Source organism: Kitasatospora sp. NPDC048239 (assembly GCF_043202015.1).
Taxonomy (GTDB): Bacteria; Actinomycetota; Actinomycetes; order Streptomycetales; family Streptomycetaceae; genus Kitasatospora.
In genome coordinates, this window is record NZ_JBICZP010000005.1 from 209,606 (window position 1) to 324,427 (window position 114,822).

The 114,822-nt window shown below is 75.0% G+C and carries 83 protein-coding genes and 3 pseudogenes (1 of these 86 running past the window's edge); 38 read left to right on the forward strand and 48 right to left on the reverse strand.

Translation table 11 applies throughout. The features are described from left to right. Positions 1 to 134 precede the first annotated feature (134 nt). The 4 genes from ACGFZP_RS15615 to ACGFZP_RS15630 form a co-directional block, all read right to left on the reverse strand. Entirely contained in the window at positions 135 to 1,481 is a 1,347-nt protein-coding gene (locus ACGFZP_RS15615) for a M14 family metallopeptidase (RefSeq protein ID WP_392932561.1), read from the reverse strand. Between the two features lie 739 nt (positions 1,482 to 2,220). Beyond that, positions 2,221 to 2,682 carry a hypothetical protein gene (locus ACGFZP_RS15620; protein ID WP_392932563.1) on the reverse strand — a complete coding sequence of 154 codons (462 nt, stop codon included), beginning with the start codon at positions 2,680 to 2,682 and terminating at the stop codon, positions 2,221 to 2,223. 773 nt (positions 2,683 to 3,455) lie between these two features. Beyond that, the gene (locus tag ACGFZP_RS15625; protein WP_392932564.1) at positions 3,456 to 6,098 is read right to left on the reverse strand and encodes a PKD domain-containing protein; all 2,643 of its coding nucleotides are present in this window, start codon (positions 6,096 to 6,098) and stop codon (positions 3,456 to 3,458) included. Between the two features lie 331 nt (positions 6,099 to 6,429). Continuing rightward, positions 6,430 to 7,425, reverse strand: a complete 996-nt coding sequence (locus ACGFZP_RS15630) for an aldo/keto reductase (RefSeq protein ID WP_392932567.1) — start codon at positions 7,423 to 7,425, stop codon at positions 6,430 to 6,432. A 200-nt stretch (positions 7,426 to 7,625) separates the two neighbouring features. Between ACGFZP_RS15630 and ACGFZP_RS15635 the strand changes: the two genes are divergently transcribed. Beyond that, positions 7,626 to 8,462: a hypothetical protein gene (locus ACGFZP_RS15635; RefSeq protein WP_392932569.1), complete on the forward strand. Its 837-nt coding sequence runs from the start codon at positions 7,626 to 7,628 to the stop codon at positions 8,460 to 8,462. A 534-nt stretch (positions 8,463 to 8,996) separates the two neighbouring features. Beyond that, positions 8,997 to 10,292 (forward strand): serine hydrolase domain-containing protein, encoded by a 1,296-nt coding sequence (locus tag ACGFZP_RS15640; RefSeq protein WP_392932571.1) that lies wholly within the window; start codon positions 8,997 to 8,999, stop codon positions 10,290 to 10,292. Between the two features lie 74 nt (positions 10,293 to 10,366). On the opposite strand, the gene ACGFZP_RS15645 is transcribed toward ACGFZP_RS15640, so the two are convergent. From ACGFZP_RS15645 to ACGFZP_RS15665, 5 genes are all read right to left on the reverse strand, one after another. After that, on the reverse strand, positions 10,367 to 12,136 hold the full coding sequence (locus tag ACGFZP_RS15645) for a glycoside hydrolase family 3 protein (RefSeq protein WP_392932574.1): 1,770 nt from the start codon (positions 12,134 to 12,136) through the stop codon (positions 10,367 to 10,369). Continuing rightward, positions 12,130 to 12,867 (reverse strand): tyrosine-protein phosphatase, encoded by a 738-nt coding sequence (locus ACGFZP_RS15650; protein WP_392932578.1) that lies wholly within the window; start codon positions 12,865 to 12,867, stop codon positions 12,130 to 12,132. Before ACGFZP_RS15650 ends, ACGFZP_RS15645 begins: the two co-directional genes overlap by 7 nt. 421 nt (positions 12,868 to 13,288) lie before the next feature. Beyond that, entirely contained in the window at positions 13,289 to 14,251 is a 963-nt protein-coding gene (locus ACGFZP_RS15655; protein WP_392932580.1) for a formylglycine-generating enzyme family protein, read from the reverse strand. Positions 14,252 to 14,342: 91 nt separating this feature from the next. Continuing rightward, the gene (locus ACGFZP_RS15660; protein WP_392932583.1) at positions 14,343 to 16,106 is read right to left on the reverse strand and encodes a sulfatase; all 1,764 of its coding nucleotides are present in this window, start codon (positions 16,104 to 16,106) and stop codon (positions 14,343 to 14,345) included. A 334-nt stretch (positions 16,107 to 16,440) separates the two neighbouring features. Continuing rightward, positions 16,441 to 17,040 (reverse strand): TetR family transcriptional regulator, encoded by a 600-nt coding sequence (locus tag ACGFZP_RS15665; RefSeq protein WP_392932586.1) that lies wholly within the window; start codon positions 17,038 to 17,040, stop codon positions 16,441 to 16,443. 305 nt (positions 17,041 to 17,345) lie between these two features. Here ACGFZP_RS15665 and ACGFZP_RS15670 point away from each other — a divergent pair, with 305 nt between their 5' ends. The 7 genes from ACGFZP_RS15670 to ACGFZP_RS15700 all read left to right on the forward strand — a co-directional run bounded on the left by ACGFZP_RS15670 (position 17,346) and on the right by ACGFZP_RS15700 (position 25,702). Continuing rightward, complete coding sequence (locus ACGFZP_RS15670) at positions 17,346 to 18,896, forward strand: ABC transporter substrate-binding protein (RefSeq protein ID WP_392932587.1); 1,551 nt, start codon at positions 17,346 to 17,348, stop codon at positions 18,894 to 18,896. Further along, positions 18,893 to 19,852 (forward strand): ABC transporter permease, encoded by a 960-nt coding sequence (locus tag ACGFZP_RS15675; RefSeq protein ID WP_392932590.1) that lies wholly within the window; start codon positions 18,893 to 18,895, stop codon positions 19,850 to 19,852. Before ACGFZP_RS15670 ends, ACGFZP_RS15675 begins: the two co-directional genes overlap by 4 nt. After that, the gene (locus tag ACGFZP_RS15680; RefSeq protein ID WP_392932593.1) at positions 19,839 to 20,717 is read left to right on the forward strand and encodes an ABC transporter permease; all 879 of its coding nucleotides are present in this window, start codon (positions 19,839 to 19,841) and stop codon (positions 20,715 to 20,717) included. The genes ACGFZP_RS15675 and ACGFZP_RS15680 overlap by 14 nt, the downstream gene beginning before the upstream one ends. After that, positions 20,714 to 21,745, forward strand: a complete 1,032-nt coding sequence (locus ACGFZP_RS15685) for an ABC transporter ATP-binding protein (RefSeq protein ID WP_392932596.1) — start codon at positions 20,714 to 20,716, stop codon at positions 21,743 to 21,745. The genes ACGFZP_RS15680 and ACGFZP_RS15685 overlap by 4 nt, the downstream gene beginning before the upstream one ends. Then, a complete protein-coding gene (locus ACGFZP_RS15690) occupies positions 21,742 to 22,695 on the forward strand; it encodes an ABC transporter ATP-binding protein (protein WP_392932599.1) in 954 nt (317 codons plus the stop codon). Before ACGFZP_RS15685 ends, ACGFZP_RS15690 begins: the two co-directional genes overlap by 4 nt. Positions 22,696 to 24,237: 1,542 nt before the next feature. Further along, positions 24,238 to 24,768: a YrhB domain-containing protein gene (locus ACGFZP_RS15695; protein WP_392932602.1), complete on the forward strand. Its 531-nt coding sequence runs from the start codon at positions 24,238 to 24,240 to the stop codon at positions 24,766 to 24,768. 637 nt (positions 24,769 to 25,405) lie between these two features. Continuing rightward, complete coding sequence (locus ACGFZP_RS15700) at positions 25,406 to 25,702, forward strand: hypothetical protein (RefSeq protein WP_392932604.1); 297 nt, start codon at positions 25,406 to 25,408, stop codon at positions 25,700 to 25,702. 530 nt (positions 25,703 to 26,232) lie between these two features. Here the strand turns inward: ACGFZP_RS15700 and ACGFZP_RS15705 are convergent. After that, a pseudogene (locus ACGFZP_RS15705) lies at positions 26,233 to 26,319 on the reverse strand (dehydrogenase); the annotation flags it as partial. Positions 26,320 to 26,790: 471 nt separating this feature from the next. Between ACGFZP_RS15705 and ACGFZP_RS15710 the strand changes: the two are divergent. The 8 genes from ACGFZP_RS15710 (at position 26,791) to ACGFZP_RS15745 (ending at position 39,082) form a co-directional block, all read left to right on the forward strand. Beyond that, complete coding sequence (locus tag ACGFZP_RS15710; RefSeq protein WP_392932607.1) at positions 26,791 to 28,497, forward strand: acyclic terpene utilization AtuA family protein; 1,707 nt, start codon at positions 26,791 to 26,793, stop codon at positions 28,495 to 28,497. Next, the gene (locus ACGFZP_RS15715) at positions 28,494 to 30,092 is read left to right on the forward strand and encodes an acyl-CoA carboxylase subunit beta (protein ID WP_392932609.1); all 1,599 of its coding nucleotides are present in this window, start codon (positions 28,494 to 28,496) and stop codon (positions 30,090 to 30,092) included. The genes ACGFZP_RS15710 and ACGFZP_RS15715 overlap by 4 nt, the downstream gene beginning before the upstream one ends. A gap of 101 nt (positions 30,093 to 30,193) precedes the next feature. After that, positions 30,194 to 32,143, forward strand: coding sequence for a biotin carboxylase N-terminal domain-containing protein (locus ACGFZP_RS15720; protein ID WP_392933471.1), 1,950 nt, complete (start codon positions 30,194 to 30,196; stop codon positions 32,141 to 32,143). A gap of 81 nt (positions 32,144 to 32,224) precedes the next feature. After that, a complete protein-coding gene (locus tag ACGFZP_RS15725) occupies positions 32,225 to 33,412 on the forward strand; it encodes an acyl-CoA dehydrogenase family protein (RefSeq protein WP_392932612.1) in 1,188 nt (395 codons plus the stop codon). 157 nt (positions 33,413 to 33,569) lie between these two features. After that, complete coding sequence (locus ACGFZP_RS15730; protein ID WP_392932614.1) at positions 33,570 to 35,156, forward strand: 4-coumarate--CoA ligase family protein; 1,587 nt, start codon at positions 33,570 to 33,572, stop codon at positions 35,154 to 35,156. A 76-nt stretch (positions 35,157 to 35,232) separates the two neighbouring features. Next, positions 35,233 to 35,853, forward strand: coding sequence for a TetR/AcrR family transcriptional regulator (locus ACGFZP_RS15735; protein ID WP_392932616.1), 621 nt, complete (start codon positions 35,233 to 35,235; stop codon positions 35,851 to 35,853). 146 nt (positions 35,854 to 35,999) lie between these two features. Further along, complete coding sequence (locus ACGFZP_RS15740; protein WP_392932618.1) at positions 36,000 to 38,465, forward strand: SpoIIE family protein phosphatase; 2,466 nt, start codon at positions 36,000 to 36,002, stop codon at positions 38,463 to 38,465. A gap of 137 nt (positions 38,466 to 38,602) precedes the next feature. After that, positions 38,603 to 39,082 (forward strand): hypothetical protein, encoded by a 480-nt coding sequence (locus tag ACGFZP_RS15745; protein ID WP_392932621.1) that lies wholly within the window; start codon positions 38,603 to 38,605, stop codon positions 39,080 to 39,082. Between the two features lie 31 nt (positions 39,083 to 39,113). Here the strand turns inward: ACGFZP_RS15745 and ACGFZP_RS15750 are convergent, their stop codons facing one another. The 6 genes from ACGFZP_RS15750 to ACGFZP_RS15775 form a co-directional block, all read right to left on the reverse strand. Next, on the reverse strand, positions 39,114 to 40,676 hold the full coding sequence (locus tag ACGFZP_RS15750) for an MFS transporter (RefSeq protein WP_392932622.1): 1,563 nt from the start codon (positions 40,674 to 40,676) through the stop codon (positions 39,114 to 39,116). After that, on the reverse strand, positions 40,673 to 41,290 hold the full coding sequence (locus ACGFZP_RS15755; RefSeq protein ID WP_392932624.1) for a TetR/AcrR family transcriptional regulator: 618 nt from the start codon (positions 41,288 to 41,290) through the stop codon (positions 40,673 to 40,675). The genes ACGFZP_RS15750 and ACGFZP_RS15755 overlap by 4 nt, the downstream gene beginning before the upstream one ends. A 227-nt stretch (positions 41,291 to 41,517) precedes the next feature. After that, complete coding sequence (locus tag ACGFZP_RS15760; protein ID WP_392932626.1) at positions 41,518 to 41,910, reverse strand: cell division protein SepF; 393 nt, start codon at positions 41,908 to 41,910, stop codon at positions 41,518 to 41,520. Positions 41,911 to 42,177: 267 nt separating this feature from the next. Then, the gene (locus ACGFZP_RS15765) at positions 42,178 to 42,693 is read right to left on the reverse strand and encodes a DinB family protein (protein ID WP_392932628.1); all 516 of its coding nucleotides are present in this window, start codon (positions 42,691 to 42,693) and stop codon (positions 42,178 to 42,180) included. A gap of 58 nt (positions 42,694 to 42,751) precedes the next feature. Next, positions 42,752 to 43,459 (reverse strand): TVP38/TMEM64 family protein, encoded by a 708-nt coding sequence (locus ACGFZP_RS15770; RefSeq protein WP_392932630.1) that lies wholly within the window; start codon positions 43,457 to 43,459, stop codon positions 42,752 to 42,754. 67 nt (positions 43,460 to 43,526) lie between these two features. Then, the gene (locus ACGFZP_RS15775; protein WP_392932633.1) at positions 43,527 to 44,744 is read right to left on the reverse strand and encodes an MFS transporter; all 1,218 of its coding nucleotides are present in this window, start codon (positions 44,742 to 44,744) and stop codon (positions 43,527 to 43,529) included. Positions 44,745 to 44,898: 154 nt separating this feature from the next. Between ACGFZP_RS15775 and ACGFZP_RS15780 the strand changes: the two genes are divergently transcribed. From ACGFZP_RS15780 to ACGFZP_RS15805, 6 genes are all read left to right on the forward strand, one after another. Next, a complete protein-coding gene (locus ACGFZP_RS15780) occupies positions 44,899 to 46,092 on the forward strand; it encodes an ROK family transcriptional regulator (protein WP_392932636.1) in 1,194 nt (397 codons plus the stop codon). Positions 46,093 to 46,281: 189 nt separating this feature from the next. Next, positions 46,282 to 46,698 (forward strand): molybdopterin-binding protein, encoded by a 417-nt coding sequence (locus tag ACGFZP_RS15785; protein WP_392932639.1) that lies wholly within the window; start codon positions 46,282 to 46,284, stop codon positions 46,696 to 46,698. A gap of 96 nt (positions 46,699 to 46,794) precedes the next feature. After that, positions 46,795 to 47,235: a hypothetical protein gene (locus ACGFZP_RS15790; protein ID WP_392932640.1), complete on the forward strand. Its 441-nt coding sequence runs from the start codon at positions 46,795 to 46,797 to the stop codon at positions 47,233 to 47,235. Beyond that, positions 47,232 to 47,945, forward strand: a complete 714-nt coding sequence (locus tag ACGFZP_RS15795) for a glycerophosphodiester phosphodiesterase (protein WP_392932642.1) — start codon at positions 47,232 to 47,234, stop codon at positions 47,943 to 47,945. Before ACGFZP_RS15790 ends, ACGFZP_RS15795 begins: the two co-directional genes overlap by 4 nt. Then, positions 47,942 to 49,054, forward strand: a complete 1,113-nt coding sequence (locus ACGFZP_RS15800; protein ID WP_392932644.1) for a winged helix DNA-binding domain-containing protein — start codon at positions 47,942 to 47,944, stop codon at positions 49,052 to 49,054. Before ACGFZP_RS15795 ends, ACGFZP_RS15800 begins: the two co-directional genes overlap by 4 nt. A gap of 164 nt (positions 49,055 to 49,218) precedes the next feature. Beyond that, positions 49,219 to 50,370 carry an AI-2E family transporter gene (locus ACGFZP_RS15805; protein WP_392932647.1) on the forward strand — a complete coding sequence of 384 codons (1,152 nt, stop codon included), beginning with the start codon at positions 49,219 to 49,221 and terminating at the stop codon, positions 50,368 to 50,370. Between the two features lie 158 nt (positions 50,371 to 50,528). Here the strand turns inward: ACGFZP_RS15805 and ACGFZP_RS15810 are convergent, their stop codons facing one another. Genes ACGFZP_RS15810 through ACGFZP_RS15820 form a run of 3 tightly spaced genes read right to left on the reverse strand, consistent with a single transcriptional unit; the run spans position 50,529 to position 55,088 of the window. Further along, entirely contained in the window at positions 50,529 to 51,110 is a 582-nt protein-coding gene (locus ACGFZP_RS15810) for a GAF domain-containing protein (RefSeq protein WP_392932649.1), read from the reverse strand. Beyond that, complete coding sequence (locus tag ACGFZP_RS15815; protein WP_392932652.1) at positions 51,094 to 51,951, reverse strand: S8 family serine peptidase; 858 nt, start codon at positions 51,949 to 51,951, stop codon at positions 51,094 to 51,096. Before ACGFZP_RS15815 ends, ACGFZP_RS15810 begins: the two co-directional genes overlap by 17 nt. Further along, entirely contained in the window at positions 51,948 to 55,088 is a 3,141-nt protein-coding gene (locus ACGFZP_RS15820; protein WP_392932655.1) for an adenylate/guanylate cyclase domain-containing protein, read from the reverse strand. The genes ACGFZP_RS15815 and ACGFZP_RS15820 overlap by 4 nt, the downstream gene beginning before the upstream one ends. A 396-nt stretch (positions 55,089 to 55,484) precedes the next feature. Between ACGFZP_RS15820 and ACGFZP_RS15825 the strand changes: the two genes are divergently transcribed. The 3 genes and pseudogenes from ACGFZP_RS15825 (at position 55,485) to lanKC (ending at position 59,855) form a co-directional block, all read left to right on the forward strand. Then, positions 55,485 to 55,658, forward strand: a complete 174-nt coding sequence (locus tag ACGFZP_RS15825; RefSeq protein ID WP_387942949.1) for a hypothetical protein — start codon at positions 55,485 to 55,487, stop codon at positions 55,656 to 55,658. A gap of 300 nt (positions 55,659 to 55,958) precedes the next feature. Then, a pseudogene (locus ACGFZP_RS15830) lies at positions 55,959 to 57,213 on the forward strand (MFS transporter); the annotation flags it as partial. Positions 57,214 to 57,254: 41 nt separating this feature from the next. Beyond that, a complete protein-coding gene (gene lanKC / locus ACGFZP_RS15835; RefSeq protein WP_392932657.1) occupies positions 57,255 to 59,855 on the forward strand; it encodes a class III lanthionine synthetase LanKC in 2,601 nt (866 codons plus the stop codon). 23 nt (positions 59,856 to 59,878) lie between these two features. Here the strand turns inward: lanKC and ACGFZP_RS15840 are convergent, their stop codons facing one another. From ACGFZP_RS15840 to ACGFZP_RS15865, 6 genes are all read right to left on the reverse strand, one after another. Then, a complete protein-coding gene (locus ACGFZP_RS15840; protein WP_392932660.1) occupies positions 59,879 to 60,172 on the reverse strand; it encodes an SH3 domain-containing protein in 294 nt (97 codons plus the stop codon). A gap of 200 nt (positions 60,173 to 60,372) precedes the next feature. After that, positions 60,373 to 62,211 (reverse strand): BTAD domain-containing putative transcriptional regulator, encoded by a 1,839-nt coding sequence (locus ACGFZP_RS15845; protein ID WP_392932662.1) that lies wholly within the window; start codon positions 62,209 to 62,211, stop codon positions 60,373 to 60,375. Positions 62,212 to 62,526: 315 nt separating this feature from the next. Beyond that, entirely contained in the window at positions 62,527 to 65,553 is a 3,027-nt protein-coding gene (locus tag ACGFZP_RS15850; RefSeq protein WP_392932665.1) for an AAA family ATPase, read from the reverse strand. A gap of 239 nt (positions 65,554 to 65,792) precedes the next feature. Next, on the reverse strand, positions 65,793 to 65,984 hold the full coding sequence (locus ACGFZP_RS15855; RefSeq protein ID WP_392932667.1) for a hypothetical protein: 192 nt from the start codon (positions 65,982 to 65,984) through the stop codon (positions 65,793 to 65,795). 146 nt (positions 65,985 to 66,130) lie between these two features. After that, positions 66,131 to 69,190 (reverse strand): type 2 lanthipeptide synthetase LanM family protein, encoded by a 3,060-nt coding sequence (locus ACGFZP_RS15860; RefSeq protein ID WP_392933474.1) that lies wholly within the window; start codon positions 69,188 to 69,190, stop codon positions 66,131 to 66,133. Between the two features lie 342 nt (positions 69,191 to 69,532). After that, positions 69,533 to 69,673, reverse strand: a complete 141-nt coding sequence (locus tag ACGFZP_RS15865; RefSeq protein WP_392932669.1) for a hypothetical protein — start codon at positions 69,671 to 69,673, stop codon at positions 69,533 to 69,535. A gap of 317 nt (positions 69,674 to 69,990) precedes the next feature. Between ACGFZP_RS15865 and rox the strand changes: the two genes are divergently transcribed. Together rox and ACGFZP_RS15875 are read left to right on the forward strand one after the other, a co-directional pair. Then, complete coding sequence (gene rox / locus ACGFZP_RS15870) at positions 69,991 to 71,430, forward strand: rifampin monooxygenase (protein ID WP_392932672.1); 1,440 nt, start codon at positions 69,991 to 69,993, stop codon at positions 71,428 to 71,430. A 107-nt stretch (positions 71,431 to 71,537) separates the two neighbouring features. Beyond that, the gene (locus tag ACGFZP_RS15875; protein ID WP_392932675.1) at positions 71,538 to 72,341 is read left to right on the forward strand and encodes a response regulator; all 804 of its coding nucleotides are present in this window, start codon (positions 71,538 to 71,540) and stop codon (positions 72,339 to 72,341) included. On the opposite strand, the pseudogene ACGFZP_RS15880 reads toward ACGFZP_RS15875, so the two are convergent. Further along, positions 72,259 to 73,083 (reverse strand): annotated as a pseudogene (locus tag ACGFZP_RS15880) (LysR family transcriptional regulator); the annotation flags it as partial. The gene ACGFZP_RS15875 and the pseudogene ACGFZP_RS15880 overlap by 83 nt on opposite strands. A gap of 117 nt (positions 73,084 to 73,200) precedes the next feature. On the opposite strand from ACGFZP_RS15880, the gene ACGFZP_RS15885 reads away from it, so the two are divergent. Genes ACGFZP_RS15885 through ACGFZP_RS15895 form a run of 3 tightly spaced genes read left to right on the forward strand, consistent with a single transcriptional unit; the run spans position 73,201 to position 75,956 of the window. Then, entirely contained in the window at positions 73,201 to 74,193 is a 993-nt protein-coding gene (locus ACGFZP_RS15885; RefSeq protein ID WP_392932678.1) for a DMT family transporter, read from the forward strand. Then, a complete protein-coding gene (locus ACGFZP_RS15890; RefSeq protein WP_392932679.1) occupies positions 74,190 to 75,509 on the forward strand; it encodes an MFS transporter in 1,320 nt (439 codons plus the stop codon). Before ACGFZP_RS15885 ends, ACGFZP_RS15890 begins: the two co-directional genes overlap by 4 nt. 18 nt (positions 75,510 to 75,527) lie before the next feature. After that, entirely contained in the window at positions 75,528 to 75,956 is a 429-nt protein-coding gene (locus ACGFZP_RS15895) for an SgcJ/EcaC family oxidoreductase (protein ID WP_392932682.1), read from the forward strand. Between the two features lie 64 nt (positions 75,957 to 76,020). On the opposite strand, the gene ACGFZP_RS15900 is transcribed toward ACGFZP_RS15895, so the two are convergent. From ACGFZP_RS15900 to ACGFZP_RS15915, 4 genes are all read right to left on the reverse strand, one after another. After that, entirely contained in the window at positions 76,021 to 76,560 is a 540-nt protein-coding gene (locus ACGFZP_RS15900) for a copper chaperone PCu(A)C (RefSeq protein WP_392932684.1), read from the reverse strand. Next, positions 76,557 to 78,917, reverse strand: a complete 2,361-nt coding sequence (locus tag ACGFZP_RS15905) for a heavy metal translocating P-type ATPase (protein WP_392932687.1) — start codon at positions 78,915 to 78,917, stop codon at positions 76,557 to 76,559. Before ACGFZP_RS15905 ends, ACGFZP_RS15900 begins: the two co-directional genes overlap by 4 nt. After that, complete coding sequence (locus ACGFZP_RS15910; protein ID WP_392932689.1) at positions 78,914 to 79,075, reverse strand: hypothetical protein; 162 nt, start codon at positions 79,073 to 79,075, stop codon at positions 78,914 to 78,916. Before ACGFZP_RS15910 ends, ACGFZP_RS15905 begins: the two co-directional genes overlap by 4 nt. Positions 79,076 to 79,305: 230 nt before the next feature. Beyond that, complete coding sequence (locus tag ACGFZP_RS15915; protein ID WP_392933476.1) at positions 79,306 to 81,378, reverse strand: TerD family protein; 2,073 nt, start codon at positions 81,376 to 81,378, stop codon at positions 79,306 to 79,308. 336 nt (positions 81,379 to 81,714) lie between these two features. Here ACGFZP_RS15915 and ACGFZP_RS15920 point away from each other — a divergent pair, with 336 nt between their 5' ends. Continuing rightward, entirely contained in the window at positions 81,715 to 82,395 is a 681-nt protein-coding gene (locus ACGFZP_RS15920) for a hypothetical protein (protein ID WP_392932691.1), read from the forward strand. A 91-nt stretch (positions 82,396 to 82,486) separates the two neighbouring features. On the opposite strand, the gene ACGFZP_RS15925 is transcribed toward ACGFZP_RS15920, so the two are convergent. After that, positions 82,487 to 84,856 carry a lamin tail domain-containing protein gene (locus ACGFZP_RS15925; RefSeq protein ID WP_392932694.1) on the reverse strand — a complete coding sequence of 790 codons (2,370 nt, stop codon included), beginning with the start codon at positions 84,854 to 84,856 and terminating at the stop codon, positions 82,487 to 82,489. Between the two features lie 217 nt (positions 84,857 to 85,073). On the opposite strand from ACGFZP_RS15925, the gene ACGFZP_RS15930 reads away from it, so the two are divergent. Continuing rightward, positions 85,074 to 85,991 (forward strand): alpha/beta fold hydrolase, encoded by a 918-nt coding sequence (locus ACGFZP_RS15930; RefSeq protein WP_392932696.1) that lies wholly within the window; start codon positions 85,074 to 85,076, stop codon positions 85,989 to 85,991. Here the strand turns inward: ACGFZP_RS15930 and ACGFZP_RS15935 are convergent. The 3 genes from ACGFZP_RS15935 to ACGFZP_RS15945 all read right to left on the reverse strand — a co-directional run bounded on the left by ACGFZP_RS15935 (position 85,975) and on the right by ACGFZP_RS15945 (position 89,684). Next, positions 85,975 to 86,391, reverse strand: a complete 417-nt coding sequence (locus ACGFZP_RS15935; RefSeq protein WP_392932699.1) for a PPOX class F420-dependent oxidoreductase — start codon at positions 86,389 to 86,391, stop codon at positions 85,975 to 85,977. The two genes, ACGFZP_RS15930 and ACGFZP_RS15935, sit on opposite strands and share 17 nt — an antisense overlap. A 112-nt stretch (positions 86,392 to 86,503) precedes the next feature. Further along, entirely contained in the window at positions 86,504 to 88,327 is a 1,824-nt protein-coding gene (locus tag ACGFZP_RS15940) for an alkyl/aryl-sulfatase (RefSeq protein ID WP_392932702.1), read from the reverse strand. A 139-nt stretch (positions 88,328 to 88,466) separates the two neighbouring features. After that, entirely contained in the window at positions 88,467 to 89,684 is a 1,218-nt protein-coding gene (locus ACGFZP_RS15945) for a Dyp-type peroxidase (RefSeq protein ID WP_392932704.1), read from the reverse strand. 31 nt (positions 89,685 to 89,715) lie between these two features. Here ACGFZP_RS15945 and ACGFZP_RS15950 point away from each other — a divergent pair, with 31 nt between their 5' ends. Beyond that, positions 89,716 to 91,068: a right-handed parallel beta-helix repeat-containing protein gene (locus ACGFZP_RS15950; RefSeq protein WP_392932706.1), complete on the forward strand. Its 1,353-nt coding sequence runs from the start codon at positions 89,716 to 89,718 to the stop codon at positions 91,066 to 91,068. 40 nt (positions 91,069 to 91,108) lie between these two features. Here the strand turns inward: ACGFZP_RS15950 and ACGFZP_RS15955 are convergent, their stop codons facing one another. The 5 genes from ACGFZP_RS15955 to ACGFZP_RS15975 all read right to left on the reverse strand — a co-directional run bounded on the left by ACGFZP_RS15955 (position 91,109) and on the right by ACGFZP_RS15975 (position 98,019). Continuing rightward, a complete protein-coding gene (locus ACGFZP_RS15955) occupies positions 91,109 to 91,897 on the reverse strand; it encodes a hypothetical protein (RefSeq protein ID WP_392932709.1) in 789 nt (262 codons plus the stop codon). 266 nt (positions 91,898 to 92,163) lie between these two features. Further along, positions 92,164 to 94,956 carry an SdrD B-like domain-containing protein gene (locus tag ACGFZP_RS15960; protein WP_392932711.1) on the reverse strand — a complete coding sequence of 931 codons (2,793 nt, stop codon included), beginning with the start codon at positions 94,954 to 94,956 and terminating at the stop codon, positions 92,164 to 92,166. Positions 94,957 to 95,141: 185 nt separating this feature from the next. Continuing rightward, complete coding sequence (locus ACGFZP_RS15965; RefSeq protein ID WP_392933479.1) at positions 95,142 to 96,482, reverse strand: D-alanyl-D-alanine carboxypeptidase family protein; 1,341 nt, start codon at positions 96,480 to 96,482, stop codon at positions 95,142 to 95,144. Between the two features lie 208 nt (positions 96,483 to 96,690). Next, a complete protein-coding gene (locus ACGFZP_RS15970) occupies positions 96,691 to 97,008 on the reverse strand; it encodes a chitinase C-terminal domain-containing protein (protein WP_392932714.1) in 318 nt (105 codons plus the stop codon). Positions 97,009 to 97,215: 207 nt separating this feature from the next. Continuing rightward, positions 97,216 to 98,019, reverse strand: a complete 804-nt coding sequence (locus tag ACGFZP_RS15975) for a TetR/AcrR family transcriptional regulator C-terminal domain-containing protein (RefSeq protein WP_392932716.1) — start codon at positions 98,017 to 98,019, stop codon at positions 97,216 to 97,218. A 92-nt stretch (positions 98,020 to 98,111) separates the two neighbouring features. On the opposite strand from ACGFZP_RS15975, the gene ACGFZP_RS15980 reads away from it, so the two are divergent. Next, positions 98,112 to 98,975 carry a siderophore-interacting protein gene (locus ACGFZP_RS15980; RefSeq protein WP_392932717.1) on the forward strand — a complete coding sequence of 288 codons (864 nt, stop codon included), beginning with the start codon at positions 98,112 to 98,114 and terminating at the stop codon, positions 98,973 to 98,975. Positions 98,976 to 99,086: 111 nt separating this feature from the next. Here ACGFZP_RS15980 and ACGFZP_RS15985 read toward each other — a convergent pair whose 3' ends face one another. The 9 genes from ACGFZP_RS15985 to ACGFZP_RS16025 all read right to left on the reverse strand — a co-directional run bounded on the left by ACGFZP_RS15985 (position 99,087) and on the right by ACGFZP_RS16025 (position 112,579). Then, the gene (locus ACGFZP_RS15985; RefSeq protein WP_392932720.1) at positions 99,087 to 100,781 is read right to left on the reverse strand and encodes a thiopeptide-type bacteriocin biosynthesis protein; all 1,695 of its coding nucleotides are present in this window, start codon (positions 100,779 to 100,781) and stop codon (positions 99,087 to 99,089) included. 67 nt (positions 100,782 to 100,848) lie between these two features. Next, positions 100,849 to 102,825, reverse strand: a complete 1,977-nt coding sequence (locus ACGFZP_RS15990) for a TOMM precursor leader peptide-binding protein (RefSeq protein WP_392932722.1) — start codon at positions 102,823 to 102,825, stop codon at positions 100,849 to 100,851. Continuing rightward, a complete protein-coding gene (locus ACGFZP_RS15995; RefSeq protein ID WP_392932725.1) occupies positions 102,822 to 104,651 on the reverse strand; it encodes a hypothetical protein in 1,830 nt (609 codons plus the stop codon). The genes ACGFZP_RS15990 and ACGFZP_RS15995 overlap by 4 nt, the downstream gene beginning before the upstream one ends. Next, on the reverse strand, positions 104,648 to 105,802 hold the full coding sequence (locus tag ACGFZP_RS16000) for a hypothetical protein (RefSeq protein WP_392932727.1): 1,155 nt from the start codon (positions 105,800 to 105,802) through the stop codon (positions 104,648 to 104,650). The genes ACGFZP_RS15995 and ACGFZP_RS16000 overlap by 4 nt, the downstream gene beginning before the upstream one ends. 103 nt (positions 105,803 to 105,905) lie before the next feature. Next, complete coding sequence (locus ACGFZP_RS16005; protein ID WP_392932729.1) at positions 105,906 to 108,527, reverse strand: lantibiotic dehydratase; 2,622 nt, start codon at positions 108,525 to 108,527, stop codon at positions 105,906 to 105,908. Between the two features lie 200 nt (positions 108,528 to 108,727). Further along, a complete protein-coding gene (locus ACGFZP_RS16010; protein ID WP_392932732.1) occupies positions 108,728 to 108,910 on the reverse strand; it encodes a thiazolylpeptide-type bacteriocin in 183 nt (60 codons plus the stop codon). Positions 108,911 to 109,388: 478 nt separating this feature from the next. Continuing rightward, positions 109,389 to 110,849 (reverse strand): VWA domain-containing protein, encoded by a 1,461-nt coding sequence (locus ACGFZP_RS16015; RefSeq protein ID WP_392932733.1) that lies wholly within the window; start codon positions 110,847 to 110,849, stop codon positions 109,389 to 109,391. Next, positions 110,846 to 111,715: an AAA family ATPase gene (locus ACGFZP_RS16020; RefSeq protein ID WP_392932736.1), complete on the reverse strand. Its 870-nt coding sequence runs from the start codon at positions 111,713 to 111,715 to the stop codon at positions 110,846 to 110,848. Before ACGFZP_RS16020 ends, ACGFZP_RS16015 begins: the two co-directional genes overlap by 4 nt. A 195-nt stretch (positions 111,716 to 111,910) precedes the next feature. Continuing rightward, positions 111,911 to 112,579, reverse strand: a complete 669-nt coding sequence (locus ACGFZP_RS16025) for a Tat pathway signal sequence domain protein (protein ID WP_392932738.1) — start codon at positions 112,577 to 112,579, stop codon at positions 111,911 to 111,913. 384 nt (positions 112,580 to 112,963) lie between these two features. Between ACGFZP_RS16025 and ACGFZP_RS16030 the strand changes: the two genes are divergently transcribed. The 3 genes from ACGFZP_RS16030 to ACGFZP_RS16040 all read left to right on the forward strand — a co-directional run. After that, positions 112,964 to 113,737, forward strand: coding sequence for a TetR/AcrR family transcriptional regulator (locus ACGFZP_RS16030; protein ID WP_392932740.1), 774 nt, complete (start codon positions 112,964 to 112,966; stop codon positions 113,735 to 113,737). A gap of 138 nt (positions 113,738 to 113,875) precedes the next feature. Further along, the gene (locus ACGFZP_RS16035; protein ID WP_392932743.1) at positions 113,876 to 114,532 is read left to right on the forward strand and encodes a DUF6230 family protein; all 657 of its coding nucleotides are present in this window, start codon (positions 113,876 to 113,878) and stop codon (positions 114,530 to 114,532) included. Then, positions 114,529 to 114,822, forward strand: partial view of a DUF6114 domain-containing protein gene (locus ACGFZP_RS16040; protein ID WP_392933482.1) — the 5' portion only. Its footprint extends 207 nt past the window's final position; 294 of the gene's 501 nt are visible here — the first part of the coding sequence; its start codon is at positions 114,529 to 114,531; its stop codon lies off the right edge, out of view. The genes ACGFZP_RS16035 and ACGFZP_RS16040 overlap by 4 nt, the downstream gene beginning before the upstream one ends.

Sequence of the window (114,822 nt, forward strand, 5' to 3'; positions counted from 1 at the left end):
CGGGGGGGGGGGGGGGGGGGGGGGGGGGGGGGGGGGGGGGGGGGGGGGGGGGGGGCCCCCCCCGCGGGGCCCCCCCCCGGGGGGGGGGCCCCCCCCCCCCCCGGCCCCCCCCCCCCCGGCCGGTGCGCCGTCGATCAGGCGGCGATGCCGCAGTACTGCTGCTGCTTGCCGATCGCGCGGTACATGCAGTCGGCCGTCTCCACCAGCCGCAGCACGGCCTCGCGGTTGCGGCTGGTCTCACGCCCGATCACCTCGTCGGGCGGGTAGAAGCCGCTGCTGCCGTTGGGGCCGGGGTACATCTCGAAGGTGTAGGCGAACACCCGGTGCGCGCCCCACAGCCAGTCGTCGATCGCGCCGTCGGTGATGTACAGGTCGCTGGACTGCTCGGGGGTGTAGCCGTTGGTGCCGGCCATGGTCCGGCCGAAGGTCGCGAAGGTGTTGTACTCGTCGGCGGTCATCCCGGTGGCGGTGTTGGCGGTGGTCCAGCCGAACGGCCAGAGCACCAGCTGACTGTAGGTGTGGAAGTCGATGGCGGCGGTGATCTGCTGCTTGCCGCCGACCACGCGGGTGCGGACGAAGTCGGCGACCACCTTGGTCTCCTTGGCGGACTCGGGGGCGCCGCCGCGGTAGGTCTCGCTGGACGTGGAGCCGGAGGAGCCGCCGCAGCAGCCCCACTTGTAGTCCCAGTTGCGGTTCAGGTCGGTGCCGGTGCTGCCGCCGCTGTTGGGCTGGCGGTCCTTGCGCCAGCTGCGGTAGCGGCCGGTGGCGATGTCGTACTCCCCGCCGTCCGGGTTGAGGTCGGGGATCACCCAGATCTCGCGGCTGTTGACGGCGTTGGCGATCCGGCTGTCGGTGGCGTACTTGTCGCCGAACTCGTGCAGCAGGTAGAGGGCCATCTCGACGGTCAGGTGCTCACGGGCGTGCTGGTGGGCGGTGAACAGCACCTCGGGTTCGTTCTCGTCGGTGCCGACGTTGTCGCTGATCTTGACGGCGACGATCGGCCGGCCCTCGTAGGAGGTGCCGATGACGCGCTTGCTCATGATGTCGGGGTGCGCCGCGACGACGGCGTCGATGTCGGCGGTGGCCTCGGCGTAGTTGTGGTACCCGGAGTCGGCGCTCGGGAAGTCGTACACCGCTGCGCCGAGTGACTCCCCGCCGGCTCCCGTGGTGGCGCCCTGGACCGGCAGCGGCGTGGGGAGCCAGCCGAGGGCGCGCAGCCGGGCGAGCTCGGCGGGGGTGGCGGTGACCACCACCGAGTCGGTCCGGACGGCGTCCACGGAGGCGCCGGTGGCGGCGACGGCGGTGCGTTCGGCGACGGTGCGGGGGCCGTCGAGGAGGTACTGCCGGGCGGTGTCGGCCGTGGCGGCCGTGTCGGCGGTGGCCGGGTGCGCGGAGACCTGGGTGGTGAGCGGGGAGGCGAGTGCGAGGGCCAGCAGGATCGCGGTGACCGCGGCAGGCCGCCCTCGGCGGGGCAGTCGCATGACTGTCCTCCTGTGGGGGGTCCGTAGGGACGGAACAGGGGAGGAACTGAGGCGCGCGCCAGCATGATGGTCCGTCAGTGTCATGGATTCGTCAATGCGCCCGGCAGGCTCTTCCCGTGGCCCCGGCCCCGAGGTTCTGCCGCCTGGTCGCACGACGTCCGAGGCTGCGCCCGGCGCCCGGGGGCGCCCAGGCCGGCGCCGGATTCCGCGAGGCGGCCGCGAGGCGACCGCGCGGTGGTCGTGCGGCGGTCGGGGGCTCGGGGCGGGGGCGGATGGGCGTCGGATCGATGCGAGGTAGCGCAACGTGGATGTGGCATGTACGCTGCGTGTCGCTGGGAGAACATTATGCGGGCCTGGTCGCTACTCCGTGGGGGAAGTCACGTCCAGGCCCGGCCGCCAGCCAGGGGCCCGGTTGCGCTCGTGGGGGAGCTTCAGCCGGGCCCATCGGCGGGTACTGAGGGTATGCCCGGTCTGACGCCGTTTCAGTCATGACAACTGCTCAAGAAAAGGGCGGACCCGGTCGCGTTCTTCCGGTGACGGTCTTTCGGGCGGGTCTGCGGGTGCGACGACGGCGGCCCCGCCGGGTCGACGGGGCCGCCTGTGGTCTGCGTGTTCCGTCCGCCGGGCCGGCCCGACGCCCGGCGTTGTGAGGCGCCGTCAGGTGCTGTCAGGCGCTTCGCCGGGGTGCCGGATCGGTGGGTCGGCGAGCGGGTCGGGCAGGTCGGGCGGGTCGAGCGGATCAGCAGGTCACCGGGACATCGGTGGTGATCGGGGTGGTGTACCGGCCGAAGGACGAGACCGAGAACGAGGCGTGCGCGGTCGAACCGCACGCCACCGCGCCGCCCACGGCGCCGACCTCCACCGGCTGGCTCTGGAAGGTGACGGTCCGCTGCAGCGTCCCCAGCGCGGCGTCGGCGCCGGCGTCGGCGGTCAGGACCACGCTGAGCTGCTGCTGCTGGGGGAACGGGCTGCCGGGGCTCGGCGGGCCGGCCAGGCCGATGTGGCCGGTGAACTGGACGGTGCCCCCGCTCACCGTGGTGCACAGCTTGGTCGCCAGACCGACCTGCAGGCGGTAGGTGCAGGTGGTCGTGGGGGTGTCGGACGGGTCGGAGGCCGTGGCTGCGCCGGCGGGGCCCGCGACGATCAGGGCCGTTCCGAGGGTGCCGAGGGCGGCGGCCGTCGTCAGCATCCTGTGGATCATGAGGTCCTCTTTCTGGGTGTGCGAAGGCCGCCTGGATCCTCCAGGAGGCCATTGCAATGTGATATTGCACTAGGGACTGTAGCTGAGTCACCGTCAGATGGAAAACCGGGGCGATGAGTTGGCGCGGGACCGGGGCGTGGCCAACCGGAGCCGATGGGGCGGGACGGGGGGACGGGGTCGCGTGTGCGGGTTGTGGTCAGTCCGAGGGACTTGCCCGCGGGGATGGCCCCGATGGTGGGTCGCTGGCTGCGCGGCCCACCATCGGGGCGTTCCGGCGGCTCAGTAGAGGACTGCGGAGAGCCGCGCGGGGCCGGTCTCGGTGGCGGTGTCGCAGAAGTAGGCGATGGCCTGGTGGCTGTTCACATACGCCTGGTCGGCTGCGTGGCAGGCGGCGGGTCGGGTGGATGCCGATGTAGGTGTAGGTGGACGCCTGGGCGGCCGGGGCGGCGATCAGGGCGCCGCCGGCCACGAGCCCGGCCATGGCCGCGGCCGCGGCGGAGAATGCCTTGCGAAGCGACGTGGGTGGTCTTGACACCCGTCCTTGAGGGCGGCCCTGGCCTCGGGGGAGTCCAGGGCCGGCCGGGTGGTGGAGAGGGCGCCGAGGTGGGTCGAGGAAGGAGTCGGCGATCATCTGCCACTCGGTGGTGGCCGTCATACCGGCGTGGGAGTACGAACGGACCTGCCTGCCGATCCGGTCCACGAAGTCCGCGCCGACGCCCCGCGCCCGTCCCCGCCCCCGCCGTCGGCCGACGGCGGGGGCGTCAGGGGCAGGGTCAGGGCTTCGGCCAGGCGTCGGTGTAGTAGCCGAACAGGTCGGCGATGACGTCGGTGCTGCCGACGTGGTTGTAGATGTCGACGCTGCCGTTCGCGTCGACGGGGGTGGTGACGTGGTTGGGCACGGTCTGGCCGGCCAGCAGGTTGAGGTTGCTGGTGCCGGGACGCGCGGCCCCGTGGGCGTGGACGGTGAGGTAGCTGTCCTCGGTGGTGTTGGTGGACGTCACGTTGAGGACGGCCGCCCGGGCGCCGGCGGGGATGCCGGTGACGGTGGTGGTGCTGTCCGGGCCGGGCTTGGCGAACGGGGTGGTGCGGGTGTCGGTCAGACGCACGGGCACGGTGGGCGTGTACTTGGCCTTCCCGTTGGGGGAGTAGTACCCGAAGACGTCGAGGATCACGTGGGTGGAACCGTTGTGGTTGTACACGTTGACGGTGCCGTCCGGGCCGACCGGGACGACGACCTGGTTGGACTTGTCCTTGCCGGGCTCCGGGTTCAGGTTGGAGCTGACCGGCTTGGTCCCGCCGCCCGCGTACACCTTCAGGTGGGTGTCCACGGCGGTCTCGGTACTGGTCAGGTTGAGCACCACGGAGGTCGCGTCCGCCGGGACGCCGCCGACGCCCGCGACCTTCACCGCACGGGTCTCGCCCGACCCGAGCTTGCCGCTGTCGCGGGTGTCCACCAGTCGGCTCGGCGGCAGCGGGGTGAAGAGGTGGCCGCCGTTGGGCCGGTAGAAGCCGACGACGTCGACGATGACCTCGGCGCGGCCGGCGTTGAGCAGGGTACTGATCCGCTTGGCGTCGCCGATCGGCACGGTGACCAGGTTGGACGAGGTGCGGCCGGCGGCCACGTTCACGTTCGAGGTGATCGGGCGGGCCTGGCCGGTCGGCCAGACGGTGAGGTGGGTGTCCTCGGTGGCGCCGGTGACGGTCACGTTCAGGACGACCGTGGTGACGTTCCCCGGCACGCCGTTCGCCCCGGGCGCGGTGCCGGTCGGGAGCGTGAACGGCACCTCGCGCCCGCCCGCGAGGTCCAGGTTCGGGTCCTCCCGGGTGTCGGCGAGCCGGTACGGCTCCGTGCGCAGGAACCCGGTCGGGGCGTACGCGGCCCGGAAGGGGTAGGCGGCGGTGCTGGTGCGGCCGGCGGTGTCGGTGACGGTCACCGTGACGGTGTAGTCGCCCGGCGAGGCGTACCCGTGGACGGTCGCGTCCAGGGTGTTCCGGGTGACGGCGGGGGAGCCGTCGCCGTAGTCCACCACGACGGTGGAGACCGGCCACGGAGAGGAGGTCGCCGACGGGTCGAGCTTCACACCCAGCGGCGGGGCGTCGGCCGTGTCGAACTGGTCCGGGACGACCTGCTGGACGGTGGCGCGGGCGGTCAGCGGCCCGGGGGTCGTGCTCTGCACCTGCACCGCGTACCGGCCGGTGAACGGCTGGCCGCCGCCGGTGTCCACGGTGACGTTCGCGTAGAAGGTGCCCGCCTTGGCGTAGGTGTGCTTGACGACACGGGAACCGGACGTGACCTGCGGGGTGCCGTCGCCGAAGTCGTAGCGGTAGGACATCACCGAGGTCGGCCAGTGCGCCGAATCGGAGCCGGTGGTCGCCGTCATCGTGATCTCGGTGCCGTACGGGGCCTGCTGGTGGTCGACCGTCAGCTGGGCCACCGATATCGGCTCCTGGCGCTCGCTCGCCCCACGGTCGTGGTAGCCCAGACCGGTGCCGAGGTTGGGCCGCCACGGGTCGTCGGCCGGATGCGCGGCCGGCACGAAGCCCGGCGCGGTCTCGTCGGCGGAGTCGACGACCTCGCTGTTCGCCGCGTTGCCGGGCACCCAGCGCGCCACCACGTAGTCGTGCTCGCCCGCCCGGCCGTCCGTCGCGGCCGCCAGTGACTCGGGCGTCTCGTGCCGGGTACCGGCCCAGAGGTACGGCGTACCGTTGCTGAAGTTCGTCCAGTACGGCGCGACGGTGTTCGAGCCAGCCCGGGTGTCCTTCGCCGAGAGGGTGGAAACCACGATCTCCGCGCCCGCGGGGTTGGGGCAGGAGTACGGCGCGGCGGGCGAGAAGTGGTTGACCACCACGTTGTTGAAGATGTTCGAACCCGAGGAGTCGCCGGCCAGCTCAATGCCGGTGGTGCAGCCGTCGGTCACCGTGTTGTTGGTGAGGGTCGTGCCGGGGGAGTCGGTGACCTTGATCCCCGAGGCCTCGGTGCGCACCACGGTGACCCGGCTGGAGCCGGTGATCTGCACCTCCCGTGCGTCCATCGACTCCACGACGACGTCGTGCACACCGGACAGCCGCACATCGCCGCCGACCGCGGTGCCGGCTGCGCCCCGGATGGTGAGGGGCCGGCCGGGCTCGCCCGACTTCGTGATCACGGTGTCGGAGCCGAACGCGCTTCGGGCCACCTCGACGGTCTGACCCGGCAGGGCCGCCGCGGTGGCCGCGTTGACGGAGCAGAACGGCTTCGCGGCCGTGCCCGTCCCGGAGTCCGAGCACGCCGGGTCCCAGCCGTCGACCCGCAACACCCCGCTCGCCTCGTCGGTGGGGCCGGTGGTGGAGGCGGAAGCCGTGGTGGCGGTGGGGAGGCCGCCGAGCACGGTGACGAGGCCTGCGGCGAGCAGGCCCTTGGCACGATGGGGACGCACGGTGCGGTCCTTCGGGGGTGGGGACGGGGGGTCGACCCGGCGGGCGGGGGCCGGGTCGGGGCGGGTCGGCCCGCCAGGAGCGCGGGCACAATGATTATCACGAGGCCTTCCGACGGCTGTGACCGCCCCCCACCTGCGGTGACGCGCCTGCGGGGCGGGGCCGGTCGGTCCGGCCCCGGCGGGCCGCTCGGCTCGAAGAACCACCGGCCGGCCACCCGCTACGACGTGGGCAAAACCGTCCGACGCCCCGAGAGCATCACCGAACGCGACCGGGCCAGACCCTAGGGCTTGAGCACAAGCTCAGGCCCGGGCGCGCAGGGCACGGCTGTGCTCAGGCCCAGGGCAGCGCGGCGCGGGTGCGCCAGTAGGCCTCGGCGGGCCCGGCGAGCGGGGCGAGCGCCGCCAGGTCCGCAGGGGAGGGGTGGAGGCCCGCGGCGGTGAGGTTGGAGGCCAGCTGCGCGGAGGTGGCCGCGCCGGAGAGCACGACGTCCGCCCAGGGCTGGGCGGCGGCCGCGGCCAGGGCCAGCGCGTCGCAGGAGGTGCCGGCCCGGTCGGCGGCGGCGCGCAGCGCGGCCGTGTCGGGACCGGTGGCGTTGCGGTCGGCGAGCCGGCCGTTGGCCATGCCCTCCTTCACCACCACCAGCCACCCCGCCGCGTGCGCCTCGGCCAGCGCCGGTCCGGCGGACGGCTCCAGCAGGTTCCAGGTGGACTGGACGGCGGCGAACAGCGGCCGGCCCGCCACCGTCACCTCCAGCGCGGCCCGGACGGTGGCGGCCTGCGCCGGGCCGCTGGTGGACAGGCCGACCCGGACGCCCTCGGCGGCCAGCTCCGCCAGCCGGGCGTGCAGCGCCGGGTCGGTCAGCGCCGGGCTGTCCGGCGTGACGGAGTGCACCAGGTACACGTGCAGCCGTGGGCCCAGCAGTGCCCTGGTCTCCTTGATCTGGCGGTCGAACACCGCCGCCGAGTGCTCCTTGACCTCGTGCACGGGCACCCCGGACGCTCGCCAGTCGGCGGTGTAGGTGTAGCCCCACTTGCTGCCGACCACCACGTCGGCCGCGCACTCCGGCCGGGCGGCGAGCCACGCGCCGAGGAACTCCTCGGCGCGGCCGTACGACCGGGCGGTGTCGAAGTACCGCACCCCCGCCGCGTAGGCGGCGTCGAGCAGGGCGTGGGTCCGCGCCCGCATCGCCTCGACGGTGCGCTCGGCCGGCAGGTCGAGGTCGCGCCCGAGCGTGATGTACCCGGGTCGCCCGACCGCGGCCGTGCCCAGGCCGAACCGCGCGAGCGTCGGGTCGGCGGCGGGTCCGGTGGCGGGTGCGGTCGGCATGGCGGAGGTCCCTTCGAGAGCTGCGGTGGGCGGCGGCCGGGGGCCCGCCCGCACCCGACCCTATCCGCCGCCTGCCCGCGGACCGCCCCTGACCTGCTCCGGCCTTCCCTGACCCGCTCCGATCCGGAGTGGCCTGCTCCGGATGCAGCCCGCCGGAGGGCGGTGGGTAGGTTGGTGGCCATCGACCGAGGAGACCCGCCGTGCCCACCCGCCCCAGCGTTCTGTTCGTGACCGATCTCGCCTACCAGGCCCGCGGCCGGCGGTACTGCGACGAGGACATCGAGCTGTCCTCCCGCCTCCGGGCGGATTTCGACATCGCCCTGTGCCACCCGCTGGAGGCGGCCGCGCTGATGGACGCCTTCGACGCCGTGGTGGTCCGCAACAGCGGTCCGGTGCTGCACTACCAGGAGCAGTACGAGGCCTTCCGCGAGCAGGCCGCGGCGCGCGGCACCCGGGTCTACAACCCGCTGTCCGGCCGGGGCGACATGGCGGGCAAGCAGTACCTGCTGGACCTGACCGCCGCCGGATACCCGGTCATCCCCACCGTCGACCGGCCCCAGGACCTCGGGCTTCTCCCCGGGACGGGCCGGTACGTGGTGAAGCCGAAGGCGGGGGCGGACTCCATCGGCCTGCGCTTCGTCGGGCAGGACGAGCTGGCCGTCCTCGCGTACGGCGACGTGCTGGTCCAGCCGCACGTCGACTTCCGCTACGAGGTGTCGTTCTACTTCGTCGACGACGCCTTCCAGTACGCCCTGCACGCGCCCGACCCGGACCGGCGCTGGGTCCTCGAACCCTACGAGCCCAGCGAGGCGGACCTCGTCTTCGCCCGCCGTTTCGTCGAGTGGAACACCCTCGACCACGGCATCCAGCGGGTGGACGCCTGCCGTAGCCGGGAGGGCGAACTCCTCCTGGTCGAGCTGGAGGACCTCAACCCCTACCTGTCGCTGGACCGCGTCCCCGAGCCGGTCCGCGACGCCTTCGTCACCGCCCTGACGGCCTCCCTCCACCGCTTCCTGGGCACCCCGAAGACTCCCTGAGCGGAACCCCGCGCTGGAGCCAGGCCCGCAGACCGGCCCGGTGGCGGACTCCACGTCCGCCGCCGGGCCGGATCGGTTCGGCGCCGAGGGGTCGGCGCCGAGGGTTCAGCACTGCGGCCGCCTGCCGTGGTTGGCTGCGTGCTTCCGGCGGCCCTTCTTCTTCCGGCGTCGCTTCGACGACATGGCCACTCCTCCCTGCTACGCCCCCCGTCCAACGTCTCACACCGGCGCCCGGCCGTCGCGCCGGCGAGGGGCGGTCCACGCCGTCCGCACGCGGCGGGCGCCATCACCGACCGTAGCCACCCCTCGGGCCGGGCGGCGGCCCCGGGCGGACCGGTCGAGGCGGGCCCGCGGCACCGGTACCCGCAGGCCGGAGGCGGTGGGGAGCTCGCGCCGGAAGTCCTGCCCGAAGGTGCCATGGAGGCTGCCCTGGGTGACCAACCGTCAGAATTCATCACATTCGGGAGATAGGATCCTGGTCCGCGCGGATCGCCGCGTGAGGTGACGAGGCAACAGAAACAGGGGTCCAGCGGCATGGTGAAGACCGGGTTTGTGCGTTCGGCGGCGGTCGCGGTGGTCGGCGCGCTGCTGGTGGCCGGCGCCGGGGCGGGGAGCGCCGCCGCCGAGCAGGTGACGGCCGCGGCGCCCACGCCGGACCGGACCGCGGTGCGTGCAGCACTGCAGAACACCCTGAACGCGGGCGCGCCGGGCGCGTTCGCCGTGATCCGGGATCACGGCAACCCCGAGCTCGGCTGGTCGCTCAGCCTCGGCAAGGCCGACCTCGACGGGACGCCGATGAACGCCGACTGGCGGTTCCGGGTCGGCAGCAACAGCAAGATGTTCGGCGCGGTGCTGGTGATGCGGCTCGTCGAGCAGGGCCGGATCGACCTGGACAAGCCGATGCGCGACTACCTTCCGGAGGGCACGCTGCCGGCCGACTGGGCGATGACCGTCCGCCAGGTCATGCAGCACCGCGCGGGGATCTACGACCACACCAACGACCTCCTCGAGCAGGCCGGCGAGGAGACCACCAGCGCCTTCGAGGCGCGTATCCGCAACAACGTCTACACGCCCCAGGAGCTGGTGGCCGGGTCGGTCCGGCACGGGGTCCAGTACACGCCGGGCACCCGGTACTCGTACTCGAACACCGACTTCGTGCTGCTGGGCATCGCGGTCGAGCACCTCACCGGCCGCCCCTACGCCGACGTGCTGCGCGACGAGGTGATCGAGCCGCTGAACCTGCGCCGGACGTCCTTCGTCGCGCCGGACAAGGGCATCACCGGCTCGCACATCACCGGCTACCTCACCAACGACGACCGCGCCAAGCCGCTGCTGGACTCCACCGAGCAGACCGCGTCCTGGCTGTGGAGCGCCGGTGCGGTCATCTCCTCCGCGGGCGACATGGACCGGTTCCTCACCGCACTGCTGGCCGGTAGCGCCGGCGGGCTCGTCACGGACGAGTCGCTGCAGCAGATGACCAGCGCGCTCCCCACGCCCACCGCGACGATCGGCTACGGGCTCGGCCTGCGCCGGATCACCCTCTCCTGCGGGACGGTCTTCGGCCACGGCGGCATCGTCCAGGGCTACCAGACCCAGAGCTTCGCCACCCCGGACGGCAGCCGCAGCGTCGTCGTCTTCGCCAACGCCTCCAACAACGGCGCGGTGACGCAGGGGCTGATGGGCGCGCTGGAGCCCGCCTTCTGCGGCAAGAAGCCGGCCGCCGCCGCGCCCCGCAGCGCCCTGACCGCGCCCGGGTCGGGTGCGCAGCAGGACGGCGCGGGCGCGGCGAACGGCCACCTCGTCCCGGTGGTGGAGGACACCCGGATCTGACCGCAGGGGCCCTCGGAGCCGTCTCGGGAACGACTCCGAGGCGGCTCCGGGGCGGGCTCCATCGACTCAGTGCCTCAGCGGGGTGCTCCGTGGCCGCAGCGGAACAGCGGCTCGCGGGTGTCGAAGGGGACGTCCTCGCGGGCGGCCTCGACGGCGGCCATCGAGGACGGAAGGTCGAAGGGGAGTACGCCGGGGAGGCCGGCGCGGCCGAGCGCGGCGTCCAGCACCACCTCGTCCGAGGCCCCGAACTCCCCGACGAGCAGGGCGGCGTGGGGCGCCAGCGGGGTGAGCACGGCCGGCCGGTCGAGGTGGACGACGAACGCGGTGGGGACGGCGGCGGCGATCGCGAGCAGCCGCTCGGCCTCCGCGGGCGGGTACTCCAGCGAGCCGCTGTGGAAGAAGGGCTCCAGGAAGCCCTCGCGCGGCTCGTAGGGCGCGGCGATCCGGACGACGGCGGCGTCGGCGTCCTCGGGCCGGTCGACGACGGTGCCGTACGCCGCGGCGGTCGCGGCGTCGACCCCCTCGACGTAGAGGCGCGGTCCGGTCACCGGTGCCCCGGCGAGGTGGACCAGGGAGCGCTGCTGCATCCGGCGGCCGAGGGCGCGTCCGGCCGGGGTGCCGACCGTCTCGGCGGCGGCGTCCGGGTCGACGTACGGGTCGTCGAAGAGGCCGAGGCGGAACTTGTCGCGCAGGATGCGCCGGGCGGACTGGTCGATCCGGTCCTCGCCCACCGCGCCGGAGCGGACGGCGGCCAGGATCAGCTCCGGGTCGCTCTCCCCGCCGAGCTGGTCGGCGCCGGCGTCCAGGGTGAGGACCACCTGCTCGGCCACCGAGAGCTGCTCGACGCCCCAGTGGCGCGGGGGCAGCGTGACGATGCCGGGGACCTCCATACCGGTGATGGCGTTGAAGTCGGTGCAGACGACGCCGTCGAAGCCGTACTTGCCGCGCAGCAGGCCGGTGATGACGTCGTGGTTGAAGTTGGCACCGACCTCGGCGAGGCCGCTGCCGGAGGGGATCGCGTAAGCGGGCATGATCTGGGCGGTGCCGGCCTCGAACGCCGCCTCGAAGGGGCGCAGGTGCTGGTCAAGGGCGCCGCCCGGGTAGACGAGTCGGCGACCGGCCGCGAAGTGCGAGTCCTCGCCGCCCTCCTGCGGGCCGCCGCCGGGAAAGTGCTTGGTCATGCAGGCGACGCTGTCCGGGCCGAGCCGCTCGCCCTGGAGGCCGCGGATGTAGGCGGCGATCATGCGGGACGCCCGGTCGGGGTCCTCGCCGAAGGTGCCGCTGATCCGGGCCCAGCGCGGTTCGGTGGCGAGGTCGGCCATCGGGTGGATGGCGAGCCGGATGCCGACGGCGCGCAGCTCGCGGCCGATCAGGGCGGCGTACTCCTCGACCAGGGCGGGGTCGTCGGTGGCGGCGAGGCCGATCGGCTCGGGGCCGGCGCTGAAGCCGCCGCCGGTGAAGGCGGTGGCGGGGTTGGCGCTGAAGCCGTGCCGGGGGTCGGAGGAGAGGGTGACGGGGATGCCCAGGCGCTCGGCGGCGGCGAGGTCCTGGACGTGGTTGTTCCAGTCGGCCATGGTGCGGGCGTCGGGGACGGCCATCATGGCGAAGGCGGTGAGACCGCGGTCGCCGATCAGCGCGGCGCCGGAGGGGAACGGGCCCTGATCGCCGGCGAGCATCCGGGCGTGGCACATCAGGGCGGCCTTCTCGGCGAGGGTCATCCGGCCGAGCAGGTCGTCGACGCGCTCCTCGACGGGCAGGCGCTGGTCCTCGTAGGGCTCCATGGTGCCGTTGTGGTTGAGGTCGCGGAACGGGGTGCCGTCGTGGTGGCGCAGGGTGGTCAGCATGCGACGGCCTCCGCGGCGGCCTTGGCGCGGAAGGCGTCCAGGGTGGCGGGGGCGACCCCGCAGGCGGCGAGGAAGGCGGCGGAGCCGCCGTGCCGGGTGCGGACGAGGTCGAGGAAGACGGCCATCGCCTCGGCGGGGGCCTCCAGCAGCGGGGCGGGCACGTGGAACTCCCGGCCGTCGTTGAGGGCGGCCCGGTGGCGCCGGGCCAGGCCCGCGAAGATCTGCGGCAGCGCCTCGGCGGTGCGGGCGTAGTCGGCGACGATCCGCTCGGCGGGCACGTCGAGGAGGTCGAGCAGCAGGGCGGTGAGCAGGCCGGTGCGGTCCTTGCCGGCGGCGCAGTGCAGCAGGACCCCGCCGGGGCGGGCGGCCGCCTCGACGGCGGCGGCGAGGGACGCGGGGGCGGACTCGGCCATCAGCAGGTAGAAGGCGCCGAGGTCGGCGGCGGTGGTCATGTCGCGCATGGCGGCGTCGAGGGCGCCGTTGGTCGGCTCGACCCGGGCGGCGACGACGGTGAGGCCGGCGGCCTCGGCGGCGGCCCAGTCGGCGGTCTCGCACTCGGCGGCGCCGCGCAGGTCCACGATCGTGCGGATGCCGGCGGTGCGCAGCTGCTCGACGACGGCCTCGTCCGCGGCGGGGAAGGGCTGGGCGGAGCGGTAGAGCGCACCGGGGCGGATCCGCAGGCCGTCGGGGTCGGTGAGGACGGCGGGGTCGCGGAAGTTGACCAGGGACATGCGGGACCTCTCGGTGGAGCGGGCGCGGGCGAGCGGTTCTCGCGCTGCGCGGGGCGGGGCCGAATCCGGCGGCGGGGCGGCCGGCGAACGGAAGGCCGGCGATTGGGGGTCGGCCAACGCGGGGCCGGCGCAGTGGGGGCCGGCGGGAGGGACGCGCGGCCCGGACGGGCCGGCGGGCCCGGGGCGGTTTTCGCCGCCGTTGGCAGCGAATCACGCCCGGTCAGGGCCGTTCAAGCCGCGTGCCAAGTCTTCGATGGCCCGTCACCCGAAGTTTGCACAACTGCCTTTTGGCAGTACTGCCACTTCCGGAGCGAGGCCGCTGCCAGGAGGTGGAACGTCGGTCGCAGGTGCGAAAACGCCACCGCCGCACCGGTGCAGACCGCCCGTCGGGCGCCGGTGCGGCGGTGGGGCCTGCGATCGGTCAGGCGGGCCCGGCCGCGTCCCGGGCGCAGCGGAAGCCGGTGTGGCCGCTGGAGCTGTCGGGGGTGTTGGCGCTGCGGGCCGCGACCCGGTACCGGTTGCAGTAGGACTTGTGGCACATGTGCGAGCCGCCGCGGATGACCTTGGCCGAACCGGTCGCCGGGCCGGTGGGGCCGGGCAGCGGCCGCTGCGCCGGGTGCTCGGTGGTCCACCAGTCGGCGCACCACTCCCAGACGTTGCCGGAGACGTTGTACAGGCCGAAGCCGTTCGGCTCGAACGCGTCGACGGGGGCGGTGCCGCGGTAGCCGTCCGCGGCGGTGTTCCTGGTGGGGAAGGTGCCGCGCCAGATGTTGCAGCGGTAGGTGTCGTCCGGGTTCAGTTCGTCGCCCCACGGGTAGCGGGCCTGTTCGAGGCCGCCGCGCGCCGCGTACTCCCACTCCGCCTCGGTGGGCAGGCGCTTGCCGGCCCAGGAGGCGTAGGCGTGCGCGTCGTTCCAGGAGACGTGGACGACCGGGTGGTCGCCGCGGTCCGCCACGGAGCTCCCCGGCCCCTCCGGCCGGTCCCAGGCGGCGCCGTTCACCGCGCACCACCAGGGGGTGCGCTCCACCCGTGCGGCCGTGCGGCGGTGCGCGGCCGGCAGGAAGCCGGCGAACACGTAGGACCAGCCGAGCTGTTCGGCCTCGGTCCGGTAGCCGGTGTCGGCGACGAACGCCGCGAACCGCCCGGTGGTGACGGCGCAGGTGTCGATCAGGAACGGGTCCAGCCGGACGCGGCGCACGGGGCCCTCGCCGTCGTCGGGGAAGCCCTCGCGGTCGTCGGTGCCCATCAGGAACTCGCCGCCGGGCAGCAGGACCATGCCGTCCGGGGAGCCCCCGGTGCGGACGGGGGCGGCGTCGAGCAGGCGGATCGGACCGCCGCCGCGCGAGGGCGTGCAGCAGGGTGCCGGGAGCGGGGACGAAGGCATGGGCTACTCCGGGAGTCGGCCCGGCCGGCCGTGGTACGGCCGACCGGGATCGGGGCGGGGTACGGGAGCGGTGCGGGGGCGGCGCCCCGGATCAGAGCGCGGCGAGCTCCTCGGCCACCAGGCGCAGCGCGGACACGTCCGTCAGGCCGCCGGCCAGAGCGGCGACGTCGATCAGCGGCGTCGGGCCGAGGAACTGGAGGAACTCGGAGTCGACGATGCCGGGCAGGTGCCTGCGCATCACCTCGACGGCGGCCGGGTCGGAGAGCAGGGCGAACACCGAGGTCCGCAGGGAGAGGCGTCCCGCGGGGTAGTCCTCGGGGCTGGGCAGCGGTTCGGCGGCCTTGCGGGCCTGCTCGTGCTGGGCGCGCACCAGCAGGTGCTGCTCGCCGACCGGTCCCTCGGCGGGCAGGCCGAGCCGCTCGTACTGGCTCGGCGGGGCGTCGCCCGCCCGCAGCAGCTCCACCAGCAGGGTCGCCATCCGCTGCTCGACCGCGTCGTCGACGATCGGGGTGCGCTGCTCGGGGTCGGTCTCCAGGTCGAACAGCAGCGTGCCGTGCTGGTGGGGGTTGATGAACGTGCGGCCCTTCAGGCGCAGCGTGCGTACGCCCTTGGTGAAGGTGAACGGCTCGGCGAGCTCCAGGTCCGCCAGTTCGGCGGGGGTGAAGCGGCCGCGCATGTGGGTGGGCATCAGGGTGTGCTCCAGCAGCGGCGCGTTGTCCGGGGAGGCCGGGGCGCGCATGTAGACGTACCGCCCGTCGGTGGCGTTGACGTGGCCGCCGTGGATGCCGAACAGCGCCGCCTCGCGCACCGCGGTGTCGGTGGCGACCGGCAGCGGGCTCCCCTGGACGTCGGCCGGCCGGTCGACGCCGAAGTACTCAAGGAGCGTCGGCGCGAGGTCGATCGTCTGGACCAGGGCCTCCCGGCGCTCGCCGGCGGCGCCGGCCCGCGGGTCCCAGACGAACAGCGGGAGATGGACGAGCTCGTTGTACCAGGGCTGGACGACCTTGCCCCACCAGCCCTTCTCGCCGAGCAGCAGGCCGTGGTCGGTGTTGACGATCAGCAGCGTGTCGTCCCAGAGGCCCTGTTCGTCCATCAGGTCGAGGACCCGGCCCAGTGACTGGTCGCACATCGACAGCAGTGCCGCGTACTCCAGGCGGGCGTGTTCGACCTGGCCCGCGGTCTCCACCACGCGCTTGTAGTCGGGCCAGTCGAAGTGCGGGCCGTCGTAGTCGTGCGGGTAGAGGTCCTTGTAGCGCTGGTGGCTGAAGAACGGCTCGTGGGGGTCGAAGGTCTCGATCTGGACGAACCACCGGTCCGCGTCCCGGTTGGTGCGGATGAACTCCAGGCCTGCGTCGAAGGTCAGCGTCTGCGGGTGCCGGTCCTCCGTGGTCAGGTACGAGCGGTTCACCCAGTCCTGCCGGTAGGCCTCACGGCGCAGCTTCTTCAGGTCCTCGGGGGCTTCGGGGTCGGCCACGTGCCCCTTCCAGGCGTCGCCCTCCTGGCCGCGGAAGAACTCCCAGGTGTTGTAGCGGCCGTGGTACGTGGCGCCGCCGTCCTCCCAGTAGTGCGGGTGGTCGCTGACCAGGTGGGTGTACACGCCGTTCTGCTTGAGCAGTTCGGGCATGGAGTCGTCGAACGGCTCCAGCGGGCCCCAGCTGCGGTGCAGGAAGTTGTAGCGGCCGGTGTGGATCTCGCGGCGGGCCGGCATGCAGGGCATCGAGCCCGCGTAGGCGTTGTCGAAGGTGACGGACCGCTCGGCGAGGCGGGCGAAGTTCGGGGCGTGCGTCCAGTCCCCTCCGTACGGCGGCAGCATGTGCCGGTTGAGGCTGTCGAACATGACCATGATCGCCTTCATCGGGCGTTCTCCTCTCCAGCCGGCGTGGCCTTCGCCTCCGGCTGTCGGTGCTCAAGAGCGGGGGAGCGGGTGCTCCGGCCGGTCGACCCGGGCGTCCTGGTCGACCGGGGCGTCCACCGGCGGGCCGGGCGTCCACCGGGCGTTCCGGGCAGGCCGGATCGCCGCCTCGCGGTTCGGCGACGAGGGCGAAGGTCATCCGGTGCCCAGTGTTCTGGCCGCAGGCCGGGGGCCGTCAACGGCTGCGGCGTTCATTTATCAGGCCGTTCACCGGGCGAAACAGGCTGCCGCCCGGTGGGGTGGTGCGAGGTGCCCTGGTGGAGCCGGGGCCGCAGGGCTACGGCGCGGTCAGCTCGCGGAGCGCCGCCGTCCAGGCCGCCAGCAGCCCCTCCTCGCTGCCGACCATGATGTGCCGGCGGATCAGCCCGCCGAGTGCGGTGCCGAGCACCTGCGGCCGCAGGTCGGTCGCCGGGTCCACGCCCAGCCGCTGACCGGCGATCACCACGGCGCGCTGGGCGAAGGAGTCCACCAGGATCAGGGCGTGGTCGTGGACGGTGCGGATACCGAGGAAGCGCAGTCGCAGCGCGCGGCGGCGGGCGGTGTGCTCGGCGGGCTCCTCCATCCGCCCGCCGGTGGCGATGAGGGCGTGTTCGAGCGCGGCCCAGGGGGCGAGGTCGGCGGGGGCGGCGGCGAAGGCGTCGAGGATGACGTTGCCGAAGTCCCAGCCGAAGAGAAGGGCCTCCTTGCTGGGGTAGTAGCGGAAGAAGGTGCGGTGGGCGACGTCGGCGCGGCGGCAGATCTGGTCCACCGTGGTGCCCTCGAAGCCCTGCTCCTCGAAGAGGTCGAGTGCGGCCGTGCGGATCGTCTCCCGCGTCCGCGCCTTCTTGCGGTCGCGCAGCCCGGTCTCCGCCGCGCTGTCCGTCCCCTGCCCCTGCATGCGTGGTCGCTCCTTCTGCCGTTGTCTGCTGCTGTCTTCCGCCGCCGGTCGTCGCCGGAACGCGCCGGCCGTTCCCGGTCGGACCGGGTCGGACCGGGTCGGACGAGGTCGCCCAACTGTCCGCACCCTTAAGGAATCACGGTTGGCGAGGCGCGCTCAAGGCGAGTGCCGATTCTTCGACAGCTCGTCATTCGAAGTTTGCACAACTGCCTTTTGGCAGCTGTGCCACTTCCCAAAGGTGGTCCACGGCGGCGGTCGAGCACCGCCGCCCCACCCCTCCCCGATCCGAGGAACCCCGAGGAACCATGAAGCGGCACAAGCACGTTCTGGCAGCGGCCGTCTGCACTGCGGCCATCACCCTCACCTCCTGCTCGGCCTCCGACGACGCGGTGTCCGGCGGCGCCGCCGCGGCCGCGAAGGACGGCCCGGCCGTCGACGGCGGCACCCTGAAGGTCGGACTGGACCGCCCGTTCGCCAGACTCGACCCGGCCGACACCGGGCTGACCTCGATGCCGATGATGATCCTGGCCAACGCGCTCTACGACCCGCTGATGGTCAACGGGGACAACGGGACCGTCCAGCCCTACCTGGCCAAGGCGTTCACCCCGAACGCCGACGCCACCGCCTGGACCCTCGAACTGCGCGAGGGCGTGACCTTCAGCGACGGCAAGCCGCTGGACGGGCAGGCCGTCGCCGACCACGTCGCCCGCCTCGCCAAGCCGGAGAGCAAGTGCTCCTGCGCCGCCGACGCCGCCACCATCGGCGGCGTCATGGTGAACGGCCCCACCTCCGTCGCCTTCACCCTCAAGGCGCCGAACGCGGCGTTCCCCAACCTGTTCACCCGCTCCCTCGGCTACGTCTCCGAGGCCCCGGCCGGCGACGCCCCGGCGGTCGGCTCCGGCCCGTACACCGTGGAGAGCGTCCAACCGGGCGTCTCGGTGACCGTCACCCGCAACGCCTCCTACTGGGGGGCCAAGGGCCACGCCGACAAGGTCGTCTACCGGGTGCTGCCGGACGCCGACAGCCGCTACCAGTCGCTGCGCTCCGGCGACGCCGACCTGGTCTGGGGCGAGACGCCCGCCCAGCTGAAGCAGGCCGCCGCGGACGGGCTGCGCACCGCCACCGGCCCCGGCTCCACCTCCACCGTCCTGTTCAACACCAAGGCCGCGCCCTTCGACGACCCCCGGGTCCGCCAGGCCCTCCAGTACGCCGTCGACCGGGAGGCCGTCGAGAAGGTCGTCTACCTCGGCCAGGGCAAGGTCTCGGACGGCCCGGTCAACTCCGCCTCCCCGTACCGCGCCGCGGGCACGAGCGGCTACCCGGCCCACGACCCGGCCAGGGCCCGCGCCCTGCTCGCCGAGGCCGGGCACCCGGACCTCGCCTTCGAGTACCAGGTCGACAACCGCCCCGAAGGCCAGCAGCGCGCCACCGTCCTCCAGCAGATGCTCGGCGAGGCCGGCGTCAAGATGACCGTCAAGCCGCTCGACCCGACGGGCCTGGGCACCGCCCTGATCCAGCGCAAGTTCCAGGTGATGGACTTCGTCACCAGCCTGTTCGGCGACACCGACACCGCGCTGAGCACCCTGTACGGCACCGGCGCCCCGTACAACTTCACCGGCTGGAGCAGCCCGAAGACCGACCAGGCGATCGCCACCGGGCGGGCCGCCCTGGACACCGCCCAGCGGGCCGCCGCCTACAACGAGGCCGCCAAGGACGTCGTCGAGCAGGCCCCGATGCTGTTCCTCACCGAGAACCCGGCCGGTTTCATCGCCTCCGCCAAGGTCGGCGGCCTGCCCGACCTCTCCAGGCGGACCGTCATCAACGTCTCCCCGGCCGCGCTGTGGGTGAAGCCGTGACCTCGCGGATCGCCGACCTCGCCGGACGGGCCGGCCGCGCCGCCGCCGTCCTGCTGCTGGTCACCGTCGCCGCGCTCGCCCTGCCGCACCTGATGCCCGGCTCCCCGGCGGCCGCCGCCCTCGGCGCCACCGCCACCCCCGAGCAGATCGCCGCCTACGAGGCCGGACTCGGCCTGGACGACAACGTGCTCACGGCCACCTGGCGGTGGCTGGCCGCCGCCCTGCACGGCGACCTCGGGCACTCGCTCGCCAACGGCGCGGCCGTCACCACCGAACTCGCCCACCGGATCCCCGTCACCCTCGAACTCTTCGTCGCCGCCCAGCTGGTGGCGCTCTGCATCGCCGTCCCGGTCGCCCTGCTCTCGGCCTGGCGCCCGGGCGGAACGGTGGACCGGATCGCCACCGCCGGCGCCTTCGTCTGGCTCGCCGTCCCCGGCTTCGTGCTCGGACTGCTGCTGATCTGGATCGCCGCCGTCCAACTGAAGGTGCTGCCCGCCACCGGCTGGGTGCCGTTCACCGAGGACCCGGTGGAGAACCTGAGCCACCTCGTCCTGCCCGCGCTCACCCTCGGCCTCACCGAGGCCGCGGTCTTCACCCGCACCCTGCGCGGCCAGCTGCTGGAGACCCTCGACCAGACCTACGTCGCCGCCGCCCGCAGCCGCGGCATGGGCACCGCCCGGCTGCTGCTGCGGCGCGCCCTGCGGCCGTCCTCGCTGCCGCTGGTCACCCTGATCGGCATCGGCGTGGGCACCTCGCTCGGCGGCTCGGTCCTGGTCGAGACCCTCTTCGCGGTGCCCGGCGTCGGCAACCTGGCCTCCACCGCCATCGCCGGCCGTGACTTCCCCGTGGTGCAGGCCGTCGTGGTGGTCAGCGCCGTCGGAGTCGTCGCGGCCACCCTCGCGGTGGACCTGCTGTACCGCACGATCGACCCGAGGATCGCCCATGACCACCGTTGACACCGCCCTGGCCAAACCGGCCGCGCCCGCCCGCGCGGGCCGGCGCCGACCCCCGTCCGGCGTGCTCGCCGCGACCGGCTGGCTGGCCGTGGTCGCCCTCGCGGCGCTGCTGCTCCCGCTGCTGCCCGGCTTCGACCCGCTGCACGGCGACTTCGCCCACCCCTCCGCGGCCCCGGGCCCCGGCCACTGGCTGGGCACCGACGCCTCCGGGCGGGACGTCCTGCAGCGGACCGTCGCCGGCGCCCGGGCCTCCTTCGCGGTGGCCGCCCTGACCATCGCGGTCGGCCTGCTCGGCGGGGGCGCGCTCGGCGTCGCCGCCGGGTGGTTCCGCGGCCCGCTCGACAAGGCCATCGGCTTCGTGACCGACCTGCTGATGTCCGTACCCACCCTGATCCTGGTGATGATCGTGGTCGCCCTGCGCGGCCCGAGCCTGCCCGTGATCGGCGCCCTGATCGGCCTGTTCACCGTCCCGCACTTCACCCGGGTGGTACGGGCGGTGGTGCTCTCGCTCACCGAACGCGGCTTCGTCCTGGCCGCCCGGATGATCGGCACCGCGCCGCTGCGCATCCTGCGCCGCGAGATCGTCCCGCACGTCGCGCCGATCGCGCTGACCTTCGCCTTCACCGCCACCACCGTCGCCATCGTCGCCGAGGGCTCGCTCAGCTTCCTCGGCTTCGGCCTCCGCCCGCCGGAGCCGTCCTGGGGCGGCATCATCGCCGAGGGCCGCACCACCCTCGGCAGCGCGCCGTGGATCTCGCTGGCCCCCGCCGCCGTGCTGTGCGCGACCGTCCTCGCCCTCAACTACCTCGGCGAACACCTGCGTTCGCCGTCCCCCGCGTCCGCACCGAAGGGAGCGTCGAAGTGACCACCCCGGTCCTGGAGATCCGCTCGCTGAACACCGCCCTGGTCGCCCCCGACGGCCGCGACGTGCAGATCCTGCACGACATCGACCTCTCGATCGGCGCCGGCGAGTGCCTCGGCGTGGTCGGCGAGTCCGGCTCCGGCAAGTCCGTGCTCGCCCGCACCGTCCTCGGGGTGCACCCCCGCACCACCCGGGCGCGGTCCACCGGGCAGGTGCTGCTGCACGGCGAGGACCTGCTCGGCGCCACCCCCGCCCGGCGCACCGAACTGCTCGGCACCGGCATCGCCATGGTCCACCAGGACCCGATGACCTCCCTCAACCCGGTCGTCCGGATCGCCGACCAGGTCACCGAGTCGCTCACCAACCGCCGCCGGCTCGGCCGCCGGGCCCGGCTGGAGACCGCCGCCGAACTGCTCGCCGCCGTCGACGTCCCCGACCCCGCCCGGCGCGCCCGCGCCTACCCGCACGAGCTCTCCGGCGGCCTGCGCCAGCGCGTCGGCATCGCCGCCGCCCTCGCCGGCAGCCCCGCCCTGCTGCTCGCCGACGAACCCACCACCGCCCTCGACGTCACCGTCCAGCGCACCGTCCTCGACCTGCTCGACCGCCACCGCGAGACCCGCGGCCTGGCCACCCTGCTGATCACCCACGACATCGGCCTGCTGTACGGGCGGGCCCGGCGGATCGCCGTCATGTACGGCGGCCGGGTCGTCGAGACCGGCCCCACCGAAGCCGTCACCGAACGGCCCGCCCACCCCTACACCGCCGCGCTGCTGCGCTCGGTGCCGCGGGTCACCGGTCCGCTGCGGCGCACCCTGCCGGCCATCCCCGGCTCGGCGCCCGACCTCTCCCGCCCGACGGCCGGCTGCCCGTTCGCGCCGCGCTGCGAGCGCGCCGATTCGCTCTGCGGCACGACGGCCCCGCCCGTGCACCGGGCGGGCCCCGGGCACACGGCCGCCTGCCACCTCCCGCTCACCGCCGCCCCCACCCCGTCGCCAGGCCCCTCCCTCACCCCGTCGGAGCACCCCGCATGACCGCCGTCCTGCACGCCACCGGGCTCTCGGTGGTCCACCGCACCCGCTCCGGGCCGCTGCACGCCGTCAGCGGCGTCGACCTGACGTTGCGCGCGGGCCGCACCCTCGCCCTCGTCGGCGAGTCCGGCTCCGGCAAGAGCAGCATCGCCAAGGCCCTGCTCCGGCTGCCCCCGCCCACCGCCGGAACCGTCACCCTGGACGGCACCGACCTCGCCGCGCTCACCCCCCGCGCGCTGCGGGCGCTCCGACCGCGGATGCAGATGGTCTTCCAGGACCCGCTCTCCTCGCTCAACCCGCGCCGCCGGGTCCGCGACCTGGTCGCCGAACCGCTCGACGCCCACCCCGACCCGGCGCGCGACCGCGAGGCCTTCGCGGCCGCGCAGCTGGACGCGGTCGGCCTGCCACCCGCCCTGTTCGGCGAGCGCCGGCCCGGCCAGCTCTCCGGCGGCCAGGCCCAGCGGGTCGCCATCGCCCGGGCGCTCGCCGCCGGACCCCGGGTCCTGATCGCCGACGAGGCGGTCTCCGCGCTGGACGTCTCCGCCCAGGCCACCGTGCTCAACCTGCTCCGCCGGCTCACCGAGGAGCGCGGCCTGGCGAGCCTGTTCATCTCGCACGACCTGGGCGTGGTCCGGGCCGTCAGCGACGACCTCGCCGTCCTGCAGCTCGGCCGGCTCTGCGAGCAGGGCCCGACCGAGGAGGTGCTGGCCGCCCCCGCCCACCCGTACACCGCCGCCCTGCTCGCGGCCGTCCCCGAACCCGGCCGCCCGCTCGGCGACACCGGCCTGCTGCCCGCCGACCCGCCGTCCCCGCTCGACCCGCCCTCCGGCTGCCGCTTCCGCACCCGCTGCCCGCTCGCCGACGCCCGCTGCGCAGACGAGACCCCCGCCCTGCGCGCGGTCTCCCCGGGCCGGACGGTGGCCTGCCACCGCCCGCTGCCCACCGGCCCCTGAGACGCCCCGCCGACCCGTCCGACCTGCCCTTTGAGGCAGCGCTGCACCGGACGCCCGGGCGCTTACCGGGTGTGGGTGTTGACCGCGGGTCAGCCTGGCCGGGAGGCTTGCGGAAGGGCCCGCTCCGCCGGAATCGCCGCCACCTCGGGCGCCCGGCCGGTAGCCGCCCGCCGGTCCGCCGGGCCGACGGGCCGACGCCGCACAGACCAGGCAGGCCCCGCCACCTCCTCCCCCGGGGTGGTGGGGCCCAGCCGGTCTTTCGCGCCGCTGCGCCGGTGTCCGCCTCCGCCCCCGGAACCGTCCGGCAGGTGTCCGACCGGCTGGCCGCCGAGGGCTTCACGACCGCGTTCGAGGACCTGATGTGAGCCGGTGCCCGGGCATCCGAAGGAGCTGACGCAGCGTCCGGGCCGGACGGCCTGCGCCGACCGGCCGTCACCCCCAGCACAGTCGCGCCGCGGCGCATCCGCCCCGCGGGTCATCCCGGCAAGGGCGAGGCGACCGTCACCTGCCGGACTGCCCGGCTTCGAACCTGCACGTGGTCCGCCACCCCGGCGGCGACGGTTTCACCGTTCGGGGCGGCGTGCCGCAGGCGGGAGGCCGGCCGACTGGTCACCGGCGTGCGCGAGGACGCCTGGGCGAAGGCCGACCCGCTGGTCGTGGGGGTGGAGAAGACACCCGAGGAGCGCGGCTACCTCCTGCACCCCGAGGCCTACCCGGGCGCCCGCCCGAACAGCGCACCCCCGCGCTGGGCGAAGAGCGGGTTGCGGGGACCTGGAGGGGCGCCTGGCGGGTGCGGCCGGGAGCCCGTCCCACTCCGGGGAGATGCGCATCCAGGTCGGCTGCAGTTCGATATAAGTCCCGGTGGAGGTCTGGTTCAGGGATCCCACCAGGGTAGAAGATCCGCCCCTGGTCGTCGACGTGGTCCTCCGTGTTGGCGCCGAGCGGCATTTCGACGCCGAGGCCGTCCGCGTCCAGCACGAACGGGGCGATGGCGCCGCGCGTGACGCCGTTGTCGGTCATCCAGGTCTTCGTCTCGTCACTGAGATTGAAGTGGGCGCTGCCCCACGGCGCGATGGGGGCCTCGGACGCCCTCTGGCCGGCCGTCACAGCGGCAGCAGGAGCGGCGCCGGCCGGGCGGCCGAGAGGGCCAGCACGCCCGCCAGGGCGAATGCGGAGACAGCACGGAACAGGCGCATCGTCGGTTCTCCAGGCAGGAAGTGAGGGTGCTTCGTCAACGAAGCCCACCCGTCCCTAGGCCACCGGCCGCTCCCACGGCCGGCCCACTACGCCGCCCGGTCGAAGCCCGGCACCCATCCAGCCGCCGCATGGACGACCGAACCTGACTCCAGATGCGCGAGTGTGACCGGAACCGGTGGCTGGCCGCTGGTTCGACGGTTTTGTGCAGGTGGTGATCCGGGTTGGAGGTGGTAGTTGGCCGGTCCCGGCAGCGATGATCGGCCTCCCTGGGCGGCGTGCCGGGCGGCACAGGGTCGACGACCGGGGGCGCCGAAATCCGGTTGACCCGGAATGAAGGATGGGAGCGTGATTTCCAAGGAGCGAGCGGTCGAGCTTGTCGAATCCCTGCTGGCGCGGGACCGGCCGACCTGGGGATGGGCGAGGCTGATCCCGGCGCTGGCGGTCTACGCCGTCGAGGAGCGGTCGGTCGGGTGGCTCTGCTACTGGACCTCGGCGGAGGGGGCCCGTGACCCTGCTCTGCGCGGGAACCTCCTCGGTGGCCCTTTCCTGGTCGACCGGGAGGACGGGAGCATCCACTTCGTCCCCGGCAGCCGCTGGACCGACGACTGGGAGGAGGACTACCTCTGGCAGGTCAGGGGCCTCAGGGCGCCCGACCCCCTCGCCGCAGACGTCCGGCACCTCGCGGACTCCGTCGGGACCGCCGCCGCCATGCGGCACCTGCGCAGGCAGGCCCCGCGGATGAGCGTGCAGGAGGCCAAGGGCTACGTGGCGATCGTCAGGGACGGGAGTGAACCGCCCGAGGAACTGGCGAGCCTCACCCGCAAGCCCAATCCGGACCTGGGCCCGATCGAGACGCTGGCCGGTCCGGTCCGGTAGCAGTCCGGCTGCCCGGCCGGGCCGGCCGGGCAGGAACGCCTTGGTCGGGGCTCCGCTTCAACCGGGGTTGTGGCCAACTACCGGCGGCAGTCACATGGGTCCGTTCCCAAGCGAAGTGGCGAGCGGGCCGGCTTCTGATCTGGGGCTCGCCAACGGAACGGACGCACCGGCGCCACATGCTCGAACCGAACACCCCAACACGCAGCCGGTGACCGCCGAACCTGTACGCCGTCCTCCCGGAACCCCAGGTCAAACGCACCAAGATCAGGATCCGCGTACGCACCCGCGACCCGCCCCACCGCCACCCCTGATCACCAGCCGCCAAAACCGATCAAACTTTGTTGGCGTGAACTTACTAATGATCAAGCTTCACTGGCAAAGATCAAACTTCGACGTCACGGGACACGCGCCCAGTGGGCGCGGCCACAAGCAGTGGTAGGAATTATGCGCCCAATCGCCCACCCGTTCGATGGGAATTCGCGTGTGCAAAGCCTGACGCGCTCCTGGTCCGCATCGCCGACCGCGAGCCGAACGTCCGACTCGCGGCCCAGCGACCAGAATTTCCGGCCGGGTGTACTAGGATCCGCCTCTAGAATTACTCGATCGACCGTTTCTCCCCCAATCGACAGGAGGCCCGATGATCGGCGTGCTCGTGACTTTCACGCAGACCGACAAGTTCGACCGCGCAACTATCGCAAATATTGCCGGCGAACTCCGAGGACCGTTCGAAGGGATGGCCGGCCTTCGCTTCAAGATCTTCATGCTCGACGAAGGCGGCGTTCAGGCAAGGAACTTCTACGTATGGGATGACGAGGACAAAGCCCGCGCCTTCTTCACGGAGGAGCTCGTCAACAAGGTGGCGGGGATTTACGGTGTCCCGCCCAAAATCGAATACCTCGATATCGTGGGGTTCGTCGACAACTCTGGCGCCTGATTCTCAAGGGGGCTGTCGCGCAAACCCCTGCCGCCGGGCCGTTTTGGACCCTCCGGGCATGCCACAGAGCTTCCTCACATGCGATCGAGACCATCCGCTGCTGCGGCCCTGCAGTCCCTGGGGGGACTGGCGGGTCGGTCGTCCAGTGACGACTGCTGCTGTGGGGTCGAGTTCCCAAGGCGGGCTCAGCGCACAGCGGCAGGGGTGTCAGCGAGAATGCCGGCGCCCCGAACCCGCGGCAGCGCTGTCAGTGCGAGCGGACTGGTGCCACGCACCGCAGCGATCTCGGGAGCCATGTCGAACGCGCGCCACTTCCACTCTCCTCGGCTGCATCGTTCCGCTGGAGTGATGACGTCGAGGTGAATCTCGCTGCGGCGCGGTGCTGGCTCGAGCCACCGTCCTGAACCCGAGCCGGCAGGATCCGGTGGTTTCGGACCCTGACGCCGACATCACGATCCGACCGGCATCACGAGTTCAAGTTCAGTTGCAACCTGCGGTGAATTGACATTCGTGTAGGAACCAGTAGTAGTCCGTGGCGAGGCAGAACGGCGCAGCAGCGGCAGCATCGCGTTGGTGACGCGGATGACGCCGATCACGTTGGTCTCGACGACCGTGCCTGCCGTAGAGCCGCCCAGAAGGGGCCGCCGTCGGGGCTGTGGATGTGTTTGAGGACGGCGTGACGGGGCTGGCCGACGGTGATCGGTTCTGGGTCGGACTCGGCGGTGAAGGAGGCCCGGAAGCAGGGGGCGAGGTCCCATTCGGTGCGGGTGGCCTCGGACCAGATGTGCGCGAAAGCGGCAAGGTGGATGACGCTGCCGCGGTGGGTGGGGTGGTCCTCGTGAGGTGCGGGCAGGCCGTCCAGGACGGTCTGCCCGTCGTTTGGGTGGAGGTGCCAGAACGCGAGGCGGGCCTGGCGGTGGTGGTAGTCGGTGCTGGGCGGTTTGCGTGTCGCTTCCGGTCGCAGGCGGGCCTCGAAGCCGCCCTGAAGCTCCCGTCAAAACAAGCAGGCATGATTGCTTTTTTCCCGGGCCGGTGCCACGCTGCTGCCCGACGGCAAGCGTTGGGCCACCGGTTGGGGAGGCGCTCCTGTGGGGTCGCGTTCGGTACTGCGGATCGGCAATGCCTCGGGTTTCTACGGCGACCGCTTCGCGGCCGTCCGGGAGATGCTGACGGGCGGGCCGCTGGATGTCCTGACCGGTGACTACCTCGCCGAGTTGACGATGCTCATCCTGGCCAGGGATCGGTTGAAGGATCCTTCGCTCGGCTATGCCAGGACCTTCCTGCGGCAGTTGGAGGAGTGCCTCGGCCTGGCGCTGGAGCGCGGGGTGCGGATCGTGGTCAATGCGGGCGGCCTCAATCCGGCCCGACTCGCCGACCGGATCAGGGAACTGGCGAAGAGTCAGGGGCTCGATCCGGCCGTCGCCCATGTCGAGGGGGACGACCTCTTGCCCCGCCGGGCCGAACTCGGCTTGCCGGACGGCCTGCTGGCGGCCAACGCCTACCTAGGGGCCTTCGGCATCGCCGAGTGCCTGACCGCCGGCGCCGACCTGGTGGTCACCGGGCGGGTCACCGACGCCGCCCTGGTCGCCGGGCCCGCCATCGCCCACTTCGGTTGGGGCGCGGGCGACTTCGACGAGCTTGCCGGGGCGGTGGTAGCCGGACACGTGCTGGAGTGCGGAGCACAGGCCACCGGCGGCAACTACGCCTTCTTCCAGGAGCACGACGTCACCCGCCCCGGCTTCCCGCTCGCCGAGCTGCACGCCGACGGCTCCAGCGTCATCACCAAGCACCCGGGCACCGGAGGCGCCGTCACCACCGGTACCGTCACCGCCCAACTGCTGTACGAGACGGGCGGAGCGCGCTACCTCGGCCCGGACGTGACCGCCCGGCTGGACACCGTCCGGCTCACCCAGGACGGCCCGGACCGGGTGCGGATCGACGGCGTCCGCGGCGAGGCGCCGCCGCCGACCCTGAAGGCCGGGCTGAACCGGCTCGGCGGCCACCGCAACGAGGTGGTGTTCGTCCTCACCGGGCTCGACATCGAGGCCAAGGCGGCCCTCGTACGGCGACAGCTGACGGAGTCGCTCGCCCCGCAGGACCGCCCGGCCGAACTCCGCTGGACCCTCGCCCGCACCGACCACCCCGACGCGGACACCGAGGAGGCGGCCTCCGCGCTGCTGCGGCTCACCGCCCGCGACCGCGACCCGGCCAGGGTCGGCCGCGAACTCGGCCGCGCCGCCGTGGAGCTGGGCCTCGCCGGCTACCCGGGGTTCCACCTCACCGCGGTGCCCGGCGCGGGCGCGCTGTACGGGGTGTTCACCGCCGCCCACGTCGACCCCAAGGCGGTCGAGCACACGGCCGTCCTCCCGGACGGCCGCCGGGTCGCCGTCCCGCCCGCGCCCGTCACCCGTGCGGTGGCGGACGTCCCCGCGCCCGCGCTGCCCGAGCCGCTGCCGCCGGGCCCGACCCGGCGCGCCCCCCTGGGCCTGGTGGCCGGGGCGCGCAGCGGGGACAAGGGCGGCGATGCCAACCTCGGCGTCTGGGCCCGGACCGAGGACGCCTGGCGCTGGCTCGCCCACACCCTCACCATCGACAGGATGCGCGAACTCCTTCCCGAGGCATCGGAGTTGGAGATCACCCGGCATCTGCTCCCCAACCTCCGCGCGGTCAACTTCACCGTCACCGGCCTGCTCGGCGAGGGCGTCGCCGCCCAGGAGCGGTTCGACCCGCAGGCCAAGGCCCTGGGGGAGTGGCTGCGCTCCCGCCACCTCGACATCCCGGAGGCGCTGCTGTGACCGTCCTGCCCACCCGCCTCAACCCGGCCGGCGCAGACCACGCCGAACACCGTGCCGCGATGCTCGGCAAACTCGCCGACCTGGCCGCCGAACACGCCAAGGCGCTGGCCGGCGGCGGCCCCAAGTACGTCGAACGCCACCGCACCCGGGGCAAGCTGCTGCCGCGCGAGCGGATCGAGCTGCTGGTCGACCCGGACTCGCCGTTCCTCGAACTCTCCCCGCTCGCCGCCTGGGGCAGCGACTACCCGGTCGGCGCGGCCCTGGTCACCGGCATCGGCGTGATCGAGGGCGTCGAGTGCGTCATCACCGCCAACGACGCCACCGTCCGCGGCGGCGCCAGCAACCCCTGGACCCTGCGCAAGGCCCTGCGCGCCAACGAGATCGCCCTGAACAACCGCCTCCCACTGGTCAACCTGGTCGAGTCCGGCGGAGCCGACCTGCCCAGCCAGAAGGAGATCTTCATCCCCGGCGGGGCGCTGTTCCGCGACCTCACCCGGCTCTCGGCGGCCGGGATCCCCACCGTGGCCGTGGTGTTCGGCAACTCGACGGCCGGCGGCGCCTACGTGCCGGGGATGTCCGATCACGTGGTCATGGTCAAGGAACGCGCGAAAGTCTTCCTCGGCGGCCCGCCGCTGGTGAAGATGGCCACCGGCGAGGAGTCCGACGACGAGTCGCTGGGCGGGGCCGGGATGCACGCCCGCACCTCCGGCCTCGCCGACCACTTCGCCGTGGACGAACCCGATGCGCTGCGCCTGGCCCGCCGGATCGTCGCCCGTCTGGACCACCGCCGCCACGGCCCCGCGCCGGACCCGGCCGCCGAGCCGCCGAAGTACGCCGAGGAGGAGCTGCTCGGGATCGTCCCCGGCGACCTCAAGGTGCCCTTCGACCCGCGCGAGGTGATCGCCCGGATCGTCGACGGCTCGGACTTCGACGAGTTCAAGCCGCTGTACGGGACCAGCCTGGCCACCGGCTGGGCCCGGCTGCACGGCTACCCGGTCGGCATCCTCGCCAACGCGCAGGGCGTGCTGTTCAGCGCGGAGTCGCAGAAGGCCGCGCAGTTCATCCAGCTCGCGAACCAGCGCGACATCCCGCTGCTGTTCCTGCACAACACCACCGGCTACATGGTCGGCCGGGCCTACGAGCAGGGCGGCATCATCAAGCACGGCGCGATGATGATCAACGCGGTGTCCAACTCCCGGGTCCCGCACCTGTCCGTGCTGATGGGCGCCTCCTACGGGGCCGGGCACTACGGCATGTGCGGCCGGGCGTACGAGCCGCGCTTCCTGTTCTCCTGGCCCAGCGCCAAGTCGGCGGTGATGGGGCCGCAGCAGCTCGCGGGCGTGCTGTCGATCGTCGCCCGGCAGTCGGCGGCGGCGAAGGGGCAGCCGTACGACGAGGACGCCGACGCGGCGATCCGGGCGATGGTGGAGCAGCAGATCGAGGCGGAGTCGCTGCCGGTCTTCCTCTCCGGGCGGCTCTACGACGACGGGGTGATCGACCCGCGCGACACCCGGACGGTTCTCGGCCTCTGCCTCTCCGCGATCCACAACGCGCCCGTCGAAGGCGCGCGCGGCTACGGCGTCTTCCGGATGTGAGGGGTACCACCGTGCTGACCACCAACCTGCCGACCACCGCGGCCTCGACCACCGAGACCGCAACCGCAACCGCTACCGCAGACGCGCCGACCACCGGCCCGCTGATCACCAACCTGCTGGTCGCCAACCGCGGCGAGATCGCCCGCCGGGTCTTCCGCACCTGCCGGCGGCTCGGCATCGCCACCACCGCCGTCTACTCCGACCCGGACGCCGACGCCCCGCACACCCGGGAGGCCGACTCCGCCGTCCGCCTCCCCGGCGCCGCGCCCGCCGACACCTACCTCCGCGGCGACCTGCTCATCCGGGCCGCGCTCGCCGCCGGCGCCGACGCCGTCCACCCGGGCTACGGCTTCCTCTCCGAGAACGCGGAGTTCGCCCGGGCCGTCCTGGACGCCGGCCTGCGCTGGGTCGGACCGCCCCCGGAGGCCATCGCCGCGATGGGCTCCAAGACCGAGGCCAAGCGCCGGATGGCCGCCGCCGGCGTCCCCGTCCTGGCCGCCGTCACCGCGCCCACCGAGGCCGACCTGCCCCTGCTGGTCAAGGCGGCGGCCGGCGGCGGCGGACGCGGCATGCGGGTCGTCCACCACCTGGCGGAGCTGGAGCAGGAGCTCGACGCGGCCCGTGCGGAGGCCGCCAAGGCCTTCGGCTCCGACGAGGTGTTCTGCGAGCGCTACCTCCCGACCGGCCGACACATCGAGGTCCAGCTGCTCGCCGACACCCACGGCACGGTGTGGGCGGTCGGCGAACGCGACTGCTCGCTCCAGCGCCGCCACCAGAAGGTGATCGAGGAGGCCCCGGCCCCCGGCCTCGACGAGGAGTTGCGCACCGGGCTGCACACGGCCGCCGTCGCCGCCGCCCGCGCGATCGGTTACACCGGCGCCGGCACCGCCGAGTTCCTGCTCGGTCCCGACGGCCGCTTCCACTTCCTGGAGATGAACACCCGCCTCCAGGTCGAGCACCCCGTCACCGAGTGCGTCACCGGCCTCGACCTGGTCGCCCTCCAACTGCGCGTCGCCGAGGGCGAACCGCTGCCCGCCCCGCAGCCGCCCGCCCCGCGCGGCCACGCCATCGAGGCACGGCTCTACGCCGAGGACCCGGCGCACGGCTGGCAGCCCCAGACCGGCACCCTGCACTGTCTCGAACTTCCGGACACCACCGTCGAGTTCGGTACCGCCCCGGGCGACACCGGGCTCCGCCTGGACTCCGGCGTCGAGCCCGGCAGCACCATCGGCATCCACTACGACCCGATGCTCGCCAAGGTCATCGCCTGGGCGCCCACCCGGGCCGCCGCCGCCCGCCGCCTGGCCGACGCCCTGACCCGCGCGCGGATCCACGGGCCGGTCACCAACCGGGAGTTGCTCACCGCCGCGCTGCGCCACCCGGCCTTCCTGTCCGGCCGGGTGCACACCGCCTTCCTCGCCGAGCACGCCGCCGACCTGCTGCCCGCGCCCAAACCCGATCCGCTGCCCGCCCTCGCCGCCGCACTGGCCGACGCCGCCGCCCGGCGCGCCGGCCTGCCGCTCCCCTCCGGCTGGCGCAACCTGCCCTCACAGCCGCAGGTCAAGCGGTACGCCGACCTGCACGGCGCCGAGTACGAAGTCCGCTACCGGCTCACCCGGGACGGCCTGGCGGCCGACGGCCACCCCGGTACCGCCCTCGTCCTCGCCACCCCCGAGCAGGTCGTCCTGGACGTCGACGGACGGCGGCTCGGGTACCGCCTCGCGGTCCACGGCGCCCAGGTGCACATCGACAGCCCCACCGGGGCCACCGTGCTCACCGCGCTGGACCGCTTCCCCGATCCCGCCGCCCAGACCGACCCCGGCGCCCTGCTCGCCCCGATGCCCGGCACCGTGGTGCGCACCGCGGCCGCCCCCGGGGACGTCGTCACCGCAGGCCAGCCGCTGCTCTGGCTGGAGGCGATGAAGATGGAGCACCGCGTCGCCGCCCCCGCCGACGGCGTCCTCGCCGAACTGCGGGTGGCCCCCGGCCAGCAGGTCGAGCTCGGCACCCTGCTCGCCGTCATCCAGCCGGCCGCCCGGCCCGCCACCTGACGCCCGAAGCCCGCCCGGCCGTCCGCCTGAAGAACGGCCCACCGCCTGACGCCCGACACCTCCGCCCGGAAGGACCCCAGGATGTCCGCACCGCGCACCACCGCCCCCGGCAGCCCGCTGATCGAGACCCCCGAACGCCAGGCGCTGCGCCGCGCGGTGGCCGACCTCGGCCGCCGCTACGGCTCCGACTACTACCTCGCCAAGGCCCGCGCGGGCCGGCCCGCCGACGAACTCTGGGCCGAGGCGGGCAAAGCCGGCTACCTCGGCGTCAACCTGCCCGCCGAGTACGGCGGCGGGGGCGGCGGCATCACCGACCTCGCCATCGTGTTGGAGGAACTAGGCACCGCCGGCTGCCCGTTGCTGATGCTGATCGTCTCCCCGGCGATCTGCGGCACGGTGATAGCCCGCTACGGCACCGAGCAGCAGAAGCGCGAGTGGCTGCCCGGACTCTCCGACGGCACCCGGAGGATGGCCTTCGGCATCACCGAGCCGGACGCGGGCTCCAACTCGCACCGGATCACCACCGTCGCCCGCCGCGACGGCGAGGACTGGCTGCTGACCGGCCGCAAGGTCTTCATCTCCGGCATCGACCACGCGGACGCCGTGCTGTTCGTCGCCCGCACCGAGGACGCCAGGACGGGCAAGCTGAAGCCCGCGCTGTTCATCGTCCCGCGTGACAGCCCTGGCTTCGAGTACCGCGCGATCCCGATGGAACTGGTCTCCCCCGAGAAGCAGTTCCAGGTCTTCCTGGACGACGTCCGGCTGCCCGCCGAGGCCCTGGTCGGCGACGAGAACGCCGGACTGCTGCAGCTGTTCGCCGGCCTCAACCCCGAGCGCATCATGACCGCCGCCTTCTCGCTCGGCCTCGCCCGCCAGGCGCTGGGCAAGGCCGTCGAGTACGCCCGCACCCGGACGGTGTGGGACACCCCGATCGGTGCGCACCAGGGCCTCGCCCACCCGCTCGCCCAGTGCGCGGTGGAGATCGAGCTCGCCCGGCTGATGACCCAGAAGGCCGGGCTGCTCTACGACGCGGGCGAGGACCTCGCGGCCGGCGAGGCCGCCAACATGGCCAAGTACGCGGCCGGCGAGGCCGCCGCCCGGACGGTCGACCAGGCGGTGCAGACCCTCGGCGGCAACGGCCTCACCCAGGAGTACGGGCTCGGTGCCCTGCTCACCGCCACCAGGGTCGGCCGGGTCGCCCCGGTCAGCCGGGAGATGGTGCTCAACTACGTCGCCCAGCACACCCTCGGCCTGCCCAAGTCGTACTGACCCGGGCGTGCCGCGCGCCCGCCCCGCTCGTTCGTCACAGGGGTGCGGCGCACTTCCCCCGTCCGAATGCCCCCTGGCCGTGCGCCCGGACGACCCGGCAGTCTTGGTCCGGCCGACGGATCCGACTGGCCGTCACCTATCCAACTGGAGGCATGCCTTGGTGTTCCACAGCGAGTTCCCGGACGTCGACATCGTCGATCTGCCCATCCACGACGCGGTGCTGGGCGCCGCGGACCGCTTCGGGGACCTGCCGGCACTGGTCGACGGCATCACGGGGGAGACGGTCAGCCACGCCCGGCTGGCCACGGCGGTGCGCCGGGTCGCCGCCGGGCTGGCCGAGGCGGGCGTGCGCCCCGGGGACGTGGTGGCGCTGTTCAGCCCCAACACGATCGGCTACCCGATGGCGTTCTTCGGCGCCACCCGGGCCGGTGCCACCGTCACCACCGTCTCCTCCCTCGCCACCCCCGCCGAGCTGGCCGCCCAGCTGTCCGACAGCGGCACCCGCTGGCTGGTCACCGTCTCGCCGTTCCTGACCACCGCCCGCCAGGCCGCCGAGAAGCTCGCCGCCGACGGCCGCCCGCTCGCCGAGATCATCGTGCTGGACGGCGCCGAGGGCCACCGCTCGCTGGCCGACCTGCTGGCCGCCACCGGGCCCGAGCCCGAGGTGGCCATCGACCCGGGCGAGGACATCGCCGTGCTGCCCTACTCCAGCGGCACCACCGGCCTGCCCAAGGGCGTGATGCTGACCCACCGCTCGATCGCCACCAATCTCGCCCAGACGGACGCCCTGTACCGGCCCAAGGTCGGCGAGCGGATCCTCGCCGTGCTGCCGTTCTTCCACATCTACGGCCTCGCCGCGCTGCTCAACCAGCCGCTGCGCTGCGGTGCGACGATCGTGGTGCTGCCCCGCTTCGACCTGGAGCAGTTCTGCCGCACCATCGAGGAGCAGCGCGTCCAGGCCCTGATCGTGGCCCCGCCGATCGCGCTCGCACTGGCCAAGCACCCGGTGGTGGACCGCTTCGACCTGTCCTCGGTGGAGTACCTGCTGTGCGCCGCCGCCCCGCTGGACAGCGAGCTCTCCGAGGCCTGCGCGCGCCGGCTCGGCCTGCCGCACCTGCTCCAGGGCTACGGGATGACGGAGCTCTCGCCGGTGTCCCACATCGTGTCGCCCGAGGAGAGCGACCCCTCGCCGGGCTCGGTCGGCCGGATGGTCCCCTCGACCGAGCTGCGGGTCGCCGCGCTGGACGGCTCCGGCGCGGACCTCGGCCCCGGGGAGTCCGGGGAGCTGCTGATCCGCGGCCCCCAGGTGATGAAGGGCTACTTCGGCCGCCCCTCCGACACCGCCGCCACCATCGACGAGGACGGCTGGCTGCACACCGGCGACATCGGGTTCGTGGACGACCGCGGCTACCTGCACGTCGTCGACCGGGTGAAGGAGCTGATCAAGTACAAGGGCTACCAGGTGGCCCCCGCCGAGCTGGAGGCCCTGCTGCTCAGCCACCCGCAGATCGCCGACGCCGCGGTGATCGGCGTGCTGGACGCCGAGGGCACCGAGTGCCCCAAGGCCTTCGTGGTCCGGGCGCCCGGCTCCACCCTCACCGAGCAGGAGGTGACCGCCTTCGTGGCCGGCCAGGTCGCCCCCTACAAGAAGGTGCGGGCGGTGGAGTTCCTGGAGGCCGTCCCCAAGTCGGCCGCCGGCAAGATCCTCCGCCGGGAGCTGCGGGCCCGCGAGGCCGCCCGCTGAGCCGTCCCCGCGGATCTGCGAGGATCGACCCGCGACCCAGCCGGAACACCCGTACGAACAGGACCAGCCCCCGCCGATGACCGCCCACGCCGCCGCCCGCACCCCCCAGCAGGACCGCAGCCGCGCCACCCGCCGGCGGCTGCTGGCGGCGGCCGTGGACTGCCTCGCCGAGGTGGGCTGGAACGGCAGCACCGTCGCCGCGGTCGCCGAGCGGGCCGGCGTCTCCCGGGGCGCGGCCCAGCACCACTTCCCGACCCGCGAGGACCTCTTCACCGCGGCGGTCGAACACGTCACCACCGAGCGGCTGGCAGCCGTCCGCGCCCACGCGGACGAGCTGCCGGCCGCCGGCCCGGACCGCACCGAGGCGGTGGTCGACATGATCGTCCGCCTCTACACCGGCCCGCTGTTCCGCGCGGCCCTGCACCTGTGGACCGCCGCGGCCACCGAGGACCCGCTGCGCGAGCGGATCATCGCCCTGGAGGGGCACGTCGGCCGGGAGGCCCACCGGGCCGCCGTGGAGTTCCTCGGCGCCGACGAAACCACCCCCGGCGTGCGCGAATCCGTGCAGGCCACCCTGGACCTCGCCCGCGGCCTCGGCCTGGCCAACCTGCTCACCGACGACAGCGCCAGACGAGCTGGCGTGATCCGGCAGTGGGCGAGCGTTCTGGAGGGTACGCTGCGCCCGGTACGCCCATGACGCCCGGGCACCCAGGGCGCCCGGCCCACTCCTGACCAAGGGGTCGCCGGGCGGCCGATGTCCGTGCAGTCTGGAGAAGAACCCCGGCCGGTACGGACCGCAAACGCCCCGGCCGGGAACGAGCCGAACCGGGGTGCTGCCTGATCATGCACGGACACGAGCGGGATGCGACCGACGCCACCGGCCCGGCACCGGGTGCCACCTCCGCACGCCTCGACGGCCATCGGCTCGTCCCGCTCGCCACCGCCCTGCTCCAGGACGACGGACTGGTCCTGCACTGGAGCGAGGACGCCGAGGCGCTGCTCGGCTACCCCGCCGACGAGGTCGTCGGCAGCTACGCCGCCCGGCTGCTGGTCGACGACTCCGGGCGCCCCGAGGTGCTCGCCCTGTTCGAGCGGATCATGAGCGGCAAGGGCTGGTCCGGCGTCTTCCCGGTCCGCCACCGGGACGGGCACCTGGTCGAGCTGGAGCTGCGCACCTACCCGATCGCCGGCCCCGGCGGCAGCCTGCTGCTGCTCGCCACCGCCTCCGACGTGCAGGCCCTGCACCAGGTCGAGGCCGACCTCGCCGTCCTGGACGGCATCTTCGGCCAGTCCCCGATCGGCATGGCCGTCTACGACACCGACCTGCGGTACGTGCGGCTGAACGAGGCACTCGCCCGGATGAACGGCGTTCCGATCGCCGAGCACATCGGCCGCCGGATCAGCGTCGTCCTGCCCGGCATCAACAGCGCCGAGATCGAGCAGACCATGAGACAGGTGCTCACCACCGGCAGGCCCGTGGTCGACGCCCGCTCGCACGGCCGGGTCCCCGGCGACCCGCGCCGCGACCGCGCCTGGTCCGCCTCCTACTTCCGGCTGGAGGACTCCACCGGCCGGGTCTTCGGCGTCTGCTCCTCCATCATCGACGTCACCGAGCGCTTCCAGGCCGAGGCCCGCGCCTCCCGCGCGCAGGAACGTCTCGCCACCATCGCCGAGGCCACCGCCCGGATCGGCACCACCCTGGACCTCCAGCGCACCGCCGAGGAGCTGATCGAGGCGGTCGTCCCGCGGTTCGCCGACTTCGCCACCGTGGACCTGCTGGAGCCGGTCCTGCGCGGCGCCGAGCCCACCACCATCCCGCTGGACCGACCGATCAAGCTGCGCGCCGTGGCCGTCGGCGAGTCCTACGAGTCGGGCCTCACGCTCGCCGTCGACACCGTCGGCGAGGTCTCCGAGTACGCCCCTGACCGCAGCTACACCCAGTGCCTGCGCAGCGGCCGCCCGCTGCTGCGCTCGCACGTCGACGAGGACGTGCTGCGCGGGCTGGTCGCCACCGAGGAGCGGGTCGCCCCCGGCATGGAGGCCGGCATCCACTCGTACCTGATGGTGCCGCTCACCGCCCGGGGCATGGTCCTCGGCGGCTCCGAGTTCATCCGGATGCGCAACCCCGAGCCGTTCACCGCCGCCGACGTCGCCCTCGCCGAGGAGCTCGTCGCCCGTACCGCCCTCGCCATCGACAACGCCCGGCTCTACCGGCGTGAGCGCGAGACCGCGCTCACGCTGCAGCGCAGCCTGCTGCCGCAGGAGATCCACCGCACCCTCGGCCTGGAGATCGCCTACCGCTACCTGCCCAGCAGCGTGGTCAGCGAGGTCGGCGGCGACTGGTTCGACGTCGTCCCGCTCTCCTGCGGCCGGGTCGCCCTGGTGGTCGGCGACGTGATGGGCCACGGCATCCGGGCCGCCGCCACGATGGGCCAGCTGCGGACCGTCGCCCGCACCCTGGCCACCCTGGACATGCCGCCCGAGCAGGTGCTCACCCGGCTCGACGAGACGGCCTCCGGCATCGGCGAGGGCCAGTTCGCCACCTGTATCTGCGCCGTCTACGACCCGCTGGAGCGCACCGTGCAGGTCGCCTCGGCCGGCCACCTGCCACCGGTCTGGGTCGCCCCCGACGGCACCGCCAGCACCGTGGAGATACCGCCCGGCGTCCCGCTCGGCGTCGGCGGCGTCGCCTTCGAGAGCATCGAGTTCACGCTCCCCGAGGGCGGCATGGTCGCCCTCTACACCGACGGCCTGGTCGAGCGGCGCGGCCAGGACATCGACGACGGCATCGACCTGCTCGCCCGCACCCTCTCGGGGCCCGGCCGGACCCTGGAGGAGAACTGCGACGCCGTCCTCGGCGCCCTGGTCACCGACGGCACCGACGACGACATCGCGATGATCATGGGCCGGGTGCTGCCGCTGCCCGCCGACCGGGTCGCCACCCTCCCGCTCACCGGCGGCGGCCGCCTGCCCGGCAAGGCCCGCCGCTTCACCCGCGCGACCCTCGCCGACTGGGGTCTGTCCGCGCTCGCCGACTACGCCGAACTGCTGGTCAGCGAACTGGTCACGAACGCCCTGCTGCACGCGGACGCCCCGCGCCGGCTGCGGCTGTTCCGTGACCGGGTGCTCACCGTCGAGGTCGCCGACGCGGGCGGCCAGGCCCCCCAGCTGCGCCCCTTCGCCGAGCAGGACGAGGGCGGGCGCGGCATGTTCCTGGTCAGCGAGCTGGCCCAGCGCTGGGGCAGCCGGCTGACCAGGGACGGCAAGGTGGTCTGGGCGGAGCTGGAGCTGCCCTTCGGGACGAGCTGACCCGCTGCGCCTGCGTCGCCGGGGCCCGCCCCGCCGCGCCCGGCCGGTGTGCCGGGCCCGGGGCGCGGGTAGGCTCCGCGACACCCTGGGGGCGGGGCCGGGGGGCGGGGCCAGGGGTGGGGTCGGGAGGGGCAGGGATGGGGCGGATTCCGCACGCGGTCGAGGACCGCGCCTGGTGCGGCGGCTACGGCCGGTTCCTCTCCTGCGAGACGGACCGGGCCGGCGAGCGCGGCTCGGCGCTGCTCCGGACCTCTCCGAGCCTCCTGCTGTCGCTGCCCGGGGCCGTCCAGCTGGCGCATGGCGTCCTGGGGATCGGCGCCTATGCGGTCGCCGGGCCGGCCCTGCTGGTCTCCCTGGTGCTCTGGCACCACCGGCCGGGGGGCCGGAAGCCCTCGCTGTACTGCTACGAGCACGGGGCGGTGCTGTTCCGGGCCGGCCGCGCCCGGCCCTACCTCTGGTCCGAGCTGCGCTGGCGGGCGGACCGGTACACCGCCGGTGAGGCACCCGGGGGCGTCCACCCGGTCCGGCTGGAGCTGAGCACCGGGGACGGCACACCCGTGATCGAGCTGCGCGAGCTGCGCGCGGTGGTCATCGAGCGGGCCCCCCGCTCCCGGTAGTGGGAGCAGGGGGCCCCGCTCGGGCGCCTGGCTAGACGCCGGTCTTCTCCAGGGCCGGGCGCTCCTGCGGCTCCTGCTCCGAGGCCCGGCCGGGCAGGCCGCGCAGCAGCCGCCAGGCCGCGGCGGAGGCGGCCAGCAGCAGGGCGCCGGCCAGGAACGCCGCGATGTTCATGCCGTGCAGGAAGGAGTCCCGGGCGCTGGCCAGCAGCGGACCGGCCAGCTCCGGCGCCAGGCCGTGCGCGGCCTCGACCGCGCCGCCCAGCGACTCGCCCGCCTGGGCGGCCGCCGCCGGATCCGCCCCCGCCGGGACGGCCAGCGAACCGGCGTAGAGCGAGGCGACCACCGAGCCGACCAGCGCGATCCCGAGCGCGGTGCCCAGCTCGTACGCCGTCTCCGAGACCGCCGAGGCGGCGCCGGCCTTCTCGGCGGGTGCGGCGCCCAGCACTAGGTCGGCCCCGAGCGTGTAGACCACGCCCTCGGCGGTGCCGACGATCAGGAAGGCGACCGCCAGCAGCAGGTAGGTGGTGTCCTGCTGGACGAAGCCGAGCAGGCCGATGCCGGTGCCCATGCCCAGCAGGCCGAGGGTCAGCGCCAGCCTGGCGCCGGTGCGCCGGGCCAGCCGGGCGGTCAGCAGACCGCCGACCACCGCGCCGGCGAAGGCCGGCAGCTCGGCCAGACCCGCCTTCAGCGGCTCCCAGCCGCGCACCAGCTGCAGGTACTGCGAGGTAACGAAGACCACGCCGGAGAGTCCGACCAGGGCGGTGAGCGAGGCCAGCACGGCGCCGGTGAAGCGCCGGTCGGCGAAGAGCCGGACGTCCAGCAGCGGGGTGTCCAGGCGCAGCTGGCGCCGGACGAAGACGGTCAGCGCGGCGGCGCCCAGCAGGGCGGTGACGGGGACGTCCCAGCGCACCAGTCCGTGGGCGGCGGCCTCCTTGATCGCGTAGACCACGCCGATCACCCCGGCCAGCGAGAGCAGCACGCTCAGGACGTCCCATCGGCCGGGTTCCGGGTCCTTGGACTCGGGCAGCAGCCAGCCGCCGAGGACCAGCAGCAGCAGGACGACCGGCAGGTTCAGCAGGAACACCGAGCCCCACCAGAAGTGCTCCAGCAGGACCCCGCCGACCACCGGGCCGAGTGCGGCGCCGGCGGTGGCCGCCGCGCCCCAGATCCCGATCGCGGTGGCCCGCTCGCGGTCGTCCGGGAAGAGGCCACGGATCAGGGACAGGGTGGAGGGCATGATCGTCGCCCCGGCCACGCCGAGCAGCGCGCGGGCCAGGATCAGCCAGCCGGGGCCGGGCGCGTAGGCCGCGAGCAGCGAGGCGGCGCCGAAGGCCGCGGAGCCGGTGAGCAGCAGCTTCTTGCGGCCGATCCGGTCGCTCAGCGAGCCCATGCTGACCAGCAGGCCGGCCAGCACGAAGGAGTAGACGTCGCCGATCCAGAGCAGCTGGGTGCCGCTGGGGCGCAGGGTCTCGCTGATCGAGGGGATGGCGAGGGAGAGCACGGTCGCGTCGACGGCGACCAGGGTGACGGCCAGGACGAGGACGGCGAGGCCGGTCCAGCGCTGGTGGGGGCGGGTGTGGACGGTGCTGCTCATGGTGTATCGGTGTCCGGTTTCCGGTCCGAGGTGCGGTGGGGTGTGGTGTCGGGGGAGGGGGCCGGGGCCGGGGGTGTCCGCAGGGCGCCGCCGAGGAAGAGCTCGGTCAGGGAGAAGGCGCCGTCGCGAGGGGCGAGCCGGCCGTCCTGGACGGCCCAGCCGACGCCGGCCACCAGGTCGAAGAAGGCCTCGCTGAGCCAGCCGGCGGCGAGCTCGATGCGGAACACCCCCTGCTGCTGGCCGCGCAGGAAGAGCGCCTGCAGCCGGGTGATCTGCGACTCCCAGAGCTCGTTGATGCCCTCGTCGTCGTAGAGCTGGTTCTCGCCGGCCAGGAAGGCGCAGAGCGCGGCGTCCGGGACCACCGCGTCCACCAGGCGGCGCAGTGCGAGCTGGGCGTCGCCGTCCTCGACGGCGGCGGTGTCCAGCGCGGCGCCGAACTTCCGCAGGCCGAGCAGGCCGACCTCGCGGATCAGCGCCTCGCGCCCCGGGAAGAGCCGGTGCAGGGTGGCGCGGCTGATGCCCGCGGCGCGGGCGATCTCGTCCAGGTGGGCGGTCGGGCGGCGGGAGAGCACGCCGACGGCGGCTTCGAGAACGGCATCGCGATCGGTGGCCATACGGCAAGTGTAGGTCAAATGAGACATGGATGTCTCAATATTTTCTCAGGTGATGCAGCTGAGGCCTCTGTGGCGGAGGCTTCAGCCGGTAAAGGCCGAGGTCGGAGCCCGTGGGGCCGGGGCCCGGGGGCTGGTGGGGGCCGGGGCCCGGGAGCTGGTGGGAGCCGGAGCGGGCAGCAAAAAACCGGGGACGGCGGTTGCCGTCCCCGGTCGCGGGCCGTGGTGCCTCAGCTCTGGTTGTAGAACCCGGTCTCGTCCAGCGGCCGGTCGATCACCATGACCTCGACGTCGGCCGGGGTGAGCAGGAACACCCGGCGGGCGATCCGCTCGATCCCGCCGCGGGTGCCGAAGATCAGCCCGGAGGCGAAGTCGACCATGCGCTTGGCCTCGGCCTCGTCCATCTCGGTGAGGTCCATGACCACCGGAGTGCTGGCGCGGATGTGCTCGCCGACCGCCCGAGCGGCCTCGAAGCCGGTCGGCCGCAGGGAGACGATCTTCGTGGGGGCGGGGGCGGCGGACACCGTCTCCTGCTCGATCCACTCGTCGTCGTACACCGCGGCCGGGTAGTTACCGGAGGGCATCAGCCACCCGTTGTGGTGCTCGTCGCGAAGTGCTCCCATGCCGCGCCTCCCTGCCTCGTCCCGTACGCGTCCCCGGTGCGCGTGTCCTTTTGACACGTCATCCACTCGTCGGAACTGTCCGAGTATCGCACTGATCACCGGTCCCGTGCCCGCTCGCGACCCCCGTCCGAGTCGTGCCGCGCCGGAAACCCGGGCGAACCCGGGCATCTGTTGCGACGCAGCAGCTCGCCGTACGGTTGCGCGCGTAGACCATATCGGTCGCGGTCACCGCTTAATTGACCTTCTGTCAACAATGCGGAAACGATTTCACTCGCCGGTGACGCCGTCCACGAGCTCGCGGAGCAGATCGGCGTGTCCGTTGTGCCGCGCGTACTCCTCGATCATGTGGACCAGGATCCATCGCAGCGTCACTTCCTCGCCGCGGCGCAATTGCTTGCCGACCGTCTCCAGCGGGAGGCCCTCGGCGGCCCGGCGGGCGGCGTCGACCTCGGCCCGCCAGGTGGCGAAGTCCTGCTCGGCGTCGGCGGTGTCGACGTTGTCGAAGTCGCCGTCCGGGTCCGCCTCCGTCCAGTAGTGGCCGGTCTCGAAGGACCCGCCGAGCAGGATGCCCTGGAACCAGTGGCGCTCGACCTCGGCCATGTGCCGGACCAGGCCGAGCAGCGAGAGGCCGGACGGCGGGACGGAGCGCAGCCGCAGCTGCTCGGGCGTCAGGCCCTCGCACTTGACGGCGAGGGTGGCGCGGTGGAAGTCGAGCCACGCGGTCAGCATGGCCGTCTCGTCCGCGGCGAAGGGGGGATCGATCCGAGGGGTGGTGGTCGTCATGGCGGACATCCTGGCGCAGCCGCGCACCGGAGGCGACCGAATAGTCGGTCTCCCGGCCTCAGGCGGCCGCCGTGCGCCGGCGGGCGGCGCGCCAGAGCGTGACCACGCTCCCCAGGGTGAAGGCCGCGATCACGCCGGCCGACACCAGGAACGCCGCCGAGCCGGGCTCGCTCGCGCTGGCCGCCGCCGTGACGTAGACGGCGGTGGTCGGCACCACGCCGAGCGCGGTGGCGGTCAGGAACGGCGTGAAGCGCACGCCCGAGAACGCCGCGCCGTAGTTGGCCGCCTGGAAGGGCATCCCGGGGAACAGCCGCAGCAGCAGCACGCTGCGAAAGCCCTGCTCGGTGAACCGCCGGTCCAGCGTGGTCAGCATCCGCCCGCGCAGGTACGGCCGCAGCGCCTCGCGGCCGAGCATCCGGCCGAGCGCGAAGGCCGCCGCGGCCCCGAGGGCGGTGCCGAGCACGGCCATGAGCAGGCCCTGCTGGATGCCGAGCAGCAGCCCCGCCGCCGCGTTCAGCGCCGGGCGCGGCACGAAGGCGAGCGTGCCCACCGCGTACACCGCGGTGAGCAGCGGGAGCCGCCAGTAGCCCGGCATCCCGTCCGGCAGCCCGCCGGTCAGCAGGGCGGTCGGGCTCCAGAGCAGAAGCGAGCCGGCCGCCGCGCCGAGGATGGCGACCAGCAGGGCGAACCGCAGCCACGGCGATCCCGGGGCACACCGGGCCGGGGCGGCGGGCTGTTGAGGCGCGGGCGGCGCGGCGTCGGGCATGGGCCGAGCCTAAGGCCTCCCTCTCGGATCACGTCGACCACCCGGCGTGATCCGAGAGGGGCCCTGGCTAGGGCTTGTCGGTGCCCCTGGCGGGGAGGTCGGCGCCGCCCGGTTCGGCCCGGCGCAGGGCGCCCGCGCTGAGGGTGAGCGCGAGGGCCAGCGCGGTGACCAGTCCGAAGGAGACGGTCAGCGAGGTGGCCTGGGCGAGCGTGCCGATGATCGCCGGTGCGATCAGGCCCGCGGTGTAGGTGACGGTCGCCACGCCCGCGATGGACTGGCTGGCGTTGGAGCCGATCCGGCCGGCCGCCGCGAAGGCGAGCGGGACGACGACCGCGATGCCGACCCCGATCAGGGCGAAGCCCGGGATGGCCAGGGCCGGGGTGTCGGCGGCCACCACCAGGAGGCCGCCCGCGGTGGCGATCGCCCCGCTCAGCCTGGTCGCCCGGACGGCGCCGAGCCGGCGGATCACCGCGTCGCCCGCCAGTCGGCTGACCGCCATGGTGAGCGAGAACGCCGTGTAGGAGGCGGCCGCCAGGGTGGCGGAGGCACCGGTGACGTCCCGCAGGTAGACGCCGCTCCAGTCCATCGACGCACCCTCGGCGAACACCGCGCAGAGGCCGACCAGGCCGATCACCAGCGAGCTGCGCGGCGGCAGCGCGAACCGCGGCGGCGCCTGCTCCTCCTCCGCCGCCCGGAGATCCGGCAACCCCCGGCAGACCGGCTGCGCCAGCGCGAGCAGCACCAGCGCGGTGACGGCCAGCTGGAGGCGGGCGTCCAGGTTCCGGTGGGCGGCGAGGATGCCGAACGCGGAGGCCAGCAGGCCGCCCGCACTCCACATCCCGTGCAGACCGGACATGATCGAGCGGCCCAGTCGCTGCTCGATCTCCACGCCCTGCGCGTTCATCGCCACGTCCGCCATGCCGGCCGTCGCCCCGAACACCAGCAGCGCAAGGCAGAGGACGGGCAGTGAGGGGGCGAGTGCGGGCAGTGCGAGGGCGAGGCACCAGAGCGAGAGCAGTCCGCGCACCGCCGTCCGGCCGCCGTAGCGGTGGACGAACCGTCCGGCGAGCGGCATCGCGAGGGAGGAGCCGATCGCCGGCATCACCAGCGCCAGGCCGAGCTGGCCGGTGGAGAGGTCCAGGCGGTCCTGGATCCAGGGGATGCGGGTGACGAAGCTGCCGCTCACGGCGCCGTGCACGGCGAACACGAGGGCGATGCCCACCCTCGCCCGGCTCGGGGATGCCAAGGAGTCGAGCGGTGGTCGTGTGGTCAGGCTGTCGGTCATCCGTGCGTCCCTCCCGGTCGCGCGCCCGGCGCGACGGTGCCCTGGTGGTTGCCGTTGATATGTGCCCGTGTGGTGCGGTTCGCGCACCTCGGGCCCGTTCGATAAATTATCAGGAAGGGACCCTGATAGAAACACTCTGGAAGGATGCTCTTCCATGACCACCGCGCGTACGGCCACGCCGAGCACGGCCCGGGCGATCAACGACCGGCTGGCACTGGACCTGCTGCTCGAACAGGGCCCCCTCACCGCGACCGAGCTGCGCGAGCTCACCGGGCTGTCCCGGCCCACCGTCGCCGACCTGCTGGAACGCCTGCAGCGCGGCGGCCTGATCGCCGTCGTCGGCGAGCGCGGGGAGCAGCGGCGCGGCCCCAACGCCCGGCTCTACGCCCTGGTCGCCTCCCGGGCCCACCTCGCCGCCGTCGACGTCCGCGAGGGCGGCGCCAGCCTGGTCGTCGCCGACCTCACCGGACACACCCTGGGCGCCGCCGAGGTGCCGGTCGAGGGCCTCGGCGACGACGGCACCGCCGCGCGGATCGTCCGCACCCTGCTCGACACCGCGCGGGAGGCCGGCGTGGAGCAGCTGCACACCGTCGCCGTCGGCGCCCCCGGGCTGGTCGACCCGGCCACCGGGCGGCTGCACAGCACCGGCGCGCTGCCCGCCTGGCACGCCGAACTGCTCGCCGCGCTGCGGGAGCTGCCCGGCACCGAGGTCATCCTGGAGAACGAGGTCAACCTGGCCGGCCGCGCCGAGTACCGGATCGGCGCCGCCCGGGACCGCGACACCTTCGTCCTGATGTGGCTCGGCCACAGCGTCGGGGCCGCCGTGATCCTGGACGGGAAGCTGCGCCGCGGCGCCTCCGGCGGCACCGGCGAGATCTGCTTCCTGCCCGTTCCCGGCACGGTCCGCCTGCCCGACGCCACCAGCTGCGAGGGCGGCTTCCACGACCTGGTCGGCAGCGCCGCCGTCTGCGGGCTGGCCCGCGCCCACGGCCTGCCCGCCGACCAGGCCGACGACGCCTCCGCCGCCGAGGCCGCCGTCCACGCGGCACTCGGCGCGCTCGGCGACGGCGAGCCCGGCGGGCCCTTCCTGGACGAGCTCGCCGAGCGGATAGCCATCGGGGCCGCCTCCGTCTGCGTCGTCCTGGACCCGGGCTGCGTCGTCCTCGGCGGCGAGACCGGCCGGGCCGGCGGCGCCGAGCTCGCCGGGCGGGTCGAACGCCGGCTCGCCGTCCTCTCCCCGCTGCGCACCGAGGTCCGGGCCGGCACGGCGGGCGGCGGCGCGGTGCTCGGCGGCGCGGTCCTCACCGCGGGCGACGCCGTCCGGCGGGACCTCTTCGGGGAGCCGTAGGCAGGGTCCGACCATGCCCGGGCCCCCGTCGCGGTGCTCCGCTTCGCGGAGCCGGCGCCGGGTACGGCAGGATGGCGGCGGCGGGCCGGCGAACACCGGCCGCGCCCCGTTCGAGGCGCCGCTCCCGAAGCGCCGTCTCCGAGCCACCGTTCCGAACCGCCGTTCCCGAACCACCGTCAGGAGTCGCACATGGGCCAGCCCGAGGTGCCGGTCAACCCGTACCGCATCGGCGAGGCCGCGGCGATGCTCGGCGTCAGCGCCGACACCATGCGGCGCTGGGTGGACGCCGGCCGGGTCGCCGCCGAGCGCGACGAGCACGGCCACCGGATCATCCCCGGCGCCCAGCTGGCGGCCTTCGCCCGGGAGCTGGCCCGCCCGGAGAACGCCGAGGCCGAGGGCCGGCCGTCCTCCGCCCGCAACCGCTTCCCCGGCATCGTCACCGATGTGCTGCTCGGGGACGTCGCCGCGCAGGTGGAGATCCAGGCCGGCCCGTTCCGGGTGGTCTCGCTGATCAGCCGGGAGTCGGCCGAGGAGCTCCGGCTGGTGCCCGGCGCACCCGCGACGGCGGTCATCAAGTCGACCAATGTGATGATCGAGCTGCGCTAGGGCTTGCCAGACGCGGTCCAGGCCTCGTCAGACACGCCGCAGTTCCGCCGGTCCCGCCCGATCCCTCCGAACCGCCCAGCGAGAGGCCAGGTATCGATGCCCCATCCGCCGCTGCCGTCCACCCAGAGCGCCGTCTTCGCGGTCGAGGCGATGGCCGCCCGGCACGGCCGGGAGGTCCGCGCCGTCCACGACATCGGCCGCGACCAGACCTTCGCCGGACTGGTCGGCGACGGCGGCGGCGAACTGGACGCGATACCGCACGAGGCCCTGCTGGAGCTCGGCGGCCGCCCGGCGCTCACCGTCCGGCTCTTCGCCCACGAGGACGCCGTGGTCTGCGTCGAGGGCATCGACTTCGACGTGCCGCGCGACAGCGTGCCCGCCTTCCTCCACGCGGTGTGGAGCAGCCTGGTCCAGGTCAGGACGCGCACCTTCCCGCCGTCCACCACCCTGGTCGTCACCGTGCCCGGCGAGGACGCCTACCGCGAGCACATCGGCGTCCACGACCTCACCCCCTGGCTCGCGGGGCTGATCCGATGAGCGCCCCCGCCGACCGCCGCCCGGTACTCGCCGTCGCCCACCGCGGCGACCCCTACCGGTACCGGGAGAACACCCTGCCCTCCGTCGAGTCCGCACTCGCCGCCGGCGCCGACGCCGTCGAGGTCGACGTCCAGCTCACCCGGGACGGGGTGCCCGTCCTGCTGCACGACGAGACGCTGGAACGCCTCTGGGGCGATCCGCGGCCCGTCCGCCGGGTCACCCTCGACCAGCTGGACGAGCTGCGCGACGGCCACCTCGCCGTCCCCACCCTCACCGAGGCGGTCAAGGCCGTCACCGCCACCCCGGCCGCCCGGCTGCTCATCGACCTGGACGACCCGCGCCCCGCCGCCGCCACCTGGGCCGCCGTCACCGGCCTCGGCGCCGAGCGGCGGGTCGCCTTCTGCGGCCCCGCCACCGCCATGCTCGCCGTCCGCGCCCTCGCCCCCGAGGCCGAGATCGCGCTCACCTGGAAGCAGCCCCGGCTGCCCGCCGCCGAGCTGCTCGCCGACCTGCGGCCGCGCTTCCTGAACCCGCCGTTCGGACTGGTCACCGCCGACTTCACGGCGGCCGCCCGGGACGCCGGCCTCGGCGTGTCCACCTGGACCGCCGACCTGCGCCGCACCATGCGCCGACTGCGGTCCGCCGGCGTGGACTCCATCACCAGCAACCGGATCGGTGTGCTGCGCAGCGTCCTGGACGGCCGCCGATGAGCCCCGCCGACCCCGCCGTGCTGAGCACCCGCGCGCTCGGCCGCGCCCTGCTGGCCCGTCAGCACCTGCTCGCCCGCACCACGATGGCCCCGGCCGCGATGATCGAACACCTCGGCGGGCTGCAGGCCCAGGCCGCGCCGCAGCCGCCCTACCTCGGGCTGCTGGCCCGCCTGGACGGGTTCACCCCCGAGCAGCTCAGCGGGCCGATCGAGCGGCGCGAGGTGGTCCGGATCGCGCTCCAGCGCAGCACCATCCACCTGGTCACCGCGGAGGACTGCCTGACGCTGCGCCCGCTCGTCCAGCCCGTCCTGGCGAAGGGCCTGCTTAGCAACTACGGCAAGCTGCTGGCCGGCCTGGACCTCGACGCCCTGGTCGCCGAGGCCCGCGTGCTGCTGGAGGAGCGACCGCTCACCTTCCAGGAGCTCGGGCCGCTGCTCGCCGCCACTCGGCCGGATCGCGATCCGGCCGCCCTGGCCCAGGCCGCGCGCTGCCTGCTGCCGCTCGTCCAGGTGCCGCCCCGCGGTCTGTGGGGCCGGGGCGGGGCCGCCGCGCACACCACCGCCGAGGCCTGGCTCGGCCGCCCGCTCGACCCGGCGCCCTCGCTCGACGCGCTGGCCCTGCGCTACCTCGCCGCGTTCGGTCCGGCCCGCGCCGCCGACCTGCAGAAGTGGTGCGGCCTCACCGGGCTGGCCGCCGTGCTGAAGCGGCTCGCGCCGCAGCTGGTGACCTTCCGCGACGAGCAGGGGCGCCTGCTGTACGACCTGCCCGACGCGCCCCGGCCGGACGCCGACACCCCGGCGCCGGTCCGGCTGGTCGCCCCCTTCGACAACCTGCTGCTCTCGCACGCCGACCGCACCCGGGTGCTGCCGGAGGAGTACCGCGGCCGGGTGATGACGCCGAACGGCATCGTGCACGGCAGCGTGCTGCTGGACGGCCTGGTCGCCGGGAGGTGGGAGCTGACGGAGAGCCGGGGCGGCGGGCGCACGCTCGTTGTTCACCCGTACGGCTCAGTGAGCCGGGCCGACCGGAGTGCGGTGGAGGAGGAGGGCGAGCGGGTGCTGGCCTTCGCTGGCGGGGGAGAGGCCGTCCGGATCGAGGCGGCGGAGTAGTCGGGCGTCCGCCGCAGGAGCCAGGGCTGCTGACGGTCCCTCCCTCCGGGCGCCGCCCTGCGGCCGCTGGACCTGGACGACCGGCGGCAGGCGTGGCGAGCAGGTGATCAGATCATCTGTTGAGATTGGTGAATCCGGACCAATCGACCCAGGCGGAGGTGGGCATGCCGGGGGAGCTTCCGTCCAACGGTGCACCGGAGGAGCGTCCGGCGGACGACCGCAGGCCGTACCTGATGCTTCCGCCGGCGCTGCGGGCGGCGGCCGCCTGGTCGGTGGCGGTCATCCTGCTCATCACCGTCGCCTCGCTGGTGGTCTTCGCCATCGTCGAACTGCGTGCCGCCACCATCCCCGTCCTCCTCGCCCTGCTGGGCACCTCGCTGCTCTACCCGGTGATGCCCTGGATGGTCCGGCGCGGCGTCGGCCGGGGGCTTGCCGCCGGGCTGACCTGTGCGGTGCTGGTCCTGGCCGTCGGCGGGGTGATCGCCCTGCTGGTCAACTCGCTGGTGCACAGCGCCCCGCAGATCACCGAGGCGCTCAAGCAGGCGGGGGACCGGCTGGCGGACTGGCTCGGCCCGGTCGGCGAGCAGATCCAGCACGCGCTGGACAGCAGCAGAGGCGAGGGCGGTTCGCTGGTCTCCGCCCTCGCCGGCGGGGTGCTCTCCGGCCTGGGCCTCGCCACCGAGGTCCTGACGGGGGCGGTGCTGGCGCTCGCCCTGGTCTTCTTCTTCCTCCGCGACGGCCACCGGGCCGAGGAGACCGTCCGCGCCCACCTCTCCCCGCGCAACGCCGAGACGGTCGTCGCCTGCGGCCACCGGGCCTTTGACGCGATGGCCGGCTTCATGCGCGGCACCAGCCTGATCGCCCTGATCGACGCCGTGTTCATCACCGTGGGCCTGGTGGTCCTCGGTGTCCCGGGCGCCCCGGGGCTCGGCGCCCTGGTCTTCATGGGCGCCTACATCCCGTTCGTCGGGGCGTTCCTCAGCGGCACGGTGGCGGTGCTGGTCGCGCTCGCCGACGGCGGACTCGCCATCGCGCTCTGGGCGCTGGGCATCGTCCTCGCCGTCCAGGCGATCGAGGGCAACATCCTGCAGCCGCTGATCCAGAGCCGCACGGTGGAGCTCCACCCGGCCACCATCATGGTGGCGGTGGTGGCCGGCGCCGGAGTCGCCGGCATTCTCGGGGCCCTGCTGGCCGTCCCGCTCTCGGCCGCGGGCGTCGGCATCGTCTCCGTGCTGCGCGGCACCGCCGGGCGGTCCCGCCGACGCACCCGCCGGGCGGACGGGGGCGGTGGGGAGCCGGACCCGGGTGGGGAATAGCCGGCCGGATCGCCCCGGCCGGATCGCCTCGGCCGGATCGCCTCGGCCGGATCGCCTCGACCGGCCCGCCGACCCCCGCGCCCGCCGACCCCGCCGACCCCGCCGTCCGGGCCGCACGGCATCGCCGCGGGCCCGGACGCCAGCGCCGTGACGGGCGGTCACGGCTGGCTGCGCAGCAGGTCCTCCAGGTCGGCGAGGAGGCTGAGCGCGGCGCTGCGGTCGGCGGGGGCGACGGGCGCGGGGGTGCGCTCGGCGATCACGCGCAGGGCGGCGGCGGCCTGGCGGGCGAAGAGGGCCAGCAGGTCGAGCTCCGGGAGGCTGGAGCGGGCCTGCGGGGCCGGGTCGAGGACCTCCAGCACGCCGAGGACCCGGGTGCCGTGCACCAGCGGCGCCGCCATCAGGGAGTTCGGGACGTAGGCGGTGGACTCGGCGAAGGCCCGGTCGAAGGTGGCGTTGGCGGCGAGGTCGTCGACCACCATCGGCTCGCCGGAGGCCGCGACCCACCCGGCGATCCCGCTCCCGGCCGCGAAGCGCCGGCCGACCAGGGACTCCTCGCCCCGGCCGGACACCGCCTGGAAGACCAGCTCGCCGGCCGCCTCGTCGAGCAGGCAGACCGAGCCGGCCTCGGCGTCGAAGATGGCCCGTGCGACGTCCACCACGGACTGCAGCAGCTCACGGGCGAGCGGGTCGGGGGGCTCGGGGGTGCCGGTGGCGGTCACGGGTTCAGTACTGCTGGTCATCGGGCGACTCCGTGGTGGGGGCGGACTGGCGCGGGCCGAGCCGGACGTTGGCCGCGGTGAGGTAGAGCGCGTCCTTCAGCTGGAACGTGGTCAGCCTCGGGTGCCGGGACAGGATCCGGGCGCAGAGCCCGGCGACGTACGGGGTGGCGAAGCTGTTGCCGGTGGTGCGGATCGTGGAGCCGCCGAGCCAGGGCACCCGGACGTTCTGGCCGGGCGCGAAGAACTCCACCGGCGGCTCGGGGTTGTAGAGGTGCAGGTCCGGGTCGTCCTCCTGGTGGCTGCCGACCGAGATCACCGAGGAGAACCGCCAGGGGAAGCTCTCCACCGGCGTGTTGTGCGCGGAGGCGACGATCGCGGTGCGGGCGAAGTACGCGTCGTCGGCGAGCGCGTGCAGCTCCTCCAGGAAGCGGGTCCGGGTGGTGGAGAGGCTGAGGTTCACCACGTCGAAGCGCTGCTCCACCGCCCAGCGCAGCCCGGCGAGCAGCATCTCGCCGGTGCCGGAGAAGCGCTCGCCGAGCACCCGGACGCTGTACAGCTCGCAGTCCGGCGCGGTGCGGCGGATGATGCCCGCGCAGGCGGTGCCGTGGCCGCAGGTGTCGCCGGTGTCGGTGGGGCGGACGACGGTCTCCTTGGTGTGCGGGTCCTTGCCCACCACCCAGGAGCCCTGCAGCGGACCGACCAGCGGGTGGTCGCGCTCGATGCCGGAGTCGACCACGCAGACCCGCACCCCGCGGCCGGTGCCCTCGTCGGCGCCGGTGGGGGTGCCGGTGTCGGCGAGGACGGGGACGTCGTCGGCGCCGCGGCCGCGCAGGCTCCAGGTGAGGCCGGCCGGGGCGGTCATCGCGGCGGCTCCCCGGTGGCGGCGGCCAGCCGCTCGGCCCGGCGGACGCCGGGCAGGTGCCCCTTGGCGGCGTACCGGGCCCGGGCGGTGTCCGCCGAGGCGGCGGCCGCGGCCGGCCGGCCGAGCAGCAGCAGGGTGTGCGCCCGGTCGAGCGCGGTGAGGGCCTGCAGCAGCGGGGAGTCGGTGTCGGCCGCGGCGTGCACGGCGGCGTCGGCCAGGACGAGCGCCGGGTCGGCCTCGCCGCGGGCGGCGGCCAGCCGGGCCCGCAGCCCGTCCAGTTCGATCGCCGCGATCGGCGGGAGGTCCTCGGGGGCGCCGAGGCCGTCCAGCCGGCGGGCGGCGAGCGCCGGGCTGTCGGTGTCCAGCAGCAGCCGGGCGGTGTCCAGGCCGATGCCGGTGAGCAGGGTGCCCGCGCCGAGCCGGCGGCCGTTCTCGGCGGCCTCGCCGAGCAGGTCCAGGGCCTGCGCGGTGCGGTCGGTGAGCGCGGCGACCTGGGCGGCGAAGGCCGGCAGGAAGACCAGCGCCTCGGCGAGCGAGAGCTCGCCCGCGAGGTCGCCGGCCTCGGCGAGCAGGATCTCGGCCTCGGCGGACCGGTCCTGGAGGGCGAGCAGCACGGCGAGCGGGCCGTTGAGGGCGATCCGGACGGCGCGTCGGCCGCCGCCGTGCCGGGCCAGCAGCGTGCGGCACTGGGCGGTGGCGACCGCCACCGGCTCGGGGCCGCGCAGCAGCGAGGCGCCCAGCGCGCCGAGGACGGCGGCGCGTTCGGGCTCGCCGTCGGCGCGCACCGCGTGGGCGAGGGCGTGGTCGAGCAGGCGGTCGGCCTCGCCGTGCCGGCCGGCCAGGCGGTGCCGCTCGGCGAGGTGCAGCCGGGCGCGGGCCTGGCCGGTGTCGTCCCCGGCGGTCTCGAAGAAGGGCAGGACGGCCTCGGCGGTGGCGGCGGGCTGGTCGGGGCCGGGCGGCAGGCCCAGGGCGGCGAGGGCGAGTCGGGCGTGGGCGGCGTCCAGCCGGCTGCCGGCCGTGTCGCGGACCTGGATCAGCACCGCGCGGCCCTCGTCGGTGCGGCCGAGCGCGATCCGGGCCTCACCGAGCCGGCGCAGGGCGGGGCCGGCGCCCGGTTCGCCCGGGTAGTGCAGCCCGGCGGCGCGCTCCAGCAGCTCGGCGGCCGCGGGCAGGTCGGTGTGGGCCAGGGCGCGTTCGCCGGCCAGGCCGAGGGCGGTGGCGGCCCGGGTGCGCAGCGCCTCCGTCCGGCCGTCGAGCAGGCCGAGTTCGAGGCGGTAGCGGTGGGCGCGCTCCAGGTGCCCGCCGACGGCCGCGTCGCCGCCCTCGCGCACGCTGGGCAGGCCGGCGGCGCGCTCGTGCCGCTCGGCGCGGGCCCGCTTGGACATCGACTGGTAGGCGCTCTCCTGGACGAGGGCGCTGCTGAACCGGTAGGTGCCGGGGCCGGCCGCCTCGACCAGCGAGCGGCGGGCGAGCTGGGCGAGCGCGGCGTGCAGCCGCGGCGGGGTGGCGGGGCCGTCGAGCGCCTCGCCGTCGGCCGGCAGGCCGTCCAGCGGACCGGTGAAGACGTCGTCCTCGGGGTCGGCGAAGGCGTCGTTCTCGGCTCCGGTGCGGGCCAGTTCGGCGATCTCGGCGGTGCTGAAGGCGCGGCCGAGGATGGCGGCAAGGTCGAGGGTGGCGCGCTCGTCGCGCTCCAGCTCGTCGATCCGGGCGCTCAGCAACGCCCGGCCAGTGGGCGGGAGTTCGTCGTCGAGGGTGGGCTCGTCGGCCTCCGCGAGGGCGGCCAGCAGCTCCTCCAGGTGCAGCGGGTTGCCCTCGGCGCGCTCCAGCAGTCGGACCGGGACGGCGTCCTGGTGGGCGCTCAGTTCGGTCAACTCGGCAGCCAGCAGGGCGGATTCGTCCCAGGAGAGCCCGCCGAGCGGGAGCGTCGGCAGGTCGGGGCGGGAGGAGGCCAGCTCCGGGCGGGCCGCGCAGAGCAGCAGTACGGGGGCCGGGCCGAGCTCGGCGACCAACTGCTCGACCGCGTCGAGCAGCACGGGGCCGGCCCACTGGCAGTCGTCCAGGACCAGGACGGCCGGGCGGGTGCGGGCGTGGGTGCGCAGCAGTGCGGCCAGGGCGGCCCGGATCCCGTCGGGGGAGGCCGCGGCGGCGAGGGCCTGGTCGGCGGCGGCCCGGTCGGCCGGGGCGACGTCGGCGTCGGCGAGCAGCGCGTCCACCGCCTCGACCAGCGGGGTGAGCGGTCCGGCGGCGCCGTGTCCGCCGTAGCTACGGCAGCGGCCGGTGCCGACCGCGGCGCCGCGCCGGCCGGAGCGCTCCAGCCAGTCGCGCACCAGCCGGGTCTTGCCGATCCCGGCCTCGCCGCTGACGACCAGCAGCTCGGCGCCCTCGCTGCGCGAGACCCGCTCCAACGCGGCGTCGAGCAGGGCGAGTTCACGGGTGCGGCCGACCAGCGGAACGTCGAAGCGGCGCAGCAGCTCCGGGTCGTCCTCGTCGAGCCCGAGCAGCCGGTAGCCGGTGACCGGGTCGGTCTTGCCCTTGAGCTGCAGCGGGCCGACCTCGTGGACCTGGGCGGCCGGCCCGGCCGCGCGCAGGGTCTGCGGGCCGATCAGCACCTGGCCGGGGGCGGCGAGCTGCTGCAGCCGGGCGGCGATGTTGACGGTCTCCCCGGAGATCAGCGCCTGTCGCGCCGAGGCGTCCGAACCGGCCACCACCTGACCGGTGTTGACGCCGATCCGGACGTCCAGGCGGACTCCGAGGGTGGCGTCCAGCTCGGTGTTGAGGTCCTCCAGGTCGTCCAGCATGGCGAGCGCGGCGGCCAGCGCCCGGCGGGCGTCGTCCTCGCGGATCACCGGGACCCCGAACACCGCCATCACCGCGTCGCCGATGAACTTCTCCAGCGTGCCGCCGTGGGCCTCGATCTGGCGGTGCATCTGCTCGAAGTAGCGAAGGGTGACGGCCCGCAGGGTCTCCGGGTCGAGGGTGCCGGAGAGCGGGGTGAAGTCGACCAGGTCACAGAAGACCACCGTGACCAGCTTGCGCTCCTCGGCGGCCACCTCGGGCGCCGCGCCGCGGGGCGAGCCGCAGGAGGGGCAGAACTGGTCGGTCGGGTTGGGAAGATGGGCGCAGAGTGGGCAGGGCATGGTGGCAGTCCTTCGCTGTGCGGAGTCGGCGTGGCGCGGGGAGGGCGGGGTGCGCTGGCCGGGCGCGGGCGCCGGGTCAGCCTGCCGCCGGGGGCTTCGGGCCCGGTTCGAAACCGCCTAGCCGGCGGTATGCCCGCAGCTGGGAGGGGGTGCGGGCCGGGCTGGGGCCGTCCCACCGGCCCCAGCCGTACCGCTCCCGGCCCGCTGACCTGCGGCCATACCGCCTGCCAACCGGTTTCGAAGCCGTGGCCAGGCCGGTCTTCCTACCGTCGGTGCAGCGGCGGGCACCCGTCGGCCGCTCCGCTGCGGGTCCGGGCAACCGGCGTGTCGTCGGCGGGAGTCGGGTCAGACCGAGCCGGCCGGTCCCGGTCGGGTCGTCCAGGGAAGGGGAACGCCATGAACGAGAACATCGAGCCGGTCGTCGGCGAGGACAACGAGGAGACCCCCGAGGTCGTGGCGCACGCCGCCGGTGTCCTCGACCTGCAGAGCCTGAAGGCCTTCAAGGACGCCGCGGACGACGGCTGCTTCAGCCTCATCAGCTACGTGAACACCGGCGACACCACCGCCTGAGGGGTACCTCGCGCACGGTTCCCCGGTACGGGGGCGGTACCGCCGCCCCCGTCCGGCGGGCCGTCGGCCGGCACCGCGGCATCGGCCGGCACCGGGGCGGCCTCGTCGGGGCGGGGCCGCCCCGCCCCGCTCCCTCTCCCGCCACCGGAGGACCCGTTGAAGAGCCTGCCGAGGACGCCGCCGCAGACGGCACAACCGCAGACCGCACCGCCGCACGCCCCCCGACCGCAGACCGCCCGACCTCCGAGCGCGCCGCCCGGTCCGCCGACCTCCCCGCTCGGCGCCAACCGGGACTTCCGCCTGCTCTGGGCCGGCGGCCTGCTGGCCTCGCTCGGCGCCCAACTGTCCTCGATCGCACTGCCGCTGCTGGTCCTGCGGGAGACCGGCTCGGCCGCCCGGGCGGGCGCCATCGGCACCGTATCGGTCGGCGCGCTGCTGCTCACCATGCTGCCCGGCGGCGTGCTCGCCGACCGGATCGAACGCCGCCGGCTGATGCGGCTGTGCGACGTCGGCAGCCTGCTGGCCGTCGCGGCGCTGGTCCTGGCCGTCCTGCACGGCCACGCCCCGCTGCCGCTCGTCCTGCTGGTCGCCGCCGCCGGGGCGCTGATCTCCAGCGCCTACGGCCCGGCCGCCTCCGGACTGCTGCGCGCCGTGGTCCCGCCCGAGCAGGTCCGGGCCGCCGCCTCCCGGATGCAGGCCCGCGGCGCGGCCGCCCGGCTGGCCGGTCCGCTCGGCGGCGGCGCCCTGTTCGCCTGGCACCCCGTGCTGCCGTTCCTCGCCGAGGGCGTCGGACTGCTGCTCTCGACCGTCTGCGTGGCCCTGATGCGAGCCCGCTCCCACCCCGCCAAGCGGGCCGGATCGGCCTTCAGCAAGGCCGAGTTGACCGCCGGACTCGCCTTCATCTGGCACCAGCCCTATCTGCGCACCCTGCTGCTGATCTTCGGCCTGGGGATGAACTTCGCCTTCAGCGCCCTGATGTTCGCGACCCTGGCCGTGGCCTCCGACGGCGGCCGGTCGGGTGTGGGCGGCGGCACCGTCGTCTCCTGCACCGCCGCCGGGGCGCTGGCCGGCGCTTTGCTGGCACCCCGGCTGGACGCCCGGGCCCGCAACGGCAGCCTGGTCGCGGTGAGTTGCTGGGCCGCGGCGCTGACCGCCGGCGTCCTGGTGGTGATCCGGCTGCCGCTGCTGATCGGGCTGCTCTGCGCGGTCTGCATCTGCCTCTCGACGGTGGCCAGCATCGGCTTCGTCTCCGGCATGCTGCTCGCCGCGCCCCCGGACCGGATCGGCCGGGTGCAGAGCGCGGCGGGCTTCCTGTCCACCCTCGTCCAGCCGTTCGGCCCGCTCGTGGGCGGCCTGCTGCTCGGCGCGCTCGGCGGCGGCGCGACCTTCGCCCTGCTGGCCCTCGTCATCGCGCTCTGCGCCGCCGTGGTGACCTGGGCGCCGCCGGTGCGGCGCGGCCCGGCGCCGCAGCCCGCCGGGGCCTGAGGCCGCGCCCGGCCCGAGCGCGCGGGAGCCCACGCGCCCGGAGGCCCGCGCGCCTGAAGGTCCGGGCACCCGCCCCGACCGGAACGTCCACTCGTGCGAAGGAGGCGCGCCATGGCCGGCGCCCAGGAGACCCAGCTGTACTGCCTCGCCGACCGCACGTACTACGACACCCCCGGCCGGCTCCGCGACCGCGCCACCCGCTACCCGCTCGCCCTGGCCGAGCCGCCCGCCGGCTGGCGGCGCACCGGCCGCGGCCTGTGGACCGTGCTGCTCCCGGACGGCGTCGAACTCCCCGAACAGGGCTGGAAGATCCACGTCTCCACCGTGCCCGCCGAGGCCGAGCGCACCCTCGCCGAGCTGTACCGGACCTGCGTCGCGGCCCGGGTGCCGTTCAAGTTCCTGCGCAGCGCCCAGGCCCTGCGGCTGGCCAACGGCAAGCACATGCCGCGCGGCGGCAGTGGAAAGTTCGCCGCCGTCTACCCGGGCGACGAACAGGCCTTCCTCGCCCTCGCCCGGGAGCTCTCCGAGGCGCTCGACGGCCGCCCGGGCCCCTACGTGCTCACCGACCTGCGGATCGGCCGCGCCCCGGTGTACGCGCGCTACGGCGCGTTCGTCGAACTCTGGTGCCAGGACGAGCAGGGCCGGCCGGTGCCCGCGCTGCGCGCGCCCACCGGGGAGCTGGTGCCGGACCGGCGGGACCCGGTCTTCCGGCTGCCCGCCTGGGTCACCCTCCCCGAGGAGCTGCGCCCGCACCTGGCGGCCCGGCAGACGGCCGGGGCCGGCGACCTCCCGTACCTGATCCGCGAGGCCCTGCAGTTCTCCAACGCGGGCGGCATCTACCTCGCCGAGCACCGGGAGACCGGCGAACGCGTGGTGCTGCGCGAGGCCCGCCCGCACGCCGGGCTCGACGCGGCCGGCGACGACGCCCTCACCCGGCTGCACCGCGAGGACCGCGCGCTGCGGCGGCTGGCGGGTCTGGACTGCGTCCCGAAGCCGTACGGCGTCCACACGGCCTGGGAGCACACCTTCCTCGCCACGGAGTACATCGAGGGCGTCCAGCTGTTCCGCGAGGTGATCCGCCGCTACCCGCTGGTGCACCAGGACTGCACCCCCGAGCAGCGCGCCGAGTACGTCGCCTGGGTGGACGGCGTCGTCGCCGGACTGGAGAAGGCGCTCGGCGCGCTGCACGAGCGGGGCGTGCGCTTCGGGGACCTGCACCCCGCGAACGTCCTGCTCCGGCCGGACGGCTCGGTCGCCCTGGTCGACTTCGAGTACGCCGACGAGCTGACCTCCCGCCTGGTCCCGCGGGCCGGTGCGCCGGGGCTCCAGCCGCCGCCCGCGCTGGACGGCGCCGAGGCCGACCGGTACATGCTCTGGGCCACCTGGCTGATGATGCTGATGCCGATCATGGAGATGGCCGACCGCGAGCCGGCCAAACTGGCCGGCCTCGAACGGCGGGCCCGCACGTGGTTCGGGCTCGGACCGGACGCCGGACCGCCCCGCCCGGCCGTACCGGCGCCGCCCGCCCCGCGGCCCGCGGGGGCCGCCCACGGCGAGGACCGGATCCGGCTGCTGCTGGAGGCGGACCGCCCCGACCTGCCCGCCGTCCTGGCCGACCTGGTCGCCGGCATCCACGCCGGGGCCACCCCCGAACGCGCCGACCGGCTCTTCCCCGGCGACCCGGCCGGCTTCACCGGCGGCGGCACGGGCGTCGCCCACGGCGCCGCCGGGGTGCTCTACGCCCTGCACCGGACGGGGGCCCGCCACCCCGCCGAGTACACCGACTGGCTGGTGGCCGCCGCCCGCCGCACCGGCCGGCCCGGCACCGGCGGGCTGCTCGACGGACCGCTCGGCACCGCCGTGGTACTGGCCGCGCTCGGCCGCCGCGAGGACGCCGCCGAACTCGCCGAGCGCGGCCGGCACGCGGCCCCCGGGCCGAGCGCCGCCCTGTTCGGCGGCCGCGCCGGGGCGGCCCTCGCCCGGCTGCGCCTGGCCACCGCGCTCGGCGGCGCCGCCGGGCCGGACGAGGCGCTGCTCGCCGAGGCGCTCGCCGACGCCCGGGCGCTGGACGCCGCGGTCCGCGGCGAGCCGGTCGAGGGCCTGGCCGCACCGGAGGCGGCCGGCCTGCTCTACGGGGTGGCCGGCCTCGCCCTGCTGCACCTGCGGCTGCACCGGCAGACCGGCGAGCCCTGGCTGCTGGACGCCGCCCGGGTGGCGCTGGAGCGGGCGAGGGCGCAGTGCGTCCGGGTGCGGGACGGCTCGGTGCAGGTCAAGGACGGCAAGCGGCACCTGGTCTACCTGGACCGGGGGAGCAGCGGCATCGCCCTGGTCGCCCAGGAGTACCTGGCCGCCCGCCCCGAGGCCGCCGGCGACCCGGCCTGGCGGGGCTTCTCCGCGGATGTCCGGAGGGCCTGCGCCCCCGGGTTCCTGCGCGAGCCCGGCCTCTTCCGGGGGCGCTGCGGGCTGACCCTCGCACTCGACGGGCTGGACGGACCCGACCGGCCCGACGGACGGCAGGCCGACGTCCTCGGGCAGGTCCGCAGGCTCGGCTGGCACCTGGTGTCCCGCCCGGAGGGCCTGCTGGTGCCCGGCACCAGGCTGCGCCGCTTCTCCGCCGACCTGCACACCGGTGCCGCCGGGGTGCTGCTCGCCCTGCACACGCTGTCCGTGCCGGAGGCCGACAGCCTGCTGGACGTCCTCACCCTGGGCTGAGCGGCCTGGGGACTCGACCCTGGCTACCCCGCACTGCCCCCTTCGGCGGACCCGTTCGGGGTGGCGGCGTCCTTGCAGAGCTTGACGGTGCCGGTGTTGTCGACGTAGCGGGCCGCCACCCAGCCCTCCCGGTCGCGCAGCAGGTACCAGATGTCATTGCCGAGGACGTCCTGGGCGTGGACCTTGCATCGCAGGCCGACCTTGGTCCCGGACGGCAGGGTGCCGATGATGGAGGAGTCGGTACTGGGGAACTGGCGTACGTTGGCCCCGCTACTGCTGACCACGGTGCCGTACGGTTCGCTGGGCGTAGAAGCCATCTGTTCCTCCGTGCATGCGGAAAACGGCTGCGCCCGAGGAAGGGCATCCTCCCCGGCCGGCGGCGGACCAGCCTGCCGCGTGGAACATGATGCCGCGCCCGGCATCCGTGCAGGGCATGACCAAGCGGACCCTGCCCCAAAAGGATGAAGGCGGGCGCGACCGGTCGGAAAGCCCTATCGACACATCAAAGAGGCAGGTGCTACGCCAGGTCGCCCTCGGTGATCCCGGCCTGCTCCCGGGCGTGCAGCTGGGTGAGCCGGGGCAGTGCGTACAGCGCGGCGTGCGCGGTCACCTCGCCGACCGGGGAGGTGACCGCGCCGGTGTCGGCCAGCGCCTCCAAGGTCCGCAGCGCGACCCGTTCGGGCCGGCCGAGCGCCGTGGCCGCCTCCGGGAGGGTGAACAGCAGGGACAGCGGCAGCGCGGCCAGCCGTCCGAGGGCGAGCCGGCCCTGGTCGGTGAGGTCCCGCCAGCCGGAGTCCAGCCGGGAGCGCACCGCGACGTCCCCGGCGACGAGTTCGTCCAGCGCGGCGGCCGGATCGGCCAGCCGGGCCGCGTACTCGCCGAGCGGCAGGTGGCGCAGCACGGCCAGCCTGGTCCCGCTGACCCGGACGGCCAATGGCAGCAGTCCGCAGGCCTCGACGATCCGCCCGGCGGCGGACCGGTCGGTGCCGATCCGGCCTGGTCCGACGATCCGGCCGAGCAGCTCCAGGGCCTCGGTCCGGTCGAAGAACGGGACGTTGACCCGGTGGACGGAGGCGAGTCCGGCGAGCTGGCTGCGCGAGGTCACCACGGCGGCGCTCGGTCCGAAGCCGGGCAGCAGCTCGCGGACCACCGCCTCGCCCGGCGCGTCGTCGAGGATCAGCAGCATCCGCCGCCCGGCCAGCGAGGCCCGCCAGAGTGCGGCGGCCTGCGCCGGGTCGGCCGGTCCGTGCTCGGACTGGCCCGTGAGCGCGGCGAGTTCGGCCAGGACTTCGGTGACCGGCCGGGGCAGGCCGTCCTCGGTGCGCAGCCGGACGAGCAGCCGGCCGTCCGGGAAGCGGTCGGCCAGCAGGTGGCCGGCCCGTACGGCGAGTGCCGTCTTGCCGATCCCGGCCGGGCCGGAGAGCACCGCGACCCGGCCGCCTCCGTTGCCCAAGGCGTCGAGCAGGTCCCGCAGTTCGTCGGAGCGGCCGGCGAAGTCCACGGTGTCCGCGGGCAGTAGTGAGCCGCCCGGGCCGGCGCCCTGGGCCGGTCTTGCGGCGCCGACCGGGCGGGCCCGGCCGCGGGCCAGCAGGGACCGGTACAGGGCGGTCAGGGCCGGGCTCGGCTCCAGTCCCAACTCCCGTGCGAGCAGCTGGCGGTGGGTGTCATAGACGGCGAGTGCCTCGGCCTGTCGGCCCGACAGGTGCAGGGCGTTCATCCGGGCCGCCTGCAGGCGTTCACGCAGCGGGTGGCGTTCGGCGAGCTCGGCGAGCTCCTCGGCCACCGCCGCCGCGTTGCCGAGCTCCAACTCGGTCTCCGCCCAGTCCTCGTGGACGCCCAGGCAGCGGGCCTCCAGGCGCTCGGCCTCGGCCTCCACGGCGGGGGAGCAGCGCAGGTCGGCCAGCGGCGGGCCCTGCCACAGGTCGAGGGCCTGTCGCAGCAGCCGGGCCGCCGGGGCGAGGGCGCCGCCGTCGGCCGCGGCCCGTCCGGCCCGGGCCAGCGCGCGGAAGTGCAGGACGTCCAGCTCCGGTTCGCCGACCTTCAGCAGGTAGCCGCCGCCCGAGTGCAGCAGTCGGCCGGGCTCGTCCTCGCGGCCGAGCAGGGCGCGCAGGGTGCTGACGTACACCTGGAGGTTCTTCCGGGCGGTGCGCGGCGGCTCCTCCGGCCAGACGGCGTCGGTGAGCAGCTCGACCGGGACGACGGTGTTGGCCCGGCTCAACAGGACGGCCAGCACCAGTCGTTGCTTGAGCGGCCCGAGGGCCAGCGGCCGTCCGGCGGCCTCGCCGGCGAGCGGGCCGAGGACGGAGAACCGCAGCCGGGTGGGCTGCGCTGCGTCGGCGGGCGGTGCCAGGGGCATCGGCTGTCTCCGGGGCCGTGGGGCGGACGGGGGGTCGGGGCGTGCGGGGTGGTTCCAGGTGTCGGGTGGTGCTGTCCGGCCGGGCGGACACCGGAGCCCGCCCGCTGATGATCTCGGTCGGCCGGGGCCCGGTCATCGGTGGGGCGCCCGCATGTTCCGGGCGGGGGCCCGGCCGAACGCGTGGGTGCACCCCCATAATGCCGGTCGGCCGGTCGGTCCCCGGCGGCTTTTCCCGACGGCCGCCCGACGGCCCTGACGGCCGGTACGGGGTGCCGCCATCGGGCGGTACCCGGTCGGGCCCGGGGCGCGTCGCGGCTACCCGCCGGTGTCGAGTTCGGCCGCGAGGTCGCAGAGTGCGGCGCGGTCCGGGCGGCCGGTCTTGCTGAGCAGGTTCGCCATGTGCTTCTCCACCGTGCGGGGCGAGATGGACAGTTTGCGCGCGATCTGCTGGTTTCCGGGGCGTTCGGCGAGCAGGACGAAGACCTCGTACTCGCGCAGCGTCACCCCGCCGGCCCGCAGCGGCGCCGGGATCTGGTCGCGGCCGCCCCGGTGCTGGGCCACGCTCGCCCCGGCCCGGCGCAGCAGTGCCCGGCAGGCCCCGGCGACCGGGGGGATCCCGGCGGCGTGGAAGTACTCCTCCGTGGTGCGCAGCCAGCCGACCGGGTCGCCCCAGTCGTCGGCGAGGGCGGCCTCGGCGGTGATGCGCAGGGCCAGTTGGTGGGCCAGCGGGAACGGCGCGGCGGTCGCGCGGGCCTCGGCGACGGCCTGGGCGGCCTCCTCGGGGCGGCCCTCGCGGCCGAGCAGGACGGCCTGGGCGAAGCACAGGAACTGCCGGTTCCAGGCGAGTTCGGCGGCGGGCGAGGCGGAGGCCTGCTCGAACTCGGCCCGCTGCCAGGCTCCGCCCGCCACCTCCAGCAGCGGGTGCAGGCCGTGCCGGCCGGCCAGGTAGAAGACGCTCGGGTGCTCCTGCTCCCAGGCGATCCCGGCGGCCAGTTCGGCGCGGGCCCGGTCGCGGTCCTCCGCCAGCAGGGCGCCCACCGCCCGGCAGAGGCCGAACCGCAGCGGCATCAGGAACGACTCCTCGCCGCCGGCCTGCCGGAACCGGGCCAGGTCGCTCTCCATCGCGCGGCTGCGGCCCTGGTGGGCGGCGAGGGTGGCGGCGGTGAGCAGCAGATAGCGGTGGGCGGCGAGGTTGCGCAGCCGGGCGGTGGCGTCCAGGCAGCGGTCGACGATCTCCCGGGCGGTGGGGAAGTCGCCGCGGAGCACGGCGTTCATGGCGAGCAGCCCGTCCAGGGTCTGGGTCAGCACGATCGCGCCGAGTCCGGCGGCGGCCTCGCGGGCCTGCTCCAGCCGGCTGCCGTCACCGGTCCGCATGAAGGCGTTGGCGCCGAGCCGCAGCAGTGCCTCCACCCGCCAAACCGGTAGCGCGTGCGCCTCGGCGACCGCGAGCATCCGCTCCAGGCAGGCGTCGGCGGCGTCGAAGCCGCGCTCGCGGGCCAGCAGGGCGAGCAACTGCCAGGCCTGGCAGGCGACCACCGGCAGCCCGGCCCGCTCGGCGACCTCGGCGGCCCGGCGGGCGAGCCGCTCGGTCTCGGCGAGGCGCCCGGGGCCACCAGAGCCGCCGGGGCCACCAGAGCCACCAGAGCCACCAGCGCCCTCGGAGCCACCGGGCGCGCTGGAGCCGCCGGCCCCGCCGCGGCCCCGGTCGGGCAGAAGGGCCAGGTGGCCCTCCACCACGGCGAGCGCGGCGCCCTGCTCGGGGCGCGGATCCTCGCCCAGCAGGGCACGGGCGGCGGCGATCTGCCCCACCGCCTCGGTGACCCGCTCGGCCATCACCGCCACCCAGGCGAGCCTGGTGTGCAGTTGGACCCGGAGGTCGACGGCCGCCGAGCGGCCGGCCGCGCGGTCCGGGTGGAGCGGCGGCAGCGTGCGGACCAGCTCGAACGCCCGGTCCAGCTGCCCCGACTCGGCCAGCGCCGACAGCAGCTGCTCGGTGACGGCGGCCCGCTCGGCATCCCCGGCGAGTTCGTGGCCGCGTTCGAGCAGCACCACGGCCGATCCCGAGGCGCCCGCCTCCAGCATCCTCCGGCCGGCCTCGGCGAAGTGCACCGCGGCCCCCGACCGGTCGCCGCCGGCCAGCAGCAGGGAGCCGACCAACTGCCGCCGCTCGTCCAGGAGGTCCGGGTCGGCGCGGATGATCGCCTGGGCGGCCCGGCGCGCCACGGCGGCCCGTTCGGCGGGGGCCAGCGCGGCGGTGACGGCGTCCGCGGTGAGCGTGTGCCGGAAGGCGTAGCGGTCCGGGGCGGCGCCGTCCGGGACGATCACGTTGGCCTCGGAGGCCGAGCGCAGGTGACTGAACAGCACCCGGTCCTCGTACCCGGTGATCAGCTGGACGGTCGCCACCGAGAAGCGGCTGCCCAGGGTGGCCGCGATCAGCAGCAGTTCGCGCACCTGCGGGTCGAGCCGGTCGATCCGCCGGCCCCAGCTGCGGACGATCGTGCTGGGCACCCCGGCGCACAGGCCCTCGGTGACCTCCCACCGCCCGCCGTCGCGGCGCAGCGCCCCCGAGGCGAGCATGTCGGCGAGCAGCTCCTCGATCAGGTACGGGCAGCCGTCGCCGCGTTCGGCCAACTGCGCCAGCACGGCGGCCGGCACCTCGGCGACGTCGCTCTCCAGGCAGGCGGCGGCCATCGTCCGGACGTGCTCGGGCGGCAGCGGCCGCAGCTCCGCCACTGCGGCGGCGCGCCGGCGCTCGGCCGCGCGCACCAGGTCCAGGGCCGGGCCCGGTTCGGCCCGCAGGGTGGCGACCAGCAGGACCGGCAGGCCGTCCAGGTTGTCGACCAGGTACTCCAGGACCGCCACCGTCTCCGCGTCGGTGTCGTGCAGGTCCTCCAGCAGGAGGACGCAGCCGTGCTCCCGGCCGAGGACGGCCAGCAGCCGCAGCAGCGCCTCGGCGAGCTCGACCACCGTCTCCGGGTAGGCGCGGGCGGCGGTCGCGGAGGCGGTGCGCCACTCGGGCACCAGCCGGGCGAGCGCGGGGCGGTACGGGTCGAGCTCCGGGTCGGTGGGCGGGCCGGCGGCCCGGAAGCGGGAGGAGAGCGCCTCGATCAGCGGACGGAACGGCGTCACCGTGCCGGTGGAGCTGCCCCGGCCGCGCAGGACGGGCAGGCCGAACCCGTAGGCCTGGAACGCGCACTCGCCGGCCAGCCGGGACTTGCCGATTCCGGCCTCGCCGAGCAGGAAGACCGCCCGGCCGGACCGCTGGCGGGCGGCGGTCAGCGCGCTGCCGAGCAGGCCGAGCTCGGCTGCCCGGCCGACGGTGATCGACGAAGTGGTCCGCATGGCCGCAGGCTACTTGACGGCTCATCTGATCTGTAGAGTAGCGAACCGGCCACTGCGCAGTCGCCCTGTCATCACGGGGAGTCCGCAGCGGTCCCACATGGCGGACGTCGGGCGCCGGTCCCGGCCGCCACCGGGGCGCTGCCCGGTCCCCGGTGGCGGTGGTCCCGGCCGGCCGCGTCCTACTCGACGGGTCGTCCGGACGGATCGTGCGATCCCCCTTGCGAGGGTGTTCCCTCAGGTCAGATCGGTACCGTCATGGTGGGGAACTCGAAGATCGGCGGCACCGCGCCGCCGCCTCCGGCCAACAGCTGGGACCGCAGTCCGAGACCGCCGCCGGCCCGCAGGCGGATGTCACCCGCCGGGTGGTCGATCGCCTCGTCCGGGCGGGCGTCGGGCTGCTTCCAGCTCAGCACCAGGTCGCTGTCGTTCATGTGTTTCTCTACTCCCATTCGTCATCGAAGTGAGCGGTTCACGAGAAACGGTGCCCCCCGGATCGACGGGCACCGGTGGTACCGGGGCGGATGGTGCGTCACCCCGGGGCGCCGGTTCGCTCGTGGTGGATGCTTCCGGTGAGCGGTCAGGCGGTCAAGGGGGCGGACGGTGCCGACGGGGGGAGCGGCAGGGGGTGGAGCAGCAGCGCCGAGGGCACGCGTTCGGGGAAGCCGAGGCGCAGCAGCCCGTGCCCGATGCCGGCGAGGCCGGTCAGCAGGCCGGGGTGCGCCACGTGCTCCGGGGTGCCGCAGCGCGGACCGTCGTGGTCGACGGTGGCCAGCAGGCCGCCCGCGCGCCGCACCCACGGCGTGCGACCGTACGGTGTCCGGGTGCGGCCGAGCAGTTCGAGCACGCCCAGTTCGCCGTGGCAGAGGCTGTGGTCCGCGAGCGGGGCGGCGCGCGCGGTGTTCCGCACGGCGCGCTGCGCCCAGTCGGCGAGCCGCTGGTCGGCGAGGGCGCCGGGGTTGTCGGTGACGGCGAGGGCGATGCCGGGCCGGCCGCGGCACCAGGAGGACTCGCGCGAGCGGACGGCGGTGGCGGTGTGCAGGGCCGCCAGGCCCGCCCGGTGGTGCGGGCCGTCGGCCGGTTCGCCGACGGCCTCGGCGAACCGCAGCAGCGCCCAGCCGGTCCCGGCCGAGCCGTGGGCGAAGCCGGTGGTGGGCGGTGGCGGGGTCGCGGCCAGCCGGTCCGCGCAGAGCCGGGCGGCGCGCAGCGCGGCGGGCCCGCCGGTGGCGGCGTGCACGGCGAGCAGCGCCGCCAGACCGCCGGCCGTGCCGCTGTGCACGCCGGTGTCGGCCTCCCGCTCGGCGGCGGCCGCGGTGAGCGCCACCGCCGGGTCGATCCACTGCCGGATCAGCGGGTCGTCGAGGATCCGGGCGAGCTCGGTGAGCGCGTAGGCGATGCCGCCCAGCCCGGCGAAGGCGCCCGAGCCGACCGCGGCCGGCCGGTCGGGGTGCCCGCCGAGGGCCTCCAGCAGGCCGGGGACGGGTGCGAGGGCGCGGCGGGCCACCTCGGCGTACCGGTCGGAGCCGGTGAGGCCGGCGAGTTGGGCCAGGAACAGCGCCGCCCCGGTGTAGCCGCCGGCCAGGTCGGCGCCCAGCGGGCGGACCCGCCAGTACCGCTCGCCGAGCAGCTCCAGGCCGAGCCAGTTGGCGCGGGACGGGCCCTGGTGGGAGCGTGCGTGATCGCGGTCGTGGGGCTGCGGCCCGCCGGGCCGGTGCGCGCGCTGCGGGGAGCGGCCGGGGCCGGTCGGGGCCTGGTAGGCGAGCGCGACGAGCTGGTCGCCGATGCCGCGCGCGGCCGCCAGCAGCTGCTCGGGCTCCGGCGCGGTCGCCCAGATGTTCTCCGGGGCGGGCCGCCCGGGCCGGTGCGGGGGCGTGGCGGCGGCGCCCGCCATCGCGGCGCGGACGATCCACTCCTGGTCCTTGCGGTCCACCCCGTTCAGTGCGGCGAGTTTGGCCTCGGCCCGGGCCAGCCCGGGCTCCGCCAGTGCGCCGGGCAGCCGGTCGCCGGCCGCGGTCCACAGGTCCCGCTCGCCGGGGCGGGCGGTGAACAGCGGGATGTCGCCCGCCCAGAGGTCCGCGAGCTCGTGGTCGGCGAGTTCGGCCCGGCCCGGGTCGCCGACCGCGTCGGTCCGCAGCAGGTCCAGCACCGAGCCCCGGGCGGCGGCGTCGCGCAGCACGTCCGGGTGGGTCGACTCGTCCAGCAGCCGCGCGTACACCCGGGTGGCGCGGGGCACCACCCGCACCTCGTCCTCGGCGAAGGTGCGCAACAGGCCGGTCGGGCCCAGGAGCCGGGAGCGTCCGGCGGTGAGCGCGGCGTAGCCTGCCCGGAACCCGGCGACCAGCGCCTCGGTGTACGCCGCCGGGTCGACCGGGGCGCCGTTCAGCCGGGGCCGGTTGCGGGCCTCGCCGAACGGGCGGGCGCGGCGGATCAGCCGCATCTCGTCGGTGCCGGCCCCCGCCCAGTCCACGCCCTCCACCGGGGACGTGCCGGTCCGGCCGCCGCCGCCGATGCCGGAGACGTCCAGGGCGCCCTCGTCGCCCAGCAGCAACTGCGGCAGCAGGCCGACCCGGTGGACGGACTCGTGCAGGGCTCGGGCCGCCGGGTCCTCCGCCGGGGAGGGCTGCGCGGGCGGGTGGAACAGCGTCTCGACGTCCACCAGGACGGGCTGGTCCCCGCAGGCGACGAGGTTCTCGAAGTGCAGGTCGGTGCCGTCCAGTACGTGCAGCAGCGCCAGCAGCGCCCCCTGCCGCCGGTAGAACCGCTCGACCTCGTACCCGGTGTGGCACGGCCGGGCGTCGACGAACTCCGCCCAGCCGTAGTCGCCCCGGTCCAGCAGGGCGAGGGCGCGCAGCCGGGGGACTCCCGGCTGGTCGTTGTACCAGCCGAGCACGCCGTTGAAGTGCCGGTGCGCGGCCGGGGGCCGGGGGCGGTGGACGACGGCGGCGCCGCCCGCGAAGTGCAGCACCGCGACGGCCCGGCCGCGCCGGTGGCGGTCGCCCGCCTCGGACTCGACGGCCACCAGCCGCCCGGGGTCGGCGCCGCGCAGCAGCGCGGTGACCAGCAGAGGCCGGTCGGCGGCGAGACGGATGAGCAGCTCGGCGTACGCGTCGGCGGCGTCCAGACAGGTCCGGCCGAGCAGCCGGGCCAGCACGGGGTACTCGCGCAGCAGGGCGGCGAGGCCGTCGCGCCGCGCGGTGTGCGCCAGGAAGGCGCGGAACCGCTCCTGCGGGGTGGCGCCGGAGAGCCGGCCGTTCACCCGGGCCACGTTCAGCTCCAGGACGAGCGTACGGGCGGCGAGCCGGGCCAGCCGCTCGGTGAGCCGGGCGGTGAAGCCGGCCCGTACCGCGGGCAGGTCGATCCGGTCGCAGGCCCGGACGGCGGCGGGCAGCGCGGCGTACATCCGCACCGCGGCCCGTTCGGCGAACGGTGCCAGGACGAGGGCGAACCCGGTCAGCCCGGGATAGGCGGCCCTCGGCACGACGGCCCGCAGCGGCGCGGCGGCCACGGCGGCCTCGGTGAAGGCGGCCCAGTCCGGCCGGCCCGAATGGGCGGGCCGACCCGGTGTCAGGCCGGCCTCCCACCAGGCGGGGTGCGGGCCGCGCCGGTGCGCCGCCTCGCGCGAGGGGGCGTCACCGGGCATCGGAGTGTGCGGGGTTGATACGGCGGCGGTGGCCACCGGTGCGACCGGGCCCTGAACCGGTACGCCGCCCCCGTCGGGGCGCGCTCTGCGCACGGCGTTCACCTCTGCCACCACCGTACCTCCGATGCCGGGAGAGGGCGGCGCTGCCGTCGAAGTCGCCGCCCTCGGTGCTGATCCTTGTCCTGCCGCGGCCACCGGGGCATGGGGGACCGGCCCCCATCTTTGTGGCGCCGTCCCCGCATGATCCGGTCCTCCGCATGATCGGGGCCCCGGTACCGTCCGGTCGCCCCCGGTTCGCGCGCGGCCGGGGTCCCGTGCCGCACGGCCTTCCGCTCCCGCGGATCAGGGCTTGGTGAGAAGCGGTCGGGCGGCCACCGAAGGGCGGCCGTGGCCGCCGCGCTGGTCGGGGTGCAGCGGGTGCCCGAAGGTCTTCGCCGACCCGGTGGAGTTCCAGTGGTCCGTCCGGCGGTCGAGATCAGCCATGGCCGGATCATCCCACGGCCTGCGCGGGCGCCGCCGGTGCTCCGAACTCCCCGGCCCGGACGGGCCGCAGACCGTCGGCCGCCGCAAGTCCGAGTGCCGGCTGCGGCGTTCGCCCGAGGCGATGGCCCGGAGGCCCGTACGGCCGGCCCGGTCTGGTCGCGGCCCGCCTCCTGACCAGGTGGCAGAAGGCGGCGGCAAGGAGGCCGACGGCTCCCGGGCACTCTCAACCTATAGCGGGCCGGGGGGCTTGCGGCAAGGCCCCGGCCTTACCGCAGAATCAGCGGGAAAGCTGGGACCTGCGAAAACGGGGGAATCACATGATCGACGTCATCGTTGCCGGCGGCGGACCGACCGGACTGATGCTGGCCGCCGAACTGCGACTGCACGGTGTGCACGTGGTGGTGCTGGAGAAGCTCGCCGAGCCGGCCGGGCAGTCCCGGGCGCGCGGCCTGCACGTGCGCAGCGTCGAGGTGCTGGCCCAACGCGGCCTGCTGGACCGGTTCCTCGCGGTCGGCGAGCGGTTCCAGGCCGGCGGGTTCTTCGCCGCCATCATCAAGCCGTGGCCGGACCAGGCGGACACCGCGCACCCGTACGGACTCGCCATCCCGCAGACGGCCACCGAGCGGCTGCTCACCGAGCACGCCCTCGAACTCGGCGCCGAGATCCGCCGCGGCTGCGAACTGGTCGGCCTGAGCCAGGACGAGCACGGGGTGGGCGTCGAACTGGCCGACGGCACCCGGCTGCGGGCCCGCTACCTGGTCGGCTGCGACGGCGGGCGCAGCACGGTGCGCAGACTGCTCGGCGTCGGCTTCCCCGGTGAGCCCGCCAGGGTCGAGACGCTGCTGGGCGATGTGGAGGTGACCGAGGACCCGGCGGCGCTGGCCGCCGCGGTCGCCGAGATCCACCGGACCCACGTCCGGTTCGGCGCCGTCCCGATGGGGGACGGGGTGTACCGCCTCATCGTGCCCGCCGAAGGGGTGTCCGAGGACCGCGCGCAGGCGCCGACCTTCGAGGAGTTCAAGGAGCGGCTGCGGGTGTTCGCCGGGACGGACTTCGGCGCGCACTCGCCGCGCTGGCTGTCCCGGGTCGGCGACGCCAGCCGGCAGGCCGAGCGCTACCGGGTCGGCCGGGTGCTGCTGGCCGGCGACGCGGCGCACATCCACCCGCCGACCGCCGGGCAGGGGCTCAACCTCGGCCTCCAGGACGCGTTCAACCTCGGCTGGAAGCTGGCCGCCGAGGTGGCCGGCTGGGCGCCGCGGGGGCTGCTGGACAGCTACCACGCCGAACGGCACCCGGAGGGCGCCCGCGTGCTGACCAGCACCCTCGCGCAGGGCGTGCTGCTGGGGTCCGATCCGGGCGCCAGGGCGCTGCGGGAGCTGTTCTCGAAGCTCCTGGACTTCGAGGAGGCCAACCGGTACGTGACCGAGATGATCACGGCGGTCGGCGTCCGCTACGACCTCGGCGCGGGCCACGAGCTGCTCGGCCGGCGGCTGCGGGACGTGCGGCTGAAGCAGGGCGGCCTCTACGGGCTGATGCACGGCGGCCGCGGGCTGCTGCTCGACCGGACCGGGCGGCTGTCGGTGGCGGGCTGGGCGGACCGCGTCGACCACGTCGTCGACCACGGCGCCGACCTCGGCGAGGACCTGGACGTGCCCGCGGTCCTGCTGCGGCCGGACGGCCATGTGGCATGGGTCGGCGAGGACCAGCAGGACCTGCTCGGCCGACTGCCCGAGTGGTTCGGCGCCGCCGCCGGCTGAGCGCGGACCCTGCGCCCGCGAATGGGGCCGTTGGGCCCTGGAGCGGCGCCCGGCGATCGACGATGATGCCCGTGGTCCCGCAGCGGCGGGCCGGGAGAGTGCAGAGGGTGGGCCACGGGACGGCGAGCAGGACGGCCGGCGCCGAGGCGCCGGCACGGGTCAGGGTGTTCCTGCTGGACGACCACGAGGTGGTCCGGCGCGGCGTCCAGGACCTGCTGGACGGCGAACCCGACCTGGAGGTGGTCGGTGAGGCCGCCACCGCCGAGCAGGCCCTCGTCCGGGTGCCCGCGCTGCGCCCCGACGTCGCGGTGCTGGACGTCCGGCTCGGCGACGGGGACGGCGTGGCCGTCTGCCGTGAACTGCGCTCCCGCATGCCCGACCTGGCCTGTCTGATGCTCACCTCCTTCGACGACGAGGAGGCGCTGCTCGACGCCGTGATGGCGGGTGCGGCCGGGTACGTGCTGAAGCAGATCAGCGGCACCGACCTGGTCGCCGCCGTCCGCACCGTCGCCGCCGGCCACTCGATGCTGGACCCGGGCGCCACGACCCGCCTGCTCGACCGCCTGCGCAGCGCCGCCGAGCCCGCGCCGGCCGCCGCCGGGCCGGAGCTGACCGTGCGCGAGCGGGAGGTGCTGGCGCTGATCGGCGAGGGGCTGGCCAACCGGCAGATCGGGGAGCGGCTCTACCTCGCCGAGCGCCACGACCCCTGGTTGGTGGTCGCCCACGTGTCCCGGGCCCGCTGCGGGCTCACGCCCGGGTTCACGACCGGGCCGTCTCCCGGAGCGCGGCCACGAGCCGGGCGAGGGCCGGCTGTCCCCAGGCGGTCTGCCGGACGGCGGCGTGGATGGTGCGGACCGGTTCCGGCGCGCGCAACCTCCGGACGGTCACGTCGGGGTGGCGCCGGGCGGTGAGCCCCAGCAGGGGGATGAGGGCGACGCCGAGGCCGGCCGCGACGAAGCCCTGGGCAGTCGGGTAGTCCTCGCTGTCCACCGTGAACCCGGGGCGGAAGCCGGCGGCGCTGCAGGCGTCCAGGACGGCGTCCTGGCAGGGGCCCGGCCGTCCGCTGCGGACCCAGGGTTCGTAGGCGAGGTCGGCGAGGTCGAGGACGCGCTTCGCGGCGAGCGGGTGGTCCTTCGGCAGCATGGCGCGGTACGGGTCGTCGAGCAGGTGGACGAGGCGCAGGCCGGGGTGCTCCTCGGCCCGGGGCCGGACCACGACGGCGAGGTCGGCACGGCCCTGGAGCACCTCGTGCAGGGGGTCCTCGGGGTCGGTCATGCCGAGGTCGAGCCGGACGCCCGGGTGGTCGGCGCGGAAGGCGGCGATCGCGGGGGCGACGAGGGCGGCTCCTGCGGTGGCGAAGTAGCGGACCGTCAGCGACCCGCTCCGCCCGGCCAGCAGGTCGGCGAGCGCGGCCCCGGCTTCGGCGACCTGCCGGTCGATGACGGCGGCGTGTTCGGCCAGCAGCCGCCCGGCGGCGGTCGGCCGGACGCCGCGGCCGGCCCGCTCCAGCAGCGCCGTCCCGGTCTGCTTCTCCAGGGCCGCGACCTGCTGGCTGACGGCGGACGGGGTGTAGCCGAGGGCCGTGGCGGCCGCGCTGACCGAACCGCCGCTGACCACGGCCCGGAGTACCTGGAGACGTCGCACATCGATCATGTAGCCCAGCTTAAAGGTGGTTCAGAACATTTCACTTGTCCTGTCGGATTCCGGCAGGCAGCGTTCGTACCACCACCTCTGACACGTCCGACGAAAGGCAGGTGCCCCGTGGTACGGATGGCCGTCCTCGCGCTGCTCTGGGGCTCGGGCTTCCTCTGGACCAAGCTCGCGCTGCGCCACGGGCTGTCCCCGTTGCAGATCACCGTGCTGCGCTCCGCCCTCGGGGCGGCCGTGCTGTTGGTCCTCGCCCGTTCCGCCCGTCAGCGCCTGCCGCGCGGCTCCGCGATCTGGCTCCGCCTCGTCGTCGCGGCCTTCCTCTGCAACACCCTGCCGTTCTTCCTGACCGCGCTGGGTGTACAGAGCGTCGGCTCGGGGCTGGCCGGGGTGCTCAACGCGACGACCCCGCTCTGGTCCCTGCTGATCGGCCTTGCCGCCGGTACGGAGCGAGGCCGGCATCCGCTGCGCTTCGGCGGCCTGCTGCTCGGCTTCGCGGGCGTGCTGCTGATCTTCTCGCCGTGGCAGGCGGCTTCGGCGCAGCACGGCGCCGGGTTCGGCTGGGGTGCGCTGGCGTTGCTCGGCGCGGCCGCGAGCTACGCGGTCGCGTTCACCTACATGGGGCGTGTGCTCACCGACACCGGCACCGAGCCGCTCGCCCTCTCCGCCGCCCAGCTCGGCGTCGCGGCGGTGCTCAGCACGCTGGCCCTGCCCGCCGGCGGCGGCACCACGGACGGGTTCGACGTCCTGGCGCTGGCGGCCGTCGCCGTCCTCGGGGTGTTCTGCACCGGGCTCACCTTCCACCTCAACTACCGGCTCATCGCCATCGAGGGCGCCACGGGTGCGGCCACCGTCGGGTACCTGCTGCCGGTCGTCTCGACGGCACTCGGCGTGCTCGTCCTCGACGAGGCATGGAGCATGCGGACCGTCGCGGGAATGCTCGTGGTGCTGGCCGGGGTTTTCCTGACCCGGTACCACCGTGAACGACCCACCCGCTCCACGGCGCCGGTGCCGGCCCGGGCTCCGACACCCACCACCGCGACCGCCGTCGTGGCCGCAACCACGGCCGGCGCCGCCGAGACCACCACCACCCGCGACCGAGCGAACGGACCATGAGCCCCGAATCACCCTGGCGGACAGCCGACTTCCGCACCCTCTTCACCGCCACCGCGCTCGCCCAGCTCGGTACCAACATCGGCTACGTCGCCCTCCCGCTGATCGCCGTCACGGCGCTGGACGCGAGCGCCGGCCAGGTCGGGGCACTGGCCACGCTGAGCACCCTCGCGTTCCTGCTGATCGGACTGCCCGCCGGGGCCTGGGTGGACCGGATGCGTCACCGCCGCGTCCTCATCGTCGCGGACCTGGTGAAGGCCGCGCTGTACGCGTCCGTCCCGCTCGCCTGGTGGCTGGGCGGGCTCACCCTTTGGCAGCTGTACACCGTCGCCCTGCTGAGCGGGTGCGCGACCGTCTTCTTCGACGTCGCCTCACAGAGTGTGCTGCCGCAACTGGTCGGCCGCGGCCACCTGGTGCAGGCGAACGCGGCCGTGGTGAGCCTGATGGCCGTCGGCAACATCGCCGGCCGCGGCGCGGGCGGTGCGCTCGTCCAGTTGCTCACCGCACCGGCCGCCATCGCCGTGACGGCCGCCAGTCACCTCGGTTCGGCGCTGCGTCTGATCGCCCTGCGCCGTACTCCCGCGCCTGCGCCGCCTCCGGTGCGCGGCGACGGGCCCGGTCTGGGCGCGCAGATCGGGGAGGGCCTGCGCCACGTCCTCGGCAACGCCGAACTGCGGGCGCTCGCGCTCACCGCCTCCCTCACCAACCTCGGGTTCCAGATCGTCAACACCCTGCTGCCGGTGCTGTTCGTGCGGGAGCTCCACCTCCCCGCCGGCGCGCTGGGCCTGTACTGGGCGGTCGGCGGCCTGGGCATCCTGCTCGGCTCCCGCTGCGCCCGGCCGATCGCGGCCCGGGTCGGCTACGGCCGGGCGCTCGGCCTGGCCGGTCTCTGTGCCGCACCGGCCGGTCTGTTGATCCCGCTGAACGGTGCCGGCGTCTGGTTGTACGTGGCAGGGTTCGGCTCGCTGGTGCTGGCCTTCAAGACCGGGATGGACAACGTGCTCGGCGTCAGCCTGCGTCAGCGGATGACCCCGGACGCCCTGCTCGGCCGGATGAACGCCACCTTCCGCTTCCTGCTCACCGGTTCGCTGGCGATCGGGGCCGCCCTGGCGGGTCTGCTCGGCGAAGTGGCCGGCCTCCACCCCACCCTCTGGCTCGGCGGTGTGCTCCTCGCCTCGGCGTTCCTCCCCGTCTACCTCTCGCCGATCCGCGCCCGCCGCCACCTCCCCGACCATCCGGCGGTGGCCGCGGCGGTGACCGTGACCGGCGTCGCCGCTCCCGGCGAAGCGAGGCCTGCCCTTGACATCAAGTGCACTTGAAGTTCCACCATGGTCGCCATGGACACGGACACGAAGCAGAGCGCCACTGTCGAGATCGAAGCCACCGAAGCCATCAAGCAGGTCGTGGCCGCCGTTGAGCACGCCCAACTGAACGAACTCACCGAGGAGTTCATCGGCCTCTTCCGCGAGGACGCGATCTGGACCACCGGCCACGGCAAGCGGCTCACCGGCCGCGACGAGATCGCCGAGTTCACCCGCAAGGTGCTCCCCGGCGCCTTCACGGGCACCGGGAACACCGCCAGCTACGAGGTGGTGCACATCCTCTTCATCCGCCCCGACGTCGCCGCCGTGAAGGTCCGCCAGCGCTACCTGGGCGCGGACGGCGAGCAGATCGGCGACGAGGGCAGCCCGCTCTACGTCATGGCCAAGGAGAACGGCCGCTGGCTGTTGACGGCCAACCAGAACACCATCGTGGTGAGCGACTGAGCGGGCGGCTCCTGGGCGGGCGCGGGCGTACGCGGCCTCACCGGGTGGTGCCCCTGTGGGCACCTCACCCGGTGCGCCGCGTCCCCGGCGGGACCACCTCGGCCTTCACCCGGATGTCCGGGCTGTTGCGGAAGCTGAGGGTGAACTCCACCCACTGCCCGACCCGCAGCGCCGGCGGATTGGTGATCATCAGATCGGAGTCCTCCGGCGACAGCACCAACGAGCCCCTCCCGGGCACGGGCAGCGCCGCGACCGCCTCCCAGCGGCCCGAGGCGCCCTGGTGCTGATGCCGCTTCAGCGTGATCCGGCCGCCGAGCTCCCAGCTGGCCCCGACCAGTTCGTCGGGCACGTCGCCGGGGTTGCGCACCGTGAAGAACGCGGCCGTGGCGGTGGACGCGCCGGTCGTCGGCAGCAGCACCCAGCCGGGGGCGGCGACCTCCACCGGGCGCTGCCGACCGGCCCCGCCGACCGCCGTCCACCCGGAGAGCAGTCCCAGCGCCACCGCGGCCGCCGCGACCGGCGGTCCGACCGCCCGCAGGTGCTCCACCCTCAGACGCTCCGACCGCAGCCGCTCCACCCCCGCCCACCGCACCTTCCCGCTCACCGCGCCGCCCCCGCCGGGGACCGCCGCGCGGGCCTGCGCCGACCGTCCGAGGCACCGGTGCCGGGCCCGCCCGAGGCGCCCCGCCCCGGTTGCCAGGTCCGCAGCCGCAGGCTGTTCCCCACCACCAGCAGCGAACTCAGCGACATCGCCACCGCCGCCAGCATCGGGTTCAGCAGCCCGACCGCCGCCAGCGGGATCAGCACCACGTTGTAGCCGAACGCCCAGAGCAGGTTGGCCCGGATGGTGGCCAGCGTCCGCCGGGCCAGCCGGACGGCGTCCACCACCGCCTCGATGTCCCCGCGCACCAGGGTCAGCCCGGCCGCCCCGATTGCGGCGTCGCTGCCCGAGGCCAGCGCCACCCCGAGGTCCGCCGAGGCCAGGGCGACCGCGTCGTTGACGCCGTCGCCGACCACCGCGACCGTCCGCCCCGCCGCCCGCAGTTCGGCCACCACCTCGGCCTTGCGCTGGGGCGAGGCGGACGAGTGCACCCGCTCGATGCCCAGTTCCCCGGCCACCGCCCGGGCCGCGCCCGGCCCGTCCCCGGTGAGCAGGACGGTCTCCAGCCCCATCCCGCGCAGCCGGTGGAGCGCCCGCCAACTGCCGGACCGCACCGTGTCCCCGACCGCGAGGACGGCCACCGCCCGACCGTCCAGCTCCACCACCACCGGCGTCCGGCCGGCGTCCCCGGCCGCCGCGAGCGCCTCGGTCAGCTCGGACGCCAGCGGACCCCGCGCGTCGTCCGGCCGGACGACCCGGACCTCCCGGCCCTCGACCGTGCCCGACACCCCGATCCCGGCGGTGGCGGCGAAGCCCGCCACCGCCGGGAGGGACCCGCACCGGTCCCGGGCCGCCCCCACGACGGCCCGTCCGATCGGGTGCTCCGAGCGGAACTCCACGGCCCCGGCCAGCCGCAGCACCTCCGCCGCGCCCACGTCCGCCGCGCCCACCCGCGCGGGCCCGGTCCCGGCAGGACCGGCCCCCGGCGCCACCGTGACGGAGGCCAGCTCCATCCGGCCGGTCGTCAGGGTCCCGGTCTTGTCCAGCACCACGGTGTCGATCCGCCTGAGGCTCTCCAGCACCTCCGGCCCGCGCACCAGCACACCCAGCTCCGCGCCCCGCCCGGTCGCCGCGAGCAGCGCCGTCGGCGTGGCCAGCCCCAGCGCGCACGGGCAGGCGACCACCAGCACGGACACCGCCGCCGTCACCGCCGCCTGCGGATCGGCGCCCGCGCCCAGCCAGAAGCCCAGCACGCACACCGCCACCGCCAGCACGCACGGGACGAACACCCCCGCCACCGCGTCCGCCAGCCGCTGCGCCCGGGCCTTCCCGGCCTGGGCGTCCGCCACCAGCGCGGTGATCCGGGCCAGCTGGGTGTCCGCGCCGACCGCCGTCGCCCGCACCACCAGGGCGCCGCCGACGTTCACCGTCGCGCCCGCCACCCCGTCCCCGGGACCGACCTCCACCGGCACGCTCTCCCCGGTCAGCAGGCTCAGGTCGAGCGCCGAACCGCCCTCCACCACCACCCCGTCGGTGGCCACCCGCTCGCCCGGCCGGACGACGAACTCCCGCCCGGGCAGCAGCTGTTCGATCGGCAGCAGGCGTTCCTCGCCGGACTCCGGATCGCGGACGCAGACCTCCTTGGCACCCAGCTCGGCCAGCGCCCGCAGCGCCGACCCGCTGCGCCGCCGCACCCGGCCCTCCAACAGCCGTCCGGCCAGGACGAACAGCGGGACCCCGACGGCCGCCTCCAGATAGACGTGCGCCGCGCCGCCGCCGTCGGCCGTCAGCGAGAACGGCATCCGCATGCCGATCTCCCCGGCGCCGCCGAACACCAGCGCGTAGCCGGACCAGCCGAAGGAGGCCACCACGCCGAGGCTGACCAGCGTGTCCATGGTCGCCGCGGCGTGCCGCAGCCCCTGCCAGGCCCGTCGGTGGAACCCGGCCGAACCCCAGCTCACCACCGGTACGGCCAGCGCGAAGCAGACCCACTGCCAGGCCGCGAACTGCAGCGCGGGCACCATCGACAGCACCACCACCGGTACCGCCAGCAACACCGTCACCAGCAGCCGCCGGCGCTCCGCGGAGTCCTCCTCGGGGCCGGTCGGGGCCTGACCCCCGGTCACCGGCTCCGCGGTGTAGCCGGCCCGTTCGACCGCCGCGACCAGGTCCGCCACGGCCACCCCGACCGGGTGCAGCACCCGGGCCCGCCCGGTGGCGAGGTTGACGCCGGCCGTCACCCCCCCGATCCGCGCCAGCCGCTTCTCGACCCGGCCGACGCAGGCCGCGCAGGTCATCCCGCCGACCGCGAGGTCCGTGGTGACCGGCGTCCCGGTGTCCGCGTCCGCGACCGGGCTCACTGCCCGGCCCCCATGTCGTGCCCGCTCATCCCCGGCTTGCCCCCGCCGCCGCTCCCGGGCACCAGCCCCGGCGAGACCGGCCCGGCTCCCCGCCCCACGGCGAAGGCCACCACGAACACCACCACCAGCAGCAGGGCGAACCCCGCCAGCACACTCAACGGCCGGCCACCCGGCGACATCGCACTCACCCCCCAGCAGTCGGCTCCCCACCCCCGTTGGTTCCCGTACGTTCCGAATTGCCCGACCCGTAACCCGGCCCGGGTATCCCGACCTGCGATCCCGTGCCCCGGCCCGGGAGCCCCCGGCGGGCATCCCCGCCCGCCGCCGGCACGGAAACGGGCCCGGAGCGCAGTGCGCTCCGGGCCCGTACCGGCCGACCGTCCCCGCGTTACGCCCGTCGGGCCGTCCGCCGGTCGAGGTGGGCGACCACCTGGGTGTGGAACCGGGCGACGGCGTCGTCGACACCCCGGATGAAGCCCGTCTCGGCGTTGCCGCGCGTGCCGCCCACGGACTTCGACAGCGAGAGCCGGAACCCGGTGATCTTCGAGGAGTCCTTCGGCAGCAGGTCGCCCGGCTCGGGCCGCAGCCGCTCCAGGGTGCCGCGAGGCCCGGCGGCGTCGCCGTCCGTCAGCGTCTCGACGTGCAGGTCGGCCGGCGCCTCGGCGAGCTGGCGGACCAGCCGCTTGACCCAGCTGAGCGGGTAGCCCTGCTCCGGGGCCGGGATCTCGATGGAGGTGCGCAGCTTGCCGACCCGCAGGTCCGCCGTGATGCCGATGGTCCCGATGGTGTCGTCGATCCGGATCTCCGCGTTCAGCCGACCCTCGGCGCAGAGGCGGTCGGCCAGCGCCGAGCGCCGCGCCCGCGGGTCCTCGCCGCGCCGGTTCCGCTGGGCGGGCAGCACGGTGACCCCGAGCTCGCCGCCGAGCTGGAGGCAGACCTGGCGGATCAGCCGCTCCCAGCTCTCAATGACCTGCGTCGCGCGCTCGTCCCCCGCGGCCAGGGTCTCGTCGTCGATGCCCTTGCGGACCGGCACCCAGGCCGGGCCCATGTTCTGGAACCCGTGGCAGCCGGAGTTCTCGTGCTGCAGGTAGTGCAGGAGCTCCTGCAGCAGCCAGGCGTGCGCCGGGTTGCCGACGCCCTCGTGGCGGATCAGCATCCTCGCCTGGTAGGCGACCTCGGCCCAGGACAGGTGGCAGAGCATCACCTTGTGCTTGCGGCGCCCGTCGATCTTCACGGAGACCAGCGGGCTGCCCTCGAGCGCCACGTCGTTGGAGAGGGTGATGACCGCCTCGTAGCCGCGCCGGGCGGCGATGTCCATGTAGTCCTGGACCTGGTCGGCCTTGAGCGGGTTGCCGTTGGTCTTGCTCTCCAGCAGCGCCGTCCACAGCCGCCCGGCCCGCTCGACCCGGATGACGCCGTCGGGGCGCTTGGGGGAGTCGCCGTGGGGGAGCGAGACCTCGGCGAAGGTCTCCATCCGGCCGGCGGGCGCCCCGAACGCGGCGGTGAGCCGGCGGCCGAACTCGGGCACCTCGGACATCACCGACAGCAGGACGGACGTCGCCCGGACCTCGCGCTCACGGTCGCTCTTGAGACTGGTGGCGGGGAAGAGCCGGGCCCGGCGCCAGCCGTCGTTCTCGGCGAGCGAAGGCTTGGCGGTCTTCGGCAGGGTCACCTTCTTCCGCGCCGTCCGAAGCCGCTTGGGCGCGGCCGGTGCGGCCGGGTCCGCGGGCGCCGCGGGTGCGGCCGCGGGAGACGGGGCCTGGGCCGGGACCAGCACCTTGGCCTGCGGGTCGGCCGTCCCGGCCGGGACGGCCGGGACGGCCGAGTCGGCTCCGGCGGCCGCCGGCTCCGTCTCCGCCTCCGCCTCGGCCGACGGGTCGGCGTCGCCCGTGGTGTCGTCACTCGCGGGGTCGGCGTCGCCCTCGTCGTCCTCGATGTCGATGCCGAAGTCGGTGGCCAGCCCGGCCAGTCCGGTGTCGTACCCCTGTCCGACGGCGCGGAACTTCCACTCCTCGTTGCGCCGGTAGATCTCGCCGAAGACGAACGCGCTCTCGCTGTCCGCGTCGGTGATGGAGAAGCCGAGCAGCCGCTCGCCGGTGGCGTCGGCCAGTTCGAGCCGCAGGTCGTCCAGCCGGCCGAACGCGGCCCGCTGGTGGCGGCTGGCGGCGATCACCAGGCGCTCGACGTCCGCGGGCACGGCGGCCAGGTCCAGCCGGATGCGGTCCTCGGTGCCGGCCTCCGTCGGGGTCCGCCCGAGCAGCTCGACGCTCCCGTCCTCGGCGGCCGGGTGGTTGTAGAAGAAGAAGTCGGCGTTGCTGCGCACCTTGCCGTCCGCGGTCAACAGCAGCACCGACACGTCGGCGTCCCCGTCACCGTCGGGGCTGCTCCAGCCCAGGCTCACCAGGACGGAATCGGCGCTCTCGCTCAGCGCCGCGAGCCCGACGTTGGCACCCTTGACCATGTCCTGCACGGATGTCCCCCAGAGGAACGGGGCCGCGCCGACGGAACCGGCGCAGCCGTCAACTGTTGCTGCCGCTGGCGTCCGACCGGTCCGACCAGTCCGACCGACTGCGAGCCTAGTACCTCTGACGGGTGCTCTGGCCAGGCTTCATGCAGATTGTATGCACGCAATCGGAATGTGATCTTTCTGCCCCCCCTCGCGCACCGCGACCCCCGAGAACGTCGGCGGTGCCCACCCGAACGGGTCAGCACGTCTCGCCGTCGCGGCGGTTGTTGCGAAGCATGGGGGAGGTACGGGCCCTGGCCGTCGGACACCGATTCAGGAGAGCGATTCCCGGTGCGCGAACTCCACACCCTCCCGAAGAGTCCCCCGAGCCGTGCGCGAGGTGCGGGCGCGGCCGGCCGCCGGTGGTGGACGGCGCCACGGGCGGTCGCCCTGCTGGCGATGGTCACCGGCGTCGGCGTACTGGCCGCCTGCAGCAGCTCCTCGACCAATCCGTCGATCAGCTCGTCCTCCGGGCCGGCGCCCGAGACGACGCTGAGCACCACCCCCAACCCGTCGTCCTTCTCCGGGGAACCGCCCTCCGCGCTCGCCTCGACGGCCGAGTCGGCGCTGGCCTCGGTCTCGGCGGCGGCCGCGTCGGCCGCCGCGGCCGCGGCCTCCTTCGAGGCGTCGGTGTCGGCGCAGGGCGTCCAGGCCCGGGAGCGGGCGGCGGCGGCGCTGGGCGTGCTGGAGAATGGCGGCAACGCGCTGGGCGACGTCACCATCACCGGCTTGTCGCGGGCGAACACCGGCGGGCTGCACGCGGTCGTGGTGACCATCACCAACAGCGGGCTCGACACGGCCTCCTACGCGGTGCAGGTGGACTTCACCGACACCAGCGGCAAGACGGTGGACAGCGCGGTCGTGGGCGTCGAGAACCTCCCGGCGGGGGAGAAGGCCTCACCCGTCGCGTTCAGCCGCAAGCCGCCGGACCAGACGCTGCTCCCGGTCGTGGTGAAGGCCCTGCGCTACTGAGCCCCTGCGCTACCGAGGGCCCCGTGCCGCCGACCCCGTGCTGCCGAGCCCGCGCCGGTCGGCGCGGGCTCGGCAGCGGGGCCCCAAGCCCCTACGGCAGCAGGATCCGGACGATCTGCGGGTCGTGGTCGCTGAGTTGGGCGGCGAACTCGCTGTTGAGGTGGACGATGTCGTACGCGTAGGCCGTCGCGGCCAGCGCGGGCGAGACCAGGATGTGGTCCAGCACCTGCGAGTTGCCCTCGTACACGTAGGTGTAGCGCTCGGCCGGGGGCAGCGTGCGCGGCAGGTCGACCAGCGCTCCGCCGGCGGTCAGGATGTCGGCGGTCTGCGAGAACTCGAAGTCGTTGAGGTCGCCGAGCACGATCACCGAGGCGTTCGGGTCCACCGCGAGGATCTGGTCGGTGAACGCGCGCACCACGGTGGCCTGGGCGTGCCGCTGGGTCTCGGAGGGGCGGGCGGGCTGCTGGTAGCGGCCGAAGAGGGGCTGGTCGCCGCCCTTGGAGTTGAAGTGGTTGGCGATCACGAAGACCGGTCGGCCGTTCCAGCGGAACTCGCCGGCCAGCGGCTTGCGGCTGGCGGCGAAGGCCGGGTTGCCGGGGTCGATCCGGCCGGGGGAGTAGGCGAGGGAGGGGGTGCCGGCGGTGGCGACCACCGAGTCGGCGGTGGTGGCGCCCGCGCCGGGCCGGTCGGTGAAGCTCAGGCCGCGGTCGGTGCGGTACAGGAACACCTGGCGGATGTTGCCCCCGGGCTGCCCGCCGTCCTGGTCGTTCTGCGGGTTGATCTGCCGGTAGGAGTACGCCGGGCCGCCCGCCGCGGAGATGGCGGCGACGAGCTTGGCCACCGTCTGGTCGGCGGCCACCGTGCCGTTGTCGGTGGCGCCGCTGTTGTCCTGGATCTCCTCCAGCGCGACCAGGTCGGGCGCGCGCAGGTTGGTGACCACGCCGGCCGCGAGGCCGTCGAACTTGCTCTGCGGGTCGCCCGGGGCGAGGTTCTCCACGTTGAACGTGGCCACGGCCAGCTGGCCGGCGGTCGGCGCCGCCGTCGTCTCGGGCGCGATGCCGCCGGAGGTGACCGTCGGAGTGGCGGTGGCCAGCAGCTTGAAGTTGCCGAAGGAGTAGTCGAGGACGCCGACCGTCGCGCCGGCCAGGGTGTCCCCGGTATCGGCGGTCGGGGTGGGGGCCAGCACGTCGTCGACGATCACCCGCTCGGGGTTGCCGTCGGCGGCCTGGAGCAGGATGCCGCCGCGGCCGGTGCGGGTGGTGCTGCCCTGCGGCACCACCGGGATCTCGCCGAACGAGGTGCGCGGCCCGACCACGGCCGCGTTGTCGAGCTCGACCCGCATGCCCTCCAACGACTCCCAGAAGTCGATGCCGTCGGTGGCGGGCTTCAGCGGGCCGGCGCTCTCCACGTCGCCGGAGGCCGTACCGGAGATCAGTGCGGCCGGCGGCACCCGGCCGCCGCTGCCGACCACGGTCGGCGCGGGCAGCGGGGCGCCGTGCGCCAGGACGGCCACGGCGGGGGTGGTCAGCTCGGTGGTCGTCAGGTTGGTGGCGCCGCCGGTGCCGCCCGGGCGGTACTCGCTCACCGTGCCTCCGACCGTCACCGAGTCGCCGACCGCGACCCCGGGCGCGCCGGTCGTGTAGACGTAGAGCGCCTCGCTGGTGGCCGGGTCGGCGTCCGGCACCGGGTCCTGGTACCAGAACCCGCTCGCGCCGACCGCCGTCACCACGCCGGGTACGGCGCTGACGGACTGCCCGCTGCGGGGGGACAGGTGGGCCGCGCCCTGCACGTCGTGTATTCGGGTGCCGCCGCCCGAACCGCCGCCCGGGGAGGCGGAGTTGCGCGGGGCGGGCGCGGTGAGCGCGAAGTCCGCCGCGTTGCCGTCGGTGTCCGTGGCGCCGCCGCCCGCGCGCAGGGCGGCCGTGGTGTTGGACAGATTGCCGGTCGGCGTGCCCTCGGCCGAGCTCGCGGTGCCGCCGTACCCGAGCAGGTCCTTCACCCCGGGTTGCGTCGCACAGCCCGAACCACAGGTCAGGGCAGTCCCGTTGGTCACCACCGCGACCTTCCCCGCGGTCGCGCTGAGCGCCAGCGTCCCGGTGGCGTCCGGGGTGGGGAGCGCCGCACCCGCGCCGGCTCCGGCGGCCTCCTGCACCAGGTAGTACCGGCCGGGGGCGATCGACCCCGACAGGGTGGTCCGCGACCAGGACGATCCGGCCGCCGAGGCGTACTGCACGGTCCAGCCCGTCACGGACACCGCGGTGGTGCCCCGGTTGTACAACTCGATGAAGTCGTTGGTGTAGGGGGCGCCGGAGTTGCCGCCACCGCCGTACACCTGGCTGATCACGATGTCCGGCGAGACCGCCTGCGCGGTGCCACCGGGAAGGGCCAGCAGAGCACCGACCACGGCGGCGGCGGAAGCCCCCGCCACGGTGCGGAGCCGGACTCGGTCATTACGCCGCATGGGCGTCCTCCTGACGACCTGACGACCAGTGGAACTTCGGGCGCTGCGTGTCTAGCAGTGCCATCCCTGCCTTACCGCGGGCTGGGCCCAACGGCCAGACGTACAGCGGGAGAACAGTTCGGCGGGCCGTCGCGCGCGGCGTAGCGGCGGCCGCCTCTTGCCGTGGAGGCTACCGGTGGGTAATTCTTGCTGACGCCACGTCCAGCAAAGGAGCCGCATGCCTCCCGTCGAGTCCGCCGCCACCGGCCCCACCCCCGCGGCCGACCCCGCCGAGGTCGCGGAGGTGGCCGTCCCGCTGCCCGCCCGCTACGGCCCGGGCGAGGCGGTCGTCCGCTACCGCCGACTGGGCACCGGCACCCCGCTCCTGCTGCTGCACGGCATCGGCCACCACTGGCAGGCCTGGGATCCGGTGCTGCCCGCGCTCGCCGAACGGCACGACGTGATCGCCGTCGACCTCCCCGGCTTCGGCACCTCGCCGGCGCTGCCGTCGGGCGTGCCCCACGGGCTGGACGCGGTCGTCCCGGTGCTCGGGGAGCTGTGCGCCGCCCTCGGCGTCGAGCGGCCGCACGTGGCGGGCAACTCGCTCGGCGGCCTGCTGGCGCTCGGGCTCGGACGGGCCGGGCTGGCCCGGTCGGTGACCGCGCTCTCCCCGGCCGGGTTCTGGACCGAGGCGGAACGCCGGTACGCCTTCGGGGTGCTCGCCGGGATGCGCCTCGGCGCCCGGCTGCTGCCGGAGCCCGCCGTCGAACGGCTCTCCCGCTCCACGGTCGGCCGCACCCTGCTGGTGAGCACCGTCTACGCCCGCCCCGGCCTGCGCTCGCCCGCCGCGGCCGTCGCCGAGACGCGGGCGCTGCGCCTCGCGACGGGCTTCGAGGAGACCCTCGCCGTCGGCCGCACCATCCGCTTCACCGGGGACGTCACGGCCGCGCCCGTCACCATCGCCTGGGGCACCCGGGACCGCATCCTGCTGCGCCGCCAGGGCGTCCGCGCGCTGCGCGAGATCCCGGCGGCCCGGCTGGTCCGCCTGCCCGGCTGCGGGCACGTGCCGATGAGCGACGACCCGGGGCTGGTCGCCCGGGTCGTCCTGGACGGCTGCGCCAGGGCGGAGGGCGGACGGCTCAGTCGGTCAGCGTGATCCGGATGCCGACCGTGCCGCGCTCGCCGCGGCGCAGTCGGCTGCCGAGCAGGGTGAGCACGCCCAGCAGGCCGTACTTCTGCCGCAGCAGCGTCCGGTAGGCCGCCGCCCGCTCGGGGGCGAGGATCTCGGCGGTGGCCGGGTACGCCTCACCGGTCGGCTTGCCCCGGACGTCGCACGGGCCGACCAGCACATCGGCCCGGTTGCGGATCCGCTTGACCTTCCAGGAGTCGGCGACCGTCCAGATGCCGAGCGCCTCGCCGTCGCGGACCACCCAGACCGGGGTCGGCACCGCGGTGCCGTCCTTCTTGTACGTGGTGACCAGCAGGTAGCTCCCGGCGGAGAGCCTGACGAGCCGTTCGAGGCGGTCCGGTGGCGGGGGCGGGGTGGCGGCGCTCATAGCCGGTGAGTCTAGGGCCTGTCCGCCCCGAGCGCCGTCCGCGTGCTTCCCGGGCGGCACGCGGACGGCGCTCGGGGCGGACGGCGCTCGGCGGGCGGCGGCGGTCCGGGTGTCAGGGGGTGACGACGGGGAACGACTTGTCGGCCGTGGTGACGAGGCCGAGCAGCCGGGCGAACAGCCCCGGGTCGCCCTCGTGCTCGACGTCGGCCAGGCCCCCGCCGACCAGCAGCCCGAGCAGCTGGGGCCTGGTCAGGGTGAGGACCAGTCCGGCGGGCGCCCGGCGGCCGCCGTCGAGGGCGATCGGCCGGTGGGTGAGGGCGCCGTTGCGCAGGGTCAGCCGGTACCGGCTCTGCTCGTCGGTGAGGACCAGGTCGATCGTCAGGTCCTCGTCCCAGGCGCGCGGGCCGTCGATGCGGATCGCGACGGAGTCCAGCAGCATGGCGACGGTCAGGGCGGTCACCAGCTCCGGGCTGGCGGTGTCCAGCAGGACGGGGGTGGGGCCCTCGCGCAGTTCCACGGCGGCCATCAGGTAGAAGTTGCGCCAGGTGCCGTTCTCCGCGCCCTGGCCGAGCCGCCGGTAGACGTCCGCCAGGGCCTCCTTGGCGGCGGCGTTCGACGCGTCGGCGAAGACCACGTGGTTGAGCAGGGTGGCGGCGAACCGGAGGTCCCCCGCCTCGGCGTAGCCGCGGGCCTTGGCGATCGCGGCCGCGGGCCCGCCGGCCACCTCGACGTACCGGACGGCCTGCTCCACCGGCGGGTGCTCCCACAGATGGGCCACGTTGCCGTCGAACCAGCCGAGGTAGCGCTGGTAGACGGCCTTGATGTTGTGGTTGAGCGAGCCGTAGTAGCCGCGCGCGTGCCAGCGCCGCTCCAGGCCGGGCGGCAGCCGCAGCTCCTCGGCGATCTCCGGTCCGGTCAGGCCGTCGTTGAGCCGGCGCAGCGTCTGGTCGTGCAGGTACGCGTAGAGGTCGCGCTGTTCGGAGAGGAAGGCCACCACGTTGTCGTGGCCCCAGGTGGGCCAGTGGTGGGAGGCGAACGCCACGTCGTACCGGTCGTCGAAGTACTCGATCGCCTCGTCCAGGTAGCGGGCCCAGATCCGGGAGTCGCGCACGACGGCTCCGCGCAGCGTCAGGATGTTGTGCATGTTGTGCGTGGCGTTCTCGGCCAGGCACAGCGCCCGCAGCTCGGGGAAGAGGAAGTTCATCTCGGCCGGCGCCTCGGTGCCGGGCGTGAGCTGGAAGACGATCCGCACGCCGTCGACGGTCTCCTCCTGCCCGGTCCGGGTGATGTCGACGGTCGGCGGGATGAGGGTGATGGTGCCGGTCGAGGTGGTCGCGCCCAGACCGGCGCCGATCTGGCCGTCCGGGGCCTTCGGCAGCCGGTCCCCGTACATGAAGGTGGCCCGCCGGGTCATCGCGTTGCCCGCGTACACGTTCTCGCTGACCGCGTGCTCCAGGAACCCGGTCGGGGCGATGACCGGCACGCCCTCCTCGGTGCCCCGGGGCAGTACTCCCCGGGCGCCGCCGAAGTGGTCGCCGTGGGAGTGGGTGTAGATCAGGCCGGTGACGGGCCGCTCGCCCCGGTGCACGCGGTAGAGGGCGAGGGCGGCGGCGGCCGTCTCCGCGGAGATCAGCGGGTCGATCACGATCACCCCGCGCTCGCCCTCGACGAGCGTCATGTTGGACAGGTCCAGGCCGCGGACCTGGAAGACCCGCTCGGTCACCTGGTAGAGGCCCTGCCGCGCGCAGAGCTGCGCCTGCCGCCAGAGGCTGGGGTGGGCGGTGTCCGGGCAGTCGGCCTTGAGGAAGTCGTACGCGTCGTTGTCCCAGACCACGCGCCCGTCGGCGGCCTTGACCACCGCCGGGACCAGTGCGCCGAGGAAGCCCCGGTCGGCGTTCTCGAAATCCGTGGTGTCCTCGAAGGGCAGGGCGGTCATGGGTCGCTCCGTTCCACAGGTGGCGGGCTGCGGCGACCCGCACATCCCGCCATCAGAACACCTTGGAATGAATGCCGCATTTCGGACACCTGTGCGGGTTTGGGGCCTGTTCGACAAGGCCTGGACCGCTCAGGCCGGGTCAGGCCCAGAGGTGGGAGCCGAGAGTGGTGCCCTCCGGGGCGCCGGGCAGGACGTAGGCGACGGCCGAGGCGGTGTGCTCGACGAAGGGGTTGAGCGCGTCGCGCTCGGCGAGGCGGTTCTGGACGCGGGTGAACTGGGCGGGGTCGCGCATGAAGGCGCAGAACAGCAGGCCGCCGTCCCCGGGGCCGTCGTCGTAGCTGTAGCCGCGGCGCAGCATCCGGGCGCCGCCGTCGAGGCGGGGGCCGGTCAGGCGGACATGGGCGGTGGCGGGGATGACGTAGGCACCGTCGGGGTGTTTGGCGTAGAGGTCCGGCTCGTCGTGCTCGGCGGTGCCGGTCAGCGGGGCGCCGTCGCCGGCCCGGCGGCCCATCACGAGGTTCTGCCGTTCCTCGGGGAGGGCGGCGAACGCGGCGGTGTCCATCCGGATCCGCCGGTAGACCAGGACGGTGGCGTTCTCGTGCGGTCCGGTCGGGCCCCAGACCCACTGGCGGGCGGCCTCCTCGTCGGGGTTGGCGGTGCCGTCCTTGAAGCCGAGCAGGTTGCGGGGCGTGGCGCCCGGTGCGGTCCGGGGCAGGAAACCGGACTGCGCCCAGCGGGGTGTGGCGCCGGCGGACCGGGCGGCCGTGGTGGCGAGTTCGGCGACGACGGCGAGCGTCCAGTGGTCGGCGGCGCACAGTTGGAGCAGTACGTCGCCGCCGCTGCGGGCCGGGTCGAGGCGGTCGCCGGGGAAGGCCGGCAGGTCGGCGAGTCCGGCCGGGGCGACGAGGGCGAGCCGGGTGGCGAGGGCCGGGCCGAGGCCGACCAGCGAGGTGAGCCGGGGTGCGCCGTCATCGGTCCGCAGCCGAGGGTCGGGCGTCGGTCCGGCCGTCGCCGCCAGGGTGCCGGTCCAGGCGGTGAGGAGGGCGCGCAGGGCCTCGCGGTCCGCGGCGGCGGAGGCCTGCGGGAGGTCGAAGGCGAGCAGCTTCGTCGCCGGGAGCTGGGGGTGCGTCAGTCCGGCCTGCCGGGCGCCGTGGAAGGGGATCGGCGCCTCGGGCGGCGGCGCACCGGTGGTGGCGTCGGACCGCCCCGACGAGCGGTCGCCGTCCGCGACTTCGCCGACCGCCGCGCCGACCCCGGCGGCGAGAACCGCCCCGGCCGACAGCAGCGCCCGCCGCCGCAGCCCGACACCGGACCTGGCGGGCGGGTTCGACGGCGCATTCTCCGGTTCGGTCGGCATGCACCCTATTGGAGGCGATAGAACACGTACCATGCAAATCACGTCTTCTGATCGCCAGTCACCTCGCAGGGCCGCCCGGGCCGTCGCGACCGCCGGGGCCCTCGCGGTCGCCCTGGCGACCGCGGGGTGCTCCTCCACCGGTCCGGCGGCGGCGGACGCCGGGCATCCGGCCGGCAACGTGGTCCGCGTGCCGGAGGACTTCCCCACCGTCCAGAAGGCGGTGGACGTCGCGCGCGAGGGCGACACGGTGCTGGTCGGTCCCGGCACCTACCGCGAGAGCGTGCACCTCGCCAAGCGGAACGTCGTACTGCGCGGCACGGACCGCTCCGCGGTGGTGTTCGACGGCGGGCTGAAGCTGGCCAACGGCATCACCGCCACCGGGCCCGGCTCGGTGGTGGAGAACCTCACCGTCCACGGCTACCTGGCCAACGGCGTGCTGTTCACCGGCGTCACCGACGAGAAGCTGCAGCAGCGCGGCGCGGGCGGCTCGGCGTACGACCCGCTGGACACCGCGCGCTTCCCTCCGGTGGAGGGGTTCCGGGCGACCCGGGTGACGGCGTACAACAACGGCCTGTACGGCATTTACGCCTTCGACGCGCGCGCCGGGGTGATCGAGGAGTCCTACGCCTCCGGGCACGCCGACTCGGGCATCTACGTCGGCCAGTGCAAGCCGTGCGACACCCTGGTGCGCGGCAACACGGTGGAACGGAACGCGGTCGGCGTCGAGTTGACCAACGCCTCGGACGGGCTGTCGATCCTGGGCAACCGCGCGGCGGGCAACCGGGTTGGCGTCACGGTGAACTCCAACGACCTGGAGGCGCTGGCCCCGCAGCACGGCGCGGTGATCGCGGGCAACGTCGTCGTCGACAACAACGCCGCCGACTCTCCCGAGCAGGCGGACGGCGGCTTCGGCATCGGCATCGGGATCGGCGGCGGCACCGCGAACCGGGTGGAGCGCAACCTCGTCCGCGGCAATCGCGCGGCCGGTGTGGTCGTCACCGACCCGGCGGGCCACCCGGCGAGCGGCAACCGGGTCGAGGGCAACCAGGTGGACGGCAACGGCGCCGATCTGGTGCTCGCCTCCGTCGACCCCGGCAACTGCTTCAGCGGCAACCGGCCCGTCAGGCAGAGCCCGGACGGCCTGGAGGCCGCGGCGGCGTGCGGCGGACCGGGGCGCGGGCCGCTGGCCGGCGGTCGGCCGGCTCCGGTGCAGGCGCCGCCCGGTGTCCCGTTCAGCCGGGTGCCGGCGCCGCCCGCGCAGCCGTCGCTGCCGGACCCGGCGGCGCCCGGCCGACCGGCGACCGGCCTGCCGGGGGCGGTGGACCCGGGGGCGTACCCGCTCCCGACGGACCCGGGCGCGCTCCCGCCGCAGCCGGCGGGGTGACGTCCGGCGTGCGGGGCGGCGGACGCCAGGCGGGCCGGCCTCAGCCGGTGAGCCAGGGGGCCTCGGGGAGCTTGGCGGTGTCGTCACGTCCGGCGAAGTCGACCGTGGCCGGGGTGCCCAGACCCGGCATCCGCATCGTCACCCGCCGCAGCCCGCCGTCGCCGTCGACCCAGTAGGTCAGCGGCGACCGCTCGCCGTCGGGCGCAGCACCCTGGGCGCGCGGCCCGGCGAACCGGTCGTAACCACGGCCGTCGATGCGGTCGTGGCCGAGCAGGCGCGCGCCGGACTGGGCGAGCAGCAGCGGGTTGTCGGGCCGGTCGGCGCCGAGCTGGACGATCAGCTGGAGCCCGGCGTCCAGCGGGTCCGCGGTGTAGGTGCGCGGGGACCAGCCCTGCCGGGGGATGCGCTCGGCCTGCTGCCAGGCCGGGCCGCCGGCGCCGGCCGGTTCGGGGGCGAGCCCGAGGCCGCCGGCGTCCCAGACGACCAGGCCGTGGTCGAGCGGGCCGTTCGCCCCGGTGACCTGGTAGCGGCCGGTGCCGCGGCGGGTGCGGTAGTCCACGACGCCCTCGACCCGGACGTCGACGCCCCCGCCCTCGGCGGCGGTGAGCGTCACCGCGACCGGACTGGCCTGGAAGAGGTTCAGCCGTGACAGGGCCAGCCGGGAGGCCTCGTCGACGGTCACCGGCCGCTCCTGCGGCTCGTCGTCGGCGGCGCGGTAGGCGGCCAGGCCGCCCGCGGCGGTGGCGCACACCGCGAGGGCGGCCAGGCTCCTGAGCCAGAAGGTCCGACGACGCGGCCTGGGGGTGTCGGCCTTCGTCTTCCGGGCCATGCGTGTGCCTTCTCTCGTCGGTCGGTCGGTCAGTCGGTCAGTCAGTCGGTCAGGGTCGGTCGGTCGGTCGTAGGTCGGGCGGGCAGTGGGTCGTAGGTCGGCTTTCGGCCGGTCGGGCACAACACACGGGCGGGTCCGGGGACCTGAGGTCCGCGGACCCGCCCGATCGGTACCGGCGCCTCGGCGGCGCCGGTACCCGCCCGGGCCGGTGCGGGCCCGGGCGGGGGTGGGCTACCGGAAACGGCCTACCGGAAGTGGCCTACCGGTTAACGCTGCTGGGCCCGGCGCCGGCGCGCCAGCAGCACGAACGCCGCACCGATGACGGTCAGCGTTCCCGCACCGGCCAGCATCACCGGAATCCCCTCGCCCGCCCCGGTGCTGGCCAGGTGCGATCCGGGGGCGGGGAGCGGCGCGGGCGGAGCGGGCGCCGGGGGAGCCGGCACCGGGGCCTGCGTCTGCGTCGGCACGGGAGCCGGCGTCGGGGTGGGCGTCGGCGTCTCGGTGGGCGTCGGGGTCGGGGTGGGCGTCGGCTTGGGGATCAGCCGGTTGACGGCCGTCACCTCGACTCCGGCGGCGAGGTTGTCGGCGTTCAGGACCAGCGGCCCGAACACCGTGCTCTCCGGCGCGGAGTAGCCCTCGGGCGGGCTCACCTCCTGCCAGTAGTACGTCCCCGGCACACCGCTGCCCTTGCAGAGGCCGTCGGCCCCGGTGGTGCAGGGCTCGCCGACCGCCTTGTCGGCCTTGTCGCCGGTGCTCTGCAGCCCGTCGGTGCCGTTGGTCTCCTTCCAGAGCCGGAACTTCGCGCCCGCCAGCGGCTTGCCGTCCTGGTCGTGCTTGACCAGGCGCAGCGCGCCCTCCTGCTGCCGGAACCCGAAGTCGTAGGTGTGGTCGTTCTCGCCCGGGCCGCCCGTGGTCAGCGCCCGTTCGGCGTACTGCCCGCCCGCCGGGACGACACCCTTGGAGTCGATGAAGGCGTTGTCGCCGACGTCCGCGTCGGTCGGCACCCACTGGTACAGCGGGCCGCCCTTGGCGTAGTCGGCGGGGTTGTCGAGGCGGACGGTGTACTTCGTGCGCGGCTTCAGGCCGCCGGTGACGTTGGAGTCGTCGAAGTAGTACTCACCGCGCGCGGTGGTCCTGGTGGTGCCGACGAGCTTCCCCGTCTCGTCGTACAGGTCGACCGTCGCCCCCGGTACGGGACGCTGGCCCGGGCGCTGGATGCCGCTGCGCTCGGGGTCGTACCAGACCCGGTTGCCGATCTGGAGCGGGGCCTGGTCGCAGAGCACCTCCAGGTCGCCCATCGAGGCGCCCTTGCCGAACGGGGCGACCTCGCCCTGCGGGGTGAGCCGGAAGCCGAACTTCGGGTCCTGCGCGCCGTTCCGCTGGAGGAACGACGTGCCGTAGCCGAGCGCGGTGTGGTTGGGGTCGAAGGCGGAGGTCGCGATGGTGTTCTCGACCTTGGAGTCGGCCATGCCCGCGAACGCAGTGTTGCGGTGACCGCCCCAGCTGGTGTCGAAGAAGCGGGTGCCCCGGGGGGACAGTCCGCAGCCGCCGTTGGTGTCCATCACATAGGCGCCGTTCGCCGGGCAGGCCTTGTTGAGGTCACCGCCCGACATGACGGAGGAGTAGGGCACACCGGACGGCCCGCGGTCGGCGAAGCGGTCGCGGAACGCCAGCAGCATCGAGCCGTCGGTCTCGAAGGCGATCTCGCCGAGCTCGGGTTCGGGCTGGGCGATGGTGGCGTTACCGCACGCGTTGCCGTTCTGCGAGGTCGGCCACGTGTTGGTCCACGGGAACCAGGCGGCCCCGTCGCAGGGGCCCCCTCCGACGGTCGTCTGGCGCGGGTAGTCCAGCGGCTGGTTCAGGACCGGCGCCGCGAAGGCACCGGTGGCCAGGTCGAACGGCAGCACCACGGCCCGCAGGTCGGAGGCCTTGCCGGTCGACTCGCCCGAGCAGACGCCGCCGAGGTATCCGGTGCCGTCCTGCAGACCGAGACCGAACGGGCGCCAGTCCCCGGCCGCCGGGCAGCCCGGGTCCGGGACGGGGTAGGCGGCCTTCGGCGCGGTGGCCGTGGGCGCGGTGGCGTCGTAGCGGTAGAGCTTGCGGTCGTGGAGGTTGACGACGAAGAGGTCCTTGCCGTCGTCGGTGACCTTGATGCCGCCGAGGCTCTCCTTGCCCGGCACCGCGAGGAACCCGTCGTCGGTGCCGCCGCCGTGGGCGGTGGTGCCGGTGTCCGGGACGGTGGCGAACAGCGTGGTCCGCTTCGTCTCGACGTCCGTCACGTAGATCCCGCCCGCGCCGCCGGGGCCGTAGTCCGTGGTGCGCTTGGCGACGGCCGAGGAGAACACCCGCCGGTCGGCCCGGCTCCACGCGATGCCGTACAGCGTGCCGGTCTCGGCGTTGGTGGCGATGTTCGTGGCGTTCGCGTCCACGCCGTCCTGGCCGCGCGCGCTGTACGGGAAGGAGACCAGCGTGCGCTGCGTCCCGCCCTCGCGCGTCGTGGGCTGACAGGTCGTCACCAGCGTTGCGTTCTTCTGGCAGTAGTCGCCGGGGCTCCACAGCCCGGTGGTGAGCGACGCGTTCTTGCCACCGGAGAGGTCGACGAACTCCTCGTTGCTGCTGAGCTGGTTGGGCGCGCCGTCCAGGCCCTGGCGGGAGGCGAAGGCCGGATAGAGCTTGCCCGGCTTCGGGTTCACCACCTGGACACGGTACTTGCCGCCGGTGAGCTTGGTGCCCGGCACCAGCGTCACCGTGCCGTCCGCCGCCGTGGTGCCCTCGACGCCGGCCCCCGCGTCGTCGGTGAGGGTCACCTTCACGCCGGCCATGCCGGGCTCCAGCGCGGGCGTCCACACCCCGGTGGTGTCCACGGCCCGCACCACGCGGACCGTCACCGTCCCGTCGGCCGCCTGCGGGAACGCGGCCGGGGCGGCCAGTAGCGAGCACGCCCCGATTCCGAGGAGCAGCGCCGCGGCGCCGCCCACGGTACGGCGGCCGAGCACTCCCGGCCGCCGCCGCTCCGGGCCGCGCGCGGCACCGGATTCCTGTTCACGTGTGGTTGTCATCCCTGCTCTCATCGTGCAGTTGGGCCTGCCGCCCCGACCCCGCGAGGGAGCTCGCGTGTGGCGGAAAGCCGCCATTGGTAATGGGAGCCTAAAGGGATTTCGGACAAGTTCGCAGGGAAACGAGGAACTTTGACGAATGACCAGACGTTCCCCGTGAGGTTGCGCCCTGACGGTCCGTCAGTCTCCTAGAGGCCCAGCCGGCGGCGCGCCGACACCACCGCCGCCCGGACGGAGCGCGCCGGCCGTCGCCGACCGCGCCCGCCCACGGCGGTGGAGCCGCCCAGCGCCGTGGAGCCCGTCCTGGTGAAGGTGAGCGGGGCCGCCGCGGCCAGCGCCCCGGCGACGGCGCCCGCCCCCGGGGCGCTGTACCGCCGGCGGCGGGCCAGCGCCCGGCCGCCCGCCCAGAGCGCCAGCGCCCCGCACAGCGTGACGGCCGTCCAGCCGGCCGGGCCCAGCGCATGGTCGGCCCGCTGGATCGCGCGCGGCAGGACGCCCGTCGCCGGGGCCTCGGCGGGGGAGGAGGCGGCGCCGGCCTCCTCGACCAGCTGCCCGACCGGCTGGACCTTCCCGATCGCCGCGAACCCCCAGTCGAGCAGCCCGGCCGCCTCGTCGTACACCGTCGCCTGGGCCTCCGGGTGCATCACCGTCACCAGCAGCGTGCGCCCGCCGCGTTCGGCGGCGCCGGTGAAGGTCGCCCCGGCATTGGTGGTGTAGCCGTTCTTCACCCCGATCAGGCCGGGGTACTTGCCGAGCAGCCGGTCGGTGTTGGCGATGTCGAAGGCGGTGCGCTGCCCGGTGGTCTTGTCCACCCCGCCGGGGAAGCGCGCGGTGCGGGTGGAGCAGTACGCGCGGAAGTCCCGGTTGCGCAGCCCGGCCCGGGCGAACAGCGTGAGGTCGTACGCCGAGGAGACCTGACCGTCCTGGTCGTAGCCCTCGGGGGACACCACGTGGGTGTCCCGGGCCTGCAGCGACTCGGCGCGGGCCTGCATCTGGGCCACGGTCTGCGCCAGCCCGCCGTTCATGTGGGCGAGCACGTGCACCGCGTCGTTGCCGGAGCTGAGGAAGACGCCCCGCCAGAGGTCCTCCACCCGGTAGGGCAGGTTCTCCTTGATGCCGACGAGGCTGCTGCCCGCGCCCAGGTTGGCCAGCTCGGCGGGCGCCACCCGGTGCTCCAGCGAGCGGTCGAACTTGGGCAGCACGGTGTCCGCGAACAGCATCTTCAGCGTGCTCGCGGGCGCCAGCGGCAGATGTGCGTTGCGGGCCGCCAGCACCTCGCCGGTGGTCGCGTCCGCGACCAGCCAGGACCGCCCGCTCAGCCCGGTCGGCAGTGCGGGCGCCCCGGCCAGCGGCGCCACCTGGACGGCCGGGCGGGCCAGCCGCGCGCCGCCGACCACGGCCGCCGCGTCCTGTCCGGACCCGTCGGGGGCCGCGGTCCCGGACGCCGCGGGCGCCGCGGCGGCGGGGCCCGCCGCGACCAGGGCGAGGACGGCGCAGGCGGCGGACAGGCTCCTGACGTGGTGTGACATCTGCTGCACATCGCGAACGTACCCGCGTCCCGCGCGCCCCGCCGCGCCCGCTGCTCCGTCCGGGCCACGACCTCGGCCGTGTCCGGCGCCGACGGCGCGCGCGGCGTCGGGTACGGCGCCGGGTTTGACGCCGGTGTTCCCGGAGGGGACGCCGAAGGCCCCGACGGATTGGTGAATCCGCCGAGGCCCTGGCTTCCGCAGATCAGGGTCAGGTCACGGAGTGTGATCGGTCACGGTCCTTGGACCTGCCGACCGGCACGTCCTCGCAGTAGCCGAGCCTGATCGTCACCCGGTGGAAGTCGCCCTTCAGCCCGCCCTCGTTCGGCCCGGTGTGACCCGGGACGAGGCCGCCCATCTCCTTCCAGGCCCCGTCCTTCAGCACCGGCGGGGTGGAGGTGGGCAGGTCGAAGGAGACCTCCGTCCCCTGGGCGAGGGCCACCTTCGTGTTGTTGGTGATCCGCAGCTTCGGCTGCATCGGCCACATGTCCGCGGTGTCGGTGGGGAAGTCCACTAACTCGGCCTTCACGTCGATCACCTGGGCCGACAGGGCCCTGCCGCCGCCGGTGGCGATGCCGGGCGCCCCGGAGCACGTTGTCGAGCCGGGTGGTCAGGTCGTACCCCATCCCCCACTCGCCGTTGGGGCGCCTGGTGTAGTCACCGGAGAGCTCCCAGACCATCGCGCCGCCCACGCCGTTGTCCGCGGTGTACTGGCCCGCCCCGGTCGGGCACCCGCTCAGGGTGCGCCCGGCGGCCGCACCGTCGCCTCGATGCCGTCGAGCAGGACGGCGAGGCCGGTGCGGAAGGTGTCGCGGGCCTGGTCCGACAGGTGGTCGGCGCCGCTCCCGGGGGCGGGTGCGGCGCCGCTCTCCAGCGCGGTCAGCAGCGGGAAGCGCTCGGCGAAGTCCGGTGCCATCTCCGCCAGTTGGGCGGAGCGGGCGTACCACCACTCCTCGTCGGGCACCCCGGTGGCGGCGGCCGCCGCGCCGGCCTCGGCGGCCACCTGGGCCATCCCGCGGACGAACTGCCAGAGCGCGCCGACCACGCCCCGCAGCAGGCGGGGCTCCAGATCCGCCCCGTGCAGGATCCGCAGCACCGTCTCCATCGCGCCCAGCTCGGCCGGGCCCAGGACCGGTCGGGCCTGCGAGACCTGGAGGACCCACGGGTGGCGCAGGTAGAAGGCGTAGGCGTCCCCCGCCCATTCGGTGGCGGCGGGGCGCCAGCCGGCGGCGGTGTCGTAGTCGGTGGGCAGTTCGGCCAGCGCCCGGTCGTGCATCAGGTCGACCAGTTCGTCCTTGCCCGGCACATAGGTGTACAGCGCCATGGCGGTGCGGCCGAGCCGTTCGCCGACCGCCCGCATGGAGAGCGCGGCCATCCCCTGGGCGTCGGCCACCGCGATCGCCGCCGTCACGATCGCGTCCACGCTCAGGCCCGGTTTGGGTCCGCTGCGGGCGGTGCGCGGCTCGTCCGGACCGCCCGGGGCGCGCCAGAGCAGGGACAGCGAACGGCGGGCATCGCCCTGTCCGGCGAACACGACCACGACGGCAACTCCTTATGCTGTAAGGTAACCTCGTCCAGGTAACTCCTTATGCCGTAAGGTTATCAGTGGAGCCGAAAACGGAGGGTTCGACGGTGGATCTGCCCGTCACGTTCGTCCAGGTCGTCGAGGTCGTGCGGATCACCCCGCGGATGGCCCGCATCACCTTTCAGGCGCAGGCGCTCGCCGACTCCGTCGGCCGCGCACCCGACCAGCAGGTGAAACTCTGCTTCCCGAGGAGCGGGCAGGCGGCGCCCGTGCTGCCGGCCGCGAGCGCGGACGCGATGGGCTGGTACCAGGCCTATCTGGCCGTCCCCGAGGCCGAACGCCCCTGGATGCGCGGCTTCACCATCCGCCGCCGCCGGCCCGGCACCCGCCTGCTGGAGATCGACTTCGTGCTGCACGGCGACACCGGGCCGGCGAGCGCCTGGGCGGGACGCGCCCGGCCCGGGGACCGGCTCGGCATGGTCGGGCCGTCCGAGCTCTACGCCCGGCCGGTGTCGCTTGCCGAGACCGCCGCCGGGGCCGACTGGCTGCTGTTCGCCGGGGACGAGACCGCGCTGCCGGCGATCGCCACCCTGGTCGAGGCGCTGCCCGCGGGCGTCGGGGCGGTGGCCTTCATCGAGGTCGCGGACGCCGCCGAGCGCCAGGCCTTCGACACCCGCGCCGAGCTGGCCGTCCACTGGGTGCACCGGGACGGCGCCGCCCCCGGAGGTCCGCTGACCGCCGCCGTCCGGGCCGCCGAACTGCCCGGCGGCACCCCGTTCGCCTGGCTGGGCGGCGAGGCGGGCGCCGTCCGGACGCTGCGCCGCCACCTGATCGAGGAGCGCGGACTGGCCAGGCGGGAGATCGAGTTCGGCGGCTACTGGCGGTACCGGCTCAGCCAGGACGACGCCCCGACCGAGGAGGACCTGGCCGAGGCGAAGGAGCGGCTGGCGGCGGCGCAGGGCGGCGGCTGACCGGCTCCCGGCCGCCCGCCGGGCCGCGGGCGTGGACCGTTTGGGACGGGCCCGGATCAGGCCGGGGCGGCGGCAGACCGGCTCCCGGCGTCGCGCGCCCGGCGGGAAGTGTCAGACCCGGCCCAGCGGGAGCAGGTACTGGACGGGTTCGGCCAGGTCGTCCAGGGCGAGCAGTTCGTGGGCCAGGTCGTCGTGGAGGCCGCCGAGCGGGGTGGTGGCGAGGCCGAAGGCCGCGGCGGTGAGCAGCAGGGTCTGCGTCACGTGGCCGGCCTCCAGCAGGCCCAGGCGCAGCGCCCGCAGGCCGTAGCGGCGGCGCAGGAGGCCGAGGTCGAGGTAGACGGCGAGCAGGGCGGGTGCGTTGTCGATGCCGACGAAGTCCGGGTCGTCGGCGCGGCGGGAGAGGTAGGAGGAGAGCGCCTTGAGTTCGGCGAGGGCGGGGGCCGGGCCGATCCGGCGCAGCGCGCGCTGCTCCGGATCGCAGTGGTAGGTGCCGGCCTCGAGGCCGGTCACGTCCCGGGCCACCAGGCGCAGCCGGACGGTGTAGAGCGCGCCGGCGCTGGGGTAGGGCCGGTGCCGGCGGGTGCGGACGGTGCCGTCGGCAAGGGGCTGCCGGGAGTCGTGGCTCGGGGCGTGCGCGGACCACAGGACGCCGCCGAGGGTGCCCGCGGTGAGCGGCCCGTGCAGCGGGCCCCGGGCCGAGGTGCGGCTGTGCAGGGCCTCGGCCAGCGACAGGTGCGGCAGGGGGTCGGCGGCCAGCGGGATCGCGGGGAGCCGGGTGCGGGCCGCGGGTGCGGGCGGCAGCTCGCGCAGGGCGGTGTCCTCGGACCGGCCGATCTGGAACTTGCTGCGCTCCAGGTACTGGTGGTCGGCGGCGCGGTGTCCGGTGGGGAAGAAGGCGGGGGCGTCCTCGGTCTCCAGGAGGCTGCGGGCGGCGAGGCGGCACACGGCGCGCTCCTCGTCCGGGCCGACGCCGAGGCGGTTGAGCAGCATGTGCAGCTGGGAGGCCCAGATCCAGGGAAGGCGGTGGGCCTGGTCAGGTGGGACGGCGGCCTTCAGCCGCGCGTCGGCGGCGCGGACCTGGTCGGCCCACTCGGCCAGCCAGGGGGAGGCGGCGCCGCTGTCGAGGCTCACCCGCAGGGCGCGGGCGCGGCGGGCCAGGGCCTGCCGCTGCAGGGCGAAGACGGAGTTCACCCGGGTGTGGACGGCGCTGCCGGGCAGCGGCTCGAACTCGGTGGTCCACCGCCAGGAGGCCGCGTGGCGCCGCAGCCACTGGGCGGCGGCGAGTTCGTCCAGGCCGAGCGCGTGGGCGGTGGTGTGGGCGAGGTCGAGGGCGAGCGGTAGACGGGCCGACGGCTCGGGGGCGGCCCGTAGGGCGTGGACCGCGGCGCGGGAGGAGTGGATGAACACCTCCTCGGCGATCGGGAGTGCGGCCGGGCCGCCGTAGCGCTCGGTCTCCGGCCGGTAGGGCACGGCCTGGACCTCGCCGTGGCGGGAGGGCCAGGGGCCGTCGACGGCGGTGCGGCCGGCGGCGAGTCGGGCGAGGGCGGCGGCGAGCTCCTCGGCCGGCGGCCGGGCGGCGGGTGTGCCGCGCAGCCGGATGCGCAGGTGGGGGCCGCCCTCGCCGTAGCGGATGAAGAACCAGTGGGCGCCGGGGTGTTGCCCGGTCAGGTCGTCCAGCAGGGGTGCGAGGTCGTCCGTGAGGAAGGAGTCGGTGTCCTCGCGGGTGGTGTGCAGGGCGAGGTGGAGGCTCTGCCAGGCGTCGGCGGGTGCGGCCTCGGGGGCGCTGGAGTGCTGGTGGGTGGTCATGAGTTCCTCACGGGGCGGGCCGGGGAAGGAGCGGGTCGGGAAGGGGGGCGGGCCGCTGCAACCGGCGTCACGGGAACGGGTGCGGGTGGAGCGGGAGTTCGTCGTGGCGCAGCGGGCGGGGGGTGCGGCCGAGCCGGTGCGGTACCTCCAGCAGCCGGGGCAGGCCGAGGGTGCGGCGGTTGACGTGGCCGAAGGTCATCGGGAGGGAGCCGGGGACGATCACCTTGGCGCAGTGCAGGCCGAGCCGGTCCCGGACGCCGGGTTCGTCCTGGGTGACCACCAGCACCTCCAGGCCCTCGGCGGCGAACCGGTCGACGGTGCGGTCCAGGAGCCGGCCCAGGTCGGTCACCGGTTCGGGTGCGCCGGGCCAGCGGTCCTGCCACGGTGCCTCGGGGCCGGAGGCGAACAGGAAGTCGAGGCGGGGCTGCGCCTCGGGCAGGGTGTTGAGGCCGACGTGGTCGTCCAGGGTGACGACCAGCTCGGGCCGGTCCAGCATCGGGCGCAGCCGGTCCGGATCGCGGACGCCTCCGGGGCCGTTGGGGCGGTGGGCGGCCTCCTGGACGTTGGTGACGACCTCGGCGACCGCCGACCGGATCGCCGCCCGCGGGTCGTGGTGGGCCCCGGCGGCGAGGAAGCTGCGGGGTGCCCGGGGGTGGGTGCCCTGGTAGCGGCAGAGGGCGAGCACAGCGGGGATGCCCAGGTCGTTGGTGGCGTCGAGCAGGGTCAGCCGGTAGCCGAGGAGGGTGGCGCGGTCGGCGAGGTGGGCGACTTCGGGGTCGTCGGTGGGCACGGTGACGGCGGGCAGCGGCGCACCGGTGTACCAGGCCATCAGAAAGGCGTCTCGTTCGGCGACTTCGAAGAGGCCGTACAGGGCGGCCTCCTGCGGGCTGTTGCCGAGTCCGCAGCCGTTGGAGGACTCGTAGACCACCCGCGGACGCTCCCGGTCCGGCGTGTCGGGGACGTCCCAGTAGGCGACGTGTTCGGGTACGGCCAGGGCGCGGCCCCGGGTGAGCGACCAGCCGTACACCCAGTCCAGGACGAGGTCCGGGGTGTAGGGGACGGTGCGGCGGTCGGGGTGGCCCTGGTGGACCGGGTCGGGCAGGCCGAGCCGGGCGGGGTCGACGGCGCGCTGCGGGCCGAGTTCGGCGTACCCGGCGCGCAGCACGGTGCGTCGTCCGGTGGGGCGCATCCCGGCGAACCGCTCCACCCCCTCGAACAGGGCGATGCGTTCGCTGGTGCGGAAGTCGCGGGCCCGGCCGTAGCCGCCGGCGTCGATCAGCCGGCCGTCCGTCACCCAGGCGGTGGTGAGGGCGAAGGCGGAGTCCTCGGTGCGGAAGAGCCGGCGGACGGGGCCGAAGCGTTCGTCGTACAGCTCGGCCCGCAGCCGGTCCGGTTCGGTGCGGTCGTTGGCGCCGCGCAGTACGGCGGGGTCGGGCAGCGGCCGGGGCCCGGCGGGCGGCCGGGCGGCGTCGGCGCGGTCGGCCGGCAGGGGGTGGCAGACCGGGCAGCCGCCGACCGGGCGGACGCGGTGGGTCGACCAGGTGGCGCGGTTGCCGTGGACGATGTGCACGGTCGCGCCGGGCGCGGCGGGGGCCTCCTGTTCGGCGGGCAGATCCGCGGCGAGTAGATCCGTGGCGAGCAGGGTGACGGCCTCGGCCAGCGCCGGGGTGCCGGTGCCGCCGAGCGCCAGCCGGGGGCTGTGCCAGGGGACCCGGCCGCCGGCGGTGGCCAGCCGCTGGTACTCGGTGCAGTGGAGGCAGGCGGCGGCGCCGGGGTGGAGCACCGGGCCGACCACCGTCAGTGCCCCGTCCTCGCGTACCGGTACGAACCGCACCGGGTGCTTCAAGGCGTGGCGGCTCAGCCGTTCGGCCAGTTCGAGGGTCCACTCGGTGAGGTGGACGACGGCGGTGCCGGCCGTGGTCGCCAGGGCCCGGGCCGGGGTCAGGGCGGGAGGAGCCAGGGCGGACCGGGTCAGGGCGGGCGGGGTCAGGGCGGGCGGGGCTGAAGGAGCCGAGGCCGGGTCGGGTCGGGCCGGGGCGGTCATCGGTGTCCTCCGGAGGCGGCCGGGATCAGGACGGTGAAGCCGCAGGCGCGCAGGCCGGCGGCCAGCGGGTGGTCGGATCCGCCCGGGGGCCGCCAGAGCGCGGTGCGCAGTCCGGTCAGCCGGTGGAGGGCGGCCCGCAGGGCGGGTTCGCGGGCGGCGAGACCGGCCAGCCAGTGGTCGGTCCAGCCGTCGTCCGCCCACTCGGTCGGCCGGATCCCGGCGGCGGCGATCGGGGCGCAGGCCCCGGACAGGGCGGTGTGGTCGGCGGTGCCGAGAGCGTGGTCGGCCATCGTGCGGGTGAGGGCCGCGAGCGCGGCGAGGGCGGCCGCGTCGGCCGGGGTGGCCTCCACCGCCCGGGCGGGCGGGGCCGTGGAGGTCCGGACGGTGGCCAGGAACACCTGCTCCGAGCCGAGCCGCCGGACGGTCATGGCGGCCTCGGGGTGCAGACGGCGGGTGAGCGTGGTCCACCAGTGCCGGGCCTGGGGGTGGTCGCGCCAGCCGTCCTCGGACGGCTCCGGCCCGGTGTCGGCGGGCCGGGCGAGGGCGGCTCGGCGCAGCGCGCGCCCCACGGCGTGGTCCGCGGTGGCGCCGACCACCGCGCCCGCGGCCCCGGCGGACCGGTCGGCGGACAGGTGGAGTTCGGCGGACCGGCAGACGGCCTCCAGCCGGGCCAGGTCCGTCCGGACCGCCCCGGCCACCAGGGTGCCGGCCGGGGTGCGGCAGGAGGCCAGCGCGGCGGGGAGCTGGGGCAGGTCGCCGGGCAGGGGTGCGTCGAGTACGCCGAGGCGCGGGTCGCCGAGGGCGTCGGTGCGGCGCAGCGCCTCGGCGAGGTCCACCGGGGCGGGGGCGTCCAGCGGGTGGCCGGGGGTCGGAGGGCCCGCGGCCCAGGGGTGGTAGTCGGCCCGGGGCGGCCGGGCCTGGGCGAGCAGCACGGCGGGGCGGCCGGTCAGCAGGCGCGGGTCCTGGTCGGGGTCGGACGGATCGGGCAGGCCGGCGATCGCGCAGAGGAGGCGCTGGGCGGCGGCCCCGGCGAGGAGCGCGCGCAGGGCCGGAGGCGCGTCCGGCGCGGGCGGTGCGGGCGGTGCGTCCGAATCCGGCGGTGCGTCGGCCGGGGCCGGGTGTGCGTCGGACGCGGGACCGGTCGGCGCAGCGGCCCCGCGGAGGCGGGCGGCGAGCGCCGAGGCGTCCGCGCGGGCCCGGGCGGGGACGGCGGGTGCGGTGACGAAGCCGTCGTCGGCGTCCACCACCACGGCCACCGGCGGTGTGGCGGTGGCGGCCAGCACCCGCCCGGTCGGCAGGGCCGGGTCGGCGGTGATCTCGGGGGTGGTGCCCGCCCGGGTGAGGGCGTCGGCGAGGGCGAGGGCGAACGGATGGTCGGGGTGCGCCGCGGTGATCACCGGGCGGGCGGCGGCGAGCGCCCTGGCCGCCTCGGCCGGGTGGGCGGCCACCGAGCCGGGCCAGGGCGGGAGTTCGGTCCCGTCGGGGTGCTCGACCAGCAGGTCGTGGTCGCGCAGTCGGGCGGTCAGGGTGGTGAGCGCGGCCTCCACCCGGGGGTCGGGCGGGGAGGCGGGGGTGCTCGGGGCATCGTCTGCCGTCTCGCCGAGCCGGTCGCCGAGCAGTCGCCACAGGGCCGGGAGCGCCCGGCTGCCCTCCAGGGTGACGGCGCCGTCCCGGCCGCGCAGGTGCAGCCCCGCCCGCAGGGGAGTGGCGGCGACCCCGGGGCGCAGCCTCGGCCGCCCGGACGGCGTGGGCGGTTCCCCGGACGGCGTGGGCGGGGACGGCTCGGTGGGCGGGGCGGGGTGCGCCCGCGCGCGGTCGGCGCTCACGCGGACCGCTCCACCGCGTCGACCACTGCGCCGAGCCGGGCCCGCCAGTCGTGGCCGGTGACGTCCGGCACGGCCTGTACCACCAGGTGGGCCGCCAGGTAGCGCTCCAGCGGCTGGACGTCGCAGATCGCGAGCAGCCGGTAGAGCGCGTTGGTACAGGCCCGGTAGATCAGATAGTCCGGCCGGCTCCACATCGTCCCCTGCGGGTCGGAGCGGCTGAGCAGGCGGTGGAACTCGCTGTACCGGGTGCGGGCGTCCCGGTCCCAGCGTTCGGCGGTGGCCGGATCGCCGAGGGCGGCGGCGCGCTCGCGGTACTCCTGCGGGTCGCCGCCGAGGTCGGCGCCGGCCGCCAGGCGCTCCGCGGTGAGCTGCCAGGCGGTGGCGGACCACTGCGCCCAGACCTGCTCCCAGCCGTCCGCCGCGCCGCCCGCGATCCGGGCGACCAGGGCGGTGACCGTCGGCCGGGTGGCCTGCCGGCGCTGCTCGAAGGCCGCGCGCAGCCGCCCGTGCGGGTCGTCGTGCACCAGGAAGTCCTCCAGGTGCGAGACGAAGGAGTAGTGACCGCCGATCAGGCCGTCCGGGTGGGCGCTCGCATGGGCGGTGAGCGCCGCCACGGCGAGCCGGACCCGGGCGGCCGGGGCGTCGCCGTGCGCGCCGAGGACGTCGCAGGCGGAGCGCAGCGCCGGCAGGCCCAGCCGCAGCAGGTCGTCGCGGAGCGCCAGGCCGTCGGCGCCGAGCAGGGCGCGCAGCGAGGACCGGTTGACGGCTTCGATGCGGACGGTGTTGTCCGGCACCAGCGGGCCGTACGGCGGGGCGATCAGTTCCGCGCGGCCGGCCGCGGCGGCCTGTTCGAGCAGCTGCTGCTCGGTGAGGTCGGCGACCGAGGGGTGGGTGCGGGCCCGGTCGCGCAGGGCGTCGGCGGTCCGTTCGGCGGTCGCGGCGACGAGCTCGGCCGGGCCCCGCAGCCGCAGCCGTACATGCGGGCCGTACAGCCAGTGGCGTTCGACGTGGACGGCCAGCCCGGCGGCGGCCGCGCGGTCGGCGAGCGGCAGGACGGCCTCGCGCAGCAGCGGGGCCTTGGTGGGGTGGCGGTGGTACAGGACGACGTCGCGGGCGGTGTTGTCCGGCTGGCCGCCGGCCGGGTGGCTCATCGGGTGTCTCCTTCGCGAACGCCGGGCGGACCGGTCGGTGCCGAGGTCGTCGGGCTCGGGGTCGGGCGTGGGCGTGGGCTGGTGGTGGGGCCGGCGCGGTCGGTCACGGGTGCGGGCCGGAGCGCGGCGGCCGGGCCGGGCGGTAGGTCTCGACGACGAGTTCGACGGCGTGGCGCGGGCGGTCGTGGCCGCCGGGGGCGGGCAGGGCCTCCTCCAGGACGGCGCCGCCCGGGTGGCGGGTCAGCCATTTGGCGAGGCAGCGCAGGTGGAGGGCGTTGCCGAGGTCGAGGGCCTGCGGCTTGGGGGCGTTCAGCCGGGCGAGGAAGTCCTCGACCGGGCGTCCGGCGGGCGCGCCGGGCACGGGGTGAAGGAAGAGCCGGTCGGGCAGGTCGAGCACGGCGCGCCAGCGGGCGGCGGTCGCGACGGGGACTTCCTGGTCGGCGGCCAGCTCGGCGCGCAGGGCGTCGAGGACGGGAGCCGGCAGGTGCCATCGGCGGCGGGCGAGGACCAGGTGGCGGTGGCGCAGTCGCGGGGTGCGGACGACCTCGCCGCCCGGGGCCGGCATGGTCCGGCGGGGCAGCAGCGGGCGGAAGTCGACCACGCCGCCCGGGTGGTCGGCGAGCAGCGGGCCGATTCGCTGGGGCAGCATCACCGGCGCGAGGAAGCCGAGATAGAGGACGTCGAGGAGTTCGCCGGTGGCGCGCAGCCGCAGCCGCAGCTGGTCGCCGACCGGGTCGTGGACGAGGTCGAGGTCGTGCTCGGCGATGGAGGTCCAGCGCCGGTCGGGGCCGATCTCGTCGGCGAGCAGCAGCGGGTGGAGGTTGGCGTTGAAGCCGCCGACGGGCCGGATCTGGGCGGCCCGGGCACCCTCGCCCAGGCCGTGCCGGATCTGCCGGGTGACGGCGTCGGCGGCGCCGGGGTCGACGGCGTCCAGGAAGCGGCTGGTGAACCTGCCCCAGCCGCCGTAGACGTGGTTGACGCAGAGCAGTCCGTCGGCGCGGTCGCGCTGGACGAAGTAGGAGTAGCTGAGCGGGCGGGCGGCCGTCCAGTCGGGCAGCCGGGCGGCCAGGTCGCGGACCAGGTCGGCGGGCAGGATGATCTCGGGGCCGTCCGCGGCCGGGCCGGTGGCGGTGAACTCCTTCCGGAGGGATGTGAGTTCCTCCCGTTCGCCGGCGCTGCGGGCGGGGTCGGCGGGTCGGCCGGCGTCCTCCCAGGCGGCGGCCAGCTCGGCGCCGAACTCCCAGGGGTGGGGGCAGCTCCCGCCGGGGCCGTAGCGGGCGACGAAGCGGTCGCGGGCGGCCCGGCGCATCAGGTGCCCGAGGTCGAACAGCTCGGCGAGCGCGGTGAGTTCGCCGAGCGCGGTGTGGTCGGCCTGGTCCAGGAGGGGGTGGGCGGGCAGCGGTGCGGGGGCGACGACGTCCTCGCTGAGCACGGTGAGCGGGGCGGCGTCGGCCGGGACGGGCCGGCCGCTGTCGGCGAGGAGCCGGTGCCAGCCGGCGCCGAGGGCGGTGAGCAGGGCCGGGCGCCGGTCGGCCGTGGTGGCGGCGAACCCTGCGGTTTCGTCGGCGAGTTGCTCGATCCGGTCGGCGAGGTCGGCGTCCTCGGGCCACTGGCGGAGCCAGTCGGCGAGCCGTCGGAGCGGGGCCTGGTCCTGCGGGTGGACGGGGTCGGCGGGCACCAGCAGCCCGGCCTCGGTCAGCCGGTCGACGAATCCGGTGGCGGAGGGATCGCCGGGCGGGCGGCCGAGCGCGGCGGCGAGCCGGTCGGCGAGCAGGGCACAGGGTGCGGGGTCGGCGGTGAGGCCGGCGAGCACGTCCAGCGCCGCACGGGCGGGCAGTTCGACCTTCTCCTCGCGGACGACGAGGTGCCGGCCGCCGGCGAACAGGACCTGGCTGCGGGCGTAGTGGGCGCGGCCGTCGGCGACCCGGGCGGTACTGGTCATCCGGTGGGGCAGCGCCCGGCGCCGGCGCGGCTCGGCCAACAGGGCCTCGGTGAGCGCCCCGACCAGCGTCCGGTTCTCCCTGACCACCGGGCGCAGCGCCGGACGGTCGGGTCCGGGGCGCTCGGCGGTGGCGGCGGCCGTGGTCTCGGCAGCCCAGCCGACGGTGGTGAACCAGGAGAGCGGACTGGTCTTGGTGCTGGCCCGCAGGGCGTGCCGCAGCACGGCGGGCTCCTCCTTGCGCGCCCGGCGCCCGCCCTCGCCCCGGCCCGCGGTGGCCACGGCGCGCAGCAGGTCGGCGCTGGTGAGTGCGATGGCGCGGGTGAAGTCGGGTGAGCGGCAGAGCTCGGCGAGCGCGGCGCGTTCGGCGGCCAGGGCCGGCGGGGTGGCACCGGCCAGCTCGTCGAGCAGGCCGGTGCGGCGCTCCTGCAGGGCGAGCCACTCGGCGAGGCGGGGCACCCGGGCGGGGAGGTCGCCGAGCCGCTTCAGCAGGGCGGCGCCCGGTCGGCGCCCGTTGTACAGGGCGCGGCGCAGCGGCAGCACGACCTGGCGGTGGAACTCCTCGGTGTGCGCGGCGCGGCTGGCGAAGAGGTCGTCGCCCAGGGCGGGCCGCAGAGCGGCGTCCTCGGCCTCGACGGCGGTGAGCCGGTCCAGCAGGGCGCGGAGCGCGGCGGCGGAGGCCGACTGGGCGGGCAGCGGGAGCGCGGTGGTGCGGACCAGCGCGTACGGGGCGGTCCGGGCCGGCGGGACGCGCACCGGGGCGGCCGGCTGGGCGGGGTGCGGCATGGCGGGGCTCCCGTCGGGCAGTGGAGCACGGCCGGTCCCGCGGTGGGGACCGGCCGTGCGGGGACGCGCTGTGCCTGGAGGGCGTGCGGCGCCGCGCCGTCGCGCGACGCCGTGGCGGTCAGCCGATCGGGGTCAGGTCCCTCGGGGGCGAGGACTGCGCCCGGTCAAGCGCCCTGATGACCACCTGCTGTGACGGTACGTCAGATCTGGACGTCCGCGATGATGTTCTGCTGGGCACAGGAGGACGAGGCCTGGCAGGAGCAGGAGCCCCAGGAGGCGCCGTTCTCGGGCAGCGCGGCGGTGTCGCGCAGCGCGGTGACGGTGAGCTCGCTGAGGTCCAGGTCCTGCAGGTCGAAGCCCTGGTCTGCGGTGATGTCGGACATGGTGTACTCCCTTGGTAGGCAGTCGAGGCCGAGATGCGCCTGACGGGATGGATGGGTCGGGGCATGCCGGTAGTCCGGTGGAAGTGGCTCGGACCGGGGTTCCCGGCGGCCTGTCGGCGAGTCTAGGGCGGCCGGTTGGAGCCCCGGCAGAGCGGCTCGACAGATTGGCCGGTTGCCTCCGCAGCGCCCCGCAGCGCCGTTGCCACGGCCCCGGAGGGCGGACGGCCGGGGCTCCCGCCGCGCCGGGAACCCGCCGCCGTCGGCCTTGGGCTCGGTATGCCCCCAGGTCACGTACCGGCGCGGGGTGGCTCCCAAGGGCGTTGCGGGACGGGACGGTTGAGCCGTCCGGGGCCTGCGTCGCGGTTGCGTCGGCAGGGTAGGGCGTATCACCCGGACGGCTCCGGGCGATAGGTAATCAGTCAGTCGGCAAGCGGATCGCAAGCCGCCGCGCCCGACCGCCGTCCGGTCCGGGCCGCGGTCAGACGGGCAGCAGTCGGGTGATCAACTCGCCCAGCCGGCGGGCGTTGCGGCAGGAGTGCATCTCCACCACCTCCGCGTAGGCGGCCGCGGCGGAGTCGCCGGTGCGCCACAGCGCGGGCGCCTCCGGGTTGAGCCAGTACACCCGGCGGGCCCGGCCGGCGATCGCGCGCAGCGCCCGCAGGTTCGGGTCCCGGTGGTTGTTGCGGGCGTCGCCGAGGATCAGCAGGCTGGTCCGCGGGCCGAGCGCGTCGAGGTGCCGCTCGGCGAACTCGCCCAGCGCCGAGCCGTAGTCGCTGTTGCCGTGGTAGCCCATCACCTTGGCGCCGGTGAGGATGGACCGGGCCAGCCGGGCCGGGTCCGCGCCGTCCTTCGTGACCAGGTCGGTCACCTCGGCGGTGCGGTTGACGAAGGCGAACACCCGGACCTTGCTGAACTGGTCGCTCATCGCCCGGACCAGCAGCATGGTGAAGTCGGCGAAACCGGCCACCGATCCGGAGACGTCGCACAGCAGCACGATCTCCGGCCGGGCGGGCCGGCGCCGCCGGTACGCGGGCCTCAGCGGTACACCGCCGGTGGACAGCGAGCGGCGCAGGGTGCGCCGCAGGTCGATCTGGCCGCGGGCGGCCCGGCGGCGGCGCGCAGCCAGCCGGGTGGCCAGCTTGCGGGCCAACGGGTGGACGGTGCGGCGAAGTTCGGCGAGCTGGTCACGGCCCGCGGCGAGGAAGTCGATCCGGTCGGGGCTGGGGGCGATGGCCCGTTCGGCGATCCGCTCGGTGCCGCGCAGCTCGGCCACCCGGCGGCGGGCCTCGGTGCCGACCATCGTGCGGAAGAGCTGGATCCGGCGGCGGATCTCGTCGGCGGCGAGGCGGTCGGTGAAGTCCGGGGCGGCCCCCTCGCGCAGCGCCGCCAGGACGCGGGCGAGCAGGGTCTCGGGCGCGAGGCGGCCCAGGGTCTGGTGGGCGGACCAGCCGTCCGAGGTCGGCGTGGAGCCGGAGCCGTACCGGCCGAAGGCCGCCACCGCCTCGCCGGCCAGCCGGGCCAGCGCGGCCCGGTCGTCGGCGGCGAGGGCGGCGGCGATCCGCTCGCGCAGGTCCTCGCGCGCATCGCGGGGCGAGGCGCCCTGCTCCGGCGCGTCCTGGCGCGGCCCGCCCGGCGCCGGGTCGACCCGGGCGGACTCCGGGTCGCCGACGCCGAGCGGGAAGAACAGGTCGAAGGCGGCGTCGAACACCGCGCGCTGCCCCTCCCCGCGCAACAGCGCCGCGCCGAGCCCCGCACGCATCTGCTCGCGGTCGGCCAGCCCGAGCACGTCGAGCACCGCCGCCGCGTCGACGGTCTCGGCCGGCCCGATCCGCAGGCCGTGCCCGCGCAGCGCCCGGACGAAGCCGGTCAGCCGGGCGGGAGTGCCGCCCGTCGCTCCCTCAGTGCCGTCCGTCGTTCCCTCGGTGGGGGCCGGGCTCATGCCGGGGTGAGCTTCTGGGCGGCCTTGAGGACGTCGTCCTGGTGCTTGAGGATCACCCCGAGGCTGGCCCGCACCACCGCCTCGTCCAGGGTGTCGGCGCCGAGTGCGAGCAGGGTGCGGGCCCAGTCGATGGTCTCCGCGACCGACGGTGCCTTGCGCAGTTCCATCGCCCGCAGCGCGCCGACCACCCGGACGAGCGACTCGGCCAGGGTGGCGTCCAAGCTGGGCACCTTGAGGCGGACGATCCGCTGCTCCAGCTCGGCGTCGGGGTAGTCCAGGTGGAGGAACAGGCAGCGCCGGCGCAGCGCCTCGGACAGCTCGCGGGTGGCGTTGGAGGTGAGCAGGACGAAGGGGCGGCGGCTCGCGGTGATGGTGCCCAGCTCCGGGACGGTGACCTGGAAGTCGCTGAGCACCTCCAGCAGCAGGGCCTCCATCTCGACGTCGGCCTTGTCGATCTCGTCGATCAGCAGCACGGTCGGCTCGTCGCCGCGGATCGCGGTCAGCAGCGGGCGGGTGAGCAGGAACTCCTCGCCGAAGATGTCGGTGCGGGCCTGGTCCCAGTCCTCGTCCCGGCCGGCGGTGATCCGCAGCAGCTGCTTGGCGTGGTTCCACTCGTAGAGCGCGCGGGCCTCGTCGATGCCCTCGTAGCACTGCAGCCGCACCAGCCGGGCGGCGCCGATCGCGGTCACCGCCTTGGCCAGTTCGGTCTTGCCGACGCCGGCCGGGCCCTCGACCAGCAGCGGCTTGCCCAGCCGGTCGGCCAGGAACACGGTGGTGGCCACCGCCGTGGACGCCAGGTACCCCGCCTCGGCCAGCTTCGCCGTCGCGTCCTCGACCGACTCGAAGAATCCCGTCCCGTCGCCCATCAGCCCTCAACTCCCCGTCGCGGTGTCCGTCCGCAGCACCCTACCGGCGAGTCACATCGCCGTCCCGGGGGGTCGGGGTGGCTGGGGGCCAGGGCGTCCGAGGCGGTGCTCGGCCCGGGGCGTTCGCGCGCGGCAGGGCGCACGCCCGCCGGGGGTGCCGGGGGCGTGCGCCCGAACCAGGACCGGGCGGTCCGGTCAGTTGACGTAGATGTGCGGGTTGCCCGCCACGGAGGTGTCCAGCACGGGCCCGTAGGTGGCGGTGAAGTACCCGGCGGCGAAGCAGGTGCTCGGGCCGGAGTACTTGTTGAACACCTGGGAGGCGAAGCCGATGGTCTGGGCGGTGTTGCTGGTGGTGCCGGAGATGCTCCCGGGTGCGCGGTAGACGCAGGTGATGGTGCCGAGGATGGTCTTCAGCACGACCGTGGTCTGCAGCGGCCCGGCGGTCGGGCTGAGCGTCACCGGGCTGCCCGCGCTGTCGCTGACGGCGTTGGTGAACGGCAGGTTGTTGACGGTGACGCTCTGCACGCTCGTCACACCGATGACGTTGGCGGTGCAGGAGCCGAAGGTGTGGCTGTTGAGCTGCTCGACGGCGACGCCCGGCGCGGCCGGGTTCGAGGTGACGGTGGCGGAGAAGGAGGAGACGGCGCACTTGATGCCGCTCGTCCCGGTCGCGCTGGAGTAGAAGGCGGCGTAGCTGCCCGGGACGAGGTCGGCGGTCAGCACGTCGCCGACGGCGGCGGCGGTCCCGCCGGGGCCGCCGTAGGTGAGGACGGCGGGGGCGGCGGCCTGGGCGGGGGTGACGGCGGCGGTGGCCAGGGCAAGGGCGGCGAGGGCCGCGGTGCCGAGGGTGCGGCGGATGCGCATGAGGGGGTGCCTCTCTCCGTGGGGAGCCGGGTGGGGGTCCCGTGGACCGGGCCCGCGGCATCGGCCGGCCGGGCGGGTGACGGGTGTCGAACGAGGCGTACGCGACTCGGCGGGCCCGGCGCCACGGGCCCGCCCGTACGGCGGCAAACGGGGTGCGGTAAGTGCTGCTGTGCGCCGGGTGCAGTAGGTGCAAAGGGCGCGGGGAGTGCGGTGAGGTGCAGTGGGGTGCACGTCGACGGCTGCCACCGTCGGGCATGCGTTCGCCATACTGGACAGCCGGAACGCGTGGAGGTTTCCGGGGGGCCGATGCCACCGGATTGGAAACCTGCGAGTGTTGTAAACCAGCCCTTGCCTCAATGTCAATACAGTGCACAGGAGTTGGCGATGGATCCGAACCCCGTCCAGAGCGCCGAGGCGCTGCTGCTGCCCGGCGCGAGAACCGGCCGCGACCCGGCCCGCTCGATCAAGCGCGGCCCGAGCCGGCTGCCGCCCGACGTGGTCGCCGCCACCCAACGGGAGCGCCTGCTCGACGGGTTGGTGCACACGGTGGCCGAACACGGATACCAGCACGCCACGGTGAGCGACATCTGCCGGGCGGCTGGCGTTACCAGGCCGGTCTTCTACGAGCTGTTCAGCGGCAAGGAGGATGCCTTTCTGGCCGCCCACCGGCACGGCACCGGCGTGGTGATCCGCCGGATGGCGGCGGCCTTCGCCGCCGCACCGGACTGGTGCACCGGCATCCGCGAAGCGCTGCGCTCGATGCTCGACCTGCTGGCCGTCGTCCCGGCCTTCGCCACCATGGCGGTGATCGAGATCGAGGCGGTCGGGCCGGCCGGGCGCCGCGAACGGGAGCAACTGCTCACCCGCTTCCGGGCGTTCTTCGCCGAGGTGCCCGATCCGCCCGGCGGGGTGGCGGCGCAGGCACTGGTGGACTCGGTGGTCGGCGGCGTCTACGCCACCCTCTATCGCTGCGTCGACGGTCGGCGGACGGCCGAACTGCCCGATCTGCTCCCGGTGCTGAGCCTGTTCTGCCTGGCGCCGTTCCTCGGCCCGGCGGAGGCCGCCCGACGGCTGCCGCCACCGGCCCCAACGGGCGTGCCGGGTGCGGATGATGATCCTTCGTGCACCCGTATTGACCCGTCGGATACCGGGCAGTAGCTTCCTGAATATCCACCTGTGGTCCGACCGGCCCGCCCCGCTGCCGAGGGGCGGTCGCACCGGTCGGGCCGCAGGACGCTGTCCGCGCCAGGACAACGTGCCAGTACGTGCCCGTCCCCACCACCCGAGGGAGCACCTATGGCCACGTCCGATGACGCAGCCCCCACGTCCGAGGGCGACGTTTCGCCCGCCTCGCCCGCCCACGCCCGAGGGCGGGTCAGGTTGCGGCGCACCGCGCTGATGGCCGTCCCGGCCCTCGCCGCCGGCGCCGTCCTGATGACCCTCACCGCACAGGGCGTCATAGGCGCCCAGTTCGCGATCTCGGGAATGCCGTTCACCGTCACCGCCGACAGCCTCGACGGCGTCGGCTTCGAGCAGTTCGGCAGCCTCGACCACATGATCGAGGGCAGCCCGAACGAGGGGGACACCGGCGGGCAGGTCCTCGTCGCCGTCTCCGCCATCAAGCAGGCCTCGCTGACCAAGCTCTGCCAGAGCGTCGACCTCGGCGGCATCAACCTGCTGATCAGGGCCGGTGACGCGGGCACCCCGGTGACCGCCACCGACCTCACCACCGACTCCGACGTCTTCACCGGTGACGCCTCCTTCACCAACATCGAGATCGGCGGCGACGCCAGCACCTACACCAAGGCCGGCGTCCAGGGCCTGCCCGGGGTGTTCGGGCAGCAGGCCGACACCGTCGTCGTCCGCAACCTGCGGCAGCACAACTACGCCACCACCGCGGGGACGTTCAAACTGCCCAACCTGCGGCTGAGCTTCAGCAGCGAGGGCTGCTGACGGTGGCCGATCCCGTACCCGACGCGGAGGCCGCCCCGGTGGCCGGGGGCGAGGCGGCGCCACCCGCCGCCGAGCCGACCGCCGGCCCGACTGTTCTCGGCCGCTGGCGCGGCTGGCGCGGCCGACGCCCCTTCTGGGGAGGCCTGTTGGTGCTGCTGGGCGGCGCGGAGATCCTCTTCACCCTGCGGGCGCCGCTGCCCGTCGTCCTGCACATCGGGATGCAGGGGCTGGCCGGCTACCTGGTACCGGCCGTGATGACGATCTGCGGGGTGCTGATCCTCTTCAACCCC

What these genes read in the sequence shown, in the direction of transcription:
- ACGFZP_RS15615 (WP_392932561.1), bottom strand. Translation starts at nt 1,481, where the DNA reads ATGCGACTGCCCCGCCGAGGGCGGCCTGCCGCGGTCACCGCGATCCTG.
- ACGFZP_RS15620 (WP_392932563.1), bottom strand. Translation starts at nt 2,682, where the DNA reads ATGATCCACAGGATGCTGACGACGGCCGCCGCCCTCGGCACCCTCGGA.
- ACGFZP_RS15630 (WP_392932567.1), bottom strand. Translation starts at nt 7,425, where the DNA reads ATGCCGACCGCACCCGCCACCGGACCCGCCGCCGACCCGACGCTCGCG.
- ACGFZP_RS15640 (WP_392932571.1), top strand. Translation starts at nt 8,997, where the DNA reads ATGGTGAAGACCGGGTTTGTGCGTTCGGCGGCGGTCGCGGTGGTCGGC.
- ACGFZP_RS15645 (WP_392932574.1), bottom strand. Translation starts at nt 12,136, where the DNA reads ATGCTGACCACCCTGCGCCACCACGACGGCACCCCGTTCCGCGACCTC.
- ACGFZP_RS15650 (WP_392932578.1), bottom strand. Translation starts at nt 12,867, where the DNA reads ATGTCCCTGGTCAACTTCCGCGACCCCGCCGTCCTCACCGACCCCGAC.
- ACGFZP_RS15655 (WP_392932580.1), bottom strand. Translation starts at nt 14,251, where the DNA reads ATGCCTTCGTCCCCGCTCCCGGCACCCTGCTGCACGCCCTCGCGCGGC.
- ACGFZP_RS15660 (WP_392932583.1), bottom strand. Translation starts at nt 16,106, where the DNA reads ATGAAGGCGATCATGGTCATGTTCGACAGCCTCAACCGGCACATGCTG.
- ACGFZP_RS15665 (WP_392932586.1), bottom strand. Translation starts at nt 17,040, where the DNA reads ATGCAGGGGCAGGGGACGGACAGCGCGGCGGAGACCGGGCTGCGCGAC.
- ACGFZP_RS15670 (WP_392932587.1), top strand. Translation starts at nt 17,346, where the DNA reads ATGAAGCGGCACAAGCACGTTCTGGCAGCGGCCGTCTGCACTGCGGCC.
- ACGFZP_RS15680 (WP_392932593.1), top strand. Translation starts at nt 19,839, where the DNA reads ATGACCACCGTTGACACCGCCCTGGCCAAACCGGCCGCGCCCGCCCGC.
- ACGFZP_RS15690 (WP_392932599.1), top strand. Translation starts at nt 21,742, where the DNA reads ATGACCGCCGTCCTGCACGCCACCGGGCTCTCGGTGGTCCACCGCACC.
- ACGFZP_RS15700 (WP_392932604.1), top strand. Translation starts at nt 25,406, where the DNA reads ATGATCGGCGTGCTCGTGACTTTCACGCAGACCGACAAGTTCGACCGC.
- ACGFZP_RS15725 (WP_392932612.1), top strand. Translation starts at nt 32,225, where the DNA reads ATGTCCGCACCGCGCACCACCGCCCCCGGCAGCCCGCTGATCGAGACC.
- ACGFZP_RS15735 (WP_392932616.1), top strand. Translation starts at nt 35,233, where the DNA reads ATGACCGCCCACGCCGCCGCCCGCACCCCCCAGCAGGACCGCAGCCGC.
- ACGFZP_RS15740 (WP_392932618.1), top strand. Translation starts at nt 36,000, where the DNA reads ATGCACGGACACGAGCGGGATGCGACCGACGCCACCGGCCCGGCACCG.
- ACGFZP_RS15745 (WP_392932621.1), top strand. Translation starts at nt 38,603, where the DNA reads ATGGGGCGGATTCCGCACGCGGTCGAGGACCGCGCCTGGTGCGGCGGC.
- ACGFZP_RS15750 (WP_392932622.1), bottom strand. Translation starts at nt 40,676, where the DNA reads ATGAGCAGCACCGTCCACACCCGCCCCCACCAGCGCTGGACCGGCCTC.
- ACGFZP_RS15755 (WP_392932624.1), bottom strand. Translation starts at nt 41,290, where the DNA reads ATGGCCACCGATCGCGATGCCGTTCTCGAAGCCGCCGTCGGCGTGCTC.
- ACGFZP_RS15760 (WP_392932626.1), bottom strand. Translation starts at nt 41,910, where the DNA reads ATGGGAGCACTTCGCGACGAGCACCACAACGGGTGGCTGATGCCCTCC.
- ACGFZP_RS15765 (WP_392932628.1), bottom strand. Translation starts at nt 42,693, where the DNA reads ATGACGACCACCACCCCTCGGATCGATCCCCCCTTCGCCGCGGACGAG.
- ACGFZP_RS15770 (WP_392932630.1), bottom strand. Translation starts at nt 43,459, where the DNA reads ATGCCCGACGCCGCGCCGCCCGCGCCTCAACAGCCCGCCGCCCCGGCC.
- ACGFZP_RS15775 (WP_392932633.1), bottom strand. Translation starts at nt 44,744, where the DNA reads ATGACCGACAGCCTGACCACACGACCACCGCTCGACTCCTTGGCATCC.
- ACGFZP_RS15780 (WP_392932636.1), top strand. Translation starts at nt 44,899, where the DNA reads ATGACCACCGCGCGTACGGCCACGCCGAGCACGGCCCGGGCGATCAAC.
- ACGFZP_RS15785 (WP_392932639.1), top strand. Translation starts at nt 46,282, where the DNA reads ATGGGCCAGCCCGAGGTGCCGGTCAACCCGTACCGCATCGGCGAGGCC.
- ACGFZP_RS15790 (WP_392932640.1), top strand. Translation starts at nt 46,795, where the DNA reads ATGCCCCATCCGCCGCTGCCGTCCACCCAGAGCGCCGTCTTCGCGGTC.
- ACGFZP_RS15795 (WP_392932642.1), top strand. Translation starts at nt 47,232, where the DNA reads ATGAGCGCCCCCGCCGACCGCCGCCCGGTACTCGCCGTCGCCCACCGC.
- ACGFZP_RS15800 (WP_392932644.1), top strand. Translation starts at nt 47,942, where the DNA reads ATGAGCCCCGCCGACCCCGCCGTGCTGAGCACCCGCGCGCTCGGCCGC.
- ACGFZP_RS15805 (WP_392932647.1), top strand. Translation starts at nt 49,219, where the DNA reads ATGCCGGGGGAGCTTCCGTCCAACGGTGCACCGGAGGAGCGTCCGGCG.
- ACGFZP_RS15810 (WP_392932649.1), bottom strand. Translation starts at nt 51,110, where the DNA reads ATGACCAGCAGTACTGAACCCGTGACCGCCACCGGCACCCCCGAGCCC.
- ACGFZP_RS15815 (WP_392932652.1), bottom strand. Translation starts at nt 51,951, where the DNA reads ATGACCGCCCCGGCCGGCCTCACCTGGAGCCTGCGCGGCCGCGGCGCC.
- ACGFZP_RS15820 (WP_392932655.1), bottom strand. Translation starts at nt 55,088, where the DNA reads ATGCCCTGCCCACTCTGCGCCCATCTTCCCAACCCGACCGACCAGTTC.
- ACGFZP_RS15825 (WP_387942949.1), top strand. Translation starts at nt 55,485, where the DNA reads ATGAACGAGAACATCGAGCCGGTCGTCGGCGAGGACAACGAGGAGACC.
- lanKC (WP_392932657.1), top strand. Translation starts at nt 57,255, where the DNA reads ATGGCCGGCGCCCAGGAGACCCAGCTGTACTGCCTCGCCGACCGCACG.
- ACGFZP_RS15840 (WP_392932660.1), bottom strand. Translation starts at nt 60,172, where the DNA reads ATGGCTTCTACGCCCAGCGAACCGTACGGCACCGTGGTCAGCAGTAGC.
- ACGFZP_RS15845 (WP_392932662.1), bottom strand. Translation starts at nt 62,211, where the DNA reads ATGCCCCTGGCACCGCCCGCCGACGCAGCGCAGCCCACCCGGCTGCGG.
- ACGFZP_RS15850 (WP_392932665.1), bottom strand. Translation starts at nt 65,553, where the DNA reads ATGCGGACCACTTCGTCGATCACCGTCGGCCGGGCAGCCGAGCTCGGC.
- ACGFZP_RS15855 (WP_392932667.1), bottom strand. Translation starts at nt 65,984, where the DNA reads ATGAACGACAGCGACCTGGTGCTGAGCTGGAAGCAGCCCGACGCCCGC.
- ACGFZP_RS15860 (WP_392933474.1), bottom strand. Translation starts at nt 69,190, where the DNA reads ATGCCCGGTGACGCCCCCTCGCGCGAGGCGGCGCACCGGCGCGGCCCG.
- ACGFZP_RS15865 (WP_392932669.1), bottom strand. Translation starts at nt 69,673, where the DNA reads ATGGCTGATCTCGACCGCCGGACGGACCACTGGAACTCCACCGGGTCG.
- rox (WP_392932672.1), top strand. Translation starts at nt 69,991, where the DNA reads ATGATCGACGTCATCGTTGCCGGCGGCGGACCGACCGGACTGATGCTG.
- ACGFZP_RS15885 (WP_392932678.1), top strand. Translation starts at nt 73,201, where the DNA reads ATGGCCGTCCTCGCGCTGCTCTGGGGCTCGGGCTTCCTCTGGACCAAG.
- ACGFZP_RS15890 (WP_392932679.1), top strand. Translation starts at nt 74,190, where the DNA reads ATGAGCCCCGAATCACCCTGGCGGACAGCCGACTTCCGCACCCTCTTC.
- ACGFZP_RS15895 (WP_392932682.1), top strand. Translation starts at nt 75,528, where the DNA reads ATGGACACGGACACGAAGCAGAGCGCCACTGTCGAGATCGAAGCCACC.
- ACGFZP_RS15915 (WP_392933476.1), bottom strand. Translation starts at nt 81,378, where the DNA reads ATGGTCAAGGGTGCCAACGTCGGGCTCGCGGCGCTGAGCGAGAGCGCC.
- ACGFZP_RS15925 (WP_392932694.1), bottom strand. Translation starts at nt 84,856, where the DNA reads ATGCGGCGTAATGACCGAGTCCGGCTCCGCACCGTGGCGGGGGCTTCC.
- ACGFZP_RS15930 (WP_392932696.1), top strand. Translation starts at nt 85,074, where the DNA reads ATGCCTCCCGTCGAGTCCGCCGCCACCGGCCCCACCCCCGCGGCCGAC.
- ACGFZP_RS15935 (WP_392932699.1), bottom strand. Translation starts at nt 86,391, where the DNA reads ATGAGCGCCGCCACCCCGCCCCCGCCACCGGACCGCCTCGAACGGCTC.
- ACGFZP_RS15940 (WP_392932702.1), bottom strand. Translation starts at nt 88,327, where the DNA reads ATGACCGCCCTGCCCTTCGAGGACACCACGGATTTCGAGAACGCCGAC.
- ACGFZP_RS15945 (WP_392932704.1), bottom strand. Translation starts at nt 89,684, where the DNA reads ATGCCGACCGAACCGGAGAATGCGCCGTCGAACCCGCCCGCCAGGTCC.
- ACGFZP_RS15950 (WP_392932706.1), top strand. Translation starts at nt 89,716, where the DNA reads ATGCAAATCACGTCTTCTGATCGCCAGTCACCTCGCAGGGCCGCCCGG.
- ACGFZP_RS15955 (WP_392932709.1), bottom strand. Translation starts at nt 91,897, where the DNA reads ATGGCCCGGAAGACGAAGGCCGACACCCCCAGGCCGCGTCGTCGGACC.
- ACGFZP_RS15960 (WP_392932711.1), bottom strand. Translation starts at nt 94,956, where the DNA reads ATGACAACCACACGTGAACAGGAATCCGGTGCCGCGCGCGGCCCGGAG.
- ACGFZP_RS15965 (WP_392933479.1), bottom strand. Translation starts at nt 96,482, where the DNA reads ATGTCACACCACGTCAGGAGCCTGTCCGCCGCCTGCGCCGTCCTCGCC.
- ACGFZP_RS15985 (WP_392932720.1), bottom strand. Translation starts at nt 100,781, where the DNA reads ATGACCACCCACCAGCACTCCAGCGCCCCCGAGGCCGCACCCGCCGAC.
- ACGFZP_RS15990 (WP_392932722.1), bottom strand. Translation starts at nt 102,825, where the DNA reads ATGACCGCCCCGGCCCGACCCGACCCGGCCTCGGCTCCTTCAGCCCCG.
- ACGFZP_RS16000 (WP_392932727.1), bottom strand. Translation starts at nt 105,802, where the DNA reads ATGAGCCACCCGGCCGGCGGCCAGCCGGACAACACCGCCCGCGACGTC.
- ACGFZP_RS16005 (WP_392932729.1), bottom strand. Translation starts at nt 108,527, where the DNA reads ATGCCGCACCCCGCCCAGCCGGCCGCCCCGGTGCGCGTCCCGCCGGCC.
- ACGFZP_RS16010 (WP_392932732.1), bottom strand. Translation starts at nt 108,910, where the DNA reads ATGTCCGACATCACCGCAGACCAGGGCTTCGACCTGCAGGACCTGGAC.
- ACGFZP_RS16015 (WP_392932733.1), bottom strand. Translation starts at nt 110,849, where the DNA reads ATGAGCCCGGCCCCCACCGAGGGAACGACGGACGGCACTGAGGGAGCG.
- ACGFZP_RS16020 (WP_392932736.1), bottom strand. Translation starts at nt 111,715, where the DNA reads ATGGGCGACGGGACGGGATTCTTCGAGTCGGTCGAGGACGCGACGGCG.
- ACGFZP_RS16025 (WP_392932738.1), bottom strand. Translation starts at nt 112,579, where the DNA reads ATGCGCATCCGCCGCACCCTCGGCACCGCGGCCCTCGCCGCCCTTGCC.
- ACGFZP_RS16030 (WP_392932740.1), top strand. Translation starts at nt 112,964, where the DNA reads ATGGATCCGAACCCCGTCCAGAGCGCCGAGGCGCTGCTGCTGCCCGGC.
- ACGFZP_RS16035 (WP_392932743.1), top strand. Translation starts at nt 113,876, where the DNA reads ATGGCCACGTCCGATGACGCAGCCCCCACGTCCGAGGGCGACGTTTCG.